This window comes from Kitasatospora sp. NPDC092039 (genome assembly GCF_044756065.1).
Taxonomy (GTDB): Bacteria; Actinomycetota; Actinomycetes; order Streptomycetales; family Streptomycetaceae; genus Kitasatospora.
This window is the reverse complement of the sequence record NZ_JBIVSD010000017.1, coordinates 111,346-204,251: the sequence shown is the minus strand read 5'-3', so window position 1 is coordinate 204,251 and position 92,906 is coordinate 111,346. Positions and strand designations below refer to the sequence as shown.

At 74.3% G+C, this 92,906-nt stretch carries 100 protein-coding genes and 4 pseudogenes (1 of these 104 running past the window's edge); 48 read left to right on the top strand and 56 right to left on the bottom strand.

Annotated elements, in window-relative coordinates:
• On the top strand, positions 1-336 hold a 336-nt coding region (locus ACIQI7_RS29465; RefSeq protein WP_401115667.1), incomplete at its 5' end, for a transposase.
• Positions 337-366: 30 nt separating this feature from the next.
• Here the strand turns inward: ACIQI7_RS29465 and ACIQI7_RS29460 are convergent.
• Positions 367-1,092, bottom strand: a complete 726-nt coding sequence (locus tag ACIQI7_RS29460) for a hypothetical protein (RefSeq protein WP_401115664.1) — start codon at positions 1,090-1,092, stop codon at positions 367-369.
• A 283-nt stretch (positions 1,093-1,375) separates the two neighbouring features.
• On the opposite strand from ACIQI7_RS29460, the gene ACIQI7_RS29455 reads away from it, so the two are divergent.
• Positions 1,376-1,567 (top strand): helix-turn-helix domain-containing protein, encoded by a 192-nt coding sequence (locus ACIQI7_RS29455; protein ID WP_401115661.1) that lies wholly within the window; start codon positions 1,376-1,378, stop codon positions 1,565-1,567.
• 57 nt (positions 1,568-1,624) lie between these two features.
• Here ACIQI7_RS29455 and ACIQI7_RS29450 read toward each other — a convergent pair whose 3' ends face one another.
• Positions 1,625-2,779 (bottom strand): tyrosine-type recombinase/integrase, encoded by a 1,155-nt coding sequence (locus ACIQI7_RS29450; protein WP_401115658.1) that lies wholly within the window; start codon positions 2,777-2,779, stop codon positions 1,625-1,627.
• 95 nt (positions 2,780-2,874) lie between these two features.
• Here ACIQI7_RS29450 and ACIQI7_RS29445 point away from each other — a divergent pair.
• Positions 2,875-3,042 (top strand): annotated as a pseudogene (locus ACIQI7_RS29445) (pirin family protein); the annotation flags it as partial.
• Between the two features lie 298 nt (positions 3,043-3,340).
• Here the strand turns inward: ACIQI7_RS29445 and ACIQI7_RS29440 are convergent.
• The 3 genes from ACIQI7_RS29440 to ACIQI7_RS29430 are packed head-to-tail and all read right to left on the bottom strand — an operon-like array spanning position 3,341 to position 5,518.
• The gene (locus ACIQI7_RS29440; protein WP_401115655.1) at positions 3,341-3,829 is read right to left on the bottom strand and encodes a SitI3 family protein; all 489 of its coding nucleotides are present in this window, start codon (positions 3,827-3,829) and stop codon (positions 3,341-3,343) included.
• A 19-nt stretch (positions 3,830-3,848) separates the two neighbouring features.
• Entirely contained in the window at positions 3,849-5,192 is a 1,344-nt protein-coding gene (locus ACIQI7_RS29435) for a putative T7SS-secreted protein (RefSeq protein WP_401115652.1), read from the bottom strand.
• On the bottom strand, positions 5,192-5,518 hold the full coding sequence (locus ACIQI7_RS29430; RefSeq protein WP_387755556.1) for a hypothetical protein: 327 nt from the start codon (positions 5,516-5,518) through the stop codon (positions 5,192-5,194). Before ACIQI7_RS29430 ends, ACIQI7_RS29435 begins: the two co-directional genes overlap by 1 nt.
• Positions 5,519-5,606: 88 nt before the next feature.
• On the opposite strand from ACIQI7_RS29430, the gene ACIQI7_RS29425 reads away from it, so the two are divergent.
• A complete protein-coding gene (locus ACIQI7_RS29425; protein WP_401115648.1) occupies positions 5,607-5,933 on the top strand; it encodes an SNARE domain-containing protein in 327 nt (108 codons plus the stop codon).
• On the opposite strand, the gene ACIQI7_RS29420 is transcribed toward ACIQI7_RS29425, so the two are convergent.
• Positions 5,901-6,575, bottom strand: a complete 675-nt coding sequence (locus tag ACIQI7_RS29420; RefSeq protein WP_401115645.1) for a transglycosylase family protein — start codon at positions 6,573-6,575, stop codon at positions 5,901-5,903. The two genes, ACIQI7_RS29425 and ACIQI7_RS29420, sit on opposite strands and share 33 nt — an antisense overlap.
• A 244-nt stretch (positions 6,576-6,819) precedes the next feature.
• Between ACIQI7_RS29420 and ACIQI7_RS29415 the strand changes: the two genes are divergently transcribed.
• Positions 6,820-7,239 carry a hypothetical protein gene (locus ACIQI7_RS29415; RefSeq protein ID WP_401115642.1) on the top strand — a complete coding sequence of 140 codons (420 nt, stop codon included), beginning with the start codon at positions 6,820-6,822 and terminating at the stop codon, positions 7,237-7,239.
• Between the two features lie 127 nt (positions 7,240-7,366).
• Here ACIQI7_RS29415 and ligD read toward each other — a convergent pair whose 3' ends face one another.
• The 4 genes from ligD to ACIQI7_RS29395 form a co-directional block, all read right to left on the bottom strand.
• A complete protein-coding gene (ligD, locus tag ACIQI7_RS29410; RefSeq protein ID WP_401115639.1) occupies positions 7,367-8,269 on the bottom strand; it encodes a non-homologous end-joining DNA ligase in 903 nt (300 codons plus the stop codon).
• 19 nt (positions 8,270-8,288) lie between these two features.
• On the bottom strand, positions 8,289-8,897 hold the full coding sequence (locus ACIQI7_RS29405; protein ID WP_401115636.1) for a DNA polymerase ligase N-terminal domain-containing protein: 609 nt from the start codon (positions 8,895-8,897) through the stop codon (positions 8,289-8,291).
• Between the two features lie 641 nt (positions 8,898-9,538).
• Positions 9,539-9,733: a hypothetical protein gene (locus ACIQI7_RS29400; protein ID WP_401115633.1), complete on the bottom strand. Its 195-nt coding sequence runs from the start codon at positions 9,731-9,733 to the stop codon at positions 9,539-9,541.
• 61 nt (positions 9,734-9,794) lie between these two features.
• Positions 9,795-10,190 (bottom strand): nuclear transport factor 2 family protein, encoded by a 396-nt coding sequence (locus tag ACIQI7_RS29395; RefSeq protein ID WP_401115630.1) that lies wholly within the window; start codon positions 10,188-10,190, stop codon positions 9,795-9,797.
• A gap of 166 nt (positions 10,191-10,356) precedes the next feature.
• On the opposite strand from ACIQI7_RS29395, the gene ACIQI7_RS29390 reads away from it, so the two are divergent.
• Positions 10,357-10,950, top strand: a complete 594-nt coding sequence (locus ACIQI7_RS29390) for a PadR family transcriptional regulator (protein ID WP_401115627.1) — start codon at positions 10,357-10,359, stop codon at positions 10,948-10,950.
• Positions 10,951-10,989: 39 nt separating this feature from the next.
• On the opposite strand, the gene ACIQI7_RS29385 is transcribed toward ACIQI7_RS29390, so the two are convergent.
• Complete coding sequence (locus tag ACIQI7_RS29385) at positions 10,990-11,376, bottom strand: MerR family transcriptional regulator (protein ID WP_401115685.1); 387 nt, start codon at positions 11,374-11,376, stop codon at positions 10,990-10,992.
• Between the two features lie 234 nt (positions 11,377-11,610).
• Here ACIQI7_RS29385 and ACIQI7_RS29380 point away from each other — a divergent pair, with 234 nt between their 5' ends.
• Entirely contained in the window at positions 11,611-13,113 is a 1,503-nt protein-coding gene (locus ACIQI7_RS29380) for a SulP family inorganic anion transporter (RefSeq protein WP_401115624.1), read from the top strand.
• Positions 13,114-13,148: 35 nt separating this feature from the next.
• Positions 13,149-13,805, top strand: a pseudogene (locus tag ACIQI7_RS29375) (FAD-dependent oxidoreductase); the annotation flags it as partial.
• Positions 13,806-14,087: 282 nt separating this feature from the next.
• On the opposite strand, the gene ACIQI7_RS29370 reads toward ACIQI7_RS29375, so the two are convergent.
• From ACIQI7_RS29370 to ACIQI7_RS29355, 4 genes are all read right to left on the bottom strand, one after another.
• A complete protein-coding gene (locus ACIQI7_RS29370; protein ID WP_401115621.1) occupies positions 14,088-14,489 on the bottom strand; it encodes a DUF2267 domain-containing protein in 402 nt (133 codons plus the stop codon).
• A 79-nt stretch (positions 14,490-14,568) separates the two neighbouring features.
• Positions 14,569-14,991, bottom strand: a complete 423-nt coding sequence (locus ACIQI7_RS29365) for a DUF2267 domain-containing protein (protein WP_401115618.1) — start codon at positions 14,989-14,991, stop codon at positions 14,569-14,571.
• 45 nt (positions 14,992-15,036) lie between these two features.
• Positions 15,037-15,315 (bottom strand): STAS domain-containing protein, encoded by a 279-nt coding sequence (locus tag ACIQI7_RS29360; protein ID WP_401115615.1) that lies wholly within the window; start codon positions 15,313-15,315, stop codon positions 15,037-15,039.
• A gap of 144 nt (positions 15,316-15,459) precedes the next feature.
• The gene (locus tag ACIQI7_RS29355; RefSeq protein ID WP_401115612.1) at positions 15,460-15,894 is read right to left on the bottom strand and encodes an Hsp20/alpha crystallin family protein; all 435 of its coding nucleotides are present in this window, start codon (positions 15,892-15,894) and stop codon (positions 15,460-15,462) included.
• Positions 15,895-16,003: 109 nt separating this feature from the next.
• Here ACIQI7_RS29355 and ACIQI7_RS29350 point away from each other — a divergent pair, with 109 nt between their 5' ends.
• Together ACIQI7_RS29350 and ACIQI7_RS29345 are read left to right on the top strand one after the other, a co-directional pair.
• Positions 16,004-16,675 (top strand): hypothetical protein, encoded by a 672-nt coding sequence (locus ACIQI7_RS29350; protein ID WP_401115609.1) that lies wholly within the window; start codon positions 16,004-16,006, stop codon positions 16,673-16,675.
• Entirely contained in the window at positions 16,647-16,847 is a 201-nt protein-coding gene (locus tag ACIQI7_RS29345) for a hypothetical protein (protein ID WP_401115606.1), read from the top strand. Before ACIQI7_RS29350 ends, ACIQI7_RS29345 begins: the two co-directional genes overlap by 29 nt.
• 119 nt (positions 16,848-16,966) lie before the next feature.
• Here ACIQI7_RS29345 and ACIQI7_RS29340 read toward each other — a convergent pair whose 3' ends face one another.
• The 3 genes from ACIQI7_RS29340 to ACIQI7_RS29330 all read right to left on the bottom strand — a co-directional run bounded on the left by ACIQI7_RS29340 (position 16,967) and on the right by ACIQI7_RS29330 (position 18,687).
• Complete coding sequence (locus ACIQI7_RS29340; RefSeq protein WP_401115603.1) at positions 16,967-17,188, bottom strand: DUF6480 family protein; 222 nt, start codon at positions 17,186-17,188, stop codon at positions 16,967-16,969.
• Positions 17,189-17,308: 120 nt separating this feature from the next.
• A complete protein-coding gene (locus ACIQI7_RS29335) occupies positions 17,309-17,881 on the bottom strand; it encodes a DJ-1/PfpI/YhbO family deglycase/protease (protein WP_401115600.1) in 573 nt (190 codons plus the stop codon).
• Between the two features lie 242 nt (positions 17,882-18,123).
• Complete coding sequence (locus tag ACIQI7_RS29330) at positions 18,124-18,687, bottom strand: GNAT family N-acetyltransferase (RefSeq protein ID WP_401115597.1); 564 nt, start codon at positions 18,685-18,687, stop codon at positions 18,124-18,126.
• Positions 18,688-18,990: 303 nt separating this feature from the next.
• On the opposite strand from ACIQI7_RS29330, the gene ACIQI7_RS29325 reads away from it, so the two are divergent.
• Together ACIQI7_RS29325 and ACIQI7_RS29320 are read left to right on the top strand one after the other, a co-directional pair.
• On the top strand, positions 18,991-20,181 hold the full coding sequence (locus ACIQI7_RS29325) for a CapA family protein (protein ID WP_401115594.1): 1,191 nt from the start codon (positions 18,991-18,993) through the stop codon (positions 20,179-20,181).
• Between the two features lie 182 nt (positions 20,182-20,363).
• Positions 20,364-21,104: an alpha/beta hydrolase gene (locus ACIQI7_RS29320; protein ID WP_401115591.1), complete on the top strand. Its 741-nt coding sequence runs from the start codon at positions 20,364-20,366 to the stop codon at positions 21,102-21,104.
• A gap of 53 nt (positions 21,105-21,157) precedes the next feature.
• Here ACIQI7_RS29320 and ACIQI7_RS29315 read toward each other — a convergent pair whose 3' ends face one another.
• Both ACIQI7_RS29315 and ACIQI7_RS29310 read right to left on the bottom strand, forming a co-directional pair.
• The gene (locus ACIQI7_RS29315; protein ID WP_401115588.1) at positions 21,158-22,675 is read right to left on the bottom strand and encodes a DEAD/DEAH box helicase; all 1,518 of its coding nucleotides are present in this window, start codon (positions 22,673-22,675) and stop codon (positions 21,158-21,160) included.
• Positions 22,676-23,043: 368 nt separating this feature from the next.
• Positions 23,044-23,247 (bottom strand): cold-shock protein, encoded by a 204-nt coding sequence (locus tag ACIQI7_RS29310; RefSeq protein ID WP_030303996.1) that lies wholly within the window; start codon positions 23,245-23,247, stop codon positions 23,044-23,046.
• A 503-nt stretch (positions 23,248-23,750) separates the two neighbouring features.
• On the opposite strand from ACIQI7_RS29310, the gene ACIQI7_RS29305 reads away from it, so the two are divergent.
• The 3 genes from ACIQI7_RS29305 (at position 23,751) to ACIQI7_RS29295 (ending at position 25,216) form a co-directional block, all read left to right on the top strand.
• Positions 23,751-23,978, top strand: coding sequence for a hypothetical protein (locus ACIQI7_RS29305; RefSeq protein WP_387755465.1), 228 nt, complete (start codon positions 23,751-23,753; stop codon positions 23,976-23,978).
• Positions 23,979-24,132: 154 nt separating this feature from the next.
• Complete coding sequence (locus ACIQI7_RS29300) at positions 24,133-24,528, top strand: hypothetical protein (RefSeq protein WP_401115583.1); 396 nt, start codon at positions 24,133-24,135, stop codon at positions 24,526-24,528.
• Positions 24,529-24,928: 400 nt separating this feature from the next.
• Positions 24,929-25,216 (top strand): hypothetical protein, encoded by a 288-nt coding sequence (locus ACIQI7_RS29295; RefSeq protein ID WP_401115580.1) that lies wholly within the window; start codon positions 24,929-24,931, stop codon positions 25,214-25,216.
• Between the two features lie 109 nt (positions 25,217-25,325).
• Here ACIQI7_RS29295 and ACIQI7_RS29290 read toward each other — a convergent pair whose 3' ends face one another.
• Together ACIQI7_RS29290 and ACIQI7_RS29285 are read right to left on the bottom strand one after the other, a co-directional pair.
• Positions 25,326-28,160, bottom strand: a complete 2,835-nt coding sequence (locus ACIQI7_RS29290; RefSeq protein WP_401115577.1) for a hypothetical protein — start codon at positions 28,158-28,160, stop codon at positions 25,326-25,328.
• Between the two features lie 472 nt (positions 28,161-28,632).
• The gene (locus ACIQI7_RS29285; RefSeq protein WP_401115574.1) at positions 28,633-30,831 is read right to left on the bottom strand and encodes a glycoside hydrolase domain-containing protein; all 2,199 of its coding nucleotides are present in this window, start codon (positions 30,829-30,831) and stop codon (positions 28,633-28,635) included.
• A 458-nt stretch (positions 30,832-31,289) separates the two neighbouring features.
• On the opposite strand from ACIQI7_RS29285, the pseudogene ACIQI7_RS29280 reads away from it, so the two are divergent.
• Both ACIQI7_RS29280 and ACIQI7_RS29275 read left to right on the top strand, forming a co-directional pair.
• A pseudogene (locus ACIQI7_RS29280) lies at positions 31,290-31,499 on the top strand (TetR-like C-terminal domain-containing protein); the annotation flags it as partial.
• A 340-nt stretch (positions 31,500-31,839) separates the two neighbouring features.
• A complete protein-coding gene (locus ACIQI7_RS29275; RefSeq protein WP_401115571.1) occupies positions 31,840-32,595 on the top strand; it encodes a S1 family peptidase in 756 nt (251 codons plus the stop codon).
• A 33-nt stretch (positions 32,596-32,628) separates the two neighbouring features.
• Here ACIQI7_RS29275 and ACIQI7_RS29270 read toward each other — a convergent pair whose 3' ends face one another.
• Complete coding sequence (locus tag ACIQI7_RS29270; protein ID WP_401115568.1) at positions 32,629-33,369, bottom strand: TetR/AcrR family transcriptional regulator; 741 nt, start codon at positions 33,367-33,369, stop codon at positions 32,629-32,631.
• A gap of 119 nt (positions 33,370-33,488) precedes the next feature.
• Between ACIQI7_RS29270 and ACIQI7_RS29265 the strand changes: the two genes are divergently transcribed.
• Positions 33,489-33,827 carry a darcynin family protein gene (locus tag ACIQI7_RS29265; protein WP_401115565.1) on the top strand — a complete coding sequence of 113 codons (339 nt, stop codon included), beginning with the start codon at positions 33,489-33,491 and terminating at the stop codon, positions 33,825-33,827.
• A gap of 96 nt (positions 33,828-33,923) precedes the next feature.
• On the opposite strand, the gene ACIQI7_RS29260 is transcribed toward ACIQI7_RS29265, so the two are convergent.
• The 7 genes from ACIQI7_RS29260 to ACIQI7_RS29230 all read right to left on the bottom strand — a co-directional run bounded on the left by ACIQI7_RS29260 (position 33,924) and on the right by ACIQI7_RS29230 (position 43,762).
• Positions 33,924-35,045: an FAD-dependent oxidoreductase gene (locus ACIQI7_RS29260; RefSeq protein WP_401115562.1), complete on the bottom strand. Its 1,122-nt coding sequence runs from the start codon at positions 35,043-35,045 to the stop codon at positions 33,924-33,926.
• Positions 35,046-35,301: 256 nt separating this feature from the next.
• The gene (locus ACIQI7_RS29255; protein ID WP_401115559.1) at positions 35,302-36,111 is read right to left on the bottom strand and encodes a hypothetical protein; all 810 of its coding nucleotides are present in this window, start codon (positions 36,109-36,111) and stop codon (positions 35,302-35,304) included.
• Between the two features lie 193 nt (positions 36,112-36,304).
• Positions 36,305-37,588, bottom strand: coding sequence for an MFS transporter (locus tag ACIQI7_RS29250; RefSeq protein ID WP_401115556.1), 1,284 nt, complete (start codon positions 37,586-37,588; stop codon positions 36,305-36,307).
• A 129-nt stretch (positions 37,589-37,717) separates the two neighbouring features.
• A complete protein-coding gene (locus tag ACIQI7_RS29245; RefSeq protein WP_387755424.1) occupies positions 37,718-38,074 on the bottom strand; it encodes an ArsR/SmtB family transcription factor in 357 nt (118 codons plus the stop codon).
• A 171-nt stretch (positions 38,075-38,245) separates the two neighbouring features.
• A complete protein-coding gene (locus ACIQI7_RS29240) occupies positions 38,246-41,407 on the bottom strand; it encodes a SpaA isopeptide-forming pilin-related protein (protein WP_401115551.1) in 3,162 nt (1,053 codons plus the stop codon).
• A 227-nt stretch (positions 41,408-41,634) separates the two neighbouring features.
• A complete protein-coding gene (locus tag ACIQI7_RS29235) occupies positions 41,635-43,134 on the bottom strand; it encodes a PTS transporter subunit EIIC (RefSeq protein ID WP_401115548.1) in 1,500 nt (499 codons plus the stop codon).
• A 31-nt stretch (positions 43,135-43,165) separates the two neighbouring features.
• Positions 43,166-43,762: a MarR family winged helix-turn-helix transcriptional regulator gene (locus ACIQI7_RS29230; RefSeq protein ID WP_401115545.1), complete on the bottom strand. Its 597-nt coding sequence runs from the start codon at positions 43,760-43,762 to the stop codon at positions 43,166-43,168.
• A gap of 186 nt (positions 43,763-43,948) precedes the next feature.
• Between ACIQI7_RS29230 and ACIQI7_RS29225 the strand changes: the two genes are divergently transcribed.
• The 4 genes from ACIQI7_RS29225 to ACIQI7_RS29210 all read left to right on the top strand — a co-directional run bounded on the left by ACIQI7_RS29225 (position 43,949) and on the right by ACIQI7_RS29210 (position 47,395).
• Complete coding sequence (locus ACIQI7_RS29225; protein WP_401115542.1) at positions 43,949-45,148, top strand: cytochrome P450; 1,200 nt, start codon at positions 43,949-43,951, stop codon at positions 45,146-45,148.
• A gap of 93 nt (positions 45,149-45,241) precedes the next feature.
• A complete protein-coding gene (locus tag ACIQI7_RS29220) occupies positions 45,242-45,439 on the top strand; it encodes a ferredoxin (protein WP_401115539.1) in 198 nt (65 codons plus the stop codon).
• A complete protein-coding gene (locus ACIQI7_RS29215) occupies positions 45,436-46,635 on the top strand; it encodes an NAD(P)/FAD-dependent oxidoreductase (RefSeq protein ID WP_401115536.1) in 1,200 nt (399 codons plus the stop codon). The genes ACIQI7_RS29220 and ACIQI7_RS29215 overlap by 4 nt, the downstream gene beginning before the upstream one ends.
• A gap of 181 nt (positions 46,636-46,816) precedes the next feature.
• Positions 46,817-47,395: a hypothetical protein gene (locus ACIQI7_RS29210; RefSeq protein WP_401115533.1), complete on the top strand. Its 579-nt coding sequence runs from the start codon at positions 46,817-46,819 to the stop codon at positions 47,393-47,395.
• A gap of 21 nt (positions 47,396-47,416) precedes the next feature.
• On the opposite strand, the gene ACIQI7_RS29205 is transcribed toward ACIQI7_RS29210, so the two are convergent.
• Complete coding sequence (locus ACIQI7_RS29205) at positions 47,417-48,616, bottom strand: enoyl-[acyl-carrier-protein] reductase FabV (protein WP_401115530.1); 1,200 nt, start codon at positions 48,614-48,616, stop codon at positions 47,417-47,419.
• Between the two features lie 245 nt (positions 48,617-48,861).
• Positions 48,862-49,470, bottom strand: a complete 609-nt coding sequence (locus tag ACIQI7_RS29200; protein ID WP_401115527.1) for a hypothetical protein — start codon at positions 49,468-49,470, stop codon at positions 48,862-48,864.
• 188 nt (positions 49,471-49,658) lie between these two features.
• Here ACIQI7_RS29200 and ACIQI7_RS29195 point away from each other — a divergent pair, with 188 nt between their 5' ends.
• Both ACIQI7_RS29195 and ACIQI7_RS29190 read left to right on the top strand, forming a co-directional pair.
• A complete protein-coding gene (locus tag ACIQI7_RS29195; RefSeq protein WP_401115524.1) occupies positions 49,659-50,081 on the top strand; it encodes an SsgA family sporulation/cell division regulator in 423 nt (140 codons plus the stop codon).
• A gap of 133 nt (positions 50,082-50,214) precedes the next feature.
• Positions 50,215-51,924: a cytochrome bc complex cytochrome b subunit gene (locus ACIQI7_RS29190; protein ID WP_401115521.1), complete on the top strand. Its 1,710-nt coding sequence runs from the start codon at positions 50,215-50,217 to the stop codon at positions 51,922-51,924.
• On the opposite strand, the gene ACIQI7_RS29185 is transcribed toward ACIQI7_RS29190, so the two are convergent.
• The 3 genes from ACIQI7_RS29185 to ACIQI7_RS29175 all read right to left on the bottom strand — a co-directional run bounded on the left by ACIQI7_RS29185 (position 51,890) and on the right by ACIQI7_RS29175 (position 54,835).
• The gene (locus ACIQI7_RS29185) at positions 51,890-52,285 is read right to left on the bottom strand and encodes a cytochrome c oxidase subunit 4 (RefSeq protein WP_401115518.1); all 396 of its coding nucleotides are present in this window, start codon (positions 52,283-52,285) and stop codon (positions 51,890-51,892) included. The two genes, ACIQI7_RS29190 and ACIQI7_RS29185, sit on opposite strands and share 35 nt — an antisense overlap.
• The gene (gene ctaD, locus ACIQI7_RS29180) at positions 52,282-53,997 is read right to left on the bottom strand and encodes a cytochrome c oxidase subunit I (RefSeq protein ID WP_401115515.1); all 1,716 of its coding nucleotides are present in this window, start codon (positions 53,995-53,997) and stop codon (positions 52,282-52,284) included. Before ctaD ends, ACIQI7_RS29185 begins: the two co-directional genes overlap by 4 nt.
• A 196-nt stretch (positions 53,998-54,193) precedes the next feature.
• Positions 54,194-54,835, bottom strand: a complete 642-nt coding sequence (locus tag ACIQI7_RS29175; protein WP_401115512.1) for an L-threonylcarbamoyladenylate synthase — start codon at positions 54,833-54,835, stop codon at positions 54,194-54,196.
• A 126-nt stretch (positions 54,836-54,961) separates the two neighbouring features.
• Between ACIQI7_RS29175 and ACIQI7_RS29170 the strand changes: the two genes are divergently transcribed.
• Positions 54,962-55,303 (top strand): hypothetical protein, encoded by a 342-nt coding sequence (locus ACIQI7_RS29170; protein WP_401115509.1) that lies wholly within the window; start codon positions 54,962-54,964, stop codon positions 55,301-55,303.
• Positions 55,304-55,364: 61 nt separating this feature from the next.
• On the opposite strand, the gene ACIQI7_RS29165 is transcribed toward ACIQI7_RS29170, so the two are convergent.
• Positions 55,365-55,520: a DUF6131 family protein gene (locus ACIQI7_RS29165; RefSeq protein WP_401115506.1), complete on the bottom strand. Its 156-nt coding sequence runs from the start codon at positions 55,518-55,520 to the stop codon at positions 55,365-55,367.
• A 168-nt stretch (positions 55,521-55,688) separates the two neighbouring features.
• Positions 55,689-57,215 carry a threonine/serine exporter ThrE family protein gene (locus ACIQI7_RS29160; protein WP_401115503.1) on the bottom strand — a complete coding sequence of 509 codons (1,527 nt, stop codon included), beginning with the start codon at positions 57,213-57,215 and terminating at the stop codon, positions 55,689-55,691.
• A 275-nt stretch (positions 57,216-57,490) separates the two neighbouring features.
• Here ACIQI7_RS29160 and ACIQI7_RS29155 point away from each other — a divergent pair, with 275 nt between their 5' ends.
• Both ACIQI7_RS29155 and ACIQI7_RS29150 read left to right on the top strand, forming a co-directional pair.
• A complete protein-coding gene (locus ACIQI7_RS29155; RefSeq protein ID WP_387755378.1) occupies positions 57,491-57,814 on the top strand; it encodes a plasmid stabilization protein in 324 nt (107 codons plus the stop codon).
• Positions 57,815-57,844: 30 nt separating this feature from the next.
• The gene (locus ACIQI7_RS29150; protein WP_401115499.1) at positions 57,845-58,027 is read left to right on the top strand and encodes a hypothetical protein; all 183 of its coding nucleotides are present in this window, start codon (positions 57,845-57,847) and stop codon (positions 58,025-58,027) included.
• A 65-nt stretch (positions 58,028-58,092) separates the two neighbouring features.
• Here the strand turns inward: ACIQI7_RS29150 and ACIQI7_RS29145 are convergent, their stop codons facing one another.
• Positions 58,093-58,764, bottom strand: coding sequence for a TetR/AcrR family transcriptional regulator (locus ACIQI7_RS29145; protein WP_401115496.1), 672 nt, complete (start codon positions 58,762-58,764; stop codon positions 58,093-58,095).
• A gap of 173 nt (positions 58,765-58,937) precedes the next feature.
• Here ACIQI7_RS29145 and ACIQI7_RS29140 point away from each other — a divergent pair, with 173 nt between their 5' ends.
• The 3 genes from ACIQI7_RS29140 (at position 58,938) to ACIQI7_RS29130 (ending at position 60,109) form a co-directional block, all read left to right on the top strand.
• The gene (locus ACIQI7_RS29140) at positions 58,938-59,564 is read left to right on the top strand and encodes an SRPBCC family protein (protein ID WP_401115493.1); all 627 of its coding nucleotides are present in this window, start codon (positions 58,938-58,940) and stop codon (positions 59,562-59,564) included.
• Between the two features lie 105 nt (positions 59,565-59,669).
• Complete coding sequence (locus tag ACIQI7_RS29135) at positions 59,670-59,843, top strand: CsbD family protein (protein ID WP_401115490.1); 174 nt, start codon at positions 59,670-59,672, stop codon at positions 59,841-59,843.
• Between the two features lie 80 nt (positions 59,844-59,923).
• Positions 59,924-60,109 carry a hypothetical protein gene (locus tag ACIQI7_RS29130; RefSeq protein WP_401115487.1) on the top strand — a complete coding sequence of 62 codons (186 nt, stop codon included), beginning with the start codon at positions 59,924-59,926 and terminating at the stop codon, positions 60,107-60,109.
• A gap of 71 nt (positions 60,110-60,180) precedes the next feature.
• Here ACIQI7_RS29130 and ACIQI7_RS29125 read toward each other — a convergent pair whose 3' ends face one another.
• Positions 60,181-61,584 (bottom strand): FAD-dependent monooxygenase, encoded by a 1,404-nt coding sequence (locus ACIQI7_RS29125; protein WP_401115682.1) that lies wholly within the window; start codon positions 61,582-61,584, stop codon positions 60,181-60,183.
• Between the two features lie 85 nt (positions 61,585-61,669).
• Here ACIQI7_RS29125 and ACIQI7_RS29120 point away from each other — a divergent pair, with 85 nt between their 5' ends.
• From ACIQI7_RS29120 to ACIQI7_RS29100, 5 genes are all read left to right on the top strand, one after another.
• On the top strand, positions 61,670-62,320 hold the full coding sequence (locus ACIQI7_RS29120) for a TetR/AcrR family transcriptional regulator C-terminal domain-containing protein (protein WP_401115484.1): 651 nt from the start codon (positions 61,670-61,672) through the stop codon (positions 62,318-62,320).
• A gap of 131 nt (positions 62,321-62,451) precedes the next feature.
• Positions 62,452-62,904: a hypothetical protein gene (locus ACIQI7_RS29115; protein ID WP_401115481.1), complete on the top strand. Its 453-nt coding sequence runs from the start codon at positions 62,452-62,454 to the stop codon at positions 62,902-62,904.
• A 122-nt stretch (positions 62,905-63,026) separates the two neighbouring features.
• Complete coding sequence (locus ACIQI7_RS29110; RefSeq protein ID WP_401115478.1) at positions 63,027-63,449, top strand: DUF6343 family protein; 423 nt, start codon at positions 63,027-63,029, stop codon at positions 63,447-63,449.
• 145 nt (positions 63,450-63,594) lie between these two features.
• Positions 63,595-64,032 carry a CBS domain-containing protein gene (locus ACIQI7_RS29105; protein WP_401115475.1) on the top strand — a complete coding sequence of 146 codons (438 nt, stop codon included), beginning with the start codon at positions 63,595-63,597 and terminating at the stop codon, positions 64,030-64,032.
• Positions 64,033-64,217: 185 nt separating this feature from the next.
• Positions 64,218-64,442 carry a hypothetical protein gene (locus ACIQI7_RS29100; protein WP_401115472.1) on the top strand — a complete coding sequence of 75 codons (225 nt, stop codon included), beginning with the start codon at positions 64,218-64,220 and terminating at the stop codon, positions 64,440-64,442.
• 83 nt (positions 64,443-64,525) lie between these two features.
• Here the strand turns inward: ACIQI7_RS29100 and ACIQI7_RS29095 are convergent, their stop codons facing one another.
• Positions 64,526-64,765 (bottom strand): DUF6296 family protein, encoded by a 240-nt coding sequence (locus ACIQI7_RS29095; protein WP_401115469.1) that lies wholly within the window; start codon positions 64,763-64,765, stop codon positions 64,526-64,528.
• 257 nt (positions 64,766-65,022) lie between these two features.
• Here ACIQI7_RS29095 and ACIQI7_RS29090 point away from each other — a divergent pair, with 257 nt between their 5' ends.
• Positions 65,023-66,282, top strand: a complete 1,260-nt coding sequence (locus tag ACIQI7_RS29090) for an AI-2E family transporter (RefSeq protein WP_401115466.1) — start codon at positions 65,023-65,025, stop codon at positions 66,280-66,282.
• On the opposite strand, the gene ACIQI7_RS29085 is transcribed toward ACIQI7_RS29090, so the two are convergent.
• A complete protein-coding gene (locus ACIQI7_RS29085) occupies positions 66,184-66,507 on the bottom strand; it encodes a hypothetical protein (RefSeq protein ID WP_401115463.1) in 324 nt (107 codons plus the stop codon). The two genes, ACIQI7_RS29090 and ACIQI7_RS29085, sit on opposite strands and share 99 nt — an antisense overlap.
• A 184-nt stretch (positions 66,508-66,691) precedes the next feature.
• Between ACIQI7_RS29085 and ACIQI7_RS29080 the strand changes: the two genes are divergently transcribed.
• Both ACIQI7_RS29080 and ACIQI7_RS29075 read left to right on the top strand, forming a co-directional pair.
• Entirely contained in the window at positions 66,692-67,027 is a 336-nt protein-coding gene (locus ACIQI7_RS29080; protein ID WP_401115460.1) for a GNAT family N-acetyltransferase, read from the top strand.
• Between the two features lie 141 nt (positions 67,028-67,168).
• Complete coding sequence (locus tag ACIQI7_RS29075; RefSeq protein WP_401115457.1) at positions 67,169-67,918, top strand: sigma 54 modulation/S30EA ribosomal C-terminal domain-containing protein; 750 nt, start codon at positions 67,169-67,171, stop codon at positions 67,916-67,918.
• 89 nt (positions 67,919-68,007) lie between these two features.
• Here the strand turns inward: ACIQI7_RS29075 and lpdA are convergent, their stop codons facing one another.
• Positions 68,008-69,414, bottom strand: coding sequence for a dihydrolipoyl dehydrogenase (gene lpdA / locus ACIQI7_RS29070; RefSeq protein ID WP_401115454.1), 1,407 nt, complete (start codon positions 69,412-69,414; stop codon positions 68,008-68,010).
• A 281-nt stretch (positions 69,415-69,695) separates the two neighbouring features.
• Positions 69,696-71,348: a M28 family peptidase gene (locus ACIQI7_RS29065; protein WP_401115451.1), complete on the bottom strand. Its 1,653-nt coding sequence runs from the start codon at positions 71,346-71,348 to the stop codon at positions 69,696-69,698.
• Positions 71,349-71,499: 151 nt separating this feature from the next.
• On the opposite strand from ACIQI7_RS29065, the gene ACIQI7_RS29060 reads away from it, so the two are divergent.
• From ACIQI7_RS29060 to ACIQI7_RS29050, 3 genes are all read left to right on the top strand, one after another.
• Complete coding sequence (locus ACIQI7_RS29060; RefSeq protein ID WP_387755332.1) at positions 71,500-71,682, top strand: antitoxin; 183 nt, start codon at positions 71,500-71,502, stop codon at positions 71,680-71,682.
• A 371-nt stretch (positions 71,683-72,053) separates the two neighbouring features.
• Positions 72,054-72,644 (top strand): TetR/AcrR family transcriptional regulator, encoded by a 591-nt coding sequence (locus tag ACIQI7_RS29055; RefSeq protein ID WP_401115446.1) that lies wholly within the window; start codon positions 72,054-72,056, stop codon positions 72,642-72,644.
• Positions 72,641-74,473, top strand: coding sequence for an MFS transporter (locus ACIQI7_RS29050; RefSeq protein WP_401115443.1), 1,833 nt, complete (start codon positions 72,641-72,643; stop codon positions 74,471-74,473). Before ACIQI7_RS29055 ends, ACIQI7_RS29050 begins: the two co-directional genes overlap by 4 nt.
• On the opposite strand, the pseudogene ACIQI7_RS29045 reads toward ACIQI7_RS29050, so the two are convergent.
• Positions 74,434-75,549, bottom strand: a pseudogene (locus ACIQI7_RS29045) (MATE family efflux transporter); the annotation flags it as partial. The gene ACIQI7_RS29050 and the pseudogene ACIQI7_RS29045 sit on opposite strands and share 40 nt — an antisense overlap.
• A gap of 205 nt (positions 75,550-75,754) precedes the next feature.
• Between ACIQI7_RS29045 and ACIQI7_RS29040 the strand changes: the two are divergent.
• The 5 genes from ACIQI7_RS29040 to ACIQI7_RS29020 all read left to right on the top strand — a co-directional run bounded on the left by ACIQI7_RS29040 (position 75,755) and on the right by ACIQI7_RS29020 (position 80,148).
• Positions 75,755-76,291 (top strand): PadR family transcriptional regulator, encoded by a 537-nt coding sequence (locus ACIQI7_RS29040; protein WP_401115440.1) that lies wholly within the window; start codon positions 75,755-75,757, stop codon positions 76,289-76,291.
• Positions 76,292-76,539: 248 nt separating this feature from the next.
• Positions 76,540-77,418, top strand: coding sequence for a class I SAM-dependent methyltransferase (locus tag ACIQI7_RS29035; protein ID WP_401115437.1), 879 nt, complete (start codon positions 76,540-76,542; stop codon positions 77,416-77,418).
• A gap of 350 nt (positions 77,419-77,768) precedes the next feature.
• A complete protein-coding gene (locus ACIQI7_RS29030) occupies positions 77,769-78,656 on the top strand; it encodes an oxaloacetate decarboxylase (RefSeq protein ID WP_387755312.1) in 888 nt (295 codons plus the stop codon).
• Positions 78,653-78,970, top strand: a complete 318-nt coding sequence (locus tag ACIQI7_RS29025; RefSeq protein ID WP_401115434.1) for a hypothetical protein — start codon at positions 78,653-78,655, stop codon at positions 78,968-78,970. The genes ACIQI7_RS29030 and ACIQI7_RS29025 overlap by 4 nt, the downstream gene beginning before the upstream one ends.
• A gap of 188 nt (positions 78,971-79,158) precedes the next feature.
• A complete protein-coding gene (locus ACIQI7_RS29020; protein WP_401115679.1) occupies positions 79,159-80,148 on the top strand; it encodes a bile acid:sodium symporter family protein in 990 nt (329 codons plus the stop codon).
• 46 nt (positions 80,149-80,194) lie between these two features.
• On the opposite strand, the gene ACIQI7_RS29015 is transcribed toward ACIQI7_RS29020, so the two are convergent.
• The 5 genes from ACIQI7_RS29015 to ACIQI7_RS28995 all read right to left on the bottom strand — a co-directional run bounded on the left by ACIQI7_RS29015 (position 80,195) and on the right by ACIQI7_RS28995 (position 83,736).
• Positions 80,195-80,338, bottom strand: a complete 144-nt coding sequence (locus ACIQI7_RS29015) for a hypothetical protein (RefSeq protein ID WP_401115431.1) — start codon at positions 80,336-80,338, stop codon at positions 80,195-80,197.
• A complete protein-coding gene (locus ACIQI7_RS29010) occupies positions 80,335-81,183 on the bottom strand; it encodes a hypothetical protein (protein ID WP_401115428.1) in 849 nt (282 codons plus the stop codon). The genes ACIQI7_RS29015 and ACIQI7_RS29010 overlap by 4 nt, the downstream gene beginning before the upstream one ends.
• A 231-nt stretch (positions 81,184-81,414) precedes the next feature.
• Positions 81,415-81,789 carry a hypothetical protein gene (locus tag ACIQI7_RS29005; protein ID WP_401115425.1) on the bottom strand — a complete coding sequence of 125 codons (375 nt, stop codon included), beginning with the start codon at positions 81,787-81,789 and terminating at the stop codon, positions 81,415-81,417.
• 229 nt (positions 81,790-82,018) lie between these two features.
• A complete protein-coding gene (locus ACIQI7_RS29000) occupies positions 82,019-83,086 on the bottom strand; it encodes a TIGR03617 family F420-dependent LLM class oxidoreductase (RefSeq protein ID WP_401115423.1) in 1,068 nt (355 codons plus the stop codon).
• 29 nt (positions 83,087-83,115) lie between these two features.
• A complete protein-coding gene (locus tag ACIQI7_RS28995; protein WP_387755296.1) occupies positions 83,116-83,736 on the bottom strand; it encodes a TetR/AcrR family transcriptional regulator in 621 nt (206 codons plus the stop codon).
• A gap of 111 nt (positions 83,737-83,847) precedes the next feature.
• On the opposite strand from ACIQI7_RS28995, the gene ACIQI7_RS28990 reads away from it, so the two are divergent.
• Positions 83,848-85,410, top strand: coding sequence for a carboxylesterase/lipase family protein (locus tag ACIQI7_RS28990; RefSeq protein WP_401115419.1), 1,563 nt, complete (start codon positions 83,848-83,850; stop codon positions 85,408-85,410).
• A 125-nt stretch (positions 85,411-85,535) separates the two neighbouring features.
• Here the strand turns inward: ACIQI7_RS28990 and ACIQI7_RS28985 are convergent, their stop codons facing one another.
• A complete protein-coding gene (locus ACIQI7_RS28985; protein WP_401115416.1) occupies positions 85,536-86,216 on the bottom strand; it encodes a type 1 glutamine amidotransferase domain-containing protein in 681 nt (226 codons plus the stop codon).
• Between the two features lie 177 nt (positions 86,217-86,393).
• Here ACIQI7_RS28985 and ACIQI7_RS28980 point away from each other — a divergent pair, with 177 nt between their 5' ends.
• Positions 86,394-87,305, top strand: coding sequence for a LysR family transcriptional regulator (locus tag ACIQI7_RS28980; RefSeq protein ID WP_401115413.1), 912 nt, complete (start codon positions 86,394-86,396; stop codon positions 87,303-87,305).
• Between the two features lie 29 nt (positions 87,306-87,334).
• Here ACIQI7_RS28980 and ACIQI7_RS28975 read toward each other — a convergent pair whose 3' ends face one another.
• The 6 genes from ACIQI7_RS28975 to ACIQI7_RS28950 form a co-directional block, all read right to left on the bottom strand.
• The gene (locus ACIQI7_RS28975; protein WP_401115410.1) at positions 87,335-88,168 is read right to left on the bottom strand and encodes an ABC transporter permease subunit; all 834 of its coding nucleotides are present in this window, start codon (positions 88,166-88,168) and stop codon (positions 87,335-87,337) included.
• Positions 88,165-89,214 (bottom strand): ABC transporter ATP-binding protein, encoded by a 1,050-nt coding sequence (locus ACIQI7_RS28970; RefSeq protein WP_401115408.1) that lies wholly within the window; start codon positions 89,212-89,214, stop codon positions 88,165-88,167. Before ACIQI7_RS28970 ends, ACIQI7_RS28975 begins: the two co-directional genes overlap by 4 nt.
• 189 nt (positions 89,215-89,403) lie before the next feature.
• On the bottom strand, positions 89,404-90,831 hold the full coding sequence (locus ACIQI7_RS28965; protein ID WP_401115405.1) for an RtcB family protein: 1,428 nt from the start codon (positions 90,829-90,831) through the stop codon (positions 89,404-89,406).
• Positions 90,832-90,881: 50 nt separating this feature from the next.
• Positions 90,882-91,337, bottom strand: a complete 456-nt coding sequence (locus ACIQI7_RS28960) for an archease (RefSeq protein ID WP_401115402.1) — start codon at positions 91,335-91,337, stop codon at positions 90,882-90,884.
• 79 nt (positions 91,338-91,416) lie between these two features.
• Positions 91,417-92,655, bottom strand: a complete 1,239-nt coding sequence (locus ACIQI7_RS28955; RefSeq protein WP_401115399.1) for a styrene monooxygenase/indole monooxygenase family protein — start codon at positions 92,653-92,655, stop codon at positions 91,417-91,419.
• Between the two features lie 182 nt (positions 92,656-92,837).
• Positions 92,838-92,906, bottom strand: the end of a protein-coding gene (locus ACIQI7_RS28950) for a thioesterase II family protein (protein WP_401115396.1). The gene runs 684 nt beyond the window's last position; only the last 69 of its 753 coding nucleotides appear in the window; the start codon falls outside the window, past its right edge; it ends in the stop codon at positions 92,838-92,840.

The following is a 92,906-nucleotide window of genomic DNA, read 5'->3' as shown; positions in this document are numbered from 1 at the left end:
AGCGGGCGGCCAAGGACCAGACCCGACCGGGTCGTGGCCGACAAGGCCTACTCCTCCCGGAAGATCCGCCACCTGCTGCGGCGCCGACGGATCAAAGCGACCATCCCCGAACGCCGGGACCAGATTGCCGGCCGCGCCCGCCGCGCAAGCCGCGGCGGGCGACCGCCGGCCTTCGACAAGACCGCCTACAAGCGGCGGAACGTCGTCGAGCGGTGCTTCGCCAAGCTGAAGCAATTCCGGGCAGTGGCCACCAGGTTCGACAAGCTGGCCAACCGCTATCGGGCCGGCGTCGTCCTCGCCTCGCTGATCCTGTGGCTGCGAGCCGAGGAGCAATGACCCGCCACAAGATCAATTGCGAAACACGGCCTAGTCTTCGGAGTGCCGCTGCGGGATCGGCGCATCGAAGACGTCGACGACGAACTCCGAGGTTCCGCTGCCCTCGTAGTCGACGTCGCGGTGGCTGTGGAGCAGCGTGTGGCCCCTCACCCAGCGGCCCTCGGCGCTGGCGCTGGCTGCCACCCTGAGGGCAGCACGAACGGGTCCCAGCCCAGGGTGCGGTTTCTTGCTCGTCCAGGTTTCCAAGAGCTCCACCTCCGCGGGGAGCTCCCACGAGCGCGGCTCGGCGCTGGCGGGCACCGAGACCTCATCGTTGCGAAGCTGGATCACCCAGTCGACATCGCCATCGCTGTCGCGCTCGTTCGACATGCGGATGCCCAAGCCGATCGAGTAGGCGCCTTCGAGGTAGTCTTCGAGCTCGTCGTCGACCCGGCTGAAGTACACGGCCTCGCGGACGAGCTCGATCGGCCCGAATCCCGTGAAGGCCCCCATCTCCAGCGGGCACTTCTCCTTGAGATACCGCTTCGTGGCCATCTGCACGGCCTTGGGGAGACCGTCCAGCACTGCCTGCAACGCAGCGTCGTCCCGGTCCGCCAGATAGTTGTTGAGGGAGCCAACAAGCTCGTCGGTCTGGCGGAGGTCTTCGCCTCCGAGCGTGGTGACCGCCTCCAGGCGATCGTGATCGCGGGGGTCCTTGCGGAGGGCGAAGACCCTGCTTCGCCCCGGGCTCGTGTGTGCGATGAACGAGTTGATCACTGCTCTGTCCTGTCAGACGTCTCATGAGCGGAGCCACCGCGCACGGTCGTGCGTCAGCGCCACCATAGGGATAGGAGAGTCCGCACAGTGACGTGTCGCTCGGACTACGGGTCCGTTCGCATGGTCGACCAGGCGGGGCCGTCAGGTCCGGCACTGGAGCCCGGGCCTGCATAGCGAGGGCAACGTACCACGAGATCACAGCGCTCCCAAAGCGCTGTTGATGGAGCACCTTTGGGCCTCCTGGTCGCGCCCTTGGCGACCGGTCGGCGCAGAAGGAGGGCCTGTGTCTTCGCAGTTCATGACCGTCAAGCAGACCGCAGAACACCTGAACATGTCCGTTCAGTGGGTCTACCGCGAGGCGCCCAAGGTCGGCCTCGTCCCGTACCGCTTCGGGAACGGGCGCAATGCGAAGCTGCAGTTCAAGGTCACCGAGATCAATGCCTGGGTGAAGCAGCAGCGGATGTCCGGCGGATGATGTCGGACAGCCCCACGTGTGGGGCCCTGTTCGGCGACGAACAGGGCCCCACACGTTTCAGGCCGCGAGCCCGAGGTCGAGGACCTGGGCGGCGTGGCCGATCGAGCCGGGCATCAGGTGCCGGTAGATCTTGAACGTGACGTCGATGCTCTTGTGCCCCATCCACTCCGCCACGTCGGTGATCGGGATGTTGTGGCTGAGGCAGTTCGACGCGAAGAAGTGCCGCAGACCGTAGAGCGTCATGCCCTCGGGAATGTCGACGTCACCGGCCCGCTTGATCCGGTCCCACTGGTTCTGCAGGTAGTAGGACGGGTACGGCTTCGCGATGTCCAGCGGATGGCGGAGCAGGTAGCCGTCGATGGTGCCGTAGGTGTCCGCGTACGAGAGCAGGCTCAGCCGGGTCCGGGTCGGCAGCGGGACGTCCCGGTAGTCACCCTCCTTGCGGTGCTTGAGTGGGGCGTAGTCCTTCGTTGTTTGGTTGACCTGCTCGGTGACCCGATAGACGTCGTCGGCGACGATGTTGTTGACGTTGACGGCGAGGGCCTCGCCGTTGCGGAGACCGCAGCCGCTCATCAGCTCGGCGACGAGGTTGAAGGTCTCGTCGCCGGCCTCGCGTATCGCGCCGAGCTGCACGAGCGAAGGGATGACCGCGCGCTTCGGGTCGTACTGGGGTGGGGTGACGCCGTCGAGCGGGTTCTCCGGGTAGAGACCGAGGCGGTGGGCGTCGAGCAGGATCGACTTGAGCTTGTCGAAGGCGTTGGCCTGGGTGGCCAGGCCAACGCCGTTGCGCTCCATGGTCCGGATGAAGGCGTCGACGACCTTGTGGTCGAAGGTGGCCATCCGACGGCTGTGGAACGCCGGGTAGAGGTGGTGTTCGAGGAGCGAGTCGAGGTGCCGCAGCGACGCCGGGGCGAGCGCGCGCTGGCCGGCCTTCCACTCCTCGGTGTACGTGCCGAAGTTCATCGCGCCGTACTTGCGATTGCGCTCGGCCTTGCTCTGGCTCCAGGGGTTCTCGCGCTTCGCCCGGTAGATCTCGGTGAGCCGGTCGATTGCCTTGTCCTGGGTAGCGAAGCCGGACTCCTCGGTCTGCCGACCGGAGGCGTTGCGGAACCGGATCACGTAGGTGTGCGGGCACTTCGACCACCGCGCCTGCGGGTGCTCGCAGGTCTTGAAGAAGGTGCCCATGCCGCGGGCCAGGGTCCTCGGGGCCATCGTCTGCGGTCTCCATCCCGTCCGATGCTGACGTTTTGCTGACCGCAGATGGTCCGCCACACCCCTGACCTGGGAAGAAACGCAAATCACGTGGTATGTGGTGGAACTTCATCGGGCGCACCCACGAGGACATCGCCCGGGCCCGGGCCGACTGGCAGGCCGCCGACGACCGTTTCGGCGCCGTCCACGGCTACCCGGGCGACCGCCTCCCCGCCCCGGAGCTCCCCGGCACCCCCCTCAAGCCGCGCGGCAACGCGCGCTGACCTGGCGTTCGCCAATCGGGGGTGCGGCGGCCGGGCCCACCGCACCCCCGGGCCGGCGCCCCCTCCGCCCGCCCGAAGCGCCCGTGCCGGGCTCGCCGCCTCCGGCCACCCGCTCACCGACACCCTCCGCCGATGCCGTCACCCACGGCCTGCATCCTGGCCAGGACCGAGAAGCCCGCGCATGTCGGCGTCTGAAGCGCGTTGCGGGAGACCGGGGTTGAGCAGGCAGGGCCGGATGGCACCCTGTCCGCTCACGCCCTCGGGCACCACGCTTCAGCCGCCCGTGGAGGGCGGGGGCTCATTCCTCGTCCACGAATTCGTGGCTCTGGCGGCGATAGGGGCCGGATACGGCGGCGAGGCGGTTCGGCGGCCAGAAGTCGGAACGCTCGCTCAGGCTCAGCTCGCCGTCCTGGCGAACCAGCCAGACGTCTTCGTAGTCGAGGTGCAGGACCGCGTCGCCGGGGACCTGCGCGAGGAGGGCGTCGGCCAGGCGGGCCATGTCGTCCTGCTGGCCGGAGGCGTCGGTGTCCTTGCCCAGTCGGAACGCGACCGAGACGGTCGGGGTGAAGACGCGGCCGCCGATCTGCGGATCGCCCCAGGGGGTGGGCTTGCGCGGGGTGACCCGGACCCAGGTGCCGTACGCCGTGACCGCGCCGTCCCCGACCAGCGCGTCAACGGTTGCGGGGGTGTCGAAGAGCCGCACCGACGGGGCGACGTCGGCGAGCTTCTGGGCGACCTGGGCCGTGGTCCACGGGGTCACCAACTCGAGGCTGTAGGAGATTGCCATGTCTTGTCCTTCTGCTCTTCTACGGGTAGAGGGAGACCACGTTGCCGGACTTGTCGATCACGGTGACCTCCTTCAGTCCGTCAATGGGCCAGTCGTTCAGCTGCTTGCGCATGGCGGCCACGTCGACCTCGCTGTCGGACAGGTTCAGAACGATACGATCCGCCTGTCCTTCGTCCACCTTCTTCTGGATCCCGGTGGCGATGGAGCGGGGGTTCTTCGCGGTGGGCGCGTAGCAGTCCATCACTTCGCCCTCGACCCGGTAGTCGGGGTTCTTGGTCGTACCGGCCACGTTGGGGTTCTGCTCGACCTTGTAGCCGTTCTTCGCCAGGATGTCGGCCGACTCGTTCTCGCGGGTGAACGCGCGCACGGTGGTCGGGTCCGCGTTCTTGGGGATGTTGGTGACGCGGCCCTCGGGCGTGGCGTTCGGGTCGGCGGCCTTGGAGGGCTGGGTCCGCATGTCCGGCGCGCTGCTCCCGCCGCCGCCCCCCTCGCCCTCCATGTGGACCCGGTCGGGCCCCATCGCGTCCTGGGCGATCTGGGTCGCGCCGACACCGGCGATGCCGAGGCCGGTGGCGATGACGCCGGCCGAGGCGACGTTGACGGGCACGCCGATGACGGCGCCGACGCCCGTCAGGTCGAGCCCGACGCCCAGCACCTCGCCGCCGGCGCCGAGCGTCGCGAGGGCGAGACCGCCCGCGATCTCGAGGGACGCGCCGGGGTCGTGGAGCATCGCGTTGCCGATGGAGGCCAGGTCCTCGACGGCGACCGTGCCGACGTCCTTGAGGAAGTCCCCGGCGTCGGAGAGGAAGTCACCGACCTTGTCCAGCCAGCCCGGTTCCTCCGGGGCCTTGTCACGACCCTTGGCGATGGTGTCGGCCGTGGTGTCGCCCACGGTCTTGACCTGGCTCCTCGCGTTGCTCAGCGTGTGCTGCGCGGCCGACCTGGTGCTGTCGCCGGGATCGGTGAACGGCAGTTCGTGACCGGCGTTCTTCTCCGCCGTCTCGTGGTCGGACTTGGCCTTGGCGCTCGCGGCCTGGCCCTCGTTCCACTGCCGGATCGCGTCCGAGGCCTGCCCCTGGGCCCAGACCAGGGTCGCCTGGTACGTGGTGAGGGCGGTGGCGGCGGCGTGGAAGCAGTCGCCCGCCTCCAGCCACTTCTGCGGCTCGCCCTCGAACGCGTCGCGGAACGCGTCACCGGCCTTCCCCGACCATCCCTCGGTGGTGTCGATCCGCTTGAGGCCCTCGCCCGTCGAGTGCAGGGTGTCGCCGTAGCTCTTCAGCCAGGCGGCGGCCGACGCGATCGCGTCCGGGTCACCCGGGACGAGGTCCTTCGGGTCGGACGTCTCTCCGAGTTCCTTCGCCATCACTTCGCCCCCGGGTCTTCGCCGTGGTCGCTGCTGGCGGTGCCGTGCATGTGCCCGGCGAGCTGCCCCTCGAGCTGCGCGTAGGCCTTCACGCTCGCGTTGAGGCGCTGGGACACCTGGGTGGCGTCCTTCCCCAGGTTCTCCACACCGATCTCCCAGCGGGTGCAGAACTTTTCGAGGACGTCGGCCAGATGGTCGTGGCCGATGTCCTCCTTCTTGGGGTCGAGGTCGCTGACCTTCTTGAACTGCAACTTCGCCAAGGTGTTGGTGATGCCCGACGCCGCCTTGTCCAGCGCGCCGAGATCGACCTTGAATCCCTCAGCCATCCGCTCTCCCCCATGCCCATTCGATCACGTTCAGATCAATGGACGTCAGGACGGCGTGTCCGGTTCTCCATGCCGCAGGTCAGGCCTATTGACCCGATCCGACATTCCCGACGAGGACCTCGACGACCTCGTCGGCGCCCTCGACCGCACCATGGCCGAGGTCCGCCGGCATGGCGTCATCCTCGACCGCCTCGGCTCCGAACTCGGCGACGAAACGGGGGCCCGCTCCACGGGGCCGGCCCCCGAGTCCGCAGACCGACCCGAAGCCGACCCTCCCCTGTTCATCCTCGCGATGGGCGGCGCCCGGTACGCGGCCGAGCCTGCCGAGCTCTCGTTCTGGGGCACCCACAGGTTCGGCCGCGGGCAGTCAGCCGGCGGCGGGTCAGGAGGCGAGTCGGAGCACCTGGCCCGGTAGCAGCAGATCGGCGTCGCCGCCGACCGTGTCACGGTTGAGGGCGTGCAGGGCGGGCCATCCGCCGGGGAAGCCGGTCTCCTCGGCGATGGCGCTGAGGGAGTCCCCCTCCTCCACCGTCCAGGTGTCGTCCGAACCCGGGGCGAAGTCCCGGCCACCGCTGCTCCCGGCGGCCGACGGGCGCGCCGGTACGGCGTGGGCGTGCGGGCGGGCCTGCACCGGTCGGTGGCCGCGGGCACCGGCCCCGGGACGGCCGGCGGGGCGCTCGGCGCCCCGGGCCAGCCGGGCACCGCACACCGGCCACGGCGCCAGGCCCCGCCGCTCGGCGAGGTGCTCGGCCACGGCGATCTGCTGTTCCCGCGTCGCCCGGTCCGCGCGCGGCGCGTAGGCGAGCCCGCCGTTGGCACGCCAGGTCGCCGCGTCGAACTGCAGGCCCCCGTAGTAGCCGTTCCCCGTGTTGGCGCTCCACCGGCCGCCGCTCTCGCAGCGTGCCAGCGCGTCCCAGTCCGTGCCCGTGCCCGTGCTCCCGGCCCCCGGCGCTCCGGCCGCGGGCGGCGCCCCCAGGGCGCCGAACACCGTGGCGAGGAGGAGGGCGGGCAGGAGGACGGCAAACAGACGGCGCACGGACGCGGGCACGAAGGACATGGAGGCTCCACAGCTCGGGGACAAGGACCCGGACACCGAAGCGCCGGTCCGCTATCCGTCCCACCTGAGGACGGCCCGCCCGCCGGCCGGGCCGTTCCTCCTCCGAGCGGCGGCCCGACGCCACTCCAATGCCAGCCGGCGGAGGGAGACGCGCCGAGGAGAGCGATGACGCCCGCCGGCGTGGTGGCGGTGCCGAGGTCGACCGGACTCCCCCTGCGAGGTGCCCGCCGGTAGGCTGCCCGCCATGGGCACGTTCGAGGCAGTCAACGAGGTCGTCCGCGAAGCGGAGAGCCAGCTCACAGACGGCACCTGGAAGCTCGTCGCCAGGGACTCGTCGCTCGCGGCGCAGACCGCCGAAGCCCTGCGGGAGGCCGTCGGTCCCGCCGAGGCGCAGCAGCGACTGCCGCGGATCGACCGGCTCGCCGCCCTGCGCGAGGCCGTCGCCACCCTCGCCCTGACCGTCGCCCGCACCCACGGCAATCTGGCCTGGTTCCTCGCCCGGTGCGCCAGCGCCCTCACCCCGGTCCTGCACTGGCGCGCCCTCGACGCGCCGGAAGGCCGCACCTTCGGCACGGTCCTGCCCGGTACTGAGGAGCTCGCCGACGCCGAAGCCGCCGTTCGCCGCCTCGCGGCGATGCTCGCCCGCATCGACCAGGCCACCTGACCACCCGACCGGGCCGCGAAGGCGAGAGGTGGTCCGGCCGGCGAAGGCTCCCCTCTCGCCGACCGGGTCCCCTCCCGGATGAACCCGGGTCACCTCTCGGACGGGCGGTACGGACCGTCGACCCGGCTCAGAGCTTCTCCAGCCTCCGGGCGGCCGCCTTCAACGACCGGCCGCGGCGCAGCTCCCCCTCCCAGGGGTCGTCGCCCTCCAGGCGCTCGCCGATGGTGGCGATGGTCCAGCGTTGCGGGGTGAGGTCGGGGTCGTCCAGTTCGCTCCAGCTCAGCGGGGTGGCGACCGGGGCGCCGGGCAGGGCGCGGACGGCGTAGGGGGTGACGGCGGTCTGGCCGTAGGCGTTGCGCTGGGTGTCGAGGTAGAGACGGCCCTTGCGGGCCTGTTTGCGCGCGGCGGTGGTGAGTTGGTCCGGGTGCCGGTCGGCTAGCAGGTCGGCCAGGTCGCGGGCGAAGGCGCGGACGTCATCGAAGGGAGCGTGGTGGTCGAGCGGGACCAGCACGTGCAGCCCGCGCGAGCCGGTGGTCATCAGGGCGGCGGGCAGGTCGAGTTCGTCGAGCAGTTCGTGCAGCCGGGCGGCGGCCCACCGGACCGACTCGAAGTCCTCACCGGGAGGATCGAGGTCGAGGACCAGCAGGTCGGGGTGGTCGGGCCGGTCGGCCTTCGACAGCCAGCGGTGCGGGGTGATGCACGCCTGGTCGACCAGGTAGAGAAGCGTGGCGAGGTCGTCACAGACCGGGTAGCCGACGGTGCCGCCCTCCTTGGGCAGTTCGGCGCGGTGGATCCAGTCCGGGAAGTAGTCGGGGGTGTCCTTCTGCATGAAGCGCCCGTCGCCGATGCCGTCGGGGTGGCGCTCCAGCATCAGCGGGCGTCCGCGCAGTTGCGGCAGGATGCGCCGGCCGGCCCGGCGGTAGTAGTCGGCGAGATCGGCCTTGGTGATGCCGTCCCCGGGGAACAGCTCCTTCTCCGCCCGCTTGATCTCGACGGTCCGGCCGCTCACGCGGATGCCGGTGGTGGTCATGGCGTGCCTCGCTCGCGGGTCATCCGTCGCCCTCCTCGGCGGCGACCTGCTTGAGGGTCCGTCCGCTGCGTGCCGAGCGGGCCCGTCGGGGGTCGGTCGTGGCGGCACCTCGGCTGCTGTGTCCGCGCCGGACCAGCAGCCACGCCTCCCGTTGCCCGTCGCCCTCCCGGAACCGGGTGAGTGCCCAGTCGCCGTGCAGCTTGTGGCCGTCCAGCCGGAACGAGGCGTGGCCGTGGGCGAGCGCCTCGGCGAACGGGACCTCGTGTCCGCGCTTGTCCGTGCTGCGGTTCCGGTAGCGGCCCTCGTCCCAGATGATCACGGTGCCGGCGCCGTACTCGCCCTCGGCGATGGTCCCCTCGAAGTCGCGGTACCCCAGGGGGTGGTCCTCGGTGGGCACGGCCAGGCGTTTGTCATGCGGGTCGCCGGACGGGCCCTTGGGGATCGACCAGGACTTGAGGACGCCGTCGACCTCCAGCCGGAAGTCGAAGTGCATGGTGCTGGCGTCGTGGATCTGCACCACGAAGGCGGGCTCCCCGCCGGCCCCGGGGCCGCCCTCACCGCTGGGCTCACGGGTCTTACGGAAGTCCCGTTTCCGGCGGTACTCCGCCAGCGTGTCCGCTCCGGGCATCGCCCTTCCTCCTCCCGGCTCCGCTCCGGCGCCTACCCCGCCGAGGTCGTCCGACACGTTCGGCGTGACGGCGCGGAGCCGGGACGGCGCAGCCCGGCGGGGCACCCGCCCCCGCGAGCAGCCGACGCCGAAGTCTTCGAACTCCGCGGCGGGCAGGGCGAGTTCCGCACCGACCCGCAGCCTCTTCCCCCGCTCCCCGGAGCGGGTCCGGGTGCTCAGGTGACCGGCGCGGGAGCGGGCCCCGGCCCGGGCAGCGGCCCGGGCTCCGGGTGAGGCTCCGGCCTCGGCGCGGGCGGCGGCGGGTCGGGTTCCAGCGGAGGCGGCCCGGGCGGAACCGGATCCGGACCACCGGGCGCGGGTACCGGCCCGGGCAAGGGGCCCGGCGCCGGGCCCGGCCCTGGAACCGGTGTGGGACTGGGGGGTACCGGATCGTTCGGTGGGGTTCCCACGATCACCGCTCCTCGTGACTCGGACGGGCACGTTCCGGAGGTCCGGCTACCCGGCCTTCGGGAGGCGACACCTCCGGCACCACACGGCGTCGACCGTCAGACCCGACCGGCCGGCTGTCGACCGGGACCGACGCCCTACCGGTGGACGAGGCGGAGCCCGCCCGGCCTGTCCGCCGGGCGGGCCCGCGGATCTCACGCCGACGGCACCGCCCGGAGCGCCGTCTCGCCCGCCGCCGGAGGGTGCTCGCGGTGCAGGCCCCGCCGGTCGTAGAAACGGGTCGCGCCGAATCCGAAGGCCAGCGCCCAGACCAGCCCGAGCCCCGTCATCGCCCGGCTGCGGGCGAGGCCCGCAGCCGCCGGCGCGTCGTCGTAGAGGATCGCGCGCATGCTGCCCGTGATCTGCCGCAGCGGCTCGAACGGGCCAGGAACCGGTAGGTACCGGGGCCGCTCACCGCTCGGCCGCCGCCTCGGCCGCGATCCGCTCGAACTGGGCGCCCATCGCCGCGGCCAGCGCCTGCGCGGCGGACAGCGGGCGCACCATCACCGTGAAGTCGTCGATCAGCCCGTCCTCGTCGACGTGCAGGAAGTCGCAGCCCTGGATCTGCTTCCCATCGACGGTCGCGGTGAACACGAGCGCGTGGTCGCGCCCGCCCGGGTCGGCGATCTCGCGGACGTAGGTGAAGTCCTCGAAGACGCGCATCACGCCCCGCAGGATCGCCGCCGTGATGGCCTTGCCCGGGTACGGCTTGAAGGCGACCGGGCTGGTGAAGACCACGTTCTCGGCCAGCAGCGCGGCCATGGCCTCGTGGTCGCGGTCCTCGACGGCCTTGCGGAATGGGTGCATGGGACGCTCCGACTCTATACTAATGAAGTTGACTAGGTGCGTCGGCGAGTATGCGGCAGGGCACCGCGGGGTGTCCAGAGCCCGCGCACGGAGGCCCGGATCAGCCCGCTCCCAACTTGCGATTAATCGCTTTGTTGACTAAACAACCAGGTGCTACGTTGACCGCATGGCTCTGCGGAACGCACTGATGGCAGCCCTTCTGGAGGGCGAGGCCTCCGGGTACGACCTGGCGAAGAGCTTCGACGCCTCGGTCGCCAACTTCTGGATGGCCACCCCTCAGCAGCTCTACCGCGAACTCGAGCGCATGGAGGCCGACGGACTGATCGCCGCCCGCGTCGTCCAGCAGGAGAAGCGTCCCAACAAGCGCCTGTTCTCCCTCACCGACGCCGGCCTCGCCGCCGTCCACGCCTACACCACCGAACTCCCCAGCAAGCCCAGCACCATCCGCGACGAACTCCTCGTCAAGATCCAGAGCGTCGACGCCGGCGACGCCGCGGCCGTCCGCGCCGCCATCGCCGAACGGATGGACTGGGCCCGCGCCAAACTCGCCCGCTACGAACGCCTCCAGGCCAAACTGCTCGACGGCCGCACCGAGGACCAGCACCTCGCCGGGGCGGAGCACATCGGCCCCTACCTCACCCTCCTGCGCGGCATGGCCTTCGAACGGGAGAACCTCGCCTGGGGCGAGACCGCCCTGCGCGCCCTCGACCTGCGGTCAGCCACCGGCGCCGACCGCCGCGCCCAGGCGCGCACCCGGTAGGAGCTGTTCAGGGTTCTCGGTGTGGACACCCGCACGGGGTCAGGGCTTGGCCGCGTCGATCCGCTCCCGGAGGGTGGCCGCGAAGTCCTCGGCGCGGGCGAGTCGGACGCGCAGGTCGGCGATGCGGTCCTGGGCAGCCAGCTCGTAGCCCCGGACCCGCTCGACGAGTTTCTCGCGTTCGTCCGCGTCGAGGTGGCCGGGTGCGTCCAGGCGGTCGGTGGCGTCGAGGAGGTCGAGCATCTGGTCGAGGGTGAACCCGAGCGGCTTCATCCGGCGGATGACCATCAGCCGGGCGACGTCGGATTCGGTGTAGAGGCGGAAGCCGCCCTGGGAACGGGCGGAGGGGATGACGAGGCCGGCCTCCTCGTAGTGCCGGATGGTGCGCAGCGACAGCTCGGTGCGGGCAGCGACCTCGCCGATCTGCATCCGCTGCTCGGGTTCCACGTCCGCCCTCTCCCTGTCCTTCTCACCTGCGCGGGTCCGCGGTCCACTGCGGGCGGCGCCGGTCTCGATCACCATCCCTACTCTAACGTCAGGGTAGAGTTGCCGGGGCCACGTGGGCGCCCGTCGGCATGCCCGACCGTACGGCACCTCCCCGTGCCCCTCCGTTCCTCCCGCGCGCCGTGCCGCTCGCGCCCGATACGACAGGTTCCAGCCGTCTTGCAGACCTCCCCGCTCACCCTTGCCGCACGCCTGCGCGAAAGCCGTCCCGACTGGCTGAACGATCCGCGGGTCTGGCGCAGGGAGGTGCTGGCCGGCCTGGTCGTGGCGCTCGCGCTGATCCCCGAGGCGATCTCGTTCTCGGTCATCGCGGGAGTCGCCCCCAGCATCGGCCTGTTCGCCTCCTTCACCATGGCGGTCACGATCGCGGTCGTCGGCGGGCGGCGCGCGATGATCTCCGCCGCCACCGGGGCCGTCGCGCTGGTGATCGGACCGCTGAACCGCGAGCACGGCTTCGGCTACCTGGTCGCCGCGGTCATCCTCGCCGGCGTCTTCCAGATCGTCCTCGGTGCGCTGGGCGTGGCCAGGCTGATGCGCTTCGTACCGCGCAGCGTGATGGTCGGTTTCGTCAACTCCCTCGCGATCCTGGTCTTCCTGGCCCAGGTCCCAGAGATGAGCCACGTGCCGTGGCCGGTCTACCCGCTGATCGCCGCCGGCCTCGCGCTGATGGTGTTCTTCCCGAAGGTCACCACCGTCGTCCCGGCGCCGCTGGTGTCGATCGCCGTCCTCACCGCCGTCACCGTGGCCGCCGGGATCGCGGTGCCGACCGTCGGCGACAAGGGCGCCCTGCCCTCGTCCCTGCCCGTGCCCGGCCTGCCGGACGTGCCGTTCACCCTGGACACCCTCACCACCGTCGCCCCCTACGCGCTCGCCATGGCGCTGGTCGGACTGATGGAGTCGCTGATGACCGCCAAGCTCGTCGACGAGATCACCGACACCCGCTCGAACAAGACCCGCGAGTCCATCGGTCAGGGCATCGCCAACATCGTCACCGGGTTCTCCGGCGGCATGGGCGGCTGCGCGATGATCGGCCAGACCATGATCAACGTGAAGGTCTCCGGCGCCCGCACCCGGCTGTCCACCTTCCTCGCCGGTGCGTTCCTGATGGTGCTGTGCATCGTCTTCGGCCCGGTCGTCTCCGACATCCCGATGGCCGCCCTGGTCGCGGTGATGGTGATGGTCTCCTTCGCGACGTTCGACTGGCACTCCATCGCGCCGAAGACCCTCAAGCGGATGCCCACCGGTGAGATCGCCGTGATGGTGATCACCGTCGCCTGCGTGGTCGCCACCCACAACCTCGCCGTCGGCGTCGTGGTCGGCTCGGTCACCGCCATGGTGATCTTCGCCAAGCGCGTCGCCCACCTGGCCTCCGTCACCTCCGTCACCGACCCCGACGGCGGCCAGGTCGTGTACGCGGTCACCGGCGCCCTCTTCTTCGCCTCCAGCAACGACCTCGTCGGTCGCTTCGACTACGCGGGCGACCCCGCCAAGGTCGTCATCGACCTCACCGGCGCCCACATCTGGGACACCTCCTCCGTCGCCGCCCTCGACGCCGTCACCACCAGGTACGAACAGCGCGGCAAGACCGTCGAGATCACCGGCCTCAACCACCCCAGCGCCGATCTCCACGGCAGGCTCAGCGGCGAACTCGCCGCCCACTGACGGAGCTCCGGAGGCGGCAGGTCACGCCGTGGTGGTGGTCGCGGATGCCATCCGACCGGGGCGCCACCCCCGCCTACACCGGCATCTCCTTCGTCGAGACCGACCTCTTCGACGCCGACACCCGCCACCCGCGCAGCGCCGCCGTCGTCGGCGGCGGGTTCTTCCTCTGCCTCGGCGGCCGGAGCGGCTTCCTCGCCCACCGGGAGACCGACGGGAGCCTGCACGTCTACACCGCGCTCAGGGCCGCCGAGGACTGGCTGGACACCATCGACTTCGGTGACGGCGACGCCGCCAAGGCCGCCGTCCTGGCCCACTTCGAGGGCTGGCACGAGGACCTGCGGGCCCTTGTCGCCGACGCCGACACCATCACTCCGCTCCGTATCCACGCCCTGCCGGTCGGACACCGCTGGGACCGCGTCCCCGGCGTGACCCTGCTCGGCGACGCCGCCCACCTGATGTCCCCCTTCGCCGGGGAGGGCGCCAACCTCGCCATGCTCGACGGCGCCGAACTCGGCCGGGCCGTCGCCACCCACCCCGGCGACCCGGAGGCGGCCCTCACCGCCTACGAGAACGCCCTGTTCCCGCGCAGCGAGGCCTCCGCCACCGAGTCCGCCGCCAGCCTGGACACCATGTTCGGCGACGACGGCCTGGAGAGGATGACCGCCTTCTTCACCGCTCCGGCCGACGCGTGACCGCCCCACGCCGCAGCGGGGGTCCCTCGCCGAACAGCGCGGTGGTGGGCGACCCCTGCGGCTGACAAGCTGGGAACAGGGCAGGACGACCGGAATCTCCGGCCGTGCGCGGGGAGGTTCCCTCCAGCACCACTCGATCGACAGGAAGCCCGATGATCGGCGTGCTCGTGACTTTCACCCGGACCGACAGCGCCACAGGACGCCCGGCTGAGCGGATGCCGCATGCCGGCTGGACGTACGCCATCTGCCGGCGCGGCCGTCCTTCGGTTCCTTCCGTACGGATCAGGCCGCGGCGGGGGTGAGGTCGGCGCGGCCGAACAGGAGCGCGTAGCCGCGGGGAAGGTGGGCGAGGAGGCGCTCGGTGAGGTGGTCGCCGGCGAGGTCGGCGACGGCCGTGAGCGTGCAGGAGGTGTGCCAGCGGGCGCTCGCGAGCGTGGTGTTGAGGTTGTGGGCGACGGCTTCGACGAAGGCCGGGGCGGTGACGGGGCGGTCGAGGGGGATCTGGGCGACGAGCTTCGCGCGGGCGCGTTCGGGCAGCGCGGCGGCGAGGTCGCACCGTTCGTCGCCGGTGAGCTGCGAGCCGAGGATGCCGAGGACGGTGTCGAGGACGCGTTCGGCTTCCCCGTCGTCGGCGTAGCGGCCGAGAACGCGGAGCTGCTGGACCAGATGGCGGTACCGGGTCATGGCGGGTGGCCTCCGGGACGGGTCGCCGCGCCGCCGCGACTCGCGGGGCGCGACGTCGCGGCGGCGCGGGGCGGGGTGATCAGGGACGTCGGCCGAGGTCGGGGCGGCCGAAGAGGGTGTCGTAGCCGGGCGGCAGCTGGAGCAGGACCTGCTCCATGAGCTCGTCACCGGCGGCGTCGGCGACGGTGGACAGGACGGCACCGATGTCCCACAGCGCCGTGGATTCGGTGGCGCCTTCTATCCAGGCCGCGGTGGCGCGCACGAACCGCTCGGGAGTGAGCGGCTCGGCGGCCTGCAGGGGGTTGAGCAGGACCAGGGCGAGGGTCTCGGGCAGTCGGGCCGCGAGCTGGGCGCGCACGGTACCGGCCAGGTGGGCGCCGAGCAGCGCGAGGATGACGCGGGCACAGCGTTCGGCTTCGGCAGGCGTGTCGTACTCGCCGCGTTCCCGGACCTGGTCCAAGAACGCCTCCCAGCGGATCGCCACAGCGCTCTCCTTTCTCATGGGACGAGCTTTCCCTCGGGACGAGTCCGGCCGGTGGCCGCCGGCTCACGGGGTCAGGCTGACGCCGGTGAGCTTGAGGAGCCGGGCCACGGGGTGGCCGATGCCGCGCAGGACGAGGCGTCGGCCACGGCGCTCGGCCAGCTCGCGGGCCCGGATCACGGCGTTCAGGCCCGCGCAGTCCATGAAGGTGACCTCCGACAGGTCGAGTACCACCTGCCGGTGCCGGGCGAGTGCGCGTTCCACCTCACGGTGGAGGCGCGGGCCGGTGTCGAGGTCGATCTCGCCGCACGCCCGGACCGTGAACGGGTTCACCGGGGTGGCCATCGCAGTGCTCGCTGTCCGTCGGCCCGCGCTGCGGGGCCAGGGGGTCACCCGGCTCGCGTGCCGGGCCAGGGTGTACGGGAAGAGGGTGTCCCGTGCCGCCGCCCGGGGGGATCAGCGGCGGCACGGAACGGTCACGGGGAGGGGTCAGGCCTGGATCTGCTTGCGGCCGCCGCTGTGGCTGATCGCGATCTTGCGGGGCTTGGCCTTCTCGGCGACCGGGATCTTCAGGGTCAGCACGCCGGAGTCGTAGTCGGCGGTGATCCCTTCCGGGTCGAGGGTGTCGGAGAGCATGACCTGCCGGGAGAAGACTCCGAGCGGGCGCTCGGAGAGCTCCCACTTCACGCCCTCGCCCTCCTGGCGCGGACGGCGCTCGGCCTTGACGGTCAGCATGTTCCGTTCGACGTCGATGTCGATCGCCTGCGGGTCCACCCCCGGCAGGTCGAAGCAGATCACGTACTCGTCGCCGGTCCGGTAGGCGTCCAGCGGCATCGGGGTCGGCCGCGACCAGGTGCCGGTCGTGTTCAGGAACTGCTGGGTCAGCCGGTCCAGCTCGCGGAACGGGTCAGTGCGCATCAGCATCGCGAAACACCTCCACTGATCGATGGGTGCCAGTGCGCTTCACCTGTCTTTGTTGTAGCACGTCATCCATCCGATGACAAATGCTGCGTGTCATCCGTAGAATGACACCATGAGTACCAAGCCACCGCCCGCGTCCGGCCCCGAGCCGGTCTCCTTCCTGGCCGCCGCCGCGGCGCTCGCCGCCATAGACGACGCGGTCCGCTCCGCCCACGCGCCCGGCGCCGCGCCCGACACCTCGCCGTGGGACGCCCCCCAGGACGGAGCCGGGCAGGCGCTGGCCGCCCTGGTGCTGCTGCGCGAGCTGCGCGCGCAGCTCGCGGACTGGGAGGCCCCGCTGGTCGAGGCCGCGCGGGCGGGCGGCGCGACCTGGGCCGATCTCGCCCGCCCCATGGGCGTCGCCAGCCGCCAGGCCGCGGAGAACCGCTACCTGCGCCTGCGCCCCGCACGCAGCACCGCCGACACCGGCGCGGAGCGGGTGAAGGCGGTCCGCGACCGCCGGGCCGCCGACCGAGCCGTCACCGCCTGGGCCCGGGACAACGCCGCCGAACTGCGCGTCCTGGCGGCCCGGATCACCGCTGCCGGCCTCGGCGCCCGCGCCCGGCGCGCCCAGAGCGCCCTGACCACCGCGCTCGGCCGTGCCGACGCGGCCGACCTCATCGAGCCCCTGGCCGACATCCGCCCCCACCTCGGCCCCGACCACGACGACCTCGCCAACGACCTCGATGCACTCGCCCACCGCACCGACCAGCTCCGTGACGCCAGCAACCGCCGACGCGCCTGACGCCGCCGACCAGGACGGGTGGCAGCAGATCCTGGAACGGATCGGCGCCGTCGAAGCGCGCGTCCACGCCGTGGGGAGCGAGGTCACCGCAGCGCTCGACGCGCACCTCGCCCGACTCGACGCCCTGCGCCACCGGCTCGCGCAGCCCACCTGGCCCGGTACCGGGGAGTAGAGCCCGGAACGGGTCCCCGCCGGGCCTCGCATCGGCGGGGGGCGGCGGCACGAAGCGGTCCCACCGCGCCGGTCGCGTGGACGACGGCCCCGGACGACGACGGAGGACGGCGGCCCCGGTCAGGCGACGAAGATCATGGCGACGAGCATGACCGAGACGGCCACGGCGATCGCCACGATCACCACCGCGGGCCAGATGCCCCAGGCCTTGCGCAGTTCCTCGGGTTCGGGGTGGGAGATGCCCGACGTGCCGCCCTCGGCCGGCGGGGTGTCCCCGCCGGGCAGGGCGCCGTGCTCGTCCAGCGCCGGAGTGCGGTCCGGGTCGGGGTCAGGTGTGGTCATGGTGCATCCCGGAGAGTGTGGGCTTCGATGCCGGGCGGCTTCCCCGGGCCGGGGGCCGGAAACGTCACCCGCCCGCCGTACGGTCGGGCGGTCCCCGTCGGCCGGCGCCGCGCCGTCCGGTCAGTGCGGGCTGACCGCCTCGGCCCGGGCCTGCAGGGCGGCGTCGATGCCGCGCAGGAACTCGTCGAGGTCGCCGGGGTTGCGCGAGGTCACCAGGCGCCAGTCGTTGGTGTCGTCCGTGACCAGCGGCTCGTCCATCCAGGTGGCGCCCGCGTTGGCGAGGTCCGTGCGCAGCGACGGGTAGGAGGTGAGCCGCTTGCCGTAGGCGACCCCGGCTTCGGCCAGGAGCCAGGGACCGTGGCAGATGGCGGCGACGGGCCGCCCCGAGGTGGTGAAGGCGACCACCGTGTCGACGGCGGGCTGTCGGAGCCGGAGGGTGTCCGCGTTGATGGTGCCGCCCGGGATGAGCAGCAGGTCGTAGCCGGTGGCGTCGACCTCGTCGAGGGTGAGTGTCGGGCGCACCGTCTCGCCGGGGTCCTTGTCCCCGACCAGGGTGCGGATCTCGCCCCGTTCGGGGGCGGCGATGTCGACCTGGATGCCGTTCTCGCGCAGGTGCCGGACGGGGACGAGCAGTTCGTCCTGTTCGACGCCGTAGTTCGTCACGATCGCCAGGACCTTGCCGTGCCGGTTCATGGCTCCTCCTGTTCGGGTCGGTTCGCCGGGGCGCGCACACGCACCCCGAGCGCTGCGGGTACCCGCCGCGCTCCCGGCCATGCCGGATTCACCGGCCCGATCCGGATCGTCACGGGGTGCGACCGACCGCCGTACGGGGCGCCGCCCACCGCGTCCCGTCCCCGTCCGCCGCACCGACCCGGCGAGGAAGCCGCCTGAGACGCTCGGCCGGGCGCCTCAGACGGCTTCCTCCGGACCTGCCGTCAGGGCCGGTCGGCCTTCCACTCGCGGGCGAGCGTCGCGTAGACGTACTCGCTCCCCCAGCGCTCGCCGTCGAGGTCGTTCTCGACGAGGTGCGCCTCCCGGCGCATGCCGAGGCGCTCGCACACGCGCACCGACCCGGTGTTGAGTACGTCGAGGCGGGCGAAGAGCCGGTGGACGCCCAGCTCGGCGAAGGCCCGCCCGGCGGTCGCGCGCGCCGCCTCGGTCGCGTAACCCCGGCCGCCGTACGCCGGGTTGAAGGTCCAGCCGATCTCGGCCTGGCGCGCCGCCGTACTCGCGAGCTTCAGGGTGATCTCGCCGACGACCTTCGCCTCGCCGACCGGGCGGACGGCAACCGCAAGGGCGTCGCCGTCCTGGGCCCACTCCGTGCCGGCCGCGCGGCGCTCCAGGCTCTGCACGCACTGTTCCCGGGTGAGCGGTGGCCGGTAGAGGTAGCGAGCGACCTCGGGGAGGCGCTGGAACTCGTACAGGTCGTCGAGGTCGTCCGGCGTGAACGGACGCAGGAGGAGCCGTTCGGTCTTGATGGGCAGCGAGAGCATGGTCATCGATCCGGTGTTTCTCCCCCGGGGGCCACCCGTCGGCCGAAGTGACCGGACCACGGAGCCCCCAACGACTCGTCCTGGACAACACCGCCGTTCTAGACCCTCGCCACCGGTCGCGCAATCGAATTTCACGCGGCCGTGGGCCGAGGCTCTGAACAGGGCCGGGGCCGTTCCGTGCCGCCGGGACAAGCCCGACCCGCAGCAGCGGCTGGCCCCGTCGGGTGATCCCAGAGCGCGGGTTCCGCGTCGGCCGGTCGATGGCTCGCATAGTCGGACCGTCACACCCGCCGATCATGGGACGAGCCGATGATGCGATTCCTGCGCCGAGAGATCCTCACAGCCGCCGCCCTGCTGGTCACCCTCGCGGGGTGCGGGGCACCCCAGGCCCGGCAGTCCGTACCGTCGCCGCCGCGGGATCCCGGCACCACGGCCGAACCGACCCCGCCCGGGCCGCGGGCGTTCACACTGGTCGCGACCGGGGACGTGCTGCCGCACACCGAGATCATCCGGCAGGCCCAGGAGGACGCCGGGGGCGACGGCTACGACTTCGCCCGGATGCTCGCCGGGGTCAAGCCGGTCGTCGCCGCCGCCGACCTGGCCATCTGCCACATGGAGACGGTGTACGGCGCCGACGGCGGGCCCTTCACCGGCTACCCGTCGTTCAAGTCGCCCCCGCAGGTGGCCCGGGCGCTCAGGGACACCGGTTACACCGCCTGCGACACGGCCTCGAACCACACCCTCGACGACGGACCGGACGGCATCCGGCGCACGCTCGACGCCATGGACGCCGTCGGCCTGCAGCACACGGGGTCCGCCCGCAGCGCCGACGAGGCCGGCCGCCCCGCGCTGTTCACGGCGGGCGGCGCCACGGTGGCCCATCTCGCCTACACCTACGGCACCAACGGCATCCCGCTGCCGAAGGAACGCCCCTGGGCGGTCAACCTCATCGACCGGGAGCGGATCCTCACCGACGCCAGGGCCGCCCGGGAGCAGGGGGCGGACGTGGTGGTGGTCAGCCTCCACTGGGGCACCGAGTGGCAGGACGCCCCGGACGAGCAGCAGCTCGGCCTCGCCCGCGACCTGGCCGCCGGGCAGGGCCCCGGTCGGCCCGACATCGATCTGGTCCTCGGCACCCACGCCCACATCCCGCAGGCCTACGAGAAGATCGACGACACCTGGATCGTCTACGGCCTCGGCGACCAGCTCGCCGGACACATGTTCAACCACACCGGCGCGGAGGACCCGCGGGGGAACTGGAGTTCCATCGCCCGCTTCACCTTCTCGCCGCCCGCCGGTCCCGGGCAGCGCTGGGCCGTCACCAGGGCCGAGTTCGTCCCCCAGCTGACCGACCTCGGTCCGCCCTACCGCGTCGTCGACCTGACCGAGGCCGTCCGCCGCGAGCCGGGCCGCGGCGACTACGCCCGGGCCGTGGACCACATCCGGTCGGTCGTGCTGAGCCGAGGCGGCGGCGCGGCAGGACTGACCATGGCTCCCTGAGCGCCCGCGGCACGGTTTCCAGGACTGCCCGGGCGGAAGCCGAATCCTTTTCCCCGGCCGGTGCCTCTTACAGGTCGGAGTCGTGAGCGGCACGCGCCGCCGTCCCGCACCGTCGGCACGCGCGTGCGGGTGCCGCCCGCGATCCCCCCGTTCCGCGATCGACAGAACACCGAGAGGCCTTCGTGAACATCTCCCCATCCTCGTCCCCCCGTTCGCCCCGAGGGGTGCTGCTGGTGCACGGCGCGTGGCACACCGGCCGTGCCTGGGACGGCGTCGCGGCCGGGCTGCGGGCACGCGGTGTCGCCGTGGCCGTCGCCGAGCTGCACCGCGGATCACTGGCGGCCGACATAGCCACGGCCGAGAGCGCACTGGACCGGCTGACCGACGGCGGCCCCGCCGTCGTGTGCGGCCACTCCTACGGTGGCGCCGTCATCACCGGCCTTCCGCCGCACAAGGTCGACCACCTCGTCTACCTCGCCGCGATGATGCCCGACCACGGCGAGACCGCCCTCGGCCTGCTCGCCAGTGCACCGCCCACCGACCTGACCACCAGCATGGTCGGCGACCTCGCCGGAACCACGACGATCGACCGCGAGGCCGCGGGACGGCTCTTCCACGCCCAACTCGGCGACGAGGAACGCGCCCGCCACGCCGCCGGACTCGTCCCCCAGCTGATGGCCCCCGCCCACCAGCCGACGACCAGCGCCGCCTGGCACCACCGGCCCAGCAGCTACGTGGTCTGCACCGAGGACCGCGCCATGCACCCGGACCTGCAACGCCGGTTCGCCGCCCGCGCGACCCACGCGCTCACCTGGCACAGCGACCACGGAGTGTTCGCGTCCCACCAGGAGGAGACCGTCGGGCTGCTCCACCGGCTGGCGGCCGCCGACCGCCCCGCCCCGGTCGGCGCGCCGAGTGCGTAGGCCCGGGGACACCGGATGGACCCGACGGGGCCCGAGGACCGGACCCGACCGGGCTACGGGGCGAGGGTGGCCCGCCGGGGTGCCCGGCGGCGGCCGGCGGCGCCCGGGTTGTCACGGCCCGCGGCGGTCCGCGGGTCGCCCCCGGTGGAGGCGGGGCGGATGCGGCGCGGGCCGCTCCCGAAGGGGCTGCGGCGCGGCCGCTCGATGACCGGGTCGGGGATCACGGTGGGGATGCCGGTGGGCACCCGGGCGCCGGTGATCCGGGCCAGGTCCTCGTCGCCGGCGCTGACCCTGGTGGTGACGGGGGTGATGGCGGCCGTCGCCATCAGGCGGGTCATCGCGCGGCGCTGGTTGGGCAGCACCAGCGTGACGACGGTGCCGGACTCCCCCGCGCGGGCGGTGCGGCCGCCGCGGTGCAGGTAATCCTTGTGGTCGGCCGGCGGGTCCAGGTTGACGACCAGGTCGAGCCCGTCGACGTGGATGCCCCGGGCGGCGACGTTGGTCGCGATCAACGCGGTCACCTGACCGGTGCGGAACTGCTCCAGGGTGCGGGTGCGCTGGGGCTGGGACTTGCCGCCGTGCAGGGCCGCGGCCTTCACCCCGTTCCCGAGCAGGTCGTCCACCAGGCGGTCGGCGCCGTCCTTGGTGTCGGTGAACATGATCACCCTGCCGTCGCGGGACGCGATGTGGGCGATCGTGGCGTTCTTGTCGAAATTCTGCACGTGCAGCACGTGGTGTTCCATGGTGCTGACCGCCCCGGCGGACGGGTCCACCGAGTGGGTGACCGGGTCCTTGAGGAAGCGCCGCACCAGGCGGTCGACGTTGCGGTCCAGGGTGGCGGAGAACAGCATGGTCTGGCCGCCCTCGGCGACCTGGTCGAGCAGTTCGGTGACGTGCGGCAGGAAGCCCATGTCGGCCATCTGGTCGGCCTCGTCGAGCACGGTGACGCCGACTCCGTCCAGCTGGCAGTCGCCGCGCTGGATCAGGTCCTTGAGGCGGCCGGGGGTGGCGACCACGACCTCCGCCCCGCGGTTCAGCAGCCACGCCTGGCGGCTCATCGACGTCCCGCCCACCACGGTCGCCATCCGCAGGCGCACCGCATGGGCGAAGGGGCTCAGGGCGTCGGTGACCTGCTGCGCGAGCTCGCGGGTGGGGACCAGCACCAGGGCCAGCGGGCGGCGCGGCTCGGCCCGCTGCCCGGCGGTTCGGGCCAGCACCGCGAGGCCGAACGCGATGGTCTTGCCGGAGCCGGTGCGGCCCCGGCCGAGGACGTCGCGGCCGGCCAGCGAGTTCGGCAGGGTCTCGGCCTGGATGGGGAACGGCGCGGTGACGCCCCGGCGGGCCAGCACCGGAAGCAGCGCCTTCGGCATGTCGAGCTCGTCGAACGACTCGGCGGCCGGCAGGGCCGGGGTGGTGCTCACCGGCATCGCGAACTCGCCCGACGGGGACGGGCCCCGGCCGGCACCGCGGCCGGACGGGCGCCGCCCGCCGGCGGGCCCGGCGGCGTGGAAGGAGTTGCCGCCGGAGCGGGAGCCGGCGGTCCGGTACGGGGAGCGACTGGGACGGTTCATGCGGGAGACCTTCCTCGGGGCGGCGCGTCACGAGGAAGGCTCCGTGGCGCTGGGCGCCGGCGGAGACCGCAAGGGAACGGGCCGGAAGTGTGACGGTCGGAGCGTGGACGGTGGAACCGTGCGGCACGTCACCTACGGTCGGCGCTCACCGCACCGGGCGGGAGCGGGGAGCCTGAAGCCGTGCGATGTCACGGCAGGGCGCCGGTCCGGACGCGACGCCGCGCGTCTCGCGTGGGGAACGGCGCCGGTGGCGGAGCCAGGGGCCTGAACGGCCGGGGGATGCGCCGTGGCGCAATGCCGAGGGGCCCGCACCAGGCGTGTGTGCGCGGTGCGGGCCCCTCGCTGCTTGGCGGGTGCCGTGGCAGGAATTACAGCGGGCGAATGTTCTCGGCCTGCGGGCCCTTCTGGCCCTGGGTGACGTCGAACTCGACCTTCTGGCCCTCGAGCAGCTCACGGAAGCCGTTGGCGTTGATGTTCGAGTAGTGGGCGAAGACGTCGGGGCCGCCACCGTCCTGCTCGATGAAGCCGAAGCCCTTTTCCGAGTTGAACCACTTCACGGTGCCATTAGCCATTAAGAAATCTCCTTCAAGGGGCTGTCCGACGCGTGCACAGCGCACGCATCGAGTCGCCGCGGGAAGCACCCACCCGGGAAGAGCCGGGAAAGAAAAAATGCGCCTGCGAAATACATCAGCAGGCGCACACAAAGTTCATGGGAACCACTACTGCAACTAAAACGACTCTAGCAGGCCCGAGCACGTTGTGGGCGGATATTTCCGCGCCGGTTTCGGACGAGGCGTCCCCCGGGGTCACCGGCCGGAGCCGTCACGGGCGTCAACGCCTCCTGGCGGCAGGCTGGTTGGCGCTGTGGCGGGCTCGGCGCCGCGGGCCCCGGAGGAGGATCCCGTCGGGCCCGGCGCGGCCGGCCCTCACCCCGCCGGAGCAGCGCGGGTGATCACGACGCGCGCCGGTGCCGTTCAGCGGCGTACCGGACGGGACCTGCGGCGTTGCGGCCCCGCTCGAACCCGAGTGCGTCGAAGGGGTCCGCTGCGGCGATTTCCGGCCCATACTGGCAGGGATGAAAAATTTCGCAGCAGTCCGCCGCCCCCTGCCGCACAGCCCCTTCAAGGCCCCGCCGGAGGCGCCCCTCAAGCATTTCGCCGTCGGCGACCGGGTCACCCATGACAGGTACGGCCTGGGCCGGGTCATCGGCGTCGAGGGGGACGGCGACACCGCCGTGCTCGTCGACTTCGGCTCGCAGCAGGCCCGCGTCACCCCGCCGTACAGCGCGATGTTCGCGCTCTGACCCGGACGCTCCCGGCTCCTCCGCCCGTGGTGCGCACGCCGCGCGGGCGGAGCGGCCGGTGAGTGGCGCGCCCGGTGGCGCTGTCGGGCGGCGGCCGGAGGCCGCCCGGGGAAGTCCGTGCGGGCAGCGTCCGGCGGGCACTATCCTCAAGTCCATGTCGAACCCTGATGGGCTGCTCGTCGACATCGCCGCGATGGTGGAGTCCGAGCACAGCACCCAGATGCCCCTGACCGTGGTCGTCCCCGGGGCGGTCATCACCGGCCGGCTGGCACCGGAGAGCCTGTGGAACGAAAGGGTGGCCGAAGTCCTCGCCACCTCGGACTTCCTGAAGCCCTTCGCCGCACTGTTCGCGGCGCCCGCGAACGCCGCCGGTGGAGCGGCGCGCGACGAAGCGGCGCCGCCCGACTCACGGCCGACCCACCTGCACCTGCACGTCGCCCGCATCCTGCAGGGCAGCTACGGCCTGCCCCACACCGGGGGCATGTACCGGATCGCCATCGCCGACATCAGCTGCTGGACGGTGGGAGACCTCAGCTACTCCGACCAGTGACGCACCGCCCGTGAAGGGTCGAGCGGGCCGTCGGCCCGCTCGACCCGCGCCCCCGGGGCGCCCAGGGCCTCCCCCGCCCGAAACACCGGCCGCCACCCCGGCCTCCCGCACTCCCGCTGACGACCTCCGCGCCGCGCACCTCGCGTGCGCGGCGCGCTCGTCCCCGGGGATGCGGCCCCGGTCCTCCACCGTATGGGGCGTCCGGCCCCGCCCGGTGTCAGGCCGCCTCGCCGCTGCGCCGCCGCTCCGAGCCGTCCCCCGCCCATCCGTACGGCCGGCCGACGACGCGCCGGTCGAGCGCGCGAGCAGCGGGCACCACCGCCGCGCCGACCGGGCGTTAGCATCCACACAGCCGCGGCCGCACGGCCCGGACCACGCGGAACGGAAGGCGGAGACCACCATGGGAATCGAGATCCAGGTCGAACCCCTGGGCGACCACGAGCACCTGGTCCGGGTACGCGAGGGCGCCGCCGAGGCGGAGACCCGGGTCCGGGTCACCGACGGCGTCCTCGACCAGCCGCAGGTCACCGGTGCCGAGGAGACCAGGATCGTCCAGGAGACGGTGGCCTTCCTCGTCGAGCGCCAGCCCGTGATCGACATCCCGCCGATGATCGACCTGGACGACCTCGCCGACGCCTACGGCACCTCCTACCTGGACGACCTCGGACGCCGCCTCACCGCGCAGTGAGTCACCGCGGCCCCGGCCGTCGGGCGATCGGCCGGTGCGGGACCCGGCCGGGGTGCCGGGGCCGGATCGAGGCGGCCCGGCCCGGCCCGTGCTGCCGCCGGCCGGGCCGTCACGGCTGCTCCCCCGCCCGCAGTTCGGTGGCGATCTGACGCCGGCCGGCGACCAGCGTCTCCACCACCACCCCGAGCCCGACCAGCAGGGCCAGGCCCGCGGTGGGCAGCAGCACCGGCAGCAGCGTGGGGGTGACGCCGTCCCCGACCGGCGCTCCGACCAGCGTCGAGATGTCGAAGGCGCCGCCCAGCAGGGCGACCGCCGCGGCCGCGACCAGGCCGCCGCCGACGGCCGCCGCCAGGGTCTGCGGCAGCGACTCGGCGATGATCAGCCCCAGGCCCTGCCGGGGCCGCAGGCCCATGGTGCGCAGCCGGGCGAGCACCGCCGTACGGTCCGGCGCGGCCCGGAACAGCGTCAGCAGCACGGCGAGCAGGGCGAATCCGGCTCCGGCGGCGGCCGCGTACCAGAACAGCCGCTCGGTGGCGTGCTGCAGCGGGTCGTCGCCGAGCGCGGCGGTGGTCTCCCGGCTGCTGTGCACCCGGTAGCCGGCGGGCAGCCCGTGGGTGTCCTTGCCGACGGCCGTGGCCTCGTCGGCGATCAGCTTGGCCAGTCCGACCGGCCGGGCCCCGCTGGTGTCCCGCAGGACCGTCCTGACCCGGTCGGGGTCGACGTCTCCGACCGCGAACCACTCGTTCGCCCGCCTGGTGCCCGGCAGCCGTTCCCAGGCGGGGCCGGCGGGGACGACGACGAAGGGCTTGCCCGGGTCCGGCAGCGCGGGGGTGGCGGCGACGAGGCCGGCGACGGCGAGGTGCACGTCGTTGCCGTTGGGCGTGCGCACCTTGGCCGGCCCCGCGGCCAGGCGCCCGGCCAGGTCGCGGCTGACCAGGGCGGGCACCGGGGTGTCCCGGCCGCCGGACGTCCCGGCCAGTTTCGCCGGGTCGAACTCGCCGACTCCCAGGGCCCGGGCGATCTCGGCGTACGCCGTCGGCTCGTCCACCACCACCAGGTAGGCCTCGGTGTAGCTCTGGTCGGCGCCGAAGAAGCGGGCCCTGGTCTCGATCCAGGCCCCGGTCGAGGCCCGGACGCCCGGCAGGGCGGCGGCGGCCTCGGTGAACGACTCGGTCAGGGTGGCGTAGTCCGGAAGGGAGACGCCGATGTCCCCGCCCGTGCTGATGCGCGCGGCACGGGTCCGCACGTGGTCGACGGTGTCGAGCACGGTGGCGCCGAAGCCGGTCGTGGTGACGGCGATCAGCAGGGCGAGCAGCGGCAGCACGGCGGGCTTGCGGCGGCCCGAGCCGTCGCGGGCGGCCCGGGCGAGGCCGAGGAAGCCGATCAGGCCGCGGCCCCGCCCGGCGAGGGCGGCCAGCCGGCCGACCGCCACCGGTTCGACCCGGGCCAGCGCCAGCCCGCCGGTGACGGCGAGCAGGAGCGGCGCGGCGACCAGCAGCGGGTCCACCCCGGCCCCGTGGCCGATGCCCCGGCGCCGGACCTCCGCCACGGCCGCGACGGTGACCGCCAGGACGGCGAGTTCGCCGACCAGTCGGCGTTTGCCGCCGACCGGCCGCCGTCGGGACCACTCCCGGGCCGCGCGCACCGGAACGGCCAGCAGCGCGATCAGGGTCGCGACCAGGGCCGCCGGTACCGCGCGGTCCCACCTGGCCGTGGGCAGCAGCACCAGGGCGAGGGCCGTGCCGAGTACCGCGGCGGGCAGGACGGTGACCGCGCCCTCGGCGGTCAGCCGTAGCGTCACCCCGGTGCGGGAGCCGCCGCGGGCCTTGAGCAGCCGGAGCTCGGCGGCGCGCCGGTCGGTGGTGAGCGCGGCGGCCAGCAGCAGCACCACGGTGGCGACGCCCGCGACGCCCGCCGGGCCGATCGCGCTGAGCGGCAGCGAGGCCCGGTAGCGCTCGTCCGCCCGGGTGAGGATCTCGGGCAGGCCCGAGGTGGTGCGCAGGTCGGCGCGCCTGGTCCGGTCGATCAGGGCGGTGGCCTCCTGCCCGGCCAGGACGGAGCTGATGACGCCGCGGGTGCGGTCGAGCCGGTCGGCGTGCAGCGAGGCGGGGTCGACGGGCAGCCGCCAGAAGTTCTCGGCGTTGGGGCCCCAGCGGAGCAGCGCGGGCAGGCTGCCGCCGGCGACGAACCCGCTGGTCGTCCAGTGCTCGTGGTCGGGTTTGGCGTTCAGGCAGGCGCGGGCCGGGCAGCCGAGGTCGTCCCAGAACGGGTCCTGGGGGTCGTTGACCTGGTAGAGGCCGACCACCACGGTCGTCCGCGCCGCGCCGGAGCCCTCGACGCCGTTGTCGATGACGTCGCCGAGCTTGATGCCGATGGTCTCGGCGGCCTTCCCGCTGACCACGATCGGCAGCGGACCGCCGACGGCGCCGGGGGTCGGCCAGGTGCCGGCGGTGAGGGTGGCCCGGGCGGCCAGGTCGTGCAGGTAGAGCAGGCCGAGGACCGGGTAGGGCTCCTTGTCGGAGATGTGGGCGTACCCCGGATTGGCCATGTGGTGCTCGCCCAGGGCGCGGGCGCCGAAGGCCTGGCCCGACGGGGCCAGTGTCAGCCGCCGGCCGACCTGCTCGACGAGCTGCCGCTGCACCTGGTCGAGTCCGTCGGCGGTGTCGTCGTCCCGCGTCCTGGAAGTGGTGTGCAGGCTGGTCGGGTTGACGCCCTTCTGCCGGACGAAGTCCTGGAGCGCGGCGTCCGCGCCCCGGTCAGCGACGCGGGGGAAGGCCGCCGCCAGGAAGACGGTGACGAACGCGAGGGCCGCCATGAGCAGTGCGGCCGACGGGTTCGCCCGCAGCCGGGTGCGGACCCAGGGGGCGGGGCGGTGGGCGCGCGCGGGCCCGGACGGGGGCGCCGGGTCGGGGGCGGGCACGCGGGTGCCGGCCTGGGTGGTCACATCTCCTCCACGTGGCGCGGCCGGTCGGCCGCGTCTCGACGGCGCGCCCGATGGTGAAGGCCACGGATCCGATCCGGGCGGACGTCGGCCGCGGACGGACACCGCACGGGCACACCGGCACAGTGATCACCGGCATTCGATCACCGGATAGCGGACGATGCTGTCAGATTCGAACGGCGGACGGAAGGGATCCGCGCGAATCACCTGAGCGACGGACGGAATTCCCGGAGCAGCCCTCGGAATACCGTGCACACGTCACAACTTCGGCTCCACGCAACCCCGTTGACCTGGGAACTCGCTTTCCTGAATTCCCCCGCCGGGATTCTGAACCGGGAGGCCTCCGCATCCGTTTCCGCACGAAGCCAGTACTGGCTCGCCGGCGGTTCCGGTCGCCTCCGCTCGGCGGCGAGGAGCGCCCCCGCACCCGGGGAGTGCCGGGGGCGGGGGCGCCTGGTGGTGAAGTGCGGCCCGGTCAGCTCCGGGTGGCCACGAGCTGGCTGGAGCCGTCCGGCAGGCCGGCGATGGCGGCACGCTGGGCCGGGAAGGTGCTCGCACCGTACGGGCCCTGGACCGCGGCGAAGCCGGACCAACTGCCGTTGGAGAAGCGGGTCTCGTGGTGGACGTTCCCGTCGTTGGCGATCACCGCCACCTGGGACGAACCGTCCGGCAGGCCGGCGATGGCGACCGTCCGCGCGGCCAGGGTGGGTGTGCCGTTGCCGGGGAGCGCGGCGAAACCGGACCAGTTCCCGTCGGCGAAGCGGGACTCGTGGTAGACGTTCGCGTCGCCGCCGATCACCAGGACCTGCGAGGAGCCGCCCGGCAGACCGGCGATGGCCACCCGCCGGGCCGCCATCCGCGAACTGTTCACACCGGGCAGCGGGGCGAAGCCGCTCCAACTGCCGTCGGAGAAGCGGGTCTCGTGGTAGACGTTGCCGTCGTTGCCGATCGCGAGGACCTGGGCGGAGCCGTCGGGCATGCCGGCGATGGCGACGTCCGCGGCCCCCATGGTCGGGGTGCCGACGCCGGGGAGCGCGCCGTAGCCGGACCAGCTGCCGTCGGCGAAGCGGGTGCGGTGGTAGACGTTTCCGTCGGCGCCGACGGCCAGCACCTGCGAGGAGCCGTCCGGCAGGCCCGCGATGCCGACCCGGCTCGGCCACGACGCCGGCGTGCCGTCGTCGGGCAGCGCGGCGAAGCCGCTCCAACTGCCGCCCGCGGCGCGGACGCCGTGGTACAGCCGGCCGTCCAGGCCGATGCCCAGCTCCTGCGAGGAGCCGCCCGGAAGACCGGCGATCGCGGCCTCCGAGCCGCGGAACACGCCCGCTCCGCCCGTCAGCGGGCTGAAGCCGGGCCAGGCGCCCGAACTCTGACGCACCCCGAGGAAGAACGCGGAGGTCTGGGACGGCGGGGCGGCGGTCAGCTGGACGTCGAGGTAGTCCTGGTCGATCCCGATCGAGTAGCCGCCCCAGGTCTCCGGGTTCTGCGGCGAGGCGTACTGGTGGGCACGCTGGTGGTTGGACCAGTAGCCGGCGGGTATCGCCGGATCCTCGGTGTCCTCCCTGCCGTTCCAGTTGGCGCTGAACACGGCGTCGGGCATGGTGTAGGCGCTGTTGCCGGCGTTGGCGGCCAGGTCCTTGATGCCGGACGAGGAACTGCTGTAGACGCCGGAGTTGTAGCCCCAGGCGTGCAGTTCGTTGGTCCAGGCGGTGAGGAAGCCGAGGGCCGCGGCCGAGTACTGCGAGGTGGTGTACGCCTCCATGTCGTAGTAGAGGATCGTGCCGGGGCCGAAGCCGAGGGCCTGGGCCTGGCTCACCGCGTCGTCGGCGGCGTTGGCGCCCTCCGTGGCGGGGTAGACGATCTTCGGGGCCTGCACGCCGACGTACAGCGGCATGAAGGCCCAGCCCGCGGCCTGCTGCTGCTGGACCCACGGGGCCGTCAGGTTCGGCTGGGCGCAGGCCCGCTTGGCGCCGCCGATGTAGATGCCGACCGCCCGGTACGGGGAGGAGGTCATCCATGCGTTCATCGCGGCGGCGGAGGGCGCCGTGCAGGCGTCGAAGCCCTTGCCGGTGTGGTTCGTCGCCGACGCGGGTATCGACGCCACCGCCGAAGGCGCGGCCGGTGCGGTCACGGCCCGGCCGGACGGCGCGGCCGCGGCGGCGCTTCCGGCGGCGGTGGACCGCGGGGCGGGGGCCGCCGGGGATCCGGCGGGCGCCGGCTCCGGTCGGTGCGCCGGCGCGGGGGTGAGCCCGGCTCCGGTGACGATCCGCCGCACCAGCGGCTGGTCCGTCTCGTACGTCCCGGTCACGGCGACGACGCCGTCGTTCGCCCGGATCGTCCGCGCGACGGGGTTGGAGCCCTCCCGGTCCGGTACGGCGCCCGCGGCGGGCTCGACCAGCAGTGCCTCCGTACGGCCGATCAACCTCGGCGGGCAGACCTGCTGTTCGCCCGGGTGGCCGAGGTACACCGCGTGCTGGTCGAAGCGGACGCAGGCCTGCGGGTCGACGGCCAGGTCCACCACCGGCCAGGCCGCGGGCACCCGGAACACGCGGCCCTGGTACGTCACCGCCTTGGTGTCCTGCCCACCGGCGGGAGCTGCTACGGCGGAGCCTGCGGCGGCGGGCGCCGCCACGAGCACGGCCACCACGACGGCCGCGGCGCTCCGGAGCGCTGTCATTGGGGACTTCACCCAGATCTCTCCTGACGTGACGAAGGCCGCACGCCGAGGAGTCGGCGCGCGGCGTCGGCCACGATATCCACGCCGCCGCCGGGGGCCGCCACGTACCCCACCACCCCCGGTCGTACAACCTGACTCATCGTCAACAGTCACTGCGGGACGGTCCGTCCCCATGACCGGTACGAAGGCTGACGACCTATGCCTCATCCCCGGGTCGAGGCCGGGCAGCGTCTCACCGAACCGCTCCCGCGCCCCCTCCGGCCCGCAGCCGAAGGCGCGGCCGATGTACTCCCAGGACATCAGGTTGCCGTGGGCCCTGCGGCCGGCTGGCTGCCAGGCGTCGAGGGAGTCGACGGCGACAAGTCCGAGCAGGTTCGCGGTGGACCACCGGGCGTACTTCGAGGTGATGTTCCGGCCGGAGCTCAACCGGGCGGACGCCCCGGAGACGGCCGCGGCCCGGGACCGGGCGGGGGCGGTGCTGGCGGCGAGCGGCCGGAAACTGTCACGCGGAGGGGACCGACCGGGCGACGACGATCGCCGCGTGGTCGGTGGCGCACGGCTTCGCGAGCCTGTGGCTGAACGGCGCGCTGCCGGAGAGCCGGGACGGCGCAGAGGTGGAGGAACTGGCCCGGGAGGTGCTGCGGGTGATGTTCCGGGGCGCGGAGTAGGAGGTCGGGAGCCTGACCGACTCCTGCCGGTGCGCTCACGACCGGTCCCTCGCCTCGGCTTCCCGCCGCCGTCATCAGCCCCGTTCCGGGCGGCCCCCGTCCCGCCGCGGCGTTCCAGGAAGCGGCGAACGCGCAGGTCAGGGCCCATCCCGTCGTTCCAACGTCCCGGATCACCCGGCGGCGCTGGCGTGCGGGACGGATTCCGGGGCAGCCTGCGGTCCGGCGGCACTCCGGTGCCGGGCACGACCGACCGGCCGGGCCACCACCGGGCACGCCCACGGCGCCGACCCGGACGATCCGGCCCCGCCGCCCCCCTCCGATCCCAGAAGGAAGCCCTCGTATGCGCACCTCGAACCGACGCCCGCTCGCCGTCCTCGCGGCCACGGTCGGACTGCTCGCCGCCGCGGCCGGCCCGGCCGCCGCCGTCCACGGCGGGTCGGACACCACGACCAGGTCCCACCCCTTCGTCGTGGCCCTGGAGACCGCCTCCGGCGAGCAGTGGTGCACGGGCGCGCTGATCGCGCCGACCAAGGTGCTCACCGCGGGCCACTGCGTCGCCGAGGCGGCCGACCCGCGCTCCCTGCGGGTCATCACCGGTCGCACCGACCTGACCGGCTCCGGCGGCCAGGTCCGCCGGGTGAAGGACTACCGGGTGGACCCGCGGTACACACCCGGCCTGGAGCACGACTCCGCCGTCCTCACCCTGGACCGGCCGCTGCCACACCGGCCGGTCCGGGTGGCGGGGCAGCGGGACGCGGCGCTCTACCGGTACGGCCGCACGGCCACGCTGCTGGGGTTCGGACGCACCGGCTCGGACGGCCCGGGCACCCACCTCAAGCAGGCGGTGCTGACGCTGGCCCCGCCGGCCTCCTGCGACCCGTTCACCTCACCCGACGACTCGCCCCTGCACAAGGTCTGCGGCCTCCCCCGGGCCGGCACCACGGACAGCGTCTGCAAGGGGGACTCGGGCGGCCCGCTGCTGGTCGGCGGCGTGGTGATCGGCGTGGTCTCCACCGGCAACAAGTACTGCGACACCCAGCACCCGGTCTCGGTGTTCACCCGGGCCACCGACGTCCCCGCGGAGCTGCTGGCCTGACCAGGGCCTCCCCGCGCCGGAGCCCGCCTGCCGTCAGGGGCGGCCTCCGGCGCGCTCGGCGGATCCGGCCGTGGAAGCGCAGAGCGCGCCGAGGGTGTCGCGGAGGGTCTGTTCGAAGAAGGGCTCGGGGTCGGCGAGGGTGAAGTCGAGGTGGCCGAACGCCTCCAGGGCGACGAGGCCGTAGATCCGGGTCCACGCCTGGACGAAGGCGGCCAGCACCGGTAGCGGGACGGGCTCGGTGAGGTGCTCGCGCAGGTCGTCGAACTGGGACCACCACGACGGGGCCGGGTCCGGGACGGCTGCCGGGCGGATGACGCCCTCGCGCCACAGCCGGACCATCAGGCCGAGGAAGACCTGGCCGAAGCGCCAGCCTGCGTCGTGGGCGGGGTCCTCGGGCGCGGTGCCGGCGTCGGGGACCGGCTTGCCGAAGATCAGGGTGAACTCGGCCCGGTGGGCGAGCGCCCAGCGGCGCAGCGCGCGGGCGGCGTCGGCGAGGCGTTCCGGGGTCGGGGCGTCGGGGCGGTGGTCGCGGGCGGCTTCCAGCCCGGCGGCGAGGTCGAGGTAGAGGTCGGCGACGACGGCCTGGACCAGGGCGCGGTGGTCGGGGAAGTAGCGGCAGACGCCGGGGGCGGTCATCCCGACCGCCCGGGCGGTGGCGCGCAGGGTGAGCGCCGTGGGGCCCTCCTCGGCGAGGAGGGTGCGCGCCGCGGCGACGATCTCGGCGGCGGTCCGCTCGCGCTGGCGCTCGCGTCGGGTGGGCGGCTTCTCGGGCATCCGGTCTCCCCGGCTTGACTTTGTTAACGGTGTCAGCTTTAGCTTACACCGTTAGCACTTCGACGGGATGACGGCCGGCCCGGCCGTCATCCCGTCGCGACCTCAGGGGGATTCGTCCGATGTACATGATCGTTCTCGGCTACTCGTTCACCACCCGGTGGCTGGCGCTGTCCCGGCCCGAGCGCAACCACCTGCGCGAGACCCACCTCGCCCCGCTGGTCGCGAAGTACGCGGACCGGGTGCGGACGCGCTTCTTCGACGCGGAGGCCTTCCAGACCCGCTTCACCGACTTCGCGCTGCTGGAGACCGAGGACCTGACGGCCTACTACCACCTGGTCGAGGAGCTGCGGGACACCCCGCTGATCCACCAGGGCTACCTCGAGTTCAAGGACGTCGTGCTGGGCATCGAGGACGGCTACCAGCACTTCGAGCGCGCCCTGACGGAGCACGCCGCATGAGCACGGACGCCGTCGTGCCCGCGGGCCGGCCGCAACACGGCCAGCGGCCGGTCGCGGCTCCCGCGGGCGCCGACCTGCGGAACCCGGACCGGGGTGTCAGGAACGGTCGAACAGGGTGACCACGCTCCGCGGTGCCTCCGGGCCGAAGAAGACCTCCAGGTTCCGCTCCGAGCGACGGGCGGCGTCGCCGCCGCGCACGAACAGCCGCTCTTCGTAGGCGGCGAGCGCGACCTCGGCGTCGGGTTGCCCGATCAGCTCGCCCGCCAGGTCCGCGCCGTCGTACATGGCGAGGTTCGCACCCTCGCCGGCGAAGGGCGACATCAGGTGCGCGGCGTCGCCGACGAGCGTCACACCGGGCACCCTGTCCCAGGTGAGCCCGACGGGCAGGGCGTAGACGGGTCGGAGCCACGGTTGCGTGTCGCTCTGCGTCACGAAGGCGGTGAGCAGCGGCGACCAGCCGTCGAACTGGTCAGCGAGTCGACGGAGGCCGGCGGACGGGTCGCCGAAGTCGATCGACCTCATCCACTCCTCGGACTTGTTCAGCGCCGCGTATCCGCGCACGCGCCCGTCGGCGTAGCGGTGCGCGATGATGCCTCTGCCCGGCGCGACGGCCATCAGCGTGCCGCCGCCGGTCTCGGCCACGCTCTCCCGGCCGCCCCGGCCGCCCGAGGCGAGGGCGATCTCGACGAAGCAGGTTCCGCTGTAGGCAGGCTCGGCGGGGGTGAGCAGCGGACGCACCTTCGACCAGGCGCCGTCCGCACCGATGACGATGTCGGCGCGCACGGCGGAACCCTGCGCGAAGGTGAGGTCGTAACCGCCGCCCACCCCGTGCCGGATCGAGGCGAGCCTGTGACCCCACCTGATCGTCCCGGGCGCCAGCGAGTCGATGAGCAGGCGCCGCAGTTCGCCCCGATCCACCTCCGGACGGGCCGAACCGGGGTCCGCGGGCAGGTCGAACAGGATCGTGCCGTGGCGGTCCACCACGCGCTTGGCATCCTCGCCCGGGCGGACCAGCGTGAGGAACTCGTCGTACAGACCGGCCGCGCGGAGCGCGACCTGTCCGGTCTCCACCTGGATGTCGAGCAGGCCGCCCTGCGTTCGGGCCTTCGCCGAAGCCTCACCCTCGTAGATCGTCGCGGCGACGCCGTGGGCCTGGAGCACCCGCGCCAGCGTCAGCCCGCCCAGTCCTGCTCCGACGATCGCGATGGTCTTCCGCATGCTGCGCTCCTCCGTTGGCCGGCACGCGCCGGCGGTGGTCGGCGCCGGGAGCGGACGGAACGCCCGGTCTCGGCGAGGAGACGCTCACCGATCAGAACCATCTGCATCGATGTACGAGCGATGTCCGGCGGGTGGTCCGCGGAACATCGTTTTTCGCGACCTCGTGACTATAGCCCGGCCACCAGGCGACAGCGCGCCGCGACCGTGCCGGACGACGGACCGCGGACCAGGCCACCGCACGGATCACCGGGCGGGTTCACCGGTCGCGCAACAGGGCCGGCAGCGGACGGGCGGTCGCCTGCGCGGCGGGCCGGGTCAGGTGCAGGGCGGTGTGGAAGAGGCCCTCGGTCTCCTTGCCGCGTGGATCCTCGCCGGCCGCGGCCACCGCGGCGACGGCGTAGCGCTGTTCGTCGGCGTCGGTGAAGCGCCGCTGCGGGTAGGTGCGGGAGGTGTCCCGCTCCGTGGTCAGGCCCAGCGGGGCCAGCCCGTCGGCGATGTCCCGGTAGGAGACCGTACGCAGCACGAAGGCGGCCACCCACGGCGGTTCCCACCGGCCTTCCAGCAGCGGACGGAAGGTGCGGGCGGACAGGAAGCTCGCCCCGCCGGTCAGGGTGATCAGCCGGGTGCCGCGGGTGGCCCGGTACAACTCCGGGCTCGGCGCGTCCGTCTCCAGGTTCTCGACGAACCCCATGTCGAGCAGGCCGGCGGCGAGGCCGTAGGCGACGGCCGGCGCGGAGATGTCGAGGCCGATCACGGGCACGGCGTCCGGACGACGGCGCTCGGCGAAGAACTTCCGGTCCGACTCGATCAGTTCGGCGGTCGTCAGCCGGACGATCCGCGGCGAGGTGTAGCGGTCGTACAGCTCCTCCAGCGTGACCCGGTGGTTGAGCAGGGCCGCGTTGATGCCGTACGAGCAGCAGACGTCCAGGACCGTGGCCCCCCGGCTCGCGGCCCTGGCGGCCCGCCGGGCGCCCGGGAGGTCCGGGGAGGCCGGCCAGGGGCAGCAGGCCGCGGAAGACGCTCTGGGCGTGATGGGGTATCTGGTACTCCAGTGCTCCCAGGACACCGAAGTACGACCGGGGGTCCGGTCGGCCGTAGAGGTCGTCGAACCGGGTCATCCGCATCGGCCCACCCGGGGTGTGCTCGTCGCCGGCCGCGCTCATCAGGACACCTCCTCGTTCCGATGGAACATCCATAACGCGCTGTCCGCCGGTTGGGAAGGGTGCCGATCCGGCCACCCGTACGGCCGCCGGGGCGGGTCAGCCGGGCAGCGCGGCGTCCCGCTCCGCACCCTCCACCGGGGCCGGCGCCGGGACGGGTGCCGCCCGCCCGGGGACCCCGCGCCAGGCGCGGGCGGCCAGTACGCCGGAGGCCAGGGCGAGGGTGCCGAGCGCGGCGGAGGCCGCGGTGAGGCCGAGGGTCGCCCCGAGCCAGCCGGCCAGCGGGTAGGTGAGCAGCCAGCACCCGTGGGAGAGCGAGAACTGGGCGGCGAAGACCGCCGGGAGGTCCTGCCCGGCAACCGAGTCGCGCAGCACGCGGCCGGTCGGGGTGAGGATCAGCGAGCCGACCGCGCCGAAGGCGGCCCAGACGGCGAGCAGGACGGGCCAGCGCCAGGCGCCCGGCCCGGCGGCCGTGAGCGCGGCGAGCAGGGTGAACAGGCCGACGATCCCGAAGGCCGCCGGGATCATCACGATCCGGTCCGGCAGCCGGTCCAGCACCCGGGGCAGCAGCAGGGCCACGGCCATCGACCCGGCCCCGTAGGCACCGAGCGCGACCGGGACGTCGGTGGCGGGCCGGCCGAGCCGGCCGCGGACGTAGACGACGGTGTTGACGATCACCATGGCACTGCCGGCGGCCGCCGCGAGGTCCAGGGCGAGCATCGCGCGCAGCCGGGGCACGGCGAGGAACAGCCGGGTGCCGCGGACGGACCTGGCGAGGACGCCCCCGCCCGCCTCCACCCGCTCCGGCCGGACCGGTTTGGGCAGGACGGCGGAGAGCACCAGGGCGGCGGAGGCGAGGAACCCGGCGGCGGTGCCCCAGAACAGCCAGTTGTAGCTGATCAGGGCGAGCAGGGCGGCCGCGAGCGCCGGGCTGACCAGGCTCTCGGTGTCGTAGGCGAGCCGGGACAGCGACAGTGCGCGGGTGTACGCCCGCTCCTCGGGCAGCACCTCGGGGATCACCGACTGGAAGGCCGGGGTGAAGGCCGCCGAGGCGCACTGCAGGACGAAGATCAGGACGTAGACCTGCCACACCTCCGCCACGAAGGGCAGGGTGAGGGCGACGGCGGCCCGGATGAGGTCGGAGGCGGCCATCAGGCGCCGGCGCGGGATGCGGTGGGCCACCGCGGTGACCACCGGCGCGATGCCGACGTACGCGAGCATCTTGATCGCCAGCGCGGTGCCGAGCACCGATCCGGCGTCCGCTCCGGCGAGGTCGTACGCGAGGAGGCCGAGCGCCACCGTGGCGAGGCCGGTGCCCACCAGGGCGACGGTCTGGGCGGCGAACAGGTGCAGGTAGGTGCGGTTGCGCAGCACGGACAGCATGAGGGACCCCCGCTCGGGACCGGGCGCGGCAGGACGACACGACCAGGATAGGTCAACATGTGCATGCATGTGCACGTGTTGAGGAAAGAACGGCCCGCACCCCGGAGGGCACGGGCGGGAGGAACGGGGTCAGTCGTGCGGCGGGAGTCCGCCGATCTGGTGGTCGGCGACGCTCAGCGCCTCGTCGACCAGCCGGCGCAGATGGCCGTGGCGCAGCGCGTACACGACGCGCCGGCCGTCCTTGCGGGCGGTGACCAGGCCGGCCAGCCGGAGCTTGCCGAGGTGCTGGCTGACCGAGGTCCGGGGGGCTCCGGCCGCCTCGGTGAGCGTGGTCACGTCGGCCTCGCCGGCGCTCAGCCGCTGGAGCAGGGCGAGCCGGGTGCGGTCCGCGAGCAGCGCCAGGATGCCGGCCGCGGCCTCCAGCCGCTCGTCGTCCCGACGCTCCTGCGCATGGTGCGCACCTGATACCTGAAGGCTGCCGCTCATGGCGCCATCGTAGGGCCCCGGCGTCCCGGCGCGCCGTCCGGGCCGTCCGGGCCGTGACAGCGCTTCGGCCGGTCCGGTTGACAGACCGGACCGGCCGAAGCGCCGGGCAGCGCCGGCCCGACGCGCCCGGCCGGAGAGGCCGCCGTGGACTCCTCCGGCCGGGTCATCGGATCAGGCGTTCGCGCCCCACAGGGAGCCCGGGACGGCGGTGTGACGCAGGGTCTGCCGCCACTCGTCACCCGGCGGGCAGGGGGTGGGCGGACACGGCGGCGGCGGGCACTCCTGCCGGTCCTCGACCGTGATCGCCACGCACGGGCAGTCCTCGGTCAGCTCGACCGTGCTCACCGCGGGCTGCGACAGCTCGTACCCGGGCGGCGCCGCGGTCTCCTGCCAGTAGTACGTGCCCAGCGGCAGACCCTCCGCGGAGCAGACGCCCGACGCGGGGGTCACGCACGGCGAGCCCACGGCGGTGTCCGGGTCGGCCCCGGTGGTCTGCAGGCCGGGGACACCGTTGGTCTCGTGCCACAGCTGGAAGGTCGCCCCCGCCAGCGGGTGGCCGGTGTCGGCGTCGACCTTGGTGACGGAGGTGGAGCCGGTCGGAAGGACCGTCTTCACGTCCTTGACGGTGACCTGGACGTCCGGCCGGCGTCCGTCGAGGACGACGGTGGTCACCGCGGGCCGCGGCAGCTCGTAGCCGGGCGGCGCCACGGTCTCCTGCCAGTAGTACACGCCCAGCGCGAGGTCGTCGGTGGAGCAGACGCCCGTGGCCGGGGTGACGCACGGGGCGCCGACCTTGGTGTCCGGGTCGGCCCCGGTGGTCTGCAGGCCCGGAACGCCGTTGGTCTCGTGCCACAGCTGGAACACGGCGCCGGCCAGCGGGCGGCCGGTCTCGGCGTCGACCTTGGTGACGGAGGTGGAGCCGGTCGGGACGACCGACTTCACGTCCTTGACGGTGACCCTGACGTGCTGCCCGCCGGTGTCCAGCACCACGGTCGTCACGGCCTGCTGCGGCAGGTCGTACCCGGGAGGAGCGTCGGTCTCCTGCCAGTAGTAGGTGCCCAGCGGCAGACCCTCCGCGACGCATTCACCCGTCGCCGGGGTCACGCACGGCGAGCCCACCGCGGTGTCCGGGTTGGCCCCGGTGGTCTGCAGGCCGGCCACGCCGTTGGTCTCGTGCCACAGCTGGAACGTCGCCCCCGCCAGCGGCCGCCCCGTGACGGAGTCGACCTTGGTGACGGTGGTGGCGCCGACGGGAGCGCTCGTCTTGGCGTCCTGGACGGTGACCGGCACGTTCTCCCCGTTCGCGTCCAGCACCACGGTGGTCACGTTGAGTTCGGGCAGGTCGTACCCGTTGGGGGCCGAGACCTCCTGCCAGTAGTACGTGCCCAGCGGCAGGCCGCTCGCCGAGCAGACGCCCGACGCCGGGGTCACGCACGGCGAACCCACCGCGGTGTCCGGGTTCGCCCCGGTGGTCTGCAGACCGGCCACGCCGTTGGTCTCGTGCCACAGCTGGAACGTCGCCCCCGCCAGCGGCTGGGAGGTCGCGGAGTCGACCTTCGTCACGCTGGTGGACGCGGTGGGAGCGGCGGTCTCGGTGTTGTCCACGGTGACCGGGACGTTCTGCCCGTTGGTGTTCAGCACGACCGTGGTCACGTTGAGCCCGGGCAGGTCGTAGCCGGGAGGAGCGGCCGTCTCCTGCCAGTAGTACGTGCCCAGCGGCAGGTCGCTCGCCGAGCAGACGCCCGACGCCGGGGTCACGCACGGCGAACCCACCGCGGTGTCCGGGTTCGCCCCGGTGGTCTGCAGGCCGGCCACGCCGTTGGTCTCGTGCCACAGCTGGAAGGTCGCCCCCGCCAGCGGCCGCGAGGTCGCCGAGTCGACCTTCGTCACACTGGTCGAGCCAGTCTCGACGACCGGGCTCAGGGTGTCCCTGACGGTGACCGGCACGTTCTGCCCGCCGGTGCTGAGCACCACGGTCGTCACCGCGGGCTGCGGCAGGTCGTAGCCGGGAGGAGCGGCGGTCTCCTCCCAGTAGTAGGTGCCCAGCGGGAGGTCGGCCGTGGAGCAGACGCCGTCCGCCCCGGTGGTGCAGGGGGCGCCGACCTTGGTGTCCGGGTCGGTGCCCGAGGTCTGCAGGCCGGGGACGTCGTTGGTCTCACGCCACAGCTGGAAGACCGCGCCCGCCAGCGGCTTCGAGGTGACGGAGTCGACCTTCGTCACACTGGTCGAGCCGGTGGGCGCCGGCGGGGTGCCGCACTCCGGGAGGTCGCCGTTGAAGGGATAGGCGTGGAACTCGGTGCCGGTCATCCCCGAGCCCGAGTTGTGCAGCAGCGAACCGGTGGTGAAGAACCGTCCGTTCAGGCCGGGCAGGTTCATGGTGGCGGTGCTGGCCGGGTTGCCGACCAGCACGCTGCCCTGGAACTGCCCCGAGCCCGTGAGGGTGACGGTCGTCGCGGTGGGGAAGTTCCACAGCAGGCGCTCGCGCAGCTGGTTCCAGGGGTCGGTGTCCACCAGGCTGCCGCTGTAGGTGTTGATGGTGCGGGCGCCGCCCACGAGGTTGACCAGCACCGTGGCGTTCGCGGGGATGCCGGCGAACGCGATGCCCTGGGTGCCGCCCCCGTTCCCGACCAGGTCGAAGTCGACGTTGAAGACCTGGAGGGCGGAGGTGCCGTCGCCGGTGAACAGGGTCTGGTACCCCTGGTTGACGGCGGTCCCGGTGGCGGGGCGGGGCGTGCCGACCCCGGCGTAGCACTCGCTCGCCGTCTGCAGCTGACCGCGCAGCGGCGTGTAGGCGGCCACCGCCTGCGGGTCCTGGACCTTCGTGCCGGTGATGTTGCCCGTGGCGGTGCCCGCGTAGCGGACCACGCCCCCGTCCGCCAGGAGGGTCTGCCCTGGGGCGATGGTGACGGTGCCGCCGGCGGTGAGGAAGTCGGCGCCGTCCGGCGGGGGGACGCGGGAGCCCACGCCGACGATGCCGATGTTGTAGACCGAGCTGACGCCGGCCGCCTTGTTCTGGTCGAAGTTGCCGAGGGTCACCACGTGGCCCTCGGCCTCCGCGGCCGAACCCCTGACGTTGAAGTCGCCGCCGACGAAGATGTTCACGCCGGCGTCGCGTCCGGCGAAGGGGCCGTTGTTGATCGGCGGGAACGTGGCCGGGCAGTCCGCGCCCAGGCAGGGTCCGAGCCCTCCGGGCAGGCCGGCCGCGTGGGCGGCCGTCGGTGCGACGAGCGACATGCCGAAGGGGACGAGCGCCAGGGCCAGGGCGGAGCCCATCGCCCTGCCGAGTCGGCGTCTCCAGGTGGCGGCGGGCGCCGGATTCTGACTGGGCTTCACCTCAGTCCTTCCATCTGTGGATCCAGTACGGCCCTCGGAGTTTCCTGGGCCGCCGCGCCGGGCGGCGGTGACACGCGAGCGGTTTCGCCTGAACGCCGCGCCGGTGCACCCGGTCGGCGGCACCGGGCCCGGTCCGTCCCCGACCGGGCCCGGTGCCGCCGACCGCCGGGTCTGTGCGCGCCCGCCCTCACCGGGCCGCCGCCGACCGCCTCGGTGGCTGTCCGCCGCTATCCGGGGGTCCCGCCCGCGGCGGCGGGGGCGTCGAACTCGGCGAGGGTCTCGCGGGTGAAGCCGAAGAAGTACGTGGCCAGGAAGCCCGCGAGGTAGCCGGTCAGCAGCCCGCCGCCGTAGACGGCGGCGCCCGCGAGGAGCCCGTGCGAGTCGGCCAGCAGCGGGAACAGGGCCCAGCCGGAGGGCCCGATCGCGGTGGAGCCGACCGTGTCGCCGAGCTGGCCGGCCGCCCCGACGAAGGCGCCGCCCGCGGCGCCGCCGACGCAGGCGGTGACGAAGGGGCGCCCCAGCGGCAGGGTCACCCCGTAGACCAGGGGCTCGCCGACGCCGAGCAGGCCGGCCGGGAGGGCGGACCTGATGGTGGCCCGGAGGGAGGCGTTGTGCCGCAGCCTCAGGTAGACGGCCACCGCGCAGCCGACCTGCCCGGCGCCGGCCATGGCGAGGATCGGCAGCAGGACGGTGGAGCCCTGCTGCTGGATCAGGGTGGTGTGGATCGGGATCAGCGCCTGGTGCAGGCCGAGCATGACCAGTGGCAGGAAGAGGCCGCCGAGCACGAGCCCGGCGAGCAGGCCGCCGTGGGCGAGCAGCCAGGTGGCGCCGTGGCCGATGGCGGTGGAGACCTCCCCCGCGACGAACATCAGCCCGAACAGCGCCGCCAGCCCGCCGAGCAGGACGGTGACGGTGGGGGTGACCAGCACGTCCAGGGCATCGGGCACCAGCCGACGGGTCCAGCGCTCCAGGTGGACCGCCAGCAGCGCGGCGCCGAGCGCCCCGACCACCCCGCCCTGCCCCGGGGTGAGGTGGTGCCCGAAGGCCTCCACCTTGGCGACCCCGGCGTAGACGATCACACTCGCCACGGCCCCACCGAGCACGGGTGTGCCGCCGAACTCCTTCGCCGTGTTGTAGCCGACGAAGACGGCGATCAGGGACATGAACCCGGAGGAGACCGGGCCCAGCGCGGCGACCAGGGCCGGCGCCCAGCCGAGGTTGGCGAGGGCGCCGGAGAGGCCGGCGACGATGCCGCAGCCGATCAGGGCGGGGATCAGCGGGACGAAGATGTTCGCGATCCGGCGCAGCGCCAGCTTCACCGGGGTGGCGTTGCGCTGCCGGGCCTCGGCCCGCAGGCGCTCGCCGCGCCCGGCGAGCGCCTCGGCGGTGGTGGCGTCCCGGCCCCCCGGCGCGGCCGCTCCCCCCGTTCCGGCCGCTCCCGCCGGTGCGGCCGCTCCCGCCGGTGCGGCGGCGGGCTCCAGGAGGCGGCGCAGCTGCCCGGTGACCCCGGCGACGGCGGCGGGCCCGAGCACGATCTGGTAGGTGTCGTCCTCGACCGTACCCAGGACCGCCGGCAGCGCCCGCAGCGCGTCGGTGTCGACCAGGGAGCGGTCCGTCAGGCCCAGCCGCAGCCGGGTCATGCAGTGGGTGACCGAGTGGATGTTGGCGGCGCCACCGACCAGCGGGAGGATCGCCTCGGCCACGGCGCGGTTCTTCTCGTCCGACATGCCGGGGGACGTACCCGGGCGCTCCCCGGGCTCAACCGCCGGCGTGCGCGGCGGAGCCGAGCCGGGCGGCCGTCGCCGGGGGGCGGGCGGCACCGTCCGCCCGGTCCGCGAGCGGGTCCTCCTCGGCCCGCATGGTGCGCACCCGGTGCACGTACCGGTCGATCAGATGGCGCAGCACGCTGACGGTCGCGGCGACGTCCGGCTCGGGCACGCCGTCCAGCGCCCCGGCGAGTCCGGCGATGTTGGCCTGTTTCAGGCGGTCGAGCAGTTCCCGTCCGTCGGGGGTGATGGCCACCTGGCGGGCCCGCCGGTCCAGCTCGTCCTGGCTGCGTTCCACCAGCTGCTGGCCCTGGAGGCGGTCGATCTGCCGGGTCACGTGGGAGGGCTTGACCATCAGGCGGTCGGCCAGGTCGCTCACCCGGCTGGCCCCCGCGCCCTCGGCGAGCGCGCGCAGCAGGTAGACGTCCGAGCGGTTGGCGGTGATGCCGGCCCGCGCGGTGCGGCGCTCGTGCTCCTGGGACCGCGTCAGCAGGTAGGTCAGCGTGGCCAGTACGTCCTCCAGGCCGTCCAGGGCCTCCGGCGGGGAGGCGGTGGTCCGGGCGTCTTCGGCGTCTTCTTCGTCCGACATGGGGGAACTGTAGCGATCGGGTGCCGACGGCGGTCCGGACGGGGAAGCATGGCCGGATTCCGGACAGATTCGGCCGACACCCGGTACGCCCTTTCGCCACCACGGAACGCGAGTTAGCGTGACGTTCAGTTAGTTGCTTTGGGCACGTAATTACGCCCGGCCCAACTCCCGGAAGGGGATTCACCGATGGCCACCACCGAGAGGACCCCGCGCTTCACCCACCCCGCCGCCCGCGGCACCTGCCCGTTCGACCCGCCGCCCGCCTACGGGCAGGCCCGGCAGGAGGAACCGGTCAGCCGCGTCTCCCTGTGGGACGGCTCCACCAGCTGGCTGGTCACCCGCCACGAGGACGTCAAGGCGGTCCTCTCCGACCCCCGGTTCAGTTCCGACTCCACCCGGCCCGGCTTCCCGTTCATCAGCGCGGGCGCCCGGCAGCTGAACACCGGCCGGCCCACCATCATCCGGATGGACGAGCCCGAGCACTCCCGCCACCGCCGGATGCTGACCGGCGAGTTCATGATCAAGAAGGTCGAGGCGCTGCGCCCCGAGGTCCAGCGGATCGCCGACGACCTGCTGGACCGGATGACCGAGGGCCGCTCGCACGGCGACCTGGTCCGCGAGTTCGCCCTGCCGCTGCCCTCCCTGGTGATCTGCCTGCTGCTCGGCGTCCCCTACCAGGACCACGACTTCTTCCAGGAGCGCAGCCGCGTCCTGCTGCACCGCTCCGCCACCCCCGAGCAGGTCACCGCCGCCCAGGCCGAGCTGGTCGACTACCTGGTCGACCTCACCGAGGCCAAGCGCGCCCGGCCCGACGACGGCATCCTCAGCCGCCTGCTGGAGCGCGGCGAGCTGAGCACCGAGGAGATCGGCTCGATGGGCCGGCTGCTGCTGATCGCCGGACACGAGACCACCGCGAACATGACCGCGCTCTCCGTCCTCGCCCTGCTGCGCAACCCCGACCAGCTCGACCACCTGCGCGAGCACCCCGGGTCCGTGCCCGGCGCGGTCGAGGAGCTGCTGCGCTACCTGACCATCGTGCACTCCGGGTTGTCCCGGGTCGCCACCGAGGACGTCGACCTGGACGGCGTGCGGATCAGGGCGGGCGAGGGCGTCGTCTGCATGGTCAACACCGCCAACCGGGACGAGCGCGAGTTCCCCGGCGGCGACGAGCTCGACCTGACCCGCGACGCCCGCCGCCACCTGGCCTTCGGCTTCGGCGGCCACCAGTGCCTGGGACAGCCGCTGGCCCGGCTGGAGCTGCAGATCGCGCTGGCCACCGTCCTGCGGCGGCTGCCCCGGCTGCGCCTGGCCGTCCCGTTCGAGGAGGTCCGCTTCCGCGGCGAGATGCTCGTCTACGGCGTCCACGAGCTGCCGGTCACCTGGTGACCGGCTCCCCCCGCTGACCGTCCCGACCACTCCGACCCACCTGCTCCGCGGCGCAGTTCGCGACCGCGGGGCCCCCGCTCCGAAGGGAAGACCATGCTCGTCCGGATCGACCAGGAGAAGTGCTGCGGCGCCGGGCACTGTGTGCTCGCCGCCCCCGACGTCTTCGACCAGCGCGACGAGGACGGCATCGTCGTCCTGCTCGACGCCGAACCGCCCGCCGGGCTCCACCAGGCCGTCCGGGACGCCGCCGCGGTCTGCCCCGCCTCGGCGATCAGCCTGGAGCAGGTGTGACCGCACTGCGGGACGTGGCCGTGGTCGGCGCCGGCGCGGCCGGGCTGCACGCCGCCGAGGCGCTGCGCCGCTCCGGCTACGACGGCCGCCTCACCCTGATCGGGGCCGAGCCGGAGCCGCCGTACGACCGGCCGCCGCTGTCCAAGCACCTGCTCGGCGGGGAGTGGCAGCCCGACCGCCTGGCCCTGCGCGGCCCCGAGGCGCTGGACGGGCTCCGGCTCGACCTGCGCCTCGGGGTCCGCGCCGAGCGGCTGGACCGCCGGGAACGCACCGTGCGGCTCTCGGACGGCCGGCGGGTGCGCTGCGACGCCGTCGTCGTCGCCACCGGGGTCCGCCCGCGCCGGCTCCCCGGCGCCGACGCGCCCCGGCCCGGGGCGCACGTGCTGCGCACCCTCGCCGACGCCCTCGCCCTGCGCGAGGAACTGCGCGCGGGCGTACGGCTGTTGGTGGTCGGCGGCGGGCTGCTGGGCGCCGAGGCGGCGGCCACCGCCGTCGGGCTCGGCGCCGAGGTGACCTGGCTGACCTCCACCGCCACACCGCTGGCCGCCGTCCTGGGCGCCGAGACGGCCGCGCTGCTGACCGGCCTGCACCGCGAGCACGGGGTGCGGCTCCACCGGGGCGTGGCCACCGCGCTGCTCGAACGGTGCGGCCGGGCCGTCGGCGTCCGGCTGGCCGACGGCTGCGAACTGACCGCCGACGCCGTGCTGATGGCCGTCGGCTCGGAGCCGGCCACCGAGTGGCTGGCCGGCAGCGGCGTCCCGCTGGACGACGGCGTGGTCTGCGACGCCTACTGCGCCGCCGGCCCCGGCGTCTGGGCGGCCGGGGACGCCGCCTCCTGGCCCGACCCGCGAACCGGCCGCCACCGGCGCCTCGAACAGCGCACCAACGCGACCGAGCAGGCGATGCACGCGGCCCGGAACCTGCTGGCCGGGCCGGACGGCGCCCGGACGGCCTACCGGCCGGTCCCCTACCTGTGGACCGACCAGTACGGGCTTCGGGTCCAGGTGTTCGGCCGGCCCGGCGGCGCGCAGCGGTTCGAGGTGGTCGACGGCAGCCTGGCGGAGCACCGCTTCGCCGCCGTCTGCGTCCGGGACGGCCTGGTCACCGGCGCGGTGGGGATCGCCTCCGCGCGGGCGCTGCGCGGGCTGCGAGCCCGGGTCGCGGCGCACGGTCCGTGGCCGCCCGAGCCCGCCTGAGACCCCGGGCGGCGCACGGTCCGCCGACCGACCGGGCAGGCACGGACCCGCTCACCGACCGGGCAGCTGCGGTCCGCCCGCCAACCGGGCGAGGCGGCGGGCGGTCCGGCATGGTGCGCGGGCCGCGGGACGGCCGGGCCCGGAGACTGGTGGCCCCGCAGCCGGCCAGGGGAGAGCGCACATGGACGACCGCAGCCGCCGAGCCGCCCCGGGGCCCGCGGCCCCCGTCCCCGTCCCGGCGGCACGCTCCCGGGCCGGGGTCCTGGGCACCGCGCTGGCCGCCGTACTGGCGTTCTCGCTCTCCTCCGGCACGTGGCAGTGGTTCTCCGCCTACATCGGGCTGACCCTCCTGGCGGTGGTCCTGTCCTCCACCCACCCGCCGACCCGCGCGACGGACGCCGGCGCCGGCTACGCCCGGAACCTGGCCGCCTACGCGCTGGTCGTCGGGCTGAGCGCGGCCCTCGCCCTGGCCCCCGCGATGCAGCGCTGGTCCTGGCTGTTCCCGATGCCGGGCACCCGCCGCACCTGCCCCCACCTGGGCGACTACGCGCGGCTGCAGGCGCAGTCCGCCCTCGGCGACCTGGCCGCCCGGGACGGCGCCGCGCTCGCCACCGCGCAGGACGAACAGGCCCGGCTCGCCGTCGCCGGCTGCCTGTCCGCCACCACCACGCTCTGGCTGCCGGTGTACGCGCTGGGCGCCGCCCTGCTGGTGGCACTCGCCGTCCGGCTGCTGGACCGGTCCCGTCCGCTGACGGGGTGACGGCCGGCGCTCCCCGGGCTGCTACGCCTGCCCGGGCCAGGGCACCGAGGTCTCGACCCCGGCGGTGTAGTCGACGCCGGGGACGTCCCAGCCGTACAGCTGCCGGAACTGGTTGTAGAACCAGGCGGCCCCGGCCGGGTCGGCGGCCAGCGCGGCCGCCGGGTCGGCCCACAGCTCCCGCACCCGGTCCTGCACGCCGGGGTCCAGCTCCCAGCCGTCCAGGCGGATGCGGCCCTGCGCGTCCAGGACCGGCTCCTTCGCGCCGGTCAGCTGCTCCCACAGGTCCACGGCCTGGTCGTCGGTGGTGCGCCAGCCGTCCTCGCCGAGGACGTTGCGCAGCAGCGAGGTGTACAGGGCGATGGAGGGGATGGCGGTGGACGCCTGGGTGACGGCGGCGCCGGCGACGACGGTGAACGCCCGGCCGCGGTCGGCGAGCATCCCGGTCCGCAACTCGTCGGCGGTGGCCTCCAGGTGCTCCTTGGCGGCGCCGATCGTGCCCTGCCGGTAGACCGGCGCGGTGATCTCGGAGCCGACGTAGGACAGGGCCACGGTGGTGAAGCCGGGGCCGAGCAGGTCCTCCTCGGCCAGCGCCCGCACCCACAGCCGCCAGTCCTCGCCGCCCATCACCTTGACGGTCGCCGCCCGCTCGGCCTCGTCGGCCGGGGTGAGGTCGACGGTGCCGATCTGCGGGGCCCCGTCGTCGAACAGCAGGGACGGCGAGGTGTACGGGGCGCCGAGCGGCTTGATCACCGAGTGGTGGACCTCGCCGGTGGCCGGGTCGGTGCGCCGCGGCGAGGCGAGCGAGTAGACCAGGTAGTCGACCGGGCCGTAGCGCTCGGCGAGCAGCTTGAGCACCTCGGCGCGGGTGGCGTCCGCGTAGGCGTCGGCGTTGACGAAGGTGAAGTCACCGCCGTCGCGCTCGACCAGGGCCGAGGTCGCGGCGGTGCGGTACCAGCCGGCCGTGGCGGTGCGCCGTTCGGTGGCGGCGGCCTCGAAGCCGACGCCGACGCCACGGATGCCCTGGCGGCGCAGCCCGGCGAGCAGGAGCGCCTGGCCGTATCCGGCGCTGGCGCCGAGGATCAGGGCGACCGGGGCCCGGTCGGCCGGTGCCGCGGGCTCGATGCGCTGCCACTGGCGGTCGACGGTGGCTGCGCTGCCGGTGGGGTGGGAGTTGACGATCAGGTAGCCCCGCTGCTTGGGGGTGATCTGCTGGTTGCTCACGCGGTGGCGCCCTCTCCGATCCGGAGATCGTGATCTTGGTGTCGTTCGTCCGGAGCCTATCCGCGTCGACGGGCGCGGCCTTTGCCACGCCGTCACGGAAGATCCGGCCCGCGCTTGTGGGAGGTCGTCATTGCGGCGCGGTCCCGCTTCGGCTATCCCGACCGCCGCACGGCCGGGTCGACCGGCGCCGCCGCCGGCTCCCGCCGGAGCTCGGTGGACTCCCCGCGCCGCCCGCCCGGTGGGAGTCAGTGGCCGCCCCGGGGTTCGTCGCAGCCGTTGTGGTCCGGGTAGCCGGAGAAGGCCTCCACCCGGACGGCGTCGGGGACCACCGTCCCGGCCAGGCACATCCCGGCGGCCTGGACGGTGAAGCCGACGGCGGTCCGCGCGCCGGCGTACACGTTCACCTTCTCCGCCGGGTAGCCGAGGCCGGTGAGCCGGCCGCGGGTGCTGTCCGGGGTGTAGTCGTCGGCCGTGCGCAGCGGTTCGAGCGCCGCCTTGACGCGCCGCACGGCCGCCAGTCCGTCGCAGCGGCTCTGGCCGTGCAGCGGGATGGGCACCTTGAAGCCGTGGTTCTCGGCGTAGTGGTCGAGCGGCGGCGTGGGCGCGGCGGTGGGGGTCTCGGTACGGGCGGGCGTCGGGGTCGGGGTCGGGGTCTCGCCGGGGCAGGGGAAGTCGACCGGCCCGCCCCCGGCCGTGGTCGCGGCAGCGGTGGTCGCGGCCGCCGCCGTCGGCGTACCGGCGCCAACGCCCTGGGCGGTGTCCGCGTGCTTCGTCCCGCACCCCGCCGCCAGCACGGCGAGCACCGCCAGTGCCGGAAGGCCGAGGCGCCCCCGCCGGGTCTTGATCGTCGTCATCCCGCGATGATGCCCCGGCCGGCCGGACGGCGCCACCTCCGTGCCGCTCCGCCGACGAACTGCCCGTCGACACAACCGAGTTGTGGAGATTGCGTGCCCGTCGACTGTGTCCCGGTGCACCGGGTAGGCGCGGGTGAGGGTCTCCGGACCGCCGGGGACCGGCGCCACGGCCACAGGAGGATCTTTCGATGCAGATGCCCGTCCACCCGATGCCCGTCACCTTCCCCCACAGCCCGCTGCCCGACGTCCCGGTCGTCGCGGAGCTGCGGTTCGACCCCGACCTCCCCTACGCGGCCTGCCTGGCCTTCCCCCTGACGCCCTGCGAGTGCGCACCGTCCGAGGCCCAGGTGTGCTGGTACTTCAGCCGGGAGCTGCTGAACGAGGGCCGGCACGCGCCGACCGGCAGCGGCGACGTCCTGGTGAGCCCGGGGCACGAGGGCGAGGTCCTGATAACCCTGCGCGGGCCCGACGGCGGGCAGGCCGTCCTCAGCGCGCCGGAGGGGGAGGTCACCGCCTTCCTGTCGGACTCCTTCCTGCTGGTGCCGGCCGGCACGGAGTCCGAGCACCTGGACGTGGACGCCGCGCTCGCCCGGCTGCTCGACGAGGACTGACCGCCCGGTCGACCGGCCCGCGCCGCACGGGCCGACCCCGCCGTTGCGCCGTTGGAGTGCTCTGCCCCCGCCCGCCACGGCAACCGCGGCGCTCGGCCGCCCCGCGCGCCGCGCGGCCCACTAGGTTCCTGCCGTGGACGAAACCAGGGCTTCGAACGGGCGCCGGCCGTCCGCCGGCGAGCGCGTCACGGCCGGCCTGGACGGACGGCTGCCGGTCACCGAGGCGGGCCGGGAGCTGCTGCGCAAGGTCTTCCCGGACCACTGGTCCTTCCTGCTCGGCGAACTCGCGCTGTACAGCTTCGTGGTGCTGCTGCTGACCGGCGTCTACCTGACGCTCTTCTTCCAGCCGAGCATGAACGAGGTCGTCTACCGGGGCGCCTACCTGCCGCTCAGCGGCGTACGGGTGTCCGAGGCGTACGCGTCCACCCTGCGGATCAGCTTCGAGGTGCGGGGCGGGCTGATGATCCGCCAGATCCACCACTGGTCGGCCCTGCTGTTCGCCTCCGCGATCGGCGTGCACCTGCTGCGGGTGTTCTTCACCGGGGCGTTCCGCCGCCCGCGCGAACTCAACTGGGTGATCGGGGTGACGCTGTTCAACCTCGCGCTGCTGGAGGGGTTCTCCGGCTACTCGCTGCCGGACGACACCCTCTCCGGCACCGGCCTGCGGATCGCCGAGGGCGTGCTGCTCTCGGTGCCGCTGGTCGGCACCTACCTCACCCTGTTCGCCTTCGGCGGCGAGTTCCCCGGCCACGAGATCATCCCCCGGCTGTTCACCGTGCACGTGCTCCTGGTCCCCGGCCTGCTGCTGGCCCTGGTCGGGGCGCACCTGACATTGGTGGTGGTGCTGAAGCACACCCACTGGGCCGCCCCCGGCCGCACCAACCGCAACGTGGTGGGGATGCCGTTCTTCCCCCAGTTCCTGACCCGCACGGTGGGCCTGCTGTTCGCGGTGGGCGGCGTGATGGCGCTGTCGGCGTTCCTCGCCGAGGTCAACCCGATCTGGCGGTACGGCTCCTACCGCCCCGACGTGGTCGCGACGGGCGCCCAGCCGGACTGGTACATCGGCTTCATCGAGGGGGCGCTGCGGCTGATGCCGGCCGCGGAGACCAGGGTGCTCGGGCACACCGTGTCGTGGAACGTCCTCCTGCCCGCCCTGGTGGTGCCCGGCCTGCTGTTCGCGGCGCTGTACGCCTACCCCTTCGTCGAACGGTGGCTCGACCCCGGCGGCGGCGAGCACCACCTGTGCGACCGCCCCCGCAACCGGCCCACCCGTACCGCCCTGGGCGCCGCCGGGGTCACCGTCTACGCGGTGCTCCTGATCGCCGGCGGCAACGACGTGATCGCGTACGCCTTCGAGGTCTCCGTCAACGCGCTCACCGTGGCGCTGCGGGCGGCGCTGGTCGTGCTGCCGCCGGTGGTCTTCGCGCTCACCCGGCGGCTCTGCCTGGCCTTGCAGGCCCGGGACCGCGCCCGGCTGCTGGACGGCGACGAGACCGGCCGGATCGACCAGTCCCACGACGGCGGCTTCACCGGCCACCACCGCCCGGTGCCCGCCGCCGAGCGGTACGTGCTGCTGGCGCGCGCCGCGACGGATCCGGTGACCGCACCCGAGGGAGCGCCCCGGCGCCGGCGGGTGCGCGCCGCGGCCAGCTCCTGGTTCCACCGCGACCGCGTCGAGCTGCCCTCCACCGAGCGGGAGTCGGCGCACATCGCGGCCGTCCTCACCGCCCCGGCCCACCCCGTTCCGCGGGCCGCCCGGGCGCCCGGGCCCGTCCCGGGCGGCCCGCTCCGGCGGCTGCTGCGCCGCCTCAGCCCGCGCCGTGGTCGCGGTACTGGAAGATGAAGCCGGCCACCGAGAGCGCGAGCACCAGGGCTCCGACGACGATCAGCCACCGGGCGAACACCAGCCCCAGCGCGAAGACCGTCACGCCGACCGCCGCGAGGACCGGGTAGCCGCTGCGGGCCGGGAAGAACCCCACCGGCCCGGCGGCCTCCGCGATCTCGGCCTCCTCGCGGTCCTGCGCCCGGCCGCCGCCCAGCCGCTGGTGCTGGACGAACCAGAACAGCGCGACCAGGCCGGACATCAGGAACGCCACCGTCAGGATCGCCTTGCCGGCCGGCTCCTGCGCCCAGAAGCCGTAGACCAGCCCGGTCACCGCGAAGAACGCCGTCATGACGGCGAACAGCCACCCCTCCGCCTTCACCGCCCGCTCCCCCGCTCACCGCTGCGGCCCCGCGGCACCCCGGCGGCGCCGCCCGACGACTCCTCCGGGGGCACCTCCGGATGGTGCAGGTCGAAGGCCGGCGACTCGGAGCGGATCCGGGGCAGCGCGTGGAAGTTGTGCGACGGCGGCGGGCAGGACGTCGCCCACTCCAGCGACCGGCCCCAGCCCCACGGATCGTCCTCGGCGACCTTCTCACCGTGCCGGGTGGTCCGCCAGACGTTGTAGAAGAACGGCAGGTTGGAGACCCCGAGCAGGAACGAGCCGATCGAGGCGCACACGTTCAGGGCGGTGAAGCCGTCGACCGGCAGGTAGCTCGCGTAGCGGCGCGGCATCCCCTGGGCGCCCAGCCAGTGCATCACCAGGAAGGTGGTCTGGAAGCCCACGAACAGGATCCAGAAGTGCACCTTCCCCAGCCTCTCGTCGAGCATCTTCCCGGTGAGCTTCGGCCACCAGAAGTAGAAGCCCCCGAAGGTCGCGAAGACGACCGTGCCGAACAGCACGTAGTGCAGGTGGGCCACCACGAAGTAGCTGTCGGTGACGTGGAAGTCGATCGGCGGCGCGGCCAGCAGCACCCCGCTCAGCCCGCCGAACAGGAAGGTCACCATGAAGCCGATCGACCAGAGCATCGGGGTCTCGAAGGACAGCGAGCCGTTCCACATCGTCCCGACCCAGTTGAAGAACTTCACCCCGGTGGGCACCGCGATCAGGAAGGACATCATCGAGAAGAACGGCAGCAGCACCTGGCCGGTCACGAACATGTGGTGCGCCCACACCGACATGGACAGCGCGGTGATGGCGATCGTCGCGCCGATCATCCCGTAGTAGCCGAACACCGGCTTGCGGCTGAACACCGGGATGATCTCGGTGACGATGCCGAAGAAGGGGATCGCGACGATGTAGACCTCGGGGTGGCCGAAGAACCAGAACAGGTGCTGCCACAGCAGCGCCCCGCCGTTCGCCGCGTCGAAGGCGTGCGCACCGAACTTGCGGTCCGCCTCCAGGCAGAGCAGCGCGGCGGTCAGCACCGGGAAGGCCAGCAGCACCATGACCGAGGTGAACAGCACGTTCCAGGTGAAGATCGGCATCCGGAACAGCGTCATGCCCGGCGCCCGCAGGCAGGTGATGGTGGTGACGAAGTTGACCGAGCCCAGGATGGTGCCCAGGCCGGCCACCACCAGGCCGAGCGCCCACAGGTCCCCGCCCGGCCCGGGCGAGAACAGCGGCCCGTTCAGCGGCGCGTACGCGAACCAGCCGAACGAGGGCGCGCCCCCGGTGGTGAGGAAGCCGCTCAGCACCATCAGCCCGCCCAGCAGGAAGGCCCAGTAGGTGAAGGCGTTCAGCCGGGGGAAGGCGACGTCCGGCGAGCCGATCTGCAGCGGCATGATCGCGTTGGCGAACCCGGCGAAGGTCGGGGTGGCGAACAGCAGCAGCATGATCGTGCCGTGCATGGTGAACAGCTGGTTGTACCGCTCGTTCGACAGCAGCCCGGTGTCCGGCCCCATCAGCTGGGCCCGCATCAGCAGCGCCATCACGCCCCCGGCCAGGAAGAAGCCGAAGGCCGTCACCAGGTACAGGTTCCCGATGACCTTGTGGTCCGTGGTGAACAGCCAGCGCAGCAGCGTGCCGCCCTGCCGGACGCGCGCCCGGGTGCGGTGCTGCGCACGGGGCGGCGCGGTGGACGAAGCGCTCATGGAACCTCCGCAGCGGAGCCGGTGACGCCCCCCGGTCGCGGCGCCGATCCCCTCCCCGGCCCAAGCGGAGGGCCCGCCCTCGCACGCCATCGCCGACCCTAGCGGCGGCGGCCCGGGCCGCCGGGGCGCCACGCGGTACGGGCCCGCGCCCGGGTGCGGCGCCGCGCCCGGGCGGCGCCGTCCGCGGGCGGCGGGCTCAGCGCTCCCGGAGGTCCGGGACCACCTCGCGCAGGCGCTCGGCGCCGATCGCGCCCGCCCGCAGCAGCACCGGCACCTCGCCGGTGACGTCCACGATCGAGGAGGGCACGGCGGCCGCGGTCGGGCCCCCGTCGAGGTAGACGGCGACCGAGTCGCCGAGCATGCCCTGGGCGGCGTCGCAGTCCTGCGGGGAGTCGTGCCCGGTCAGGTTCGCGCTGGAGACCGCCAACGGCCCGGTCGCGTTGAGCAGTTCGACGGCGACCGGGTGCGCGGGCATCCGCACCGCGACCGTCCCGTTGGTCTCGCCGAGGTCGAGGTCGACCGACTCCAGGTGGCGGGCGACCACGGTCAGCCCGCCCGGCCAGAACTCCTTGACCAGGTTCCGCGCGCGCTCCGTCACCTCGACCAGCCCGTCCAGGGCCTCCGGGGAGCCGACCAGCACCGGCGAGGGCATGTTCCGCCCCCGCCCCTTGGCCCGCAGCAGGCGGTCGACGGCCTGCGGCACGAAGGCGTCCGCGCCCACGCCGTACACGGTGTCCGTGGGCAGCACGACCAGCTCTCCGCGGCGCACCGCGGCCACGGCCTCGCGCAGCCCGGCTGCGCGCTCGGACGGGTCCGAGCAGTCAAATCGACGAGTCATCAGGGTCTCCACCGGCGGGCCGCCGGCCCGCCCCGTTCCTCCGGCCCGGCCACCTCTCCGGCCGGGCACGACCTGGTCAGCCTACCCGCCCCGGCGGGCGGTGGCGGGCGGACGTAGGTTGCGGACATGACCAGTGACGAGACGGTCCCGGCGGTGGGAGTGCGGCCGCTGGACGAGGTGTTCGCCGCGATCGACAAGGTCAACCGGCGCCCCCGGCCCTGGAGCGGCTTCGAGCACGGCGTGCTCGGCGCCTACCGGTGGGCCGCCGGCGCCCAGGTCGCGGCCCCGGTCACCGCCGCCGCGACGGCCGGCGCCACCGGCCCGGGCCACGCCCAGCTTCTGGCGGAATGCCAGGCCGCCGCCGTCCACCTCCACCGGGCCCGCTCCCAGGGCGCGGACCACGGCTACGTGCTCGGTGTCCACCGGGCACTGGCCTGGCTCTGCGGACTGCACGAGGACCGCCCCTGAAGTCGGGCGGTCCTCGTGCGATGGGAACGGGGCGCGGGGCGCTGAGCGGACATCAGGCCGGTCAGTAGTAGTGACGGCGGCCGCCGACGGCGTGCCCGAGCGACCCGGCGACCCAGAGGATCAGACCGATGACGGCCAGCACCAGGCCGATGGTCCACAGGATCGAGATGCCGGTGACGAAGCCGATGATGAGCAGGATGACGCCGAGGAGTATCACGAGGGGCTCCCGGATTGACGGGTGGGCTGTCGGCGGAGGCGGCCGCGTCGGCTCGCACCGGCGGGGGGCCGCCCCCGGGAACCGGGCCGGTCTCGCCGGCCCGGTTCCACACCCACGCGTCTACCGCGGCATCGCCGGGGCAAACCGGTCGGAACGCCTCCGTCGTCGTCACCGCCGGTGGCGGCCGCGCCGGCGGCGGCGCGGTGCGACGACCACCCGGGGCGCGGGCAGGAAGAGCCGGGCCAGCTCGCGGCCCAGGTTGACGCCGATGGCGAGGGCCATGGCCATCGCGCCGGCCCGCCCGATGCCGCTCAGTCCGACCTCGGGTTCGCCCCGCACGAAGGCGAGCATCCCGAAGTACAGCACCGAGCCGGGCAGCAGCGGCCCGAGCGCGGCGGTGATGTGCGGCAGCGCCGAGCTGCCCCGGCAACGCGCCATGAGCTGGCCGGACAGTCCGACCAGCCCCGCCGCCAGACCGGTGGCCAGGATCGGCTCGCCGCCCGCGTTCACCAGCACCCCGTACGTGGTCCAACCCGCCGCGCTGTTCAGCAGGACCGCCGGCAGCGTGCCCGGCTCGGTGTTCAGCAGCACCGCGAACGCCACGGTCAGGAGCACCGCGGCGGCGAGTTGCAGCGGGGGGTTCACCGCCCCGTGCGGCACGTCCTGGGCGGCGAGGTCGGCACCGTTGTTGACGCCGACGTAGAGCACCGTCATCACCCCGATCACCACCCCGGCCATCAGGTACAGCGCTTCGAGCAGCCGGGCGGCCGCGGTGAGGTAGAAGCCCGCCAGGCCCTCCTGGACCGCCGCCACCAGGGGCCACCCCGGCAGCACCGCGTACAGTCCTCCGGTGATCACCACCGATCCGCGCAGGTGCAGCCCGTTGAACGACAGCAGGATGCCGATCACGGCGGCCGGCACCGCGGCCACCACGAACTGGTAGAAGGCCGGGAGGTCGTGGCGCGCCACCAGCGCCGAGAGCCGCTCGCCCGTCAACGCGGCGACGAGGGCGCTCGCGAAGACCAGCCAGGCCCGGGCGTCGGCCCGGCCGCCGATCAGCAGGGTGGCGGCCCCGGCCATCCCCCCCCAGCAGAGCACGTACAGCCGCCCGGAGTAGCGGTGGCTGCGCCTGCGCGCCGCCGTCAGGCGGCCGTGCGCCTCGGGGACGGCCATCCCGCGCACGGTGATCTCGGTGACCAGCCGGAAGACGGCGGCCAGCCGCGCGTAGTCGACGGCCGGGCGGCGGACGGAGCACTCGGCCGTCAGCGAGGGCTCCGACGGGCCGGGCTGGTACGAGATCGCCACCCGGGTGAAGGTGACCTGCGGGTCGCAGGGGTGGAGCCGGTAGGCGTGGGCGACGGCGAGCATGGCGGCCTCGACGTCCTCCGCCGCCTCGCCGCTGGCCAGCAGCAGTTCGCCGACGAGCAGCGCAAGGTCCAGCACCTGCGCCGGCTCGACACCGGTCGGCGGCTCGGCGCCGGCCGCGTCCGGTGCGGGCTTCCGGTCGGCCGTCGGGGTGCGCAGCAGCGGCAGCATCATGTCGGGCCAGGGCGCCGGGGTGCCGTCACCGTCCGCACCGGGCCCGGCACCGGTCTCGCGCTCCCCGGGCGCGGGGGCCTGGGGCGGCACCCGTCCGGGCCGGGCGGGGTGTCCGTCCGGGCCGGCGGGCGCGCCGAGCTGCTCGTGTTCCGTCATCGCGACTCCCTGACCCCACCCCCTCCGTCAACAACGTGCAGCCGGTCAACTACCCCGAGTGATGCTGTGGCGAACGCGCCACACGCGGCACACCCGTCCGAACCGGAGCACGACCGGCCGTACACGCCCCACCGCCCCGCGCGTGCCGACCTCGGGGGCCGGCCGGCCGGCGGGGTCGCGGGCGGGCACGGGCGGCTCCGGCCGCCGGTTCACGGCGGCGACGGAGGGTAGACGCGCCTGCGCAAGGACCCCGGACAGAGAGGGAGGCGTCGACCATGCCGCGAGGATCCAGCCCCAAGCGGGAGCGCCAGTACGAACACATCAAGGACAGCGCGCTCGACCGGGGCGAGAGTGAGAAGCGGGCCAAGGAGATCGCCGCCAGGACGGTGAACAAGGAGCGCGCGCGGCACGGCGAGTCGAAGACCGCCAGCCGCAGTTCGACCCATGACATGTCCTCCGGCCGGCGCGGCGGGCAGCGCTCTCACCAGGGCTCCCAGGGCCCGACCTACGACCAGCTGTACAACGAGGCCAAGCAGCGCAACGTCAAGGGCCGCTCCAAGATGAACAAGCGCCAGCTGGCCGACGCGCTCGGCCACTGACCGGGCGCGCTCCTCCGAGGAGGTGCCTCGATGACCGTCCCGATGCCCCCGGACCCGGACACCCGGCCGACCCCCCGGCCCGACCCCGACCCCGTGCCGGGGCCGGGCGAGCCGGACCCGGCGCCGCCGCCGATCCCGCCGTTCCCACCGCCGGAGCCGTTCCCGGACACCGATCCGGCGCCGCTGCCGCAGCCGCACCCCGGGCAGGCCTGACCGGGCCGTCCGGGGCGCCCGGCCGCACCGGTGGGCGCCCCGGACCGCGGTGGTGGGCCCGCCGGTCAGAACCGCGGTGCCAGCAGGCTCTCCAGTTCGGCCTCGAAGAGCAGCTCGGGACGGAAGCCCATGCCGGTGAAGTGCCCGGCGAGTTCCAGTGACAGCACGCCGTGCAGCCGGGTCCAGAAGACCAGGAAGCGGTGGAGCACCTCGGGCGGGGCCGGCTGCTCGCCCGCCCAGTCCCGGTGGCCCAGCAGATGGGTGGCGAACGGCGCCTCCCCGGCCTCCGGCCCGGCCGGGGCGAGCGCCGCGCAGGCGTCGACCAGCGTCCGCATGACCTCGTCGGCGACGGCGGTGGTGTCCGCGGGGGCGTGGTAGCCGGGCACGGGGGTGCCGTAGACCAGGAAGTACCGCTGGGGGTCGGCCAGGGCCCAGCCGCGCAGGGCGTGGGCGAGCCCGGACAGGTCGGCGCCACCGGCGGCGGCCGCGCCGAGGGCGTCGGCGAGGCTTCGGTACGCGTCCCGGACGAGTTCGGTGATCAGCTCGTCGCGCCCGGCGAAGTACCGGTAGAGCGCGGGGCCGCTCAGGCCCATCCGCCTGGCGATCGCGTTGACGGAGAGCGCCGAGGCGCCGGCCGTGGCGATCTGCTCCCAGGCGTGCGCCTTGATCTCCTCGCGCACCTGCGACCGGTAGCGCTCGCGCGGGCTCTCCGCGCCCGTTCCGTCCGTCCTCGCCATCGGCGTCCGTCCGCTCCCCAAGTGCCCGACTAGATGATCACGCTTCCGTTAGAAGGTATCACGGACCTGTTGACCCCCCAGTCCTTGTCGAGTTACAACTTCTAACGAAAGCGTGAGCATCTAGCTCGCGCGACCGTGCCGTCCCGACGGCCGACAGATGAATGGGGAGTTCCATGTCCGCCAGCCGCAGCACCGGCCTGCGCACCGCCCTGCTGACCGTTCCGCTCGCCCTCGGTCTGCTCGGCGCCGCCGCCGCGCCGGCCGGGGCCGCCACCGCCCACCGCCCCGGCCCCTCGCTCACCTGCCGCGGGGTGGGCGTCGACCCCGAGGCCCGCGTCCGTCACCGGACCGAGGCCGTGATCCACGCGCCGCTGCGGACCGTCTGGCGACTGCAGGCCGACGTGGAGCGCTGGCCCGCCTGGCAGACCCCGGTGCTGAGCGCCGAGCGCCTCGACGGCGGCCCGCTGCACCCGGGTTCGGCGTTCCACTGGACCACCCCGCTGCCGCCGAACCCGGCGTCGACCGACCCCGTCCTGGAGATCACCTCCACCGTCCGGCAGCTGCGGCCCGGCTCCTGCGTCCGGTGGACCGGCCCGGCGGTCGCGGCCGGGCTGCGGATCGACGGCGTCCACGTGTGGACCTTCACCGAGGTCCCGGGCGGTGTCCTGGTGCGCACCGAGGAGACCCACACCGGGCCCCAGGTCGACGCGAACGTCCCCGCCGCCACCGACGTCCTCCGCCAGGGGCTCGAAGGCTGGCTGCGGGACCTGAAGGCCGCCGCCGAGACCGGTGACCGGTAGGCCGCCGCCCGAATCGGCGTCCCGGCCCGCGCATGGAAGCGCGCGGCCCGGGCAGACGCCGCGCGGGGCGGACGTCGCCCCGTCGACCGAGAGGAGGCACCCCCCGTGGGTACCGACGACAAGCTGCGCAACATGGCCGAGAAGGCGAGCGGCAAGGTCAAGGAAGCCGCCGGGAAGGCCACCGACGACCGCTCGACCGAACTCAAGGGCAAGGCCGAGCAGGCGAAGGGCGACTTGAAGCAGGCCGCGGAGAAGGTCAAGGACGCGGGCAAGCACTGACCGGGCACCCGGCGGTCGTCCCCGGACGGCTGTCGGGTGTCCCCGTCTTCCCAGCGCACCCGGCAGAGGAGTTGAACCCCATGACCGACCAGAACGAACCCGTCCCGAGGGATCCTCCGACCCCGGTCGAGACCCCCGAGTCCCGGATGACGGGCGAGGGCTCGCCGCCGCCCGAGCACGAGGAGCGGAAGGGGCCGCGGGACGGCCCCGAGTACGAGACCACCGAGCCCGCCCACGCCCCCGATCCGCCCGAGCCGCCGGACTGAGCGACTCCCCCGCGCCGGCCACCCGGTGGACCGGCCGCCATGGCCGCCGGTCCCACCGGCCGCGCGTCCGGTCAGGGGGCGAGCAGCCCCTGCCGGCCCGCGTAGGCCGCGAGGCCGTCGGCCGTCGCGCCGGCCCAGCCGAGGTAGCCGTCCGGCCGGACCAGGAACACGCCGGTGCCGTACGCCCGGTAGGCCGGGATGCGGACCACCGGCGCGGTGACGGCCGGCAGCGGGGTGTCCGTGCCGACGGTGAGCAGCGTCCAGTGCGGGCCGCGGAAGGCGTCGAACAGCCGGGTGCCGCCCCGGCGGCCGTCCGGGGCGCGGTCGCCGGCCCGCAGCGCGTCCGCCGGGAGGTCCGGGCGGGTCTCCACGGAGAGCGCGGACTCCCGGTAGCCGAGGTCGAGTTGCTGGGTCGCCCGGCCGCGGCGCTGCTCGCCGCGGTGGACCCGGGTGGACAGCTCCAGCATCGCCGCGGCGTTGGCTCGGCGCTCTTCCTCGTAGCTGTCGAGCAGGCCCGCTTCCGCCCGGCCGGCCAGCACGGCGGCCAGCTTCCAGCCCAGGTTGTAGGCGTCCTGGACGCTGGTGTTCAGACCCTGCCCGCCGGCCGGGGAGTGGACGTGCGCGGCGTCGCCGGCGAGGAACACCCGACCCGCGCGGAAGCGGTCCGCGAGCGCCGCGCGCGGGCGGAACTCGGAGCTCCAGCGCAGTTCGGTGACCTGCTCGGCGGCCAGGTGGGTGCGGGCCGCGACCACCTCGCGCAGCCCGTCGAGGGTGAGGTCGACGGCCGCGCCCTCCGGGAACTGGGCGACCAGTTGGAAGTCCTCGGTGCCGCCGAGCGGGCAGATCGCCAACAGTCCGTCCTCGGCCTGGAACACGTGCCAGTGGTCGCGGCCCAGTCCTTCGACCCGGACGTCCGCGACCAGCATCGGGCTGGGGTCGACGGTCTCGCCGGTCATCCCGATGCCGAGCAGCCGACGCACCGTCGAGCGCCCGCCGTCCGCCGCGACGAGGTACCGCGCCCGGACCGGGCCGCCGACGGCGAACTCGGCGGTCACGCCCTGGTCGTCCTGCGTCAGGCCGACCAGCTCGCGCCCGAACGCGACCTCGCCGCCCAGCTCGCGCAGCCGCTCGTACAGCACCTGCTGGGTGCGCCACTGGGGCAGCATCAGGGTCTCGGTGTACGGCTCGGCCTCGGAGGCCTCGGTCGGGTCGTACATGGTGCGCTCGCCCTGCGGTTCGCCGTCCCGCCAGAACAGGTTGGGCGGGTAGTACCCCGCCACCGCGCGGACCCGGTCGAGCACGCCGAAGTCGTCGAGCACCTCCAGCGTGCGCGGCTGGAGCCCCTTGCCGCGCGAGCCGGGGAAGAGCTCCGCGCCGCGCTCGACCACCAGGGCGGCGGCGCCGTGCCGTGCGAGGTCCAGCGCCAGGGCGAGCCCGGTGGGCCCGGCGCCGATGATCAGGACGTCCGTGTGCATGCCGCGAGAAGCCACGACAACCCCCTTAACGTTGTTAAGTAGCCGTTGCCCACAGCTTGCACTTAACGGCGTTAAACTGTCAATCGTGACCCCGCAGAGAACCCCCAAGCTCGACCGCGCCCAGGTCGTCGACACCGCGCTCAACCTGCTGAACGAGGCCGGTCTGGACGGCCTGACGCTGCGCGCCATCGCCGCCCGGCTCGATGTCAAGGCCCCCGCGCTGTACTGGCACTTCAAGGACAAACAGGCGCTGCTGGACGAGATGGCGACCGAGATGCTGCGCCGGCTGACCGGTCGGGCCGGCGAAGGGCGCGCGGAGGGCGACTGGCGGCAGGGCTACCTGGCGACCATGCGCGCCCTGCGCGCCGAGCTGCTGCGCTACCGCGACGGCGCGAAGGTCTACAGCGGCGCCCGGTTCACCGACACCGGCTACGCGGCCGGGCTGGACGCCTCGCTGCGCCTGCTGGTCCAGGCCGGCTTCACCCCGGCGGCCGCCGCCCGGGCCTGGCAGACCGCGTACAGCTACACCATCGGCTACGTCATCGAGGAGCAGGCGATGGGCCCCAACCCCTTCGACGGCGGCGAGGGCTACGACGTGGACGCCCGCGCCGAGCGCCTGGCCGCCCACCCGCTGGCCGCCGAGTCGGGCCGGGTGATGTTCCAGGACTTCGACGAGGGCTTCGAGCAGGGCCTGGCGGCGGTGCTGGCCGGGGTCGAGGCCACCCTGCTGGGCTGACGGCGTCCGCGCCCCGGCCCGCCTCCCGTCGGCTGCGCCGCCCCGGGGTGCGTACGCGCGCGGACCGGCCGTAGAACGGAAGGGGACGGCAGCGGTAGACGCCTGTCGCCGAGGCTCAGGAGGTGGCTGCGATGGGACTTCCCCTGGCGGCCGGGCACGTGCTGGTGACGCTCGGCGAGGGCCCGCGGAAGTCGGCGGAAGCGGTGCTCGACGCGTTGGAGGCCGCCTTCCCGACCCACACCGGGCGCGGCCGGACGATGCTCGGCAACGTCTGGGAGGATCCGGCCGCCCTGACCTCGGAGGGCGTCCGGGTGGTGGCCGAGCCCCGGATCACCCGCGCCCCCGCCCGTCCGGCACCGAGCCCGTCGGTGCGCCTCTCCCAGTCCTTCGACGCCCACCGGGCGGGTTCGCCGGGGCCGCCGGTCACCCTGCCCGGCGAACTCGCCGCGGACCTGCTCGGCGGCCCCGCGGAGGTCGAGCGGGTCCGCGACGCCCTCGCCGGGCTCTGCCGGACGCACGAGGAGGGCCGCGAGACGCGGGGGCCGCAACTGGCGGTGCGGCTGCGGCTCGGCCGGCGCGGGTGAGCACCCCGCGGGCGTGTGCCGGCACCGGACCGGGGTAGGCGCGCCGGCGGAACACCAACGGCCGACTTCACTCGGGGGCCGTCATGGCCGTACAACGCAGACCGGGCACGCAGCGCGGGGGCATGGCCCGCCGCGCGGGCGGTGAGCGCCACGACTTCCCGCACGCCCCGCAGGGCCCCGGCCGGACGACGCCGCAGCTCCGGCCGCAGGAGACGGTGCGCCGGGGCACCGAGCCGGTGACCGCCCGATCGGACCTGGAGCTGCGGCGGCTGTTGTCCCGGATCTTCCTGGTGCTGTTCGTCGGTGGGACGGCGGCCTTCGCCGTGCTGGCCGCCCTGGCCGGCCCGGGCCCCGCTCCCGACCAGGGGACCTACGCCTTCTTCGCCGCCCTGTGCGCCGGGTTCGCCGGCCTCGCCGCGCTCGACCTGCTGGTGATCCGGCGCCGCCTGGCCGCCGGCCAGGGCCGTGACCGGACCGACGCGCGGAGGGCCACCGGCTCGGCGAGCCGGACCGGGGAGCGGCCGGGCGCCGACCGACGGGAGTGAGCGGGGCGTCCGCCGCTCGGACCGGCGCTCTTCGCCCTTCGGCCGTCCGGCTGCGGGCTCGCGCGGGCGCGGCCGTTTCCGCGGCGTCCCGACGGGCAGGCGCCACCCCGCAGCAGACCCCGTCCCCAGAGCCGAGGAGGGCCCCATGACCCGGAAGATCAAGGAGATCATGACGCCGGCCCCGGTCACCGTCCCCCGGCTCGCCTCGGTGCGCGACACGGCCCGCTGGATGCGCGACGCCGCCATCGGGGACGTCCTGGTGGTGGGCGAGGACGACGAGGTGTGCGGGCTGGTGACCGACCGCGACCTGGTGGTGCGGGTGCTGGCCGCGGGCAAGGACCCGGACAGCACCCGGACCGGCGACGTGTGCAGCTCCGAGCTGGTCGACGTCGGCCCGGACGACGACGTCGCCCACGCCGTGGAACTCATGCGACGCCATGCCCTGCGCCGCCTCCCGGTGCTGGAGGACGGACGGGCGGTGGGCGTGGTCTCGCTCGGCGACCTCGCGACGGACCGGGACGTCGAGGCTGCCAGCCTGGGCTCCGCGCTCGCCGACATCAGCGCCGCCGCGCCCGACTCCTGACCGGCTGCCGCCCCCGCCTCGCGACGAGACGAGTCACCCCGGAACCCGCGGGGTGACTTCCGAACCCTCGTTCCCCCGAGCCCCACCGGCTCACAACCATCCCACCGGGTCTGGCCCGGTGGCCGTTCGGCAGGCCCCGGGTTTGCATGGAGTGACCGAGCCCCCTGCGATCCGGAGGTAGCGCCGTGTACGAGATGTGGGCCGAGCACGACCCGGCGGTGACCCCGCCCGCCGTGGTGTGGCACGTGGTGGCGAAGGACGACGCGACCTCCTCGCTGTGCGGGCGGTTCCTGGAACCCTCCCAGCGCGTCGTCCCGGCAGCCGACGGTACCGGTGCGGCCGGGCCGGACCGGTACTGCGACCCCTGCCTGGTCACCGTGCGCGAGGCCTTGGCGGCCAGCGCGCGGTGACCGGCCGTCGCCACGTCCCCCCTCGTCGCCGTCTCCTTCCCTCCTCCGTCGCCCTCGGTCCGGCGCGCCTCACCGGCGCGCCCTCATGGCAGCGGCACCGCCATCAGGCACGGGTGCCGGCTGTTGCAGCTCCCGGGAGTCGCCAGGACAGTGGCGACCCCTCCAGTGATCTCCACCCGCAGACCGCCGTCCGAACTCTCCCAGACCGGGCCCCCGTCGGGCCCCACGGTCTGGGTCTCGTGCACCACCACGACGGACGGTGGAGCGTGCCCGCCGATCGGACCGGGGAGCGTCACCGCGTAGCGGCGGGTGAGGCTTCTCATCTCGGCCTCCTTCTCTCCCCACCCTGCGCCATCGATTCTCCCCCGATCCGACCGCTCGTACACGGAGGACCGCCGTCATTCCGGGGGGAGGCCGGACTCCGTCTCGCGTCTTCCCCGAACCGGCGCGGTTACACACCGAGGAACCGAGAATCCTGGTGTCCGGGCGGTGGGACCCGGCGGCGCCACGAGCGAACCCCCCGGGGCACGGGTGACCGGGCCGTGAGAGGGAGCCCGGCCGATCGAGAGGAGGCCGCGCCGTGGGAGTGAACGGCGCCGGACCGGACCGCCGTGCCGGGCCGCTGGGCAGCCGCCGCCCCCGGGTACCGGCGCGCCGGACCAGGGCGGGGGCACCGGCCCCGGGCCGGGCTCCGTCCGGGGAGCACGTCCCCGCCGGGCTGCGGACGGCCGCCGGCTACACCTGGCGGCTGGCGCTGCTCGGGCTCGCCGTCTACCTGGTCGTCGACGTCCTCGCCCGGCTCGAACTGCCGGTCGTCGCGCTGTTCGTGGCGCTGGTCATCACCTCCGTGCTGCGCCCGCTGGTCGACCTGCTGGCCCGGGTGACGCCCCGCTCGCTCGCCGTCCTGATCGCCCTCCTCTGCACCGTCGCGGTCGTCGGCGGAGTGCTGACGCTGGTCGGCACGACCGTCGCCGACGAGTGGAGCCGGCTGGGCAACGAGCTGCGCGGCGGCCTGTCCCGGATCGACCGCTGGCTCACCGGCGCGCCCTTCCACCTGCGTCCCGGCACCGTCACCGATCTGCGGGCCAAGATCGGCGACTTCATCGCGTCCCACCGCTCCACGCTGCTCAGCACCGCCCTCAGCGGCGCCGGACGGATCGTCGAGCTGGTCACCGGGCTGGCGCTCGCGGTGTTCTGCTCGGTGTTCTTCCTGCACTCCGGCGACCGGATGTGGTCCTGGGCGCAGGACCAGCTGCCGGTCCGGACCGGCTCGGCCTGGGACCGCGTCGGCCGGGCCGCCTGGCGCACCTTCGCGGGCTACACCCGGGGCGTGCTGATCGTGGCGGCCTCCAACGCCGTGCTGGTGGGCATCGCGCTGGCCGTCCTGCGGGTGCCGCTGGTCATGCCGCTGATGGTGCTGGAGTTCGTGGCGACCCTCGTCCCGCTGGTCGGTTCCCCGATCGCCCTGGCGATCGCCTCCGTGGTCGCGCTCGCCGCCCGCGGCCCGGTGGTCGCCCTGCTGGTGCTCGCGCTGATCGTGGTCATCGGCCAGATCGAGGGCCACCTGCTGCATCCGCTGGTGCTCGGGTGGTCCGTCCGCATCCACCCGGTGGTGATCGCCGTGTCGGTGGCCGGCGGCGCGGTGCTGGCGGGGGTCCTCGGCGCGGTGGTGGCAGTGCCGGTGGTGGCGGTCGGCTGGGCGGTGCTCGGCGAGCTGCGCGACCGTGGCGGCCCCGGCGGCTCAGCGCCGCAGCCCCCGGCGGCGGGCGATCAGCCTGGTCGTCGAAAGGACCAGGGTCGGGGCCCAGACCAGGGCGAACGCCGTCAGCGAGGCGGCTGAGTGCGCGTTGGCGCTGACCAGCAGCAGGCCGGCCGACAGCGCCAGCAGCACCGACAGCACGGACGCCGGCACCCGCACGGCCGCCCCCAGGACGCGGTCCGACCACCAGCCGGGCCGGCGCCGCATGGTGCGCATCGCGCGGTCGAGCCGTCCGTCCGTCCGCAGGTCGTCCTCGATCTCCACCAGGATCCGCAGCTCCCGGCGGGAGAGCCCGGGCCCGTCCATGGCCGCCACCTCCGGTCCCCCGTGAAGAGGCGGCTGCCCGGCCCGGGCCGCCCGTAACACGGGCCGGGCCGACGGGGCGGGGCTGGTCCTCACCACCGGTGACCTGGCAGGATTCCCGCTAACCCGTGCCGACGGCGCCCCCGCGGCGCTCCGCCGGCACGCCCCGCGACCGAAAGGCCACCCCGTGACCACTCCCAGCACCGTCGTCGTCGAGCCGGCGGACGACCGGAACCGCTACGAGATCTCCGTCGACGGCCGGCTCGCCGGCTTCACCGAGTACCGGGACCACGAGGAGCAGCGCGTCTTCTTCCACACCGAGGTCGACGAGGCCTTCGCCGGCCAGGGCCTCGCCTCGCGGCTGGTGCAGGAGGCGCTGACGGACGTCCGCGCGGCCGGGAAGCGGATCGTGCCGATCTGCCCGTACGTCGCCAAGTTCCTGCTGAAGCACGAGGAGTTCGCCGACATCGCCGACCCGGTCACCCCGGAGGTCAAGGGCTGGCTGCGCACCCAGCTGTACTGACCGGTGCGGTCCTGGCCCGGGCCCGGCCCGCGTCCGGCCGGCCTGCGGCTGGTCCGCCCGGCCCTCCGAGGTGGGGCCGTTGGGCCCTGGCCGCGCGGCCGGGGGGCCGGAATCCTGGTCGCCGGTACGCGCGGGTCGGGAGTGGAAGGGCCTGAGGATGGGCGAGTTGGTCACGGTGGGGCGTTCGAGGGGCTGACCGGCGAGGTCCTGGCCGAGGCACGGGCCCGGGTGGCCGCCGCCGCGGCCGCTCCGGGGGTGGGGACGCTGGTGGAGGCCCTGCGGGTCCGGTTCGCCGCCGTGGCCGGGGGCGTGCTGGCGCAGGTGAACGCCGAGGTGGACGGCCGCCGGATCCGCGTCCAGGAGGCCGCGGCCGGACTGGGCGACTCGCTCGACCGGGTGAGCGACGCGCTGCGCGGCAGGATCGGGGCCGTCACCGGGGCCTGGACACCGCGCCCCTGGCCGGGCCATCGTGCGGCGGCCCGCACCGGTCCGGACGGCGGGGCCGTCCGCGAGCCGCGGGTCGTCCGGCGCAAGGAGCCCTCGCTGGTGTGGTGCTCGCCGGAGGCCGCCGCCCGGACCATGGACGCGATGGACTACGACATCCACCTGTTCACCGATCCGGCGACCGAGACCGACGCCGTGGTCTACCGGGTCGGGCCGACCGGCTACCGCCTCGCCCGTACCGTCCCGGCCGGTCCGGCGGGCCGCCGGACCTCGCCGATCACCCTCAGCCCGTACGGCGCTCCGCGGCTGACGGAGGCGCAGGCCGTCGACCGGCTGGCGGGCGCGGAGCTGCCGTTCCTGTTCTTCGCGCACCCGGTCAGCGGGCGGGGCCGGGTGCTCTACCGCCGCTTCGACGGCCGGCTCGGCCTGATCGGCGGGCGCGCCTGACGGGCCCTCGCCGGAACGCCGCCGCGCCCCCGCCGGGCGGTCGCTCGGCGGGGGCGCGGCGCGCGCGGTGTGCGCACGGGATCGGCGCGTCACATGTTGATCATGTGCCCGGCGAGGCCGTGGATGGCCTCCTTGACCGCCTCGCCCAGGGTCGGGTGGGCGTGCACGTTGCGGGCGACCTCGTGGACGGTCAGGTCCCACTGCTGGGCCAGCGTCAGCTCCGGCAGCAGCTCGGTGACCTCGGGGCCGATCAGGTGGGCGCCGAGCAGCTCGCCGTGCGTGTTGTCGCTGATGACCTTGACGAAGCCGATCGGGTGGCCGAGGCCGTGCGCCTTACCGTTGGCGGTGAACGGGAACTTGGCGACCTTGACGTCGTAGCCCAGGTCGCGGGCCTGCGCCTCGGTGTAGCCGAAGGAGGCGATCTGCGGCTGGCAGTAGGTGGCGCGCGGGATCATGGCGAAGTCGACCTCCATGGTCTCGGCCCCGCCGATGGTCTCGGCGGCGATCACGGCCATCGTCTCGGCGGCGTGCGCGAGCATCAGCTTGGCGGTCACGTCGCCGATTGCGAAGATGTGCTCGACGCTGGTGCGGCCGCGGCCGTCCACCGCGATCGCGTTGCGGTCGGTGAGCTTGACGCCGGTGTTCTCCAGGCCGTAGCCGTTGACCCGCGGCGCGAAGCCGATCGCCTGGAGCACCTTGTCGGCCTCCAGCACCTGCTGCTGCCCGTCCTTGGTGACGGTGACCCGGACCTTGGCGTTCGGGTCGCTGTCGTCGATCGACTCGACCCGGGTGGAGGTCAGCACCTCGATGCCCAGCTTGCGGTACTGCTTGGCGAGTTCGGTGGAGACCTCGACGTCCTCCAGCGGCACCATGCGGTCCAGGAACTCGACGATGGTGACCTTCACGCCGTAGTTGTGCAGCACGTAGGCGAACTCGACGCCGATCGCGCCGGCGCCCGCGATGATGATGCTCTCCGGCAGCTGCTCGGTGAGGATCTGCTCCTCGTAGGTGACCACGCGCTCGCTCAGGCTGGTGCCCGGCAGCAGTCGGGTGGTGGCGCCGGCGGCGATGACGCAGTGGTCGAACGTGACGACTTCGAAGCCGCCGCCGCTCAGCGCGACCTGGAGGGTGTGGTCGTCGACGAAGGTGCCCCAGCCGTCGTACTCGGTGATGCCGTTCTTCTTCATCAGGTAGTGGACGCCCTTGACCCGGCCGTCGGCCACCGAACGGCTGCGCCGGAAGGCCTCGACGAAGTCGAAGGTCACCTGGCCCTCGACCTTGATGCCGAAGGTCTTGGCCTCCTTGGTGAAGATGTGGGCGAGCTCGGCGTTGCGCAGCAGGGCCTTGGAGGGGATGCAGCCGACGTTGAGGCAGACGCCGCCCCAGTACTTGGCCTCGATGACCGCGACCTTCAGGCCCAGCTGGGCCGAGCGGACGGCGGCGGTGTAACCGCCGGGGCCCGCGCCCAGGACGACGACGTCGTAGTGCGTGCTCATGTTGCTGACTCCTCCGAGGATGTCACCGTGTCGTGATCTCGGTCCCATGGTGTCAGGACCGGGCTCGGCGCACCCACCGGGTCTCGGCCGATGCGCTCCGCGCGGCACCGTACCGGCCCGGGGCCGGATTTGTCAGTGGTCTCCGCTACGGTGACCGCACCCGTGGCCACCAGGGGCGATGACGGAGGGAGGTCGCGGTTGGCGGGGGCCGGACGGAGCGGTCGGGTACGGCGGTCGGGTGGGCCCGCCGGGCCGGGAGCGGCGGCGGGCCCACCCGGGCGTCAGGCCGTCACGCCCTGGGAGCGGCCGGCGCTCGTGCCGCCGGTCCCCGCCGCGTCGGTGCCGGGCGCCGCCGCGTCGGTGCCGGGCGCCGCCTTCGCGGCCGGGCGCTGGGCCGGGACGGGCCGGTGGAGCGAGGAGAGGTCCCAGGCGTAGGTGCCGACGGCGTTCGCGATCACGTCGATGTTGACGTCGAAGGCGCCCATGTCGATGTTGCCCAGGTCGTCGCAGGCCTTGTGGTAGCACGGGTCGTAGGCGACGCCGGCCGTGCCGCCGTAACGGGCCGCCTGCTCCGGGGACTTGACCTTCTCGGCGCCGGTGTCGGTGCCGCCGGCCGGGATGCCCGCGTCGATGAACGGACCGTAGTCGGAGCGGCCGTCGAAGGCGGTCGGGTCGTGCGGCAGGCCCCGGCCGTCCAGGTAGCCGTTGATGTCCCGCTCCAGCTGCGCCGAGCCCTCGGGGCCCGCCTCGCCGCCGAGGCTGCCGGAGCCGTTGTAGACGAACTGCGCGTAGTTGGGGGATGCGATCATGTCGAAGTTGAGGTAGAGAGCGATCTGCTTCCTCTCCGCGTCGGAGAGGGAGTTCACGTACTTCTCGGCCCCCTTGAGGCCGAACTCTTCGGCCGACCACCAGGCGAACCTGACCTTGTTCCTCACCGGGTGGGCACTGAGGTTCCTCGCGACCTCCAGGATGCCGGCCGAGCCGGAGCCGTTGTCGTTGATGCCCGGCCCCTCGGGGACGGAGTCCAGGTGCGCGCCGACCATCACGGTGTGGTCGGGGTCGCCGCCGCGGGTCTCGGCGAGCACGTTCCAGGTCTTGCGCGGCTCCATGAAGGTGCGGATGTCCAGGTTCACCCGGACGGGCCCGGCGGCCGCCTCGGCGGCCAGGGCCTCGCCCGCGGCCCTGGTGATCCCGCCCGTCGGGATCCTCCCGGCGGTCGGCTCGCCGAGCGTCCCGTTGAGGTTCCCGTCGGTGTTGTTGTAGATGATCGCGCCGGTCGCGCCCACGGCGGCCGCGGCGGCCTGCTTCTCGGCGAAGCTGCACCCGCCGCGCCGGATCAGGGCGATCTTGCCGGTGAAGGCGCCCGCCGGGTAGTCGGCGGGCGTGCAGCCGGTGGTGGCGCCGACCGGAGCGACCGCCAGGTCCGCGGCCAGCCCCGCCTCCGGGCCGCTCACCGAGTAGGTCATGGCGATCACCGGCACCGACTCGGCCTGCGGGGAGATCACGTCGAGGCGCTCGGAGCGGGCCTCGAAGAACGTGTAGACGAACTCCTGCTTGGACACCTTGAGTCCGGCCCGCCGGGCCTGCTCGTAGACGTACTGCGCGGACTGGTCGTGTCCCGTCGAACCGGCCACCCGGGTACCGCCGTTGCGGTCCGCGATCAGCTGGAGCGCGGCCAGCGTGGCCCGGGCGTCCCGGGCGCTGCTCGTCTGGACCAGCCGGGAGGCCAGCTTGGCGCCCTTGCGCGCCGGGTCCGGGTCGGCCGAGGCGGTGCCCGCGCCGGCCAGCAGCAGCGGGGTGACCAGAGCGGCGACGGTCAGGGCGGCGCCCGCGCCACGCCGGGTGACGGCGATTCGCGGGCGTCCTGGGGAGGCGGTGCGGTCGTGCGGGGTGGAACGGTCGAGCGGGGAGGTGGGGCGACGGGTGCGCAGCATCAAGGCAGCTCCTTCCGACGGGCCGTGAGGTCACGATTGGACATGATCGGAATCCCGTTGCCAAGCCTTTACGCACACCCGCGGGATGCGGTCCGCGGCGCGCGCGGCGATATTGGAGGAGTGGGGGCGTCTCATCCAGGAGTGTGACCAGATGTCCATGATGGATAAGCTCAAGAACCTGCTGAAGGGCCACGAGGAGCAGGCCGACAAGGCCGTCGACAGGGCGGGCGACACCGTCGACCAGCGCACCCAGGGCAAGTACAGCGGTCAGGTGGACGCCGCCCAGGAGCAGCTGAAGAACCAGTTCCGCGACCAGCCGCCGTCCCAGCAGTAGCGGGCAGCGGCAGCGGGATCCGTGAGGCGCCGCACCCGGCGCCGTCCGACCGGCTCACCGCCCCGGTCCGGCCGCCCGGCCGGACCGGGGTCAGCCTGCTGCCGGGGCTCAGCCCTGCCGGGGCTCAGCCCTGCCGGGCCCGGGTGCCGCCGGGCCGGGGCGGTCGTGGCCGCCTTCCTGGGCTCCGTTGTTCGCGCCGCAGTTCTCGCAGGGCCCCGGGCCGGGTCGCTCGCGCAGCCGCCCGCACTCCGGGCACACCCGGTCCAGCCAGCAGGCCGGCTCGCCGCCTTCGTCCATACGGCCGATTCTGCCCGGAGCACTCCCGGGAGCGCGAGTAGACACTGTCTACGACCGACTGGTAGACAGTGTCTATGACCGAACAGGAACGGGACCTGCGGGCCCGGCTGGTGGCCGCGGGCGTCGAGTTGGTGGCCGAGGGCGGCGTCCAGGCGCTCGGCCTGCGCGAGATCGCCCGCCGCGCCGGGGTCTCGCACGGCGCGCCCCGCCGCTACTTCCCCACCCACCGCGAGCTGCTCGGGGCCGTCGCCCAGCAGGGCTTCGGCAGGCTCACCGACACCCTCGCGGGCGCCGACGCCCTCTCCGCGACCACCGGCGCCGACGCGCGCACCCGCCTGGACGCGCTCGCCCGCGCCTACCTCGGCTTCGCGGCCGCCAATCCCGGCATGTTCGAGCTGATGTTCCGTCACGACCTGTTGGACGGCAGCGGCGTCGAGCTGCGCCGCACCACCCTGCCGCTGTTCCTGACCTTCGTCGGACTGGTCTCCGAGGTGCTCCCGCAGTCCGACGATCCGGCCGCCGCCACCGCCGCCCTCTGGTCCAACCTGCACGGCCTCGCCCAGCTGCAGACCTGGGGCAGCCTGCGGCTCATCACCGGCGACGACTCCGTCGAGCCGCTGCTGCGCGTCACGCTCGACGCCCACCTCGGCCCGGCCGCCCGGTGAGGCCGCAGCACCGCCGGGGGCTCGCCCTGACCGCGAGCATCACCGGCGCCGTCCTGGTCGCCCTCGACGGCACCGCGCTGACCGTCGCCCGGCCCGCCCTCCAGCACGACCTGCACGCCTCGGTCGCGGCCGCACAGTGGGCCAGCACCGGCTACCTGGTCACCGTCGCCGCCCTGCTGGTCTTCGCGGGCCGGCTGGGCGACCGGTACGGGCACCGGCGGGTCTTCACGCTCGGCGTGGCCGGCTTCGCCGCCAGCTCGCTCGGGATCGCCCTGGCTCCCGGCATCGGCTGGGTCGTCGCGCTGCGCGTCCTCCAGGGCGTGGCGGGCGCGCTGCTGCAACCGGCCACCCTCGGCATGCTGCGCGCCGCCTGGCCCGCCGACCGGCTCTCCGGGCCGATCGCGATCCGCACCGCCGCCATCGGGCTCGCGGCGGCGGCCGGGCCGCTGGTCGGCGGAGCGCTCACCGCCCACTACGGCTGGCGGTCGGTCTTCGTGCTGGGCCTGCTGCCCGCCGCGGCGGCCCTCCTGGCGGCCCTCGCGGTGCCGACCGGGCCGGTGCCGACGGGGCCGGGATCGCCCGGGACCGGCCGGGCAGGAGCCGCCCGTGGCTCCGGGCTCGACCTGCCCGGCGCGGCGCTGCTCGCGCTCGCGCTGGCCTGTCTGGTGCAGAGCCTGGTGGCGCTGCCGGAGGCCGGCTGGTCGGCCGGACCGCTGCTCGGCCTCGCCGCGGCCGGGGGCCTCGCCCTGGCCCTGGTCCGACACGAACGCCGGACCGCCGACCCGCTGCTGCCGCCCGCGCTGGTGCGTTCGGCGGCGGTCGCACCGCCGCTCGTCGTCCTGCTCGCGGCCTCGGCGGCGCTCCAGGGCGCGCTGTTCCCGGCCGTCTACTACCTCCAGGACGTGCTCGGGCTCGACCCCTTGCAGAGCGCCCTGCGGGCGGTGCCGCTCGCGGCGGCGATGGTCCTCGCGGCGACCGGCTCCCCCTGGCTGGCGAAGCGTCACGGCGAACGGGCGGTGGTGCTGTCGGGGATGGCGCTGGTCACCGCGGGGGCGCTGCTCACCGCCGAGCTCGGGCCCGGCTCCGGCACGGTCGCGATCGGCGGCTGCTTCGCGCTGCTCGGCACCGGCTTCGGCGCGGTGATGGCCACCGCCACCGCGGTGCTGGTCCGGGGCGCGTCCGCCGGCCGGGCCGGGGTCGCGGGCGGCCGGGGTCCGTCGGTCGTCCGGGAGCAACGGACCTGCCGTCAGGCCCCGGTGACGCCGCCGACCGCACCTCTGTCCGCCGGTCCGACAGGGTCTCGGCGGTCCGTGGTGGGCCAAGCCGGTAACCGTCCGCGCGGTACACCGGCGGGGCCTTCCGGGCGGCGAACGCCCGCTGGTGCCGGTGGCGTTCGACCTCGGCGAGGTGCCGCACCCCGGGCGCGGCAGGGTCATCGGGGACGGCGAGGGCCGGCCGGGCCTTCCGTGCGGGCGCGGCCCGCCGGAGGTCCGACCGGCACTCCGGCGTGGCGCGTTCAGGTGCGTGCGCGGGCGGGGTCGGCCGACCGCCCGGGCCGAGTGCCATCGGCCCGACTCCGGCCCGCGGCCCCGCTCGCCCCGCTCGAACTCCGCGACCGTGTCAGCGTGATGAGCAGCGCGAGCTGGACGGTGGCGCCCACGGCCGGTCCGAGCCACACGCCCGTCACGCCCAGCGGCCCGGACAGGGCTGCCGAGGCGCCGAGTTGGGCGCCGAGCCCGAACAGGACGGACACCACCAGCGGACGGCCGGCTCCCGCCGCCTGGTGCACCCCGCCGACGGCCACCACCACGGCGTACGGCAGCAGGTAGAGCGCCGCCGCGCGCAGGAAGCCGACGGACTGCGCGGCCACCGCCCGGTCCGCCGTGAACAGCGCGGTCAGCGGGCCGGCGAGCGTCGCGGACAGCACCGCCGCCACCGCGCCGAGCAGTGCGGCCAGGCGGGCGGTGGCGCGCCGCAGGGTGCGCAGCGCGGCGCCCTCCCCCGCGCCGGTCAGCCGGGCGGCCTCGATCGCCGCGGCTTGGCGCAGGGCGTAGAAGGCCATGGTGACGATCAGCAGGACGCGGTAGCCGACGCCGTACCCGGCCACCGCCGCGACGCCGAAGCCCGCGACCAGGGCGAGTTGGGCGGTTCCGACGGCCATCCGGGCGGTGAAGTCCAGGCCGAACGGCGCGCCCGCGCGCAGGATCCGGACCGCCGCCGGGCCCACTCCCCCGGTTCCGCCGACGGCCTGCTGCCGCGGCTGCCCGCGGTGCCGGCGCCGCCGCAGTCGCAGGGTGACGGCGAGGGCGATCGCCCGGGAGAGGGCCAGGGCGAGTGCCGCACCCGGCACGCCGAGAGCGGGCAGCGGCCCGGGGCCGAGGATGAGCAACGGGTCGAGGAGGAGCAGCAGGGCGTTGGAGAGCAGGGCGATCCGCATCGGCGTGCGGGTGTCGCCCGCGCCCTTGAACAGTTCGTCGGCGACGCGCTGGCCGAAGAAGAGCGCGAAGGCCGGGAACGCGACGGTGAGGTACTCGGCGGCGTGCGCGGCGGCCTCGCCGTCCAGGAAGGCGCCGGCCAGCCGGTCGCGCAGCAGGAAGCCGGGGACGGCGAGCAGCACGCTGCCCGTGACGCAGAGCCGGCGGGCCGCCCGGACGGTGCGTGCGGCGTCGGCGTGGTCGCCCGCGCCGAGGGCGTGGGAGAGCCGGACGCTGGTGCCGGAGCCGACCACCAGCACCAGTCCGAGCAGCAGGTTCTCGACGGTGCCGGCCAGTGTCACGGCGGCGACCGCGGCCCCGCCGAGTCCGGCCACCCAGAGGGTGCCGATCACCGAGGCGACCACCCCGGACAGCAGCTCCGCGTACACCGGTACCGCCAACGCCGTGAGTCGGCGCACCTGCCCCCGCATGATGTCTCCCCCTTCGCCCGTGGCGCTCTCGCCTCGTGGGTGTCCTCGGCCTGCCGCGGCTCAGCCTGGATTGGCTCGGCTCGCCGCGGCTCGGCTTGGCTCGGTCTGCGACCTGCCTCGAATAGAGATACATCGTTTCGAGGCACATCGACAAGAGGTAGCATGAGCGCTCCTGCAGGCGCACTACGACCGAAGGGCTCCAGCCGTGTTGACGCTCGCGATCCTCGGCTTCCTGTACGACCAGCCACTGCACGGCTACGAGCTCAAGTCCCGGATCACCGGGCTGACCGGCCACGTCCGGCCGGTGAGCGACGGCGCGCTCTACCCCGCCATCGCCCGGCTGGAGAAGGCCGGACTGCTGCACCGCCGCACCGAACCGGGCAGCGGCGCGGCGCCGCGGCAGACGCTGGAGCTGACGGCGCAGGGGCGGGCCGAGCTGCTGCGCCGGCTGGCCGATCCGGAACAGGCCGAGATCACCGACCAGATCCGCTTCTTCACCGTCACCGCCTTCCTGCACCACCTCGCCGATCCGCCCGGGCAGGCCGCCGTCCTCCGCCGCCGACTGGACTTCCTGGACGCGCCGAGCAGCTTCTTCTACGACGGAGCGGGGCAGCCGGTGACCGCCGAGCGCGAGCCGAACCCCTTCCGGCGCGGGATGCTGCTCGTCGCCCGGGCCTCCACGGCGGCCGAGCGGGCCTGGCTGACCGACACCATCGCGGAGCTCGAACGACCGTCGGGGTGAACCGGCCGGAGAGCTCGACGCGCCGACGGTTTCCCAGCCCTGGGAACGCTAGGCCGACCAGGCGGATCGAGAGCGGAGACGAAGGTCCGCGCCCCTGCCGAACAGCAGGGCGAAGAATCGGATCCAGGCCGCCGCGCACCTGGTTCCCTCCGGCCCCGGCGTGGCTATGATGATCCGCCTCACGTCCTCGGCATCCCCCTCCGCGACGTGACCCGCCACCGCGCCCCGCCGTCCCCCTGGAGGCCGCCGTGCCCGTTCCCGAGACCGCGGCCGAGGCCGCGACCCCCTCCGCGCCGCTGAAGCGGGACGACATCCCCGGCTGGTTCTTCAGCCTCGACCGGGCCGCCTTCAGCCACCTGCTGGCCGCCCAGAGCGCGGCCGGCGTCACCGGCGACATCCTGGAGCTCGGCAGTTACCTGGGCCGCAGCGCGGTCCTGCTCGGCGACCACCTGCGGCCGGGCGAGCGGCTGACGGTCTGCGACCTGTTCGACTCCGAGGCGGGCGACGCCGAGAACGCCGCCGAGATGGACATGTCCTACCGCAGGACCCTCACCCGCAGCGCCTTCGAGGCCAACTACCTCGCCTTCCACCGCGAGCTGCCCGAGATAGTGCAGGCCCCCACCTCGGTCCTGGCCGACGGCCGCATCCGGGCGGACAGCTGCCGCTTCGTCCACATCGACGCCTCCCACCTCTACGAGCACGTCGCCGGGGACATCGCCGTGGCCCGCGCCGCGCTCGCCGGGAACGGCCTGGTCGCCCTGGACGACTACCGCTCCGAGCACACCCCGGGCGTCTCCGCCGCGGTCTGGGAGGCGGTCTTCACCGGCGGGCTGCGGCCGGTCCTGCTGACTCCGATGAAGTTCTACGGCACCTGGGGCGACGCCGCGGCCCCCCAGGCGGTCCTGCGGGAGCGCGACTGGCGGGCCGAGGGGTACACCATCGACGAGGACACCATCGCCGGCGCCCGGGTGCTGCGCCTCAACTACCAGGTCAAGGCCCCGGTCCAGCGCTCCACGTCGCGCCGGATCGCCCTGGATCTGCTGCCACCGGTCGCGACCAGGGCCACCCGCCGGATGCTCCGGACGCTGCGCGAGCGCCGCGCCGTCCCCCCGGTCCCGAGCGCCTGACCCCTCGTCGGCGCCCGTCCCGTACGCGTCCCGTACGGGACGGGCGCCGACGCCGTCCCCGCCCTGGACTCCCGCACACCCGGCGCACCCGCACGCCGCACGCCCGCGGGTGCGCCGGGCCGCGCACCCCTGCCCGACCGCCGTTCCGCCGCCACGCGGTCACCGAGTCGCCTCGTTGGCCGATAACCATATTTCGGGGCTTTCTTATTTTCTCCGCCGCTTCACTCTAACGAGGGAACCTCCTTTAAAGATTTGCCCACGGAACATTAAAGGGCGCATAGTGATGACACCTCAGTTCGGTCTGATGAACACCAAGTTCAGGCAAAGTCATCCCCAGCAAGGAGAAGACCTTGTTCCACGGAAACACGGCATCGGACAGCCCCGGGCAGCGGCTGCGCGCGGAGATCGCGGGCCCGGGGACCACGCCGTTGATCGGCGTCTACGACATGTACTCGGCCTCCATCGCGGCCGAGCACTACGACGGCATGTTCGTCTCCGGCTTCGGCTTCGCGGCCTCCTACTACGGGCTGCCCGACATCGGCTTCATCGCCTGGCCCGACATGGTGGGCTTCGTCGAGCGGCTGCGCGGGGCCTTCCCCCGGCACCACCTGCTGGTCGACATCGACGACGGCTACGTCGATCCGGAGGTGGCCTGCCACGTCGTGCGCAGGCTCGAACGGATCGGCGCGTCGGGCGTGATCCTGGAGGACCAGAAGCGGCCGCGCCGGTGCGGGCACGCGGACGGCAAGATCGTGCTCCCGCTGGAGGAGTACCTGGAGAAGCTGGAGCTCGTCCTCGACAACCGGACGGACCTGGTGGTGGTCGCGCGCACCGACGCCACCGAGGAGGACGACATCCTGCGCCGGGCCCGGGCGCTCGCCGCCACCGACGCCGACGTGGTGCTGGTGGACGGCGTGCGCAGCGAGGAGTGGATCCGCCGGATCCGCCGGGTGGTCGGCGACAAGCCGCTGCTGTTCAACCAGATCGCGGGCGGCAAGTCGCCCCGGCTGTCGCTCTCGGAGCTGTCGGACCTGGGGGTGGACGTGGCCATCTACAGCACGCCGTGCCTGTTCGCCGCGCACCGGGCGATGGACGAGGCGCTGGCCGGGCTGAAGGACGCCGACGGGCGGCTGCCGGCTCCGGCCGGTGGCCGAGACCAGGTCGGGGTGCGGGAGTCCACCGAGTTGCTGGAGCGGAACATCTCGCGCTCCCGCGGGCTGATGGCGGTGACGGCGTGAGCGCCGGGCTGCGCGGGCCCGCCCCGCCCTCACCGGCCGCCGCCCTGCGGGCCACCGCCCTGGGGCTGGCCGGGGCCTGCGCGCTGCTCGCGGGCGCCGCGGCGCCCGCGGCGGCCGGCGGCTCGCTGATCACGGTCGTGGACAACTCGCACGCCGACTCCTGGCTGGAGGTCGACCGCACGGCCAACCTCCAGAACGGCAGCGGTTCGGCGGGCAGCGACCACGACGGCGCCGGCTCGCTGGTGGGCGGTCTGCTCGGGCCGGGTTCCTCCTCCGGGCCCTCGCTCCGCCCGGCGACGGGAGGCGGCCCGTGACCGACCGCCTGGCGCGCCCGGAGCAGCCACCAGGGCTCCGGGCGCGCGGGGAGCGGGCGCCCGGGGTGCGGTCATCCGGGGAGCGGTCATCCGTGGGCCAGGCGTCCGGGCCCGGCGCCCGGGCGCACCGCGGTCCCGGGCCCCGGCCCCGGCCCCGCGGGCGGCTGCCGCGCTGGCTGGACCCGTACATGGCGGCGCTGGCCGGGACGGTCGGGCTGGCCGCGCTGTTCCCGGCCTCGGGCACCTCGGCGCGGGTCGCCGAGGTTGCCTGCGACGTCGCGGTGGCGTTGCTGTTCTTCCTCTACGGCGCCCGGCTCTCCACCCGCGAGACGCTGGCCGGGCTGCGCCACCTGCGGCTGCACGGGCTGGTACTGGCCGCCACCTTCGTGCTCTTCCCGCTGCTCGGCGTGGCGACGGCGCTGCTCACGCCCGTCCCGCTGACCGGGCAGCTGCAGACCGGGGTGCTGTTCCTCTGTCTGGTGCCCTCGACGGTGCAGTCCTCGGTGGCGCTCACCGGCGCCGCCGGGGGCAACGTCCCGGCGGCGATCTGCGCGGGCACCTACTCCAGCCTGGCGGGGCTGGTGCTGACGCCGCTGCTGGCCGCCTGGCTGCTGGGTTCGCACACCCAGCTGTCCGCCGACGGGCTGCTGCGGATCGGTCTCCAGCTGCTCGCGCCGTTCCTGCTCGGGCAGTTGCTGCGGCCGTGGCTCGGCGGTCCGCTGTCCCGGCACAAACGGGTGCTCACCCCGGTGGACCGCGGCTCGATCCTGCTGGTCGTCTACACGGCGTTCAGCGCGGCGGTGTCCCAGGGTATCTGGGGCCTGGCCACCCCCCTCGCACTGCTCGGGCTGCTCGCGGTCCTGCTCGCCCTGCTGGCCGCCGCCCTGGCGGCCACCGGGCTCGGCGCGCGGCTGCTGGGGCTCGACCGGGCGGCCGCCGTTGCGGCGGTGCTGTGCGGGTCGCAGAAGAGCCTGGCCAACGGGCTGCCGATGGCCACCGTCCTGTTCGGGGCCCAAGCCGGGCTGATGGTGCTGCCGCTGATGCTCTACCACCAGCTCCAGCTGATCGTCGGCACCGTCCTGGCCGGCCGCTGGTCGCGGGCGCCCTCGGCTGGCGGAGCGCCCGACCCGGCGCCGGCCGCGCTCACCGGTCCGGGCGCTCCGTCGGCGCCCGGCTGATCCTCACGCGCAGCCCGGCCAGGGGCCCCCGGGTCGGTCGCCGCCCTCAGTCCCCCTCGACAGGGGTGCTGAGGGCGGTGGCCGGGAGGGTAAGCAGCGGCCCGCTGTAGGGCATGGCGGACCAGGTCCTGCCGTGGGCGGCGTCCCGCCGCACAGCGGTGCCGCCCGGGGCGAAGAGCGGGGCCGTCATCGGACGTAGTAGGCCCGGTTGTGGGCGGCGACCGGCGGGGACTGGTAGGTCCAGACCCCGGCGGCCGGGGCTTCGGCGATCAGGTGGGCGAGGTCGCGGGCGGACTCCTCGGCGGGGTTGCCGAGGTCGAGCCGGACGCGCTCGGCGGTGCGGTCGTCGAGGGCGTAGTAGCGGTAGGGCTGGTAGACGTTGAGCGGTGCGGCCAGCAGCTTGCCCTCGTCGTCGGTGCCGTAGCCGGTGATCGGAGTATTGTTGACCGGCTCGGGGGTGAGGCCGACCAGGTTGACGTCCAGGGCGAGGAGTTCCTCGTCGTGGCGGCTCAGTCCGTCCTGCCCCAGGGTGGCCCGGCGGCAGGAGACCGACCAGCGCTCGCGCACCTCGGGCGCGTTGAGGGAGGGCAGGGCCGTCTCGAACCACCCCGGGTGCCTGGGCTCGGCGTACATCCGGCGCCCGGCGTCGATGGCGATCGGGTTGTCGCAGAGCACGTGCAACCGGGCACTGCCGAGCAGCTTGGTCTGGTCCCAACCCCGGGCGTACTGGCAGTAGTCGACCACCGGCATCCGCTCCTCGGCGAAGACCGGATGGGCGATCAGGTTGATCTCCAGCTCCTGGGTGATGCCGCCGCCGTCCGGGTACTGGGCGAAGTGCAGCCGGTAGTTGAGCGAGACGCAGGCCCTGCCGTCGAAGGCCGCGACGGTCAGCCCGGGGTGGCGTTTGGCGAGCAGCCCGCGCGCCCGGCCGTGGTCGACCAGGTAGTCGACGCCGATGGTGTGCAGCGCGCCGTAGTGGAACGGCAGGTGGTACGGCTCCGGGACGGGCGGCAGCGGCAGCGGCAGGCCGGCCATGAGGGCTCCATGAGGTCTTGTGTGGCCCGGGAGGGCCGGAGGTGGCTGATGCGGGCGTGCCTTCAGTGGCTCCCTCGACGTGGCCGTTCGGCTCTCCGGGGCGCCCCGGCTCCTGACCCGTGACTCCTGACCCCTGAGTGAGATCCGCGTTCCGGCCGCTGTTCATGGAGCTGACGGCGGGGTGTTCCCCGGGCCGACCCGTGCCGGTTCGGCGTGCGTCCCACCGGGCGTTCAGCTGCCCTCTCCGGCGGTGTCCGGTGCGGCGGTGTCCGGTGCGGCGGCGCGGGGTGGGGCGGCGCGGAAGGTCCGCCAGACCAGTCCCTGGTCGCGGGCGCGGGCGGAGGAGGGCGCCTCGCCGGGCCAGGCGCCGACGTACCAGAGGTGGACCAGGGCGTGCCCGTCGCGCACCCGGTGGGCCAGCGTGGTGCGGTGGTGCTCGTCCGCCATCCCGGTGGAGCGCAGCTCGGGCACGTCGAAGCCGGTCAGCTCGGCGCAGACGCGCAGGAACTCGTCCAGGTCGGCCAGGGCGTCGACGTACCTGTTGGCGACGGGGTCCCAGCGCTCCGCCAGGTCGTAGTCGGCCGGGCGGTCGTCGGACACGGGCACGCGGGCACCCCCATGATCGGCAACGGGCGGCCGAGGCGTGACAGGCCGTTCGGCACGGTGGTCCGTACGGCGCGACAGGCCCCACAACACGGCGGGCCCGGAACGTCGGTCTCCGCCGAACGGCCCGGCCTGCCACCGCGATCCTGCCGCCCGCCACCACCCCCGGAAACGCGTTGCGCGAATCTGCCCGGACTTCGTCGCCCCTTGCCCGGTCAGCCTCCCACTGTGGTCACCCGGCGTCCGTTTCCGGTCGGCCCAGTGCCCGTACCGCAGCCAGGACGTCCAGGCCCAGTTCCGGGTCGGCGTCCTCGGGCAGGCTGACGGACAGCCGGGTGACCAGGCCCGTGTACCGGCGGTGGATCTCCCGGGCGACCTCCTCGACCGCACCGCACACCGCGAAGGCGTCGAACACCTCGTCGTCGATCAGGGCGGCCATCTCCGCCCAGCGCCCGCGCACCGAGTGGGTGTGCAGCTCCTCCTGGAGCCCCTCCCAGCCGTGCTGCGCCAGCACCGGGCGGTAGGCCGGCGTGGAGGCGTAGAACGCCAGCCGCTCCCGGGTGGCCGCCCGGTTGGCCGCCAGCTCCTCCTCGGTGCGGCCGGTGGCGGTGAGCACGTTGCCGACGATCTCGAACGGCCGATCCGTCCACCCGGCCCCCTCCGCCTCGGCCCGGGCCCGCTCCTCGGTCAGTCCGGGCAGCACCTGCTCGGCCAGATAGGCGGTGGAGGTGAACGGGTGGCTCAGGAAGCCGTCGGCCACCGCCCCGGCGGTCCTGGTCATCAGCGGCCCGACGCCGGCCAGCAGGATGCGCGGCACCCCGGACGGGACCGGGTCCGGCGAGAACACCGGCGTCATCACCGTGTGGGTGTAGAACTCCCCCCGGAAGCGCAGCCGTTCACCGGTCTGCCAGCTGTGCCAGATCGCCCGCACCGCGTGGACGTACTCGCGCATCCGGGCGGCCGGGCGGTCCCAGGGCATCCCGAAGCGCTTCTCGATGTGCGGCTTGATCTGCGAGCCCAGTCCGATGACGGCCCGTCCGCCGGAGGCCGCGTGCAGCCCCCAGGCCTGGTAGGCGAGCGTCATCGGGGTCCGGGCGAAGGCCACCGCGATGCCGGTGGCCAGTTCGATCGACTCGGTCCGGTCGGCCGCCCGGGCGAGCTGGAGGAACGGGTCGTACGCGGTCTCGGCGACCACCAGCCGGTCCATGCCCCGGCGTTCGGCCCGCTCGGCGGCGTCCAGGATGCCCGCCGGGTGTCCGGAGGCGGTGGCGTCGAGGCGGAGGGCGGCGGGTCGGTCCATGGCGGTGCTCCTGGTCGCGGGCGGCGGTGTCACCCGGGTAGCCTGCCATGCCCCGGTACCGCGAACAGCCGGTCCAGGTGCCGGTCGACGGCGGTGAGGACGGCGGCGGGCTCGACCACGCCCAGCTCCAGCAGGGTGGTGAACCCGGTGAGCGCGAGCAGCAGGTCGGTCTCCACCACCGGGTCGCGGTCGGCCGCCAGGTACCCGTCCGCGACGGCCTGCCGGACCACCTGCTCGACCATCGCCCGCCCCTGGAGCAGGCCGCCGCGCGCCCGCGCGTGGACCTCCTCGTCGTGCAGCGCCTCCAGCACGTAGGCGGCGCTCATCCGGCTGGTCGCCCGCGCGTCGGCGTGCAGCGGCAGCAGTTCGACCAGCATCACCCGCAGCACCTCGCGCGGGTGCGGCCGTTCACCGAGCGCCGCCATCGCCCGGCCGACCCGCAGCCCGCTCTGCTCGCCGGCGAAGTCCATCGCGAAGGCGAGCATCTGCGCCCGGGAGCCGAAGTAGTGCTGGAGCTGCCCGAGCGAGATGCCGGCCTCCTGCGCGACCTCGCGCATCGTCAGGTGCGTGGCGCCGCGCCGCTCCACGACCCGCCACAGCGCGCGGGCGATCGTCTCCCGGCGTTCCCGGTGGTCGACCTGCTTCGGCATGGACGGCGGCTCCTCGGACTCGCTCCGCGCGGTGGCGGACTCTTTTCCATACGCTTGACATAATACACCTGACCTATAACGTGGGAAGCCTTCCGAGGGAGGAGCGTCCCCATGTCAGAGCACCCCGTCGTCCGCACCACCGAGGGGCTCGTCCGCGGCCGCTGGGAGCCGCGGCGCGGCCAGGACCAGCGGAGCGGCCAGGAGCAGCGGCAACCGGAACGGCAGCCGGAGCAGCGGGAGGGCCGGGATCTCGCGGTCTTCCGCGGCCTCCGCTACGCCCAGCCGCCCGTCGGGGCGCTGCGCTTCGCCGCCCCGGTCGAGCCCGAGTCCTGGGAGGGCGTCCGCGAGGCGGCCGCCTTCGGGCCCGTCGTCCCGCAGTCCGGGCCGATGCCCACCGGGGCCGGCCAGGCCTCCGAGGACACCGACTGGCTGACGCTCAACGTCTGCACGCCCGATCCGGGCACGGCGGGGCTGCCGGTCCTGGTCTGGATCCACGGCGGCGGGTACATGTCCGGGGCCTCCGCCGACCCGCTGTACGACCCGACCGCCCTGGCCTCCGCCGGGCTGGTCGTGGTGACCGTCAACTACCGCGTGGGCGCCGAGGGCTTCGCGCTGCTGGAGGGCGCCCCGGCCAACCGGGCCTTCCTGGACCAGATCGCCGCCCTGCGCTGGGTGCGGCGCAACATCGCCCGGTTCGGCGGGGACCCGGCCCGGGTGACCGTCGCCGGGCAGTCCGCGGGCGCCGGGTCGGTCGCCGCCCTGCTGGTGATGGACGCGGCCCGCAGCCTGTTCCGGCGGGCCGTGGCCCACAGCGTGCCGGGCACCCACTGCACCCCCGCCCTGGCCGCCGAGGTCACCGCCGAGCTCGCGAAGCTGGTCGGCACGGCCCCCACCGCCGCCGCGCTGGCCGAGGTGCACCCGTGGCGCCTGGCCTCGGCGGTCACCGAGCTCGGTGCCGCGCTGCCGGAGCACCTCGCGCGCTGGGGCCGACTGGCGCAGAGCGGCATCGCCACCGTCCCGGTGGTCGACGGGGAGGTGCTGCCCGGCTCTCCGTGGTCGGCGCTCACCGACGGCGTCGAGCTGCTGGTCGGCCACACCCGGGACGAGTTCCGGCCGTTCAGCGTCCTCAGCGGGCGGCACGGCGGCTTCACCGAGGAGGAGGCCCGGCTAGCGCTGGACCTGTCCGCCCCGCCGCCGGACGGGCCGGACGCCTACCGGGCCGCCTTCCCGGGGGCGACGCCCTCCGAACTCCTCGAGACCGTCAACTCCGACGCCCTGTTCCGGGTGCCGTCCCTGCGCCTGGCCGAGGCCAACGCGGCGGCCGGCGGCACCTCGTACCTCTTCGAGCTCGCGCTGACCGCCCCCGCCCTCGGCGGCGCCTTCGGCGCCTGCCACGGTCTCGACGTGCCGCTCGCCTTCGGCAGTCTGGACAGTCCGATGGCGCGGCAGGTCCTCGGCGACCAGCCGCCGCCGGAGGTGTTCCGGGTCTCGGCGGAGATGCGGGAGGCCTGGGTCCGGTTCGCCACCACCGGCGACCCGGGGTGGCCCGCCTTCGATCCGGACGGGCAGCTCACCCGGGTCCTGGACGCCCGCTCGGAGACCGTCCGCTACCCGGAGCAGGCCACCCGCCGGATCTGGGCCGGGCACCCGCTCACCGCCTACGACCTGCGCTGACGGCGGTCGCGCGGCAGGGGCGCGTGTCGGCGGCCCTGCCGGCTCGGACAGCAACCCCGAGCGGGCGGGCGACCGGGAGCAGCCCCGCGTCGCCCGCCCGTCCGGATGGAGCCGTCGGTCGGCCGCTACGAGGCCGAGGCGTTCAGCAGCTTCAGCAGCTCGGTGGCCACCAGGGCCGAGGAGGCCGGGTTCTGACCGGTCACCAGGTTGCGGTCGACGACCGAGTGCGGCGCCCAGGCCTCGCCCTCCTCGAAGTCCACGCCCAGCTCGACCAGCCGGTCCTGGAGCAGCCACGGCGCCCGGTCGGCCAGGCCGGCCTGGGTCTCCTCGGCGTTGGTGAAGCCGGTCACCCGGTACCCGGCGAAGGGCGAGCCGCCGTCCTCGGACCGCGCGGCGAGCAGCGCGGCCGGGCCGTGGCAGACCACCCCGAGCGGGCGCCCGGAGGCGAGCGCCCGGATGAGCAGCCGGCCGGAGTCGGGGTCGACCGCCAGGTCCTCCATCGGGCCGTGGCCGCCGGGGTAGAACACCACGTCGTAGTCGGCCGGGTCGACCTCGGCCAGCACCAGCGGCTGCCGGAACTCGGCGATCTTCTCCAGTTCCTCGGCCATCGCCGGGTCGGTCAGGCTGGCCCCGTCGGCGACCGGGACGACGCCGGCCGGGGTGGCGACGGTGACCCGGTGGCCGGCCTCGGTGAAGGCGCGGTACGGGACGACCGCCTCCTCCGCCCAGAAGCCGGTCGGGTGCGCGGTGCCGTCGTTCAGGGTCCAGAACCTCGCGCCGGTCAGGACGAACAGGATGTCGGCCATGGGATGTGCCTCCAGGGGTGCCGCGGTCCGTGCCGCGACGGTCCGCCGCGGCGCTCACGGCGTCGACGCTAGACGCGCCCGGCCCGCGCGAACCAATGGGCCACGCGATGTGAGGCATCGGGATCCCGATACCTCACCCGGACCGTCCAGCCATCGGAATCCCGTAGGCTCGTCCGCATGAGCGATCGGCCGACCACCGGCTCCGGCCCACTGGACCTCAACCAGCTGCGGACCTTCCTCGCCGTACACAGGGCCGGCTCCTTCACCGCGGCCGGGCACCTGCTGGGCCTGTCTCAGTCCACGGTGACCGCGCAGATCCGGGCGCTGGAGCAGCGGCTCGGCCGGGAGCTGTTCGAACGCCGGGCGCGCGGGGTCAGCCCGCTGCCGTACGCCGACGACCTCGCCACCCGCCTCGCGCTGCCGCTGGACCAGCTCGCGGGTGTCGCCGACGGGCGCGGCGGGGGCGGGCCGGAGCCGGTCCACCTCGCCGGGCCCGCCGAGTTCCTCGGCACCGTCCTGCTGGCGGAGCTGGCCCCGCTGGTCGTGCAGGGCGTCCAGCTGCGGGTGACCGCCGGGCTGACCGACCCGCTGCTGGCGGAGCTGCGGGCCGGGCGGCACGACCTGGTGGTCGCCACCCGGCGTCCGCGCGGCCGGACGCTGCTCGCCGAACCGCTGGCCGACGAGGAGTTCGTCCTGGTCGCGGCCCCTGTCTGGGCCGAGCGGCTGGCCGGCCGCGAGCTGCCCGGCGCGCTGGCCGAGGTCCCGCTGCTCAGCTACGCCGAGGACCTGCCGATCGCCCGCCGCTACTGGCGGCACGTGTTCGACCGGCGGCTGCACACCCGGGCCGCGGTCACCGTGCCGGACCTGCGGGCGGTGCTCTCGGCGGTGACCGCGGGCGCGGGCTGGAGCGTGCTGCCCGGCTACCTGTGCCGGGCCGAACTCGCCTCCGGAGCCCTGCGGCTGCTGCACGAGCCGGCCGATCCGCCGATCAACACCGCCTACCTGGTCCGCCGCCCGGCCGGCTCGGCCAACCCGCACGTGGTCCTGGTCCGCGAACGGCTGCTGGCCGCGGCCCGCGCCTGGGGCTGACCGGCCGCGGGCGGCCCCGGGCCCCGTCCTCACACCGCCAGGTCCCGCCGTTCCAGCAGCCGGAAGGCCGCCGCCAACCCGAGCAGCCCCACCCCGAGCAGCACTCCGAAGGCCGCCCACGGGACCCCGCCGTGGCCGAGCACGTCGCCCGGCGCGTAGTAGTGGAACGGGCTGAGGTAGCGCAGCGGCCTGGCCGGGGACCAGGCCAGCGCGACGAAGTTGAGCGCGAAGCCGACCGCGCCGATGGCGACGGCCGCGCCGATCACGTGGGCCCGCCGCCGGCTGAGCGCGGAGACCGCCAGCACCGGTCCGGTCAGGCAGAACGCGAGGGCGCAGCCGAGCAGTCCGGCGGTGAACACCGCGCTCACCGGGACGGCCGCGCGCAGCCGCGCGGAGAACGCCACCCCCAGCGCGAGGGTGAGGGTGGCGGCGGCGTTGAGCAGAACGGTCGCGGCGACCAGGGCGCCGGTCCGCTCGGCGAGCAGCCGGCGGCGGGAGACCGGGCGGGTCATCAGCAGCTCGATGGTGCCGGCCTCGACGTCGGCGGCGACGGCGGCGGCGCCGAGCGAGCCGATCACGGTGAGCTGGAGGGCGATCCAGAACGGGTGGGTGAGCCCGGCGCCGAGCAGGCCGGGGTAGCTGGCGATGGAGACGTCGCCGTTGGAGCCGCTGAAGGCCCTGAACGCGCCGGGCGGGTTGCGGCGGGCGCCGAACAGCTCACCGGACGGGACGGTCCCGGCGATCACCACGATCAGGGTCTCGAAGACGACCATGCCGAAGAGCAGCGAGAGCAGCATCCGGCGGCGCCGGTGCAGGGCGAGCCAGACCAGCGGGAGGCGGCGGTTGACGGTGCCCGGGTTCACGGCCGCCCCTCCGGTTCCGGCCGTCGGCCAACGCCGGGCGCGTTTCCGGCGTCGGCGGGGCCCTCGGCGCCGGGCGCCTCTCCGGCCCCGCCGGGGTCCTCGGCGCCGACGGACCGGTAGAGGTCGAGGAAGGCCTCGTCCAGGCCCGCTTCCTCCACCGTCAGGTCGGCCACCGGTTGGTCGGCGAGCAGGGTGCGCACCGCCGCGACCACCTCGTCCGGCGGCACCAGCAGCTCGACCCGTGGGCCGTCCCAGCGCGGGGACCACCGCTCGGCGGCGCCCAGCGGCCTGGCGCCCCGCCCGTCGTCGAGGAGCAGCCGGACCCGGCGGGCCCGGGCCTGGCGCAGTTCGGCCACCGAGCGGACGGTGACCAGCCGGCCGTGGCGGACGATGGCGACCCGGCCGCAGGTCCGCTGCACCTCCGGCAGCACGTGGCTGGAGAGCAGGACGGTCCGCCCGGCCGCGGTCTCCTCGGCGAGCAGTTCGTAGAAGGTCTCCTGGACCAGCGGGTCCAGCCCCTCGCTCGGTTCGTCCAGCACCACCACCGGCGGCCGGTGCTGGAGCGACTGGACGAGTCCGAGCTTCTGCTTCATGCCGCGCGAGTACTCCCCCACCGGCCGGACCAGATCGGCCCGGGAGAGCTTCAGCCGCTCGCACAGTTCGCGCCGGCGCGGCACCGGGGCGCCCTGGAGGGCGGCGAGCAGGTCGAGGGTCTGCTGCCCGGTGAGCTCGGGGTAGAGCCGCAGTTCGCCGGGCAGGTAGCCGATCGAGGGGGCCAGTCGGCGGTGGTCGGCCACCGGGTCCAGGCCGAGCACCCGCACCTGCCCGTCGGTCGGGCCGAGCAGTCCGACCAGGCAGCGCAGCGTGGTGGTCTTGCCGGCGCCGTTGGGGCCGAGCAGGCCGAACACCTCGCCGGCCTCGACCGAGACGTCCAGCCCTTCGATGCCGACGGTGTCGCCGTAGCGCTTGGTGAGCGAGCGCAGTTCGATCACCGGGCCGGCCGCGGTGCCCCGGCGGTCCACGGTTCCGTCCGGGTTGCCCGGCATGACGACCTCCTGTGGCGGGTGCGCTTCGGTGACCGCTGCGCTCCGGCGGCGGACCGGTCCGCTGACGGACGCGGGCCCGGTGACGGTTCCGGTCCACTGACGGACGCCGTCCGGTGTGGGACGGCGTCCGACATCCAAGCGCGCCCGGCCGGGCGAGTCGAGGGACGCGCCCGGCCCGATCCGGCGAACTCACCCCTTGCACACGCCCAGCGGCACCAGCCGGGCGACCTGCCGGGCTAGGCCGGCGGCCTCGGTGACGGCGGCCACCGCGTCGACGTCCTTGTACGCCTCCGGCGTCTCCTCGGCCAGGGCCCGCCAGGAGGCCGGCCGCACCGCGACCCCCCGCGCCTCCAGCTCGCTCTTCAGCCGCTCGCCGCGCACGGTGCGCAGCGCCTGGTGACGGCTCAGCACCCGCCCGGCGCCGTGGCAGGCGGAGCGGAAGGCCTCGTTGCCGGGCAGGCCGACCATGACGTACGAGGCGGTGCCCATGGTGCCCGGGACGAGCACCGGCTGCCCGGCCCGCACCAGGTCGTCGGGCAGGTCCGGGTCGCCGGGCGGCAGCGCCCGGGTGGCGCCCTTGCGGTGCACGCACAGCAGCCGGGGCTCGCCGTCCACCTCGTGGGTCTCCAGCTTGGCGAGGTTGTGCGAGACGTCGTAGACCAGCTCCAGTCCGACGCCGAGCGCGGTGGCGAAGGCCCGGCGGGCCGCTTCGGAGAGCAGCTGCCGGTTGGCCCGGCCGTAGTTGGCGGCGGCGGTCATGGCGCCCAGGTAGGCGCGGCCGCGCGGGGAGTCGACCGGGGTGCAGGCGAGCTGGCGGTCCGGGAGTTCGATGCGGTGGCGGTGCAGCTCGCGGTCCATCGCGCGGACGTGGTCGGTGCAGATCTGGTGGCCGAGACCGCGCGAGCCGCAGTGGATCATGACGCAGACCTGGCCGGGCCGCAGTCCGAAGGCGGCGGCGGTCGGCGCGTCGTGCACCCGGTCCACGGCCTGCACCTCCAGGAAGTGGTTGGCCGAGCCGAGGCTGCCGACCTGCTGCAGCCCGCGCTCGACGGCCCGGGTGCTCACCTCGCCGGGGGCCGCCCCGGCCAGCACGCCGCGGTCCTCGCAGCGTTCCAGGTCGCGCGGCACGCCGTGGCCGTGCTCCACGGCGTAGCGGGCGCCGCCGAGCAGCAGGTCGTCCAGTTCCTCCGGTCCGGACAGCTGCCACAGGCCGCCGCGGCCCAGGCCGCGCGGGACGGTGCGGTCCAGCAGGTCCATCAGCCGGCCGATCCGTTCCGGGTCGAGTTCGTCCCGGCCGATGCCGGCCGCGAGCAGCCGGACCCCGCAGGAGATGTCGAAGCCGACCCCGCCGGGCGAGACCACCCCGCCCCGCCCGACGTCGGTGGCGGCGACCCCGCCGATCGGGAAGCCGTAGCCCCAGTGGACGTCGGGCATCGCGTAGGAGGCGCGGACGATGCCGGGCAGCGTGGCCACGTTCGCCACCTGCTCCAGCGCCTTGTCCCCGGCGGCCTGCGGCAGCAGCGCACCGCTCGCGAACACCACGCCGGGCACCCGCATCGGCGGGCGCTGCTCGATCCGCCAGCGGTGCCGGCCCGCCTCGACCAGTGCGATCTCCACCTTCGCTCACCCCGTTCCCGCGGGTCCGGTCCGCTGCGCTCGGGCCGGGCTCAGACGTCCACGGTGACCCGGCAGGTCCAGCCGTCCGGCCCGGCGGCGAGGTCCAGGTCGTGCAGGGAGACGGCCTTCGGCACCGCGCCGACCAGTTCGGCCGTGGCGGCGTCGGCCATCCGGAAGCGGACCGTCACCCGGCGGGCGCCGTCCCGTCCCTCGATCGGGCCGACCGCCACCTCCACCGGCAGTTCGCCGTCGGCGTCCATCCGGTAGACGACCTCCTCCAGGACGCCCGCGAGCAGGTCCGGGTCGCTCGCCGCGAGGACGGTGCAGTCGCGCTCGCCGACGGTCCGCGCGTCGGCGAGGTCGGCGAAGCTGCCGACGACGGCGTGCACCAGCTCGCCGATGCAGCCCTCGGCCGTCGGCGCCCAGGCCTCGACCCGCAGGTCGGCCGTGTGCGGCACGCTCCGGTGGCCGCCGGCGGACCGGCCCGCGGGCTGCTGTCCGTCCACGACCGACGCCTCCCGCACCCGTTGCCGTCCCTCTCCTCCAGCGTCGTCCCGCGGACCGCCCGGGGGCAAGTGCGGCCGGTTACTCCGACACGGAGGCCAGGTAGGCGGCGGTCAGCTCGGGGGTGGCCAGCCAGGCGGCGTGGTCGCTCGGCTCGGCGTAGGTGTTGGCGAGCCGGCGGCCGACCTCCGGGTGCTCGGCGGCGGCCGCGAACACGGCTTGGACGTGCTCCGGAACGGTCAGCATCGCGGTCGTGAACTCCACGCTGTGACGGGCCTGTTGCTGCCAGAACCGCTCGGCGGTGCGGCACATCCAGTCGGCTGTGAACGGGGCGTCGCCGTGTTCGACGACGGCCCGGTGGCAGGCCTCGGCGGCCCGGGCGGCGTTGTTGGCGCCCTGCCCGGTGATCGGGTCGGTGACCACCACCGCGTCGCCGAGGCCCAGCACGTGGACGGCGTCCACGCCCGAGCCGAGTTCCGCCACCGGGCGCCGGACCACCGGGGTGACCGCGCCGAACAGCCCGGCCCCGGCGTCGGTCGGCTCGGCCTCCGTCCAGAGCTCCGCCTCCCAGGGCAGGTACTCGCCCAACAGCTCGCGGATCCGGGCCAGTTGGACGTCCGGCGGCGGGGCGTCGCCGAAGGCGTCCAGCGGACTGCCGGGCAGCGCCTCCCAGAGCAGGACGTCGCAGGGGCCGGAGAGGGTGAGCGCCGGCTGCAGGTACAGCTCGGCGAGGCCGGGCAGGGCGTTCATCCGGGCCCTCGGCCCGGCGGCCGGGTCCGGCGAGCCGACGCCGTGCGCGTACAGGCAGGACAGGGCCCGCTGCGGCCGGTCGAAGGGCGAGCGGGCGGCGTCGCGCTCGAAGATCCCGGACAGCGCGCCGCGGCCGGCCGCGACGACGGTCAGCTCGTGCCGGCGGGCCAGGTCGTGCAGCCCGCCGCGGTCCAGCGTGCGGTACTCGACCTCGCCGCCGCGCTCGGCCAGCAGCTCCAGCCAGCCGGCCAGCTTGAGCCGCTGGTCCACCGACTGGGCGGGCTCGTCCAGCGTCATGGTGTACTCCAGCGCCCGCACGCCCGGGGGCGCCGCCAGCACCGCCTCCACCGAGGAGACGGCCGGCGCCCGCTCCGCCCAGAGGTCCAGCCCGGCCGCCGCCTCGATCCGCAGCGCGGGGCCGAACATCGCCTGGGTGGACAGCACCCGGCCGCCGCGCAGCTGCTCCGGGGTGCGCTCGGCGACCAGGGTCACCCGGTACCCGTCCGCCACCAGCCCGAGCGCGAGTTGGAGGCCGGCCTGGCCCGCTCCGACAACGGCGATCCGGCGCACGGCTGCCTCCCGGTGGTCTGCTGACGGTCCGTCAAGCAGGCACAGTATCCGAGCGGGCACGCTCCGGGCACCGGCACGGGGCGGATTGCCCCGGAGGCGGTTCGAAGGGCGGTGCGGTGTCCGGTGCGCGCCCCCGGCGGCCGGGCCGGGCCCGGGGCCCGCCCGACCGGTCGCCGGCCGGCTCAGCCGCGCAGGTGCGCGGTGAGCACGTCCACCACGTCCGTCGTCCGGTCGGCCAGGTAGAAGTGCCC

What these genes read in the sequence shown, in the direction of transcription:
- ACIQI7_RS29450 (WP_401115658.1), bottom strand. Translation starts at nt 2,779, where the DNA reads ATGGCCCCGAGGACCCTGGCCCGCGGCATGGGCACCTTCTTCAAGACC.
- ACIQI7_RS29440 (WP_401115655.1), bottom strand. Translation starts at nt 3,829, where the DNA reads ATGGCAATCTCCTACAGCCTCGAGTTGGTGACCCCGTGGACCACGGCC.
- ACIQI7_RS29435 (WP_401115652.1), bottom strand. Translation starts at nt 5,192, where the DNA reads ATGGCGAAGGAACTCGGAGAGACGTCCGACCCGAAGGACCTCGTCCCG.
- ACIQI7_RS29430 (WP_387755556.1), bottom strand. Translation starts at nt 5,518, where the DNA reads ATGGCTGAGGGATTCAAGGTCGATCTCGGCGCGCTGGACAAGGCGGCG.
- ACIQI7_RS29420 (WP_401115645.1), bottom strand. Translation starts at nt 6,575, where the DNA reads ATGTCCTTCGTGCCCGCGTCCGTGCGCCGTCTGTTTGCCGTCCTCCTG.
- ACIQI7_RS29415 (WP_401115642.1), top strand. Translation starts at nt 6,820, where the DNA reads ATGGGCACGTTCGAGGCAGTCAACGAGGTCGTCCGCGAAGCGGAGAGC.
- ligD (WP_401115639.1), bottom strand. Translation starts at nt 8,269, where the DNA reads ATGACCACCACCGGCATCCGCGTGAGCGGCCGGACCGTCGAGATCAAG.
- ACIQI7_RS29405 (WP_401115636.1), bottom strand. Translation starts at nt 8,897, where the DNA reads ATGCCCGGAGCGGACACGCTGGCGGAGTACCGCCGGAAACGGGACTTC.
- ACIQI7_RS29400 (WP_401115633.1), bottom strand. Translation starts at nt 9,733, where the DNA reads ATGCGCGCGATCCTCTACGACGACGCGCCGGCGGCTGCGGGCCTCGCC.
- ACIQI7_RS29395 (WP_401115630.1), bottom strand. Translation starts at nt 10,190, where the DNA reads ATGCACCCATTCCGCAAGGCCGTCGAGGACCGCGACCACGAGGCCATG.
- ACIQI7_RS29390 (WP_401115627.1), top strand. Translation starts at nt 10,357, where the DNA reads ATGGCTCTGCGGAACGCACTGATGGCAGCCCTTCTGGAGGGCGAGGCC.
- ACIQI7_RS29385 (WP_401115685.1), bottom strand. Translation starts at nt 11,376, where the DNA reads ATGCAGATCGGCGAGGTCGCTGCCCGCACCGAGCTGTCGCTGCGCACC.
- ACIQI7_RS29370 (WP_401115621.1), bottom strand. Translation starts at nt 14,489, where the DNA reads ATGACCCGGTACCGCCATCTGGTCCAGCAGCTCCGCGTTCTCGGCCGC.
- ACIQI7_RS29365 (WP_401115618.1), bottom strand. Translation starts at nt 14,991, where the DNA reads ATGAGAAAGGAGAGCGCTGTGGCGATCCGCTGGGAGGCGTTCTTGGAC.
- ACIQI7_RS29360 (WP_401115615.1), bottom strand. Translation starts at nt 15,315, where the DNA reads ATGGCCACCCCGGTGAACCCGTTCACGGTCCGGGCGTGCGGCGAGATC.
- ACIQI7_RS29355 (WP_401115612.1), bottom strand. Translation starts at nt 15,894, where the DNA reads ATGCTGATGCGCACTGACCCGTTCCGCGAGCTGGACCGGCTGACCCAG.
- ACIQI7_RS29350 (WP_401115609.1), top strand. Translation starts at nt 16,004, where the DNA reads ATGAGTACCAAGCCACCGCCCGCGTCCGGCCCCGAGCCGGTCTCCTTC.
- ACIQI7_RS29340 (WP_401115603.1), bottom strand. Translation starts at nt 17,188, where the DNA reads ATGACCACACCTGACCCCGACCCGGACCGCACTCCGGCGCTGGACGAG.
- ACIQI7_RS29335 (WP_401115600.1), bottom strand. Translation starts at nt 17,881, where the DNA reads ATGAACCGGCACGGCAAGGTCCTGGCGATCGTGACGAACTACGGCGTC.
- ACIQI7_RS29330 (WP_401115597.1), bottom strand. Translation starts at nt 18,687, where the DNA reads ATGACCATGCTCTCGCTGCCCATCAAGACCGAACGGCTCCTCCTGCGT.
- ACIQI7_RS29325 (WP_401115594.1), top strand. Translation starts at nt 18,991, where the DNA reads ATGATGCGATTCCTGCGCCGAGAGATCCTCACAGCCGCCGCCCTGCTG.
- ACIQI7_RS29315 (WP_401115588.1), bottom strand. Translation starts at nt 22,675, where the DNA reads ATGAACCGTCCCAGTCGCTCCCCGTACCGGACCGCCGGCTCCCGCTCC.
- ACIQI7_RS29310 (WP_030303996.1), bottom strand. Translation starts at nt 23,247, where the DNA reads ATGGCTAATGGCACCGTGAAGTGGTTCAACTCGGAAAAGGGCTTCGGC.
- ACIQI7_RS29305 (WP_387755465.1), top strand. Translation starts at nt 23,751, where the DNA reads ATGAAAAATTTCGCAGCAGTCCGCCGCCCCCTGCCGCACAGCCCCTTC.
- ACIQI7_RS29300 (WP_401115583.1), top strand. Translation starts at nt 24,133, where the DNA reads ATGTCGAACCCTGATGGGCTGCTCGTCGACATCGCCGCGATGGTGGAG.
- ACIQI7_RS29295 (WP_401115580.1), top strand. Translation starts at nt 24,929, where the DNA reads ATGGGAATCGAGATCCAGGTCGAACCCCTGGGCGACCACGAGCACCTG.
- ACIQI7_RS29285 (WP_401115574.1), bottom strand. Translation starts at nt 30,831, where the DNA reads ATGACAGCGCTCCGGAGCGCCGCGGCCGTCGTGGTGGCCGTGCTCGTG.
- ACIQI7_RS29275 (WP_401115571.1), top strand. Translation starts at nt 31,840, where the DNA reads ATGCGCACCTCGAACCGACGCCCGCTCGCCGTCCTCGCGGCCACGGTC.
- ACIQI7_RS29270 (WP_401115568.1), bottom strand. Translation starts at nt 33,369, where the DNA reads ATGCCCGAGAAGCCGCCCACCCGACGCGAGCGCCAGCGCGAGCGGACC.
- ACIQI7_RS29265 (WP_401115565.1), top strand. Translation starts at nt 33,489, where the DNA reads ATGTACATGATCGTTCTCGGCTACTCGTTCACCACCCGGTGGCTGGCG.
- ACIQI7_RS29260 (WP_401115562.1), bottom strand. Translation starts at nt 35,045, where the DNA reads ATGCGGAAGACCATCGCGATCGTCGGAGCAGGACTGGGCGGGCTGACG.
- ACIQI7_RS29250 (WP_401115556.1), bottom strand. Translation starts at nt 37,588, where the DNA reads ATGCTGTCCGTGCTGCGCAACCGCACCTACCTGCACCTGTTCGCCGCC.
- ACIQI7_RS29245 (WP_387755424.1), bottom strand. Translation starts at nt 38,074, where the DNA reads ATGAGCGGCAGCCTTCAGGTATCAGGTGCGCACCATGCGCAGGAGCGT.
- ACIQI7_RS29235 (WP_401115548.1), bottom strand. Translation starts at nt 43,134, where the DNA reads ATGTCGGACGAGAAGAACCGCGCCGTGGCCGAGGCGATCCTCCCGCTG.
- ACIQI7_RS29230 (WP_401115545.1), bottom strand. Translation starts at nt 43,762, where the DNA reads ATGTCGGACGAAGAAGACGCCGAAGACGCCCGGACCACCGCCTCCCCG.
- ACIQI7_RS29225 (WP_401115542.1), top strand. Translation starts at nt 43,949, where the DNA reads ATGGCCACCACCGAGAGGACCCCGCGCTTCACCCACCCCGCCGCCCGC.
- ACIQI7_RS29220 (WP_401115539.1), top strand. Translation starts at nt 45,242, where the DNA reads ATGCTCGTCCGGATCGACCAGGAGAAGTGCTGCGGCGCCGGGCACTGT.
- ACIQI7_RS29210 (WP_401115533.1), top strand. Translation starts at nt 46,817, where the DNA reads ATGGACGACCGCAGCCGCCGAGCCGCCCCGGGGCCCGCGGCCCCCGTC.
- ACIQI7_RS29200 (WP_401115527.1), bottom strand. Translation starts at nt 49,470, where the DNA reads ATGACGACGATCAAGACCCGGCGGGGGCGCCTCGGCCTTCCGGCACTG.
- ACIQI7_RS29195 (WP_401115524.1), top strand. Translation starts at nt 49,659, where the DNA reads ATGCAGATGCCCGTCCACCCGATGCCCGTCACCTTCCCCCACAGCCCG.
- ctaD (WP_401115515.1), bottom strand. Translation starts at nt 53,997, where the DNA reads ATGAGCGCTTCGTCCACCGCGCCGCCCCGTGCGCAGCACCGCACCCGG.
- ACIQI7_RS29175 (WP_401115512.1), bottom strand. Translation starts at nt 54,835, where the DNA reads ATGACTCGTCGATTTGACTGCTCGGACCCGTCCGAGCGCGCAGCCGGG.
- ACIQI7_RS29170 (WP_401115509.1), top strand. Translation starts at nt 54,962, where the DNA reads ATGACCAGTGACGAGACGGTCCCGGCGGTGGGAGTGCGGCCGCTGGAC.
- ACIQI7_RS29160 (WP_401115503.1), bottom strand. Translation starts at nt 57,215, where the DNA reads ATGACGGAACACGAGCAGCTCGGCGCGCCCGCCGGCCCGGACGGACAC.
- ACIQI7_RS29155 (WP_387755378.1), top strand. Translation starts at nt 57,491, where the DNA reads ATGCCGCGAGGATCCAGCCCCAAGCGGGAGCGCCAGTACGAACACATC.
- ACIQI7_RS29150 (WP_401115499.1), top strand. Translation starts at nt 57,845, where the DNA reads ATGACCGTCCCGATGCCCCCGGACCCGGACACCCGGCCGACCCCCCGG.
- ACIQI7_RS29145 (WP_401115496.1), bottom strand. Translation starts at nt 58,764, where the DNA reads ATGGCGAGGACGGACGGAACGGGCGCGGAGAGCCCGCGCGAGCGCTAC.
- ACIQI7_RS29140 (WP_401115493.1), top strand. Translation starts at nt 58,938, where the DNA reads ATGTCCGCCAGCCGCAGCACCGGCCTGCGCACCGCCCTGCTGACCGTT.
- ACIQI7_RS29130 (WP_401115487.1), top strand. Translation starts at nt 59,924, where the DNA reads ATGACCGACCAGAACGAACCCGTCCCGAGGGATCCTCCGACCCCGGTC.
- ACIQI7_RS29125 (WP_401115682.1), bottom strand. Translation starts at nt 61,584, where the DNA reads ATGCACACGGACGTCCTGATCATCGGCGCCGGGCCCACCGGGCTCGCC.
- ACIQI7_RS29115 (WP_401115481.1), top strand. Translation starts at nt 62,452, where the DNA reads ATGGGACTTCCCCTGGCGGCCGGGCACGTGCTGGTGACGCTCGGCGAG.
- ACIQI7_RS29110 (WP_401115478.1), top strand. Translation starts at nt 63,027, where the DNA reads ATGGCCCGCCGCGCGGGCGGTGAGCGCCACGACTTCCCGCACGCCCCG.
- ACIQI7_RS29105 (WP_401115475.1), top strand. Translation starts at nt 63,595, where the DNA reads ATGACCCGGAAGATCAAGGAGATCATGACGCCGGCCCCGGTCACCGTC.
- ACIQI7_RS29095 (WP_401115469.1), bottom strand. Translation starts at nt 64,765, where the DNA reads ATGAGAAGCCTCACCCGCCGCTACGCGGTGACGCTCCCCGGTCCGATC.
- ACIQI7_RS29085 (WP_401115463.1), bottom strand. Translation starts at nt 66,507, where the DNA reads ATGGACGGGCCCGGGCTCTCCCGCCGGGAGCTGCGGATCCTGGTGGAG.
- lpdA (WP_401115454.1), bottom strand. Translation starts at nt 69,414, where the DNA reads ATGAGCACGCACTACGACGTCGTCGTCCTGGGCGCGGGCCCCGGCGGT.
- ACIQI7_RS29065 (WP_401115451.1), bottom strand. Translation starts at nt 71,348, where the DNA reads ATGCTGCGCACCCGTCGCCCCACCTCCCCGCTCGACCGTTCCACCCCG.
- ACIQI7_RS29060 (WP_387755332.1), top strand. Translation starts at nt 71,500, where the DNA reads ATGTCCATGATGGATAAGCTCAAGAACCTGCTGAAGGGCCACGAGGAG.
- ACIQI7_RS29055 (WP_401115446.1), top strand. Translation starts at nt 72,054, where the DNA reads ATGACCGAACAGGAACGGGACCTGCGGGCCCGGCTGGTGGCCGCGGGC.
- ACIQI7_RS29020 (WP_401115679.1), top strand. Translation starts at nt 79,159, where the DNA reads ATGGCGGCGCTGGCCGGGACGGTCGGGCTGGCCGCGCTGTTCCCGGCC.
- ACIQI7_RS29015 (WP_401115431.1), bottom strand. Translation starts at nt 80,338, where the DNA reads ATGACGGCCCCGCTCTTCGCCCCGGGCGGCACCGCTGTGCGGCGGGAC.
- ACIQI7_RS29010 (WP_401115428.1), bottom strand. Translation starts at nt 81,183, where the DNA reads ATGGCCGGCCTGCCGCTGCCGCTGCCGCCCGTCCCGGAGCCGTACCAC.
- ACIQI7_RS29000 (WP_401115423.1), bottom strand. Translation starts at nt 83,086, where the DNA reads ATGGACCGACCCGCCGCCCTCCGCCTCGACGCCACCGCCTCCGGACAC.
- ACIQI7_RS28995 (WP_387755296.1), bottom strand. Translation starts at nt 83,736, where the DNA reads ATGCCGAAGCAGGTCGACCACCGGGAACGCCGGGAGACGATCGCCCGC.
- ACIQI7_RS28990 (WP_401115419.1), top strand. Translation starts at nt 83,848, where the DNA reads ATGTCAGAGCACCCCGTCGTCCGCACCACCGAGGGGCTCGTCCGCGGC.
- ACIQI7_RS28985 (WP_401115416.1), bottom strand. Translation starts at nt 86,216, where the DNA reads ATGGCCGACATCCTGTTCGTCCTGACCGGCGCGAGGTTCTGGACCCTG.
- ACIQI7_RS28980 (WP_401115413.1), top strand. Translation starts at nt 86,394, where the DNA reads ATGAGCGATCGGCCGACCACCGGCTCCGGCCCACTGGACCTCAACCAG.
- ACIQI7_RS28970 (WP_401115408.1), bottom strand. Translation starts at nt 89,214, where the DNA reads ATGCCGGGCAACCCGGACGGAACCGTGGACCGCCGGGGCACCGCGGCC.